This window comes from Zobellia russellii (genome assembly GCF_018728565.1).
Classification (GTDB): domain Bacteria; phylum Bacteroidota; class Bacteroidia; order Flavobacteriales; family Flavobacteriaceae; genus Zobellia; species Zobellia russellii.
Genome location: NZ_JACSOI010000010.1, coordinates 1 through 115,343, shown reverse-complemented (window position 1 = coordinate 115,343; position 115,343 = coordinate 1). Strand labels below are relative to the sequence as shown.

At 37.6% G+C, this 115,343-nt stretch carries 101 protein-coding genes and 1 tRNA gene (1 of these 102 running past the window's edge); 59 read left to right on the top strand and 43 right to left on the bottom strand.

The annotated features are described in order from the left end of the window. Positions 1-1,191: the 5' portion of a TonB-dependent receptor plug domain-containing protein gene (locus H9565_RS18420; protein ID WP_215441850.1), read on the bottom strand. 936 nt of this gene lie to the left of the window's left edge; only the first 1,191 of its 2,127 coding nucleotides appear in the window; the start codon lies at positions 1,189-1,191; the stop codon falls past the left edge of the window. Positions 1,192-1,310: 119 nt separating this feature from the next. Here H9565_RS18420 and H9565_RS18415 point away from each other — a divergent pair, with 119 nt between their 5' ends. The 4 genes from H9565_RS18415 (at position 1,311) to H9565_RS18400 (ending at position 5,380) form a co-directional block, all read left to right on the top strand. Next, on the top strand, positions 1,311-2,228 hold the full coding sequence (locus H9565_RS18415; protein WP_215441849.1) for a DUF6607 family protein: 918 nt from the start codon (positions 1,311-1,313) through the stop codon (positions 2,226-2,228). Continuing rightward, positions 2,225-2,716 carry a DUF2271 domain-containing protein gene (locus H9565_RS18410; RefSeq protein WP_215441848.1) on the top strand — a complete coding sequence of 164 codons (492 nt, stop codon included), beginning with the start codon at positions 2,225-2,227 and terminating at the stop codon, positions 2,714-2,716. Before H9565_RS18415 ends, H9565_RS18410 begins: the two co-directional genes overlap by 4 nt. Before the next feature lie 420 nt (positions 2,717-3,136). Then, entirely contained in the window at positions 3,137-3,985 is an 849-nt protein-coding gene (locus H9565_RS18405) for a universal stress protein (RefSeq protein ID WP_215441847.1), read from the top strand. 141 nt (positions 3,986-4,126) lie between these two features. Continuing rightward, on the top strand, positions 4,127-5,380 hold the full coding sequence (locus tag H9565_RS18400; RefSeq protein WP_215441846.1) for a mechanosensitive ion channel family protein: 1,254 nt from the start codon (positions 4,127-4,129) through the stop codon (positions 5,378-5,380). A 39-nt stretch (positions 5,381-5,419) separates the two neighbouring features. Here the strand turns inward: H9565_RS18400 and H9565_RS18395 are convergent, their stop codons facing one another. From H9565_RS18395 to H9565_RS18360, 8 genes are all read right to left on the bottom strand, one after another. After that, positions 5,420-7,327 carry a DUF5060 domain-containing protein gene (locus H9565_RS18395; RefSeq protein WP_215441845.1) on the bottom strand — a complete coding sequence of 636 codons (1,908 nt, stop codon included), beginning with the start codon at positions 7,325-7,327 and terminating at the stop codon, positions 5,420-5,422. 330 nt (positions 7,328-7,657) lie between these two features. Then, positions 7,658-8,302, bottom strand: coding sequence for a DsbA family oxidoreductase (locus tag H9565_RS18390; protein ID WP_215441844.1), 645 nt, complete (start codon positions 8,300-8,302; stop codon positions 7,658-7,660). A gap of 110 nt (positions 8,303-8,412) precedes the next feature. Further along, complete coding sequence (locus tag H9565_RS18385; protein WP_215441843.1) at positions 8,413-8,691, bottom strand: EthD family reductase; 279 nt, start codon at positions 8,689-8,691, stop codon at positions 8,413-8,415. A 151-nt stretch (positions 8,692-8,842) separates the two neighbouring features. Next, a complete protein-coding gene (locus H9565_RS18380) occupies positions 8,843-9,406 on the bottom strand; it encodes a carboxymuconolactone decarboxylase family protein (RefSeq protein ID WP_215441842.1) in 564 nt (187 codons plus the stop codon). A 61-nt stretch (positions 9,407-9,467) separates the two neighbouring features. Further along, positions 9,468-10,031 carry a TetR/AcrR family transcriptional regulator gene (locus H9565_RS18375; protein ID WP_215441841.1) on the bottom strand — a complete coding sequence of 188 codons (564 nt, stop codon included), beginning with the start codon at positions 10,029-10,031 and terminating at the stop codon, positions 9,468-9,470. Positions 10,032-10,190: 159 nt separating this feature from the next. Then, entirely contained in the window at positions 10,191-11,330 is a 1,140-nt protein-coding gene (locus H9565_RS18370) for a response regulator (RefSeq protein ID WP_215441840.1), read from the bottom strand. Between the two features lie 35 nt (positions 11,331-11,365). After that, positions 11,366-12,604 (bottom strand): glycosyltransferase, encoded by a 1,239-nt coding sequence (locus H9565_RS18365; RefSeq protein ID WP_215441839.1) that lies wholly within the window; start codon positions 12,602-12,604, stop codon positions 11,366-11,368. Positions 12,605-12,660: 56 nt separating this feature from the next. Beyond that, positions 12,661-13,917, bottom strand: coding sequence for an oligosaccharide flippase family protein (locus tag H9565_RS18360; RefSeq protein WP_215441838.1), 1,257 nt, complete (start codon positions 13,915-13,917; stop codon positions 12,661-12,663). A 537-nt stretch (positions 13,918-14,454) separates the two neighbouring features. Here H9565_RS18360 and H9565_RS18355 point away from each other — a divergent pair. Genes H9565_RS18355 through H9565_RS18345 form a run of 3 tightly spaced genes read left to right on the top strand, consistent with a single transcriptional unit; the run spans position 14,455 to position 20,293 of the window. Beyond that, entirely contained in the window at positions 14,455-17,541 is a 3,087-nt protein-coding gene (locus H9565_RS18355; protein ID WP_215441837.1) for a hypothetical protein, read from the top strand. After that, positions 17,538-18,770 (top strand): hypothetical protein, encoded by a 1,233-nt coding sequence (locus H9565_RS18350; protein WP_215441836.1) that lies wholly within the window; start codon positions 17,538-17,540, stop codon positions 18,768-18,770. The genes H9565_RS18355 and H9565_RS18350 overlap by 4 nt, the downstream gene beginning before the upstream one ends. Then, on the top strand, positions 18,767-20,293 hold the full coding sequence (locus H9565_RS18345) for a cellulase family glycosylhydrolase (RefSeq protein ID WP_215441835.1): 1,527 nt from the start codon (positions 18,767-18,769) through the stop codon (positions 20,291-20,293). The genes H9565_RS18350 and H9565_RS18345 overlap by 4 nt, the downstream gene beginning before the upstream one ends. Before the next feature lie 65 nt (positions 20,294-20,358). On the opposite strand, the gene H9565_RS18340 is transcribed toward H9565_RS18345, so the two are convergent. After that, positions 20,359-20,661 (bottom strand): STAS domain-containing protein, encoded by a 303-nt coding sequence (locus H9565_RS18340; RefSeq protein WP_215441834.1) that lies wholly within the window; start codon positions 20,659-20,661, stop codon positions 20,359-20,361. A gap of 218 nt (positions 20,662-20,879) precedes the next feature. On the opposite strand from H9565_RS18340, the gene H9565_RS18335 reads away from it, so the two are divergent. Next, positions 20,880-22,940 carry a tetratricopeptide repeat protein gene (locus tag H9565_RS18335; RefSeq protein WP_215441833.1) on the top strand — a complete coding sequence of 687 codons (2,061 nt, stop codon included), beginning with the start codon at positions 20,880-20,882 and terminating at the stop codon, positions 22,938-22,940. 437 nt (positions 22,941-23,377) lie between these two features. Here the strand turns inward: H9565_RS18335 and H9565_RS18330 are convergent, their stop codons facing one another. From H9565_RS18330 to H9565_RS18300, 7 genes are all read right to left on the bottom strand, one after another. Then, entirely contained in the window at positions 23,378-24,094 is a 717-nt protein-coding gene (locus H9565_RS18330) for a LytR/AlgR family response regulator transcription factor (protein WP_215441832.1), read from the bottom strand. Positions 24,095-24,098: 4 nt separating this feature from the next. Beyond that, positions 24,099-24,416, bottom strand: coding sequence for an Hpt domain-containing protein (locus H9565_RS18325; protein ID WP_215441831.1), 318 nt, complete (start codon positions 24,414-24,416; stop codon positions 24,099-24,101). Between the two features lie 4 nt (positions 24,417-24,420). Beyond that, positions 24,421-25,479, bottom strand: coding sequence for a sensor histidine kinase (locus H9565_RS18320; RefSeq protein ID WP_215441830.1), 1,059 nt, complete (start codon positions 25,477-25,479; stop codon positions 24,421-24,423). Continuing rightward, the gene (locus tag H9565_RS18315) at positions 25,479-26,612 is read right to left on the bottom strand and encodes an FIST signal transduction protein (protein ID WP_215441829.1); all 1,134 of its coding nucleotides are present in this window, start codon (positions 26,610-26,612) and stop codon (positions 25,479-25,481) included. The genes H9565_RS18320 and H9565_RS18315 overlap by 1 nt, the downstream gene beginning before the upstream one ends. Before the next feature lie 2 nt (positions 26,613-26,614). After that, positions 26,615-28,606 (bottom strand): PAS domain-containing sensor histidine kinase, encoded by a 1,992-nt coding sequence (locus tag H9565_RS18310; RefSeq protein WP_215441828.1) that lies wholly within the window; start codon positions 28,604-28,606, stop codon positions 26,615-26,617. Continuing rightward, positions 28,599-29,141 carry a heme NO-binding domain-containing protein gene (locus H9565_RS18305; RefSeq protein ID WP_215441827.1) on the bottom strand — a complete coding sequence of 181 codons (543 nt, stop codon included), beginning with the start codon at positions 29,139-29,141 and terminating at the stop codon, positions 28,599-28,601. Before H9565_RS18305 ends, H9565_RS18310 begins: the two co-directional genes overlap by 8 nt. Before the next feature lie 75 nt (positions 29,142-29,216). After that, on the bottom strand, positions 29,217-29,618 hold the full coding sequence (locus tag H9565_RS18300) for a response regulator (RefSeq protein WP_215441826.1): 402 nt from the start codon (positions 29,616-29,618) through the stop codon (positions 29,217-29,219). A gap of 285 nt (positions 29,619-29,903) precedes the next feature. Between H9565_RS18300 and H9565_RS18295 the strand changes: the two genes are divergently transcribed. The 6 genes from H9565_RS18295 to H9565_RS18270 all read left to right on the top strand — a co-directional run bounded on the left by H9565_RS18295 (position 29,904) and on the right by H9565_RS18270 (position 35,610). Further along, positions 29,904-31,613 (top strand): hypothetical protein, encoded by a 1,710-nt coding sequence (locus H9565_RS18295; protein ID WP_215441825.1) that lies wholly within the window; start codon positions 29,904-29,906, stop codon positions 31,611-31,613. 80 nt (positions 31,614-31,693) lie between these two features. Then, positions 31,694-31,777: transfer RNA gene (locus H9565_RS18290), tRNA-Leu, on the top strand. A 153-nt stretch (positions 31,778-31,930) separates the two neighbouring features. Beyond that, positions 31,931-32,827, top strand: coding sequence for a MerR family transcriptional regulator (locus H9565_RS18285; protein WP_215441824.1), 897 nt, complete (start codon positions 31,931-31,933; stop codon positions 32,825-32,827). A gap of 18 nt (positions 32,828-32,845) precedes the next feature. Beyond that, positions 32,846-34,303: a phytoene desaturase family protein gene (locus tag H9565_RS18280; protein ID WP_215441823.1), complete on the top strand. Its 1,458-nt coding sequence runs from the start codon at positions 32,846-32,848 to the stop codon at positions 34,301-34,303. Positions 34,304-34,314: 11 nt separating this feature from the next. Beyond that, positions 34,315-35,154, top strand: coding sequence for a phytoene/squalene synthase family protein (locus H9565_RS18275; protein WP_215441822.1), 840 nt, complete (start codon positions 34,315-34,317; stop codon positions 35,152-35,154). Further along, entirely contained in the window at positions 35,155-35,610 is a 456-nt protein-coding gene (locus H9565_RS18270; protein WP_215441821.1) for a sterol desaturase family protein, read from the top strand. It begins immediately after the preceding gene. A gap of 4 nt (positions 35,611-35,614) precedes the next feature. Here the strand turns inward: H9565_RS18270 and H9565_RS18265 are convergent, their stop codons facing one another. The 6 genes from H9565_RS18265 to H9565_RS18240 all read right to left on the bottom strand — a co-directional run bounded on the left by H9565_RS18265 (position 35,615) and on the right by H9565_RS18240 (position 42,551). Further along, positions 35,615-36,079, bottom strand: a complete 465-nt coding sequence (locus H9565_RS18265) for a TlpA family protein disulfide reductase (protein WP_215441820.1) — start codon at positions 36,077-36,079, stop codon at positions 35,615-35,617. Between the two features lie 89 nt (positions 36,080-36,168). Continuing rightward, positions 36,169-36,726: a TlpA family protein disulfide reductase gene (locus H9565_RS18260; protein ID WP_215441819.1), complete on the bottom strand. Its 558-nt coding sequence runs from the start codon at positions 36,724-36,726 to the stop codon at positions 36,169-36,171. A 77-nt stretch (positions 36,727-36,803) separates the two neighbouring features. Continuing rightward, complete coding sequence (locus H9565_RS18255) at positions 36,804-39,077, bottom strand: aconitate hydratase (RefSeq protein WP_215441818.1); 2,274 nt, start codon at positions 39,075-39,077, stop codon at positions 36,804-36,806. Between the two features lie 184 nt (positions 39,078-39,261). After that, a complete protein-coding gene (locus tag H9565_RS18250; RefSeq protein ID WP_215441817.1) occupies positions 39,262-40,215 on the bottom strand; it encodes an AAA family ATPase in 954 nt (317 codons plus the stop codon). A 4-nt stretch (positions 40,216-40,219) separates the two neighbouring features. After that, entirely contained in the window at positions 40,220-41,710 is a 1,491-nt protein-coding gene (locus H9565_RS18245; RefSeq protein ID WP_215441816.1) for a peptidylprolyl isomerase, read from the bottom strand. Continuing rightward, positions 41,661-42,551 carry a peptidyl-prolyl cis-trans isomerase gene (locus tag H9565_RS18240; protein WP_215441815.1) on the bottom strand — a complete coding sequence of 297 codons (891 nt, stop codon included), beginning with the start codon at positions 42,549-42,551 and terminating at the stop codon, positions 41,661-41,663. Before H9565_RS18240 ends, H9565_RS18245 begins: the two co-directional genes overlap by 50 nt. A 265-nt stretch (positions 42,552-42,816) precedes the next feature. Here H9565_RS18240 and H9565_RS18235 point away from each other — a divergent pair, with 265 nt between their 5' ends. From H9565_RS18235 to H9565_RS18205, 7 genes are all read left to right on the top strand, one after another. Continuing rightward, on the top strand, positions 42,817-43,068 hold the full coding sequence (locus H9565_RS18235) for a hypothetical protein (RefSeq protein ID WP_215441814.1): 252 nt from the start codon (positions 42,817-42,819) through the stop codon (positions 43,066-43,068). A 37-nt stretch (positions 43,069-43,105) separates the two neighbouring features. Beyond that, the gene (locus H9565_RS18230) at positions 43,106-44,248 is read left to right on the top strand and encodes a serine hydrolase (protein WP_215441813.1); all 1,143 of its coding nucleotides are present in this window, start codon (positions 43,106-43,108) and stop codon (positions 44,246-44,248) included. Positions 44,249-44,407: 159 nt separating this feature from the next. After that, positions 44,408-46,774, top strand: a complete 2,367-nt coding sequence (locus H9565_RS18225) for a DUF2339 domain-containing protein (protein ID WP_215441812.1) — start codon at positions 44,408-44,410, stop codon at positions 46,772-46,774. Continuing rightward, on the top strand, positions 46,758-47,981 hold the full coding sequence (locus H9565_RS18220; protein ID WP_215441811.1) for a DUF3999 family protein: 1,224 nt from the start codon (positions 46,758-46,760) through the stop codon (positions 47,979-47,981). The genes H9565_RS18225 and H9565_RS18220 overlap by 17 nt, the downstream gene beginning before the upstream one ends. Positions 47,982-48,070: 89 nt before the next feature. Next, the gene (gene rluF, locus H9565_RS18215; RefSeq protein ID WP_215441810.1) at positions 48,071-48,802 is read left to right on the top strand and encodes a 23S rRNA pseudouridine(2604) synthase RluF; all 732 of its coding nucleotides are present in this window, start codon (positions 48,071-48,073) and stop codon (positions 48,800-48,802) included. 192 nt (positions 48,803-48,994) lie between these two features. Beyond that, positions 48,995-50,326: a carboxypeptidase-like regulatory domain-containing protein gene (locus H9565_RS18210; RefSeq protein WP_246560793.1), complete on the top strand. Its 1,332-nt coding sequence runs from the start codon at positions 48,995-48,997 to the stop codon at positions 50,324-50,326. Positions 50,327-50,415: 89 nt separating this feature from the next. Then, positions 50,416-51,468: a S66 peptidase family protein gene (locus tag H9565_RS18205; RefSeq protein ID WP_215441809.1), complete on the top strand. Its 1,053-nt coding sequence runs from the start codon at positions 50,416-50,418 to the stop codon at positions 51,466-51,468. An 80-nt stretch (positions 51,469-51,548) separates the two neighbouring features. Here the strand turns inward: H9565_RS18205 and recQ are convergent, their stop codons facing one another. Continuing rightward, positions 51,549-53,759, bottom strand: a complete 2,211-nt coding sequence (gene recQ / locus H9565_RS18200; protein WP_215441808.1) for a DNA helicase RecQ — start codon at positions 53,757-53,759, stop codon at positions 51,549-51,551. Positions 53,760-54,015: 256 nt separating this feature from the next. Here recQ and H9565_RS18195 point away from each other — a divergent pair, with 256 nt between their 5' ends. From H9565_RS18195 to lptB, 3 genes are all read left to right on the top strand, one after another. Then, positions 54,016-54,981: a KpsF/GutQ family sugar-phosphate isomerase gene (locus tag H9565_RS18195; protein WP_215441807.1), complete on the top strand. Its 966-nt coding sequence runs from the start codon at positions 54,016-54,018 to the stop codon at positions 54,979-54,981. Further along, positions 54,981-55,835 (top strand): twin-arginine translocase subunit TatC, encoded by an 855-nt coding sequence (tatC, locus tag H9565_RS18190; RefSeq protein ID WP_215441806.1) that lies wholly within the window; start codon positions 54,981-54,983, stop codon positions 55,833-55,835. The genes H9565_RS18195 and tatC overlap by 1 nt, the downstream gene beginning before the upstream one ends. 92 nt (positions 55,836-55,927) lie before the next feature. Continuing rightward, positions 55,928-56,668, top strand: a complete 741-nt coding sequence (gene lptB, locus H9565_RS18185; RefSeq protein WP_194524294.1) for an LPS export ABC transporter ATP-binding protein — start codon at positions 55,928-55,930, stop codon at positions 56,666-56,668. A 2-nt stretch (positions 56,669-56,670) separates the two neighbouring features. On the opposite strand, the gene H9565_RS18180 is transcribed toward lptB, so the two are convergent. Then, positions 56,671-57,414: a CDP-alcohol phosphatidyltransferase family protein gene (locus tag H9565_RS18180; RefSeq protein ID WP_215441805.1), complete on the bottom strand. Its 744-nt coding sequence runs from the start codon at positions 57,412-57,414 to the stop codon at positions 56,671-56,673. A 103-nt stretch (positions 57,415-57,517) separates the two neighbouring features. Here H9565_RS18180 and H9565_RS18175 point away from each other — a divergent pair, with 103 nt between their 5' ends. The 11 genes from H9565_RS18175 to H9565_RS18125 all read left to right on the top strand — a co-directional run bounded on the left by H9565_RS18175 (position 57,518) and on the right by H9565_RS18125 (position 71,703). Next, positions 57,518-58,696, top strand: coding sequence for an Lnb N-terminal periplasmic domain-containing protein (locus tag H9565_RS18175; RefSeq protein ID WP_215441804.1), 1,179 nt, complete (start codon positions 57,518-57,520; stop codon positions 58,694-58,696). A gap of 4 nt (positions 58,697-58,700) precedes the next feature. Continuing rightward, positions 58,701-60,578, top strand: a complete 1,878-nt coding sequence (locus H9565_RS18170) for an ABC-F family ATP-binding cassette domain-containing protein (protein ID WP_215441803.1) — start codon at positions 58,701-58,703, stop codon at positions 60,576-60,578. Between the two features lie 62 nt (positions 60,579-60,640). Then, positions 60,641-61,144: a hypothetical protein gene (locus H9565_RS18165; RefSeq protein ID WP_215441802.1), complete on the top strand. Its 504-nt coding sequence runs from the start codon at positions 60,641-60,643 to the stop codon at positions 61,142-61,144. 27 nt (positions 61,145-61,171) lie between these two features. Further along, a complete protein-coding gene (locus tag H9565_RS18160; RefSeq protein WP_215441801.1) occupies positions 61,172-61,330 on the top strand; it encodes a hypothetical protein in 159 nt (52 codons plus the stop codon). Between the two features lie 53 nt (positions 61,331-61,383). Next, on the top strand, positions 61,384-61,968 hold the full coding sequence (locus H9565_RS18155; protein WP_215441800.1) for a cob(I)yrinic acid a,c-diamide adenosyltransferase: 585 nt from the start codon (positions 61,384-61,386) through the stop codon (positions 61,966-61,968). Positions 61,969-62,139: 171 nt separating this feature from the next. Then, positions 62,140-62,364 carry a DUF2795 domain-containing protein gene (locus tag H9565_RS18150; RefSeq protein WP_013994285.1) on the top strand — a complete coding sequence of 75 codons (225 nt, stop codon included), beginning with the start codon at positions 62,140-62,142 and terminating at the stop codon, positions 62,362-62,364. 198 nt (positions 62,365-62,562) lie between these two features. Beyond that, on the top strand, positions 62,563-65,925 hold the full coding sequence (gene secA / locus H9565_RS18145) for a preprotein translocase subunit SecA (protein WP_215441799.1): 3,363 nt from the start codon (positions 62,563-62,565) through the stop codon (positions 65,923-65,925). Between the two features lie 515 nt (positions 65,926-66,440). Continuing rightward, a complete protein-coding gene (locus H9565_RS18140; RefSeq protein ID WP_246560791.1) occupies positions 66,441-67,433 on the top strand; it encodes a sensor histidine kinase in 993 nt (330 codons plus the stop codon). A gap of 245 nt (positions 67,434-67,678) precedes the next feature. Further along, positions 67,679-68,887 (top strand): sensor histidine kinase, encoded by a 1,209-nt coding sequence (locus H9565_RS18135; RefSeq protein WP_215441797.1) that lies wholly within the window; start codon positions 67,679-67,681, stop codon positions 68,885-68,887. 80 nt (positions 68,888-68,967) lie between these two features. Next, positions 68,968-70,359 (top strand): Gfo/Idh/MocA family protein, encoded by a 1,392-nt coding sequence (locus tag H9565_RS18130; RefSeq protein ID WP_215441796.1) that lies wholly within the window; start codon positions 68,968-68,970, stop codon positions 70,357-70,359. Positions 70,360-70,488: 129 nt separating this feature from the next. Continuing rightward, positions 70,489-71,703 carry a sensor histidine kinase gene (locus tag H9565_RS18125; RefSeq protein WP_215441795.1) on the top strand — a complete coding sequence of 405 codons (1,215 nt, stop codon included), beginning with the start codon at positions 70,489-70,491 and terminating at the stop codon, positions 71,701-71,703. Between the two features lie 512 nt (positions 71,704-72,215). Here the strand turns inward: H9565_RS18125 and H9565_RS18120 are convergent. Next, positions 72,216-72,455 (bottom strand): hypothetical protein, encoded by a 240-nt coding sequence (locus H9565_RS18120; protein WP_215441794.1) that lies wholly within the window; start codon positions 72,453-72,455, stop codon positions 72,216-72,218. A 654-nt stretch (positions 72,456-73,109) separates the two neighbouring features. Continuing rightward, entirely contained in the window at positions 73,110-73,349 is a 240-nt protein-coding gene (locus H9565_RS18115; RefSeq protein ID WP_215441793.1) for a hypothetical protein, read from the bottom strand. A 502-nt stretch (positions 73,350-73,851) separates the two neighbouring features. Here H9565_RS18115 and H9565_RS18110 point away from each other — a divergent pair. From H9565_RS18110 to H9565_RS18100, 3 genes are all read left to right on the top strand, one after another. Next, positions 73,852-74,865, top strand: coding sequence for a malectin domain-containing carbohydrate-binding protein (locus H9565_RS18110; RefSeq protein ID WP_215441792.1), 1,014 nt, complete (start codon positions 73,852-73,854; stop codon positions 74,863-74,865). A 209-nt stretch (positions 74,866-75,074) separates the two neighbouring features. Next, the gene (msrA, locus tag H9565_RS18105; RefSeq protein WP_246560788.1) at positions 75,075-75,674 is read left to right on the top strand and encodes a peptide-methionine (S)-S-oxide reductase MsrA; all 600 of its coding nucleotides are present in this window, start codon (positions 75,075-75,077) and stop codon (positions 75,672-75,674) included. Between the two features lie 185 nt (positions 75,675-75,859). Continuing rightward, positions 75,860-76,765: an aldose epimerase family protein gene (locus H9565_RS18100; protein WP_215441790.1), complete on the top strand. Its 906-nt coding sequence runs from the start codon at positions 75,860-75,862 to the stop codon at positions 76,763-76,765. A gap of 57 nt (positions 76,766-76,822) precedes the next feature. Here the strand turns inward: H9565_RS18100 and H9565_RS18095 are convergent, their stop codons facing one another. Further along, positions 76,823-77,248: an organic hydroperoxide resistance protein gene (locus H9565_RS18095; protein WP_215441789.1), complete on the bottom strand. Its 426-nt coding sequence runs from the start codon at positions 77,246-77,248 to the stop codon at positions 76,823-76,825. A gap of 154 nt (positions 77,249-77,402) precedes the next feature. Here H9565_RS18095 and H9565_RS18090 point away from each other — a divergent pair, with 154 nt between their 5' ends. From H9565_RS18090 to H9565_RS18080, 3 genes are read left to right on the top strand one after another with little or no spacing between them, the layout of a single operon-like run. Beyond that, the gene (locus H9565_RS18090) at positions 77,403-77,963 is read left to right on the top strand and encodes a DUF2911 domain-containing protein (RefSeq protein WP_215441788.1); all 561 of its coding nucleotides are present in this window, start codon (positions 77,403-77,405) and stop codon (positions 77,961-77,963) included. Between the two features lie 2 nt (positions 77,964-77,965). Continuing rightward, positions 77,966-79,009, top strand: a complete 1,044-nt coding sequence (meaB, locus tag H9565_RS18085) for a methylmalonyl Co-A mutase-associated GTPase MeaB (protein WP_215441787.1) — start codon at positions 77,966-77,968, stop codon at positions 79,007-79,009. Positions 79,010-79,050: 41 nt separating this feature from the next. Beyond that, positions 79,051-80,013 (top strand): glycosyltransferase family 2 protein, encoded by a 963-nt coding sequence (locus tag H9565_RS18080; RefSeq protein WP_215441786.1) that lies wholly within the window; start codon positions 79,051-79,053, stop codon positions 80,011-80,013. A gap of 17 nt (positions 80,014-80,030) precedes the next feature. Here H9565_RS18080 and H9565_RS18075 read toward each other — a convergent pair whose 3' ends face one another. The 5 genes from H9565_RS18075 to mazG all read right to left on the bottom strand — a co-directional run bounded on the left by H9565_RS18075 (position 80,031) and on the right by mazG (position 84,709). Next, complete coding sequence (locus tag H9565_RS18075; protein ID WP_215441785.1) at positions 80,031-81,686, bottom strand: ArnT family glycosyltransferase; 1,656 nt, start codon at positions 81,684-81,686, stop codon at positions 80,031-80,033. Then, the gene (locus H9565_RS18070; protein ID WP_215441784.1) at positions 81,676-82,251 is read right to left on the bottom strand and encodes a phosphatase PAP2 family protein; all 576 of its coding nucleotides are present in this window, start codon (positions 82,249-82,251) and stop codon (positions 81,676-81,678) included. Before H9565_RS18070 ends, H9565_RS18075 begins: the two co-directional genes overlap by 11 nt. Positions 82,252-82,256: 5 nt before the next feature. Further along, on the bottom strand, positions 82,257-82,484 hold the full coding sequence (locus H9565_RS18065; RefSeq protein ID WP_215441783.1) for a hypothetical protein: 228 nt from the start codon (positions 82,482-82,484) through the stop codon (positions 82,257-82,259). Between the two features lies 1 nt (position 82,485). Continuing rightward, on the bottom strand, positions 82,486-83,856 hold the full coding sequence (locus tag H9565_RS18060; RefSeq protein WP_215441782.1) for an MATE family efflux transporter: 1,371 nt from the start codon (positions 83,854-83,856) through the stop codon (positions 82,486-82,488). A 70-nt stretch (positions 83,857-83,926) separates the two neighbouring features. Next, complete coding sequence (mazG, locus tag H9565_RS18055; protein ID WP_215441781.1) at positions 83,927-84,709, bottom strand: nucleoside triphosphate pyrophosphohydrolase; 783 nt, start codon at positions 84,707-84,709, stop codon at positions 83,927-83,929. 99 nt (positions 84,710-84,808) lie between these two features. Between mazG and H9565_RS18050 the strand changes: the two genes are divergently transcribed. Together H9565_RS18050 and H9565_RS18045 are read left to right on the top strand one after the other, a co-directional pair. After that, the gene (locus tag H9565_RS18050; RefSeq protein WP_215441780.1) at positions 84,809-85,651 is read left to right on the top strand and encodes a sugar phosphate isomerase/epimerase family protein; all 843 of its coding nucleotides are present in this window, start codon (positions 84,809-84,811) and stop codon (positions 85,649-85,651) included. Next, positions 85,651-86,565 carry an SMP-30/gluconolactonase/LRE family protein gene (locus H9565_RS18045; RefSeq protein WP_215441779.1) on the top strand — a complete coding sequence of 305 codons (915 nt, stop codon included), beginning with the start codon at positions 85,651-85,653 and terminating at the stop codon, positions 86,563-86,565. The genes H9565_RS18050 and H9565_RS18045 overlap by 1 nt, the downstream gene beginning before the upstream one ends. A gap of 84 nt (positions 86,566-86,649) precedes the next feature. On the opposite strand, the gene H9565_RS18040 is transcribed toward H9565_RS18045, so the two are convergent. The 4 genes from H9565_RS18040 to H9565_RS18025 form a co-directional block, all read right to left on the bottom strand. Beyond that, positions 86,650-88,077: a TolC family protein gene (locus H9565_RS18040; protein ID WP_215441778.1), complete on the bottom strand. Its 1,428-nt coding sequence runs from the start codon at positions 88,075-88,077 to the stop codon at positions 86,650-86,652. 3 nt (positions 88,078-88,080) lie between these two features. Then, positions 88,081-91,329, bottom strand: coding sequence for an efflux RND transporter permease subunit (locus H9565_RS18035; protein ID WP_215441777.1), 3,249 nt, complete (start codon positions 91,327-91,329; stop codon positions 88,081-88,083). 24 nt (positions 91,330-91,353) lie between these two features. Then, positions 91,354-92,436, bottom strand: coding sequence for an efflux RND transporter periplasmic adaptor subunit (locus H9565_RS18030; protein WP_215441776.1), 1,083 nt, complete (start codon positions 92,434-92,436; stop codon positions 91,354-91,356). 141 nt (positions 92,437-92,577) lie between these two features. Beyond that, positions 92,578-93,006 (bottom strand): hypothetical protein, encoded by a 429-nt coding sequence (locus H9565_RS18025; RefSeq protein ID WP_215441775.1) that lies wholly within the window; start codon positions 93,004-93,006, stop codon positions 92,578-92,580. 197 nt (positions 93,007-93,203) lie between these two features. Here H9565_RS18025 and H9565_RS18020 point away from each other — a divergent pair, with 197 nt between their 5' ends. The 5 genes from H9565_RS18020 to H9565_RS18000 all read left to right on the top strand — a co-directional run bounded on the left by H9565_RS18020 (position 93,204) and on the right by H9565_RS18000 (position 97,722). After that, positions 93,204-93,656 carry a DUF1569 domain-containing protein gene (locus H9565_RS18020; protein ID WP_215441774.1) on the top strand — a complete coding sequence of 151 codons (453 nt, stop codon included), beginning with the start codon at positions 93,204-93,206 and terminating at the stop codon, positions 93,654-93,656. Positions 93,657-93,805: 149 nt separating this feature from the next. Next, entirely contained in the window at positions 93,806-94,531 is a 726-nt protein-coding gene (locus H9565_RS18015) for an MIP/aquaporin family protein (protein ID WP_215441773.1), read from the top strand. A gap of 20 nt (positions 94,532-94,551) precedes the next feature. Continuing rightward, a complete protein-coding gene (locus H9565_RS18010) occupies positions 94,552-95,427 on the top strand; it encodes an alpha/beta hydrolase (protein WP_215441772.1) in 876 nt (291 codons plus the stop codon). 6 nt (positions 95,428-95,433) lie between these two features. After that, positions 95,434-96,072, top strand: a complete 639-nt coding sequence (locus H9565_RS18005; RefSeq protein WP_215441771.1) for a GDSL-type esterase/lipase family protein — start codon at positions 95,434-95,436, stop codon at positions 96,070-96,072. 33 nt (positions 96,073-96,105) lie between these two features. Then, positions 96,106-97,722, top strand: a complete 1,617-nt coding sequence (locus H9565_RS18000) for a family 20 glycosylhydrolase (protein WP_215441770.1) — start codon at positions 96,106-96,108, stop codon at positions 97,720-97,722. A gap of 43 nt (positions 97,723-97,765) precedes the next feature. Here the strand turns inward: H9565_RS18000 and H9565_RS17995 are convergent, their stop codons facing one another. The 6 genes from H9565_RS17995 to ruvX all read right to left on the bottom strand — a co-directional run bounded on the left by H9565_RS17995 (position 97,766) and on the right by ruvX (position 101,707). Next, entirely contained in the window at positions 97,766-98,152 is a 387-nt protein-coding gene (locus H9565_RS17995; RefSeq protein ID WP_215441769.1) for a response regulator, read from the bottom strand. Between the two features lie 19 nt (positions 98,153-98,171). Further along, the gene (locus H9565_RS17990; RefSeq protein ID WP_215441768.1) at positions 98,172-99,260 is read right to left on the bottom strand and encodes a PAS domain-containing sensor histidine kinase; all 1,089 of its coding nucleotides are present in this window, start codon (positions 99,258-99,260) and stop codon (positions 98,172-98,174) included. Between the two features lie 284 nt (positions 99,261-99,544). Further along, on the bottom strand, positions 99,545-99,988 hold the full coding sequence (locus H9565_RS17985; RefSeq protein ID WP_215441767.1) for a BLUF domain-containing protein: 444 nt from the start codon (positions 99,986-99,988) through the stop codon (positions 99,545-99,547). A 237-nt stretch (positions 99,989-100,225) separates the two neighbouring features. Continuing rightward, the gene (locus H9565_RS17980; RefSeq protein ID WP_215441766.1) at positions 100,226-100,645 is read right to left on the bottom strand and encodes a DUF5606 family protein; all 420 of its coding nucleotides are present in this window, start codon (positions 100,643-100,645) and stop codon (positions 100,226-100,228) included. A gap of 60 nt (positions 100,646-100,705) precedes the next feature. After that, positions 100,706-101,296: a peptide deformylase gene (def, locus tag H9565_RS17975; RefSeq protein WP_215441765.1), complete on the bottom strand. Its 591-nt coding sequence runs from the start codon at positions 101,294-101,296 to the stop codon at positions 100,706-100,708. Continuing rightward, the gene (ruvX, locus tag H9565_RS17970) at positions 101,297-101,707 is read right to left on the bottom strand and encodes a Holliday junction resolvase RuvX (protein ID WP_215441764.1); all 411 of its coding nucleotides are present in this window, start codon (positions 101,705-101,707) and stop codon (positions 101,297-101,299) included. It abuts the gene before it with no gap. A 180-nt stretch (positions 101,708-101,887) separates the two neighbouring features. Between ruvX and H9565_RS17965 the strand changes: the two genes are divergently transcribed. From H9565_RS17965 to H9565_RS17915, 11 genes are all read left to right on the top strand, one after another. Then, positions 101,888-102,703: a 2,3,4,5-tetrahydropyridine-2,6-dicarboxylate N-succinyltransferase gene (locus tag H9565_RS17965; RefSeq protein WP_215441763.1), complete on the top strand. Its 816-nt coding sequence runs from the start codon at positions 101,888-101,890 to the stop codon at positions 102,701-102,703. Between the two features lie 215 nt (positions 102,704-102,918). After that, a complete protein-coding gene (locus tag H9565_RS17960) occupies positions 102,919-103,749 on the top strand; it encodes a glycosyltransferase family 2 protein (RefSeq protein WP_246560786.1) in 831 nt (276 codons plus the stop codon). Positions 103,750-103,940: 191 nt separating this feature from the next. Continuing rightward, a complete protein-coding gene (locus H9565_RS17955; protein ID WP_215441762.1) occupies positions 103,941-104,993 on the top strand; it encodes a hypothetical protein in 1,053 nt (350 codons plus the stop codon). 78 nt (positions 104,994-105,071) lie between these two features. Then, positions 105,072-106,184 carry a glycosyltransferase family 4 protein gene (locus tag H9565_RS17950; protein ID WP_215441761.1) on the top strand — a complete coding sequence of 371 codons (1,113 nt, stop codon included), beginning with the start codon at positions 105,072-105,074 and terminating at the stop codon, positions 106,182-106,184. After that, on the top strand, positions 106,185-107,264 hold the full coding sequence (locus tag H9565_RS17945; RefSeq protein ID WP_215441760.1) for a glycosyltransferase: 1,080 nt from the start codon (positions 106,185-106,187) through the stop codon (positions 107,262-107,264). Further along, on the top strand, positions 107,257-108,030 hold the full coding sequence (locus H9565_RS17940; RefSeq protein ID WP_215441759.1) for a glycosyltransferase family 2 protein: 774 nt from the start codon (positions 107,257-107,259) through the stop codon (positions 108,028-108,030). The genes H9565_RS17945 and H9565_RS17940 overlap by 8 nt, the downstream gene beginning before the upstream one ends. Positions 108,031-108,101: 71 nt before the next feature. Beyond that, on the top strand, positions 108,102-109,121 hold the full coding sequence (locus H9565_RS17935; RefSeq protein WP_215441758.1) for a glycosyltransferase: 1,020 nt from the start codon (positions 108,102-108,104) through the stop codon (positions 109,119-109,121). Positions 109,122-109,135: 14 nt separating this feature from the next. Next, on the top strand, positions 109,136-109,696 hold the full coding sequence (locus tag H9565_RS17930) for an L-threonylcarbamoyladenylate synthase (RefSeq protein WP_215441757.1): 561 nt from the start codon (positions 109,136-109,138) through the stop codon (positions 109,694-109,696). Positions 109,697-109,759: 63 nt separating this feature from the next. Next, positions 109,760-111,184 carry a CCA tRNA nucleotidyltransferase gene (locus H9565_RS17925; protein WP_215441756.1) on the top strand — a complete coding sequence of 475 codons (1,425 nt, stop codon included), beginning with the start codon at positions 109,760-109,762 and terminating at the stop codon, positions 111,182-111,184. A gap of 260 nt (positions 111,185-111,444) precedes the next feature. After that, a complete protein-coding gene (locus H9565_RS17920) occupies positions 111,445-112,383 on the top strand; it encodes a PorP/SprF family type IX secretion system membrane protein (protein ID WP_215441755.1) in 939 nt (312 codons plus the stop codon). A 257-nt stretch (positions 112,384-112,640) separates the two neighbouring features. Further along, the coding region (locus H9565_RS17915) for an Ig-like domain-containing protein (RefSeq protein WP_246560784.1) at positions 112,641-115,343 on the top strand (2,703 nt) is incomplete at its 3' end.

Below are 115,343 nucleotides of genomic sequence, written 5' to 3'. Positions count from 1 at the left end.
ATGATCTGTCTCAAAATCTCCTGCCAAAGAAGAAGAATATCCATCTATAACACTTAGCTCGTACCCTAGCTGGTAACCTGACCAATCGTTTGTAAAAAGGTTATTAAGTGTACCCCTTGAATAAAATCCCTTTCTAGACTCATATTCAAACCCTTCTTGATCAAATTTTTCCTCTGCCCTAATTCTATAATTATAGGTTTCAACATCCCGTTTTTGCTGCTGATAAGAGAAAGACGCATCATAATTTACCGTCTGGCCAAGATTTCCGGATAAATTTAAATGATGATTGAAACGTTCCGAATTAAAAATTTCATCGGATGCCGTTGGGTTGGTCGTTTGAGTCGCAGAATTCAAATTAGTACGTACCAATGAATCGTATCGGGACACTTCTTCGTCAAAATACTCAAACCTATAAAAGGCTTTCAACTTTCCGCCGGTATACCGTAAAAGTGCCTTGGCATTATTTTGCAATTTGGGCAACCACTCATAACCACGTTTACCATCGTTAAACTCATAAAACTGCCCTTTCCGTGTACCTAAATGACCTGCAAAATCATTTCGCGTATACGTACCGTTCACATACCATTTGGGAGAAATATTATGTCCTACTTTTAACGATTGAATATGGCGTCCTTCATCAAAAAAACCATATTCCTTACCAATAGTTTCTTCTTGTACATAAGGTGTTATTTGCCACTTGTATGCTGAAGATTTTTTTGTAATAATGTTGATAATCCCAGATACGGCATTGGCACCATATTGAACCCCCATAGAGCCTTCAACAATCTCAACTTGCTCAACATCATCTAAGTTTAATTGCGTTAAGTCCGTATTGTTGCCCAGCCCCTCATCATTAATTAGCGGAACATTGTCTATTAAAATCTTAAAGTATTGAGAATCCAGTCCAAATAACTGTACCCCACTTTTTCCGGTAGACGCATTCGGCACAATGTTTATGTTCAATGTCTGGTTGAGTACATCTGCCAAGTTATTGGCAGCTAAATTATCTATTACCGCACGTGAAATGACTTTTACTTGAAAGACGGACCTATCTACACTCTGCTCATTATACTGTCCTGTTACAACAACTTCTTCAAGCTCCGTTGTTCCTGTGGAATCGCGTTTTTCTTGGGCATTTACTGACCACAGTAAGATTACTGAAAATACTAGGGACAAAACGCGAACGGACATAAAAATTGTTTAGAATGATTCTTAATAGATTGCAAATATATATTTTATTTTTAATCAGTCTAAATAAATTTTATATTTTTGCTCCGGAAACAATTGACCCTATTAAACCTATATTTAAAATGAAAAAACTCCTTTTTTTATTCCTAGTTTGTCTATCGATGAGTTACCAGAGTAACGCCCAGAAAGACAAAAAAAATCAAGATATAGAAGCCATAAAAAAGATGTGTGGCTGCTATGAAGTAACCTTTAATTTTGCGGAAACCTTTAATTACAGCAACGACTCGCTCTACAAGCCCTCTAAAACAAAAGTGGATAAAGGACTGGAATGGGCCCAATTGGTTACGGATAAACCCAATAAAATTTCTATTCAGCATATCTTACAAGTAGGAAACCCTGCCGAACCCATGATCATAAAGCATTGGCGCCAAGATTGGTTATTTGAGAATACAGATTTCTATCTCTATAATGCCGGCAATAATTGGAAATACGATAGCAAAACCAATAAAGATGTTAAAGGGCAATGGACACAAAAAGTCTATCAAGTAGATGACAGCCCCAGATATGAGGGCACGGCCACATGGGTGCATGTTGACGGTAAAAGTTATTGGGAAAACACCACTCCCGCTCCACTGCCGCGTAGAGAATATACTACTAGAGGAGATTACAACCTGACCATGCGGGGCAACCGGCATGAAATTACTTCCTACGGTTGGTTGCACGATCAGGATAATGACAAAATATTACGCAAAGAAGGCGCGGAAGACGTACTTATAGCAAAAGAAAAAGGATACAACACTTATGTAAAAGTAGACGATTCCCGCTGTAGTGCTGCAGCCCAGTGGTGGCAAGACCACGACAAAAAATGGGATATAGTTCGCTCCAAATGGGATGATGTATTTAACCGAAAAAAAGATTTACATCTAGCGGAAAAAGTAGACAATAAAGTACTTTACAAATATCTGTTTGATGATGATATCACCAAGAAGAAAGAAATTGAAACAATAATAGAATCATTTGTACAAAACGAAGCCAATTGAAAACGATTTATAAAGTCATAACCCTTCTTACTTTATGCCTCGTAAGCTTGGTAAGTTTTACCAAACCCGTTGAAGCCGCTAACTATAAATGTTTAATTCAGCTTACGAATTACACGGGTGAAGGTGCCTATCTTGTAGTTTCTTTGCTGAACAACCAAGAAGAGTATATAAAGACCCTTTACGTACAAGGAAACGATAAGGAGTGGTATAGAGATGTTGAAGAATGGTGGAAGCAACTTTACGGTATAAAACGGCCAGATATAGACGCCATAGTTGGTGAAACTATTACCGGCGGCCAACGCAAGATGGCTATCTTAGAAATACCTAAAGACAAAATTGACAAGGGTTTTAAAATACGGTTTGAATCTGCAGTTGAAGACCAAGAGTATTATAAAGATGACGTTCTGTTCAATTTGACTTCGGACAACTTAAAATCAAAAATAGAGGGTACTGGATATATACGCTATATTCGGCTTTTACCACAATAGCATATTTACTATTAAGCCCTAAAACGAAAAATTTTAGGGCTTAATTTTTTAAACGACTTCAAACCATAACATGTTTCTTTAATCTTCAAAAAACATGGGCTACAAAATATTGCCAACTATCCATTGGCCTATAATGGATCAACCGGGTAAATTTTCCTCACTCGGTTATATGATTATTCGTTAAGAAAATAATATAATTTACTTATAATCAATTGTTTAAAGCAAAAATAACATATAAAGGCACGCTCTTTGCTTATAATTCTTTAGGTATCATAGAAAAGAATGTACTTGTTCCCCATACTTCATACTAATCTATGAAAACCATAAGGTCTTAGTACATCTAAATACCGTAAACAGAAGTTTGTGAGATCCAATACCTACTCATCTTGGATTGAGGAAAACAATTAAAAATTTATGATCATGGGGAAAAAGCTTCTATTACCAACAGATTTTTCAAAAAATTCTTTGAACGCAATTGAATATGCCATAAAACTATATGAGCATGAAAAATGCGATTTTTATATTCTCAACATCTATTCCCAAGATAGGTATGGCCTTGATAGCCTCAACCGTCTAGACCCGGACGATGCTTTTAATAAGCTATCCGAAAAACGTTCAAAACAAGGTTTAGGAGATATTTTAACTCACTTGACTTTTGAGGATAAAAACCCCAAACATGCCTTTCATGTTCTTTCTCGTTCCACACTGCTATTAGATGCCATAGATGATATTATTAAATCTCTGCATATAAACATGGTCATCATGGGGGCCAAAGGCATGACAAACAAGCGAACTGGAAAATACGGAAAAACCACACTCTCTGTAATAGAAAGCGTTAGAAAATGTCCTGTTTTAGTAGTACCTAGAAATGCAATCTTTAATCATCCAAAAGAAATCGTTCTTGCTACGGACTTTAAAACCGATTTCAATTTTTTTGATGTTAAGCAATTGGCTGAAATAGCAAAATTGAACAAATCCAGTATTCAAGTACTCAGTTTAGAAAGCGATGCTACTTTAAATCCTAAGCAAAAAGAGAATAAAATAATGCTTATCAAATATTTTGAAGATATAGACCTTGGCTTCAACATAGTACATAATGCAAAAATGGATATTGCATTAAACTGTTTCGTTAAAATTAGAAAAAGTAACATGGTAAGTTACGTTAATAAAAAACGAACGTTTTGGGAGAGGCTAGGTTTTGGAAAACATACATTGGGCAAATTAGGCTATTTTGAAAATATACCCGTACTCGCATTAAATGATAGGTAGAACACGTCTGTTAAACTACCTTATAAGAGCAGATTTACATCTGTCTATCACTTTTCTAAACCCATCAATTATTCCCCTTTTATCCGTTCTTTATTCCTTCTTTGATGTAATTTTGCACCGGCAATAAAGAGCATAAAATCCATGGAAGAAGGTTTACACAGATTACTATACGATTACCTATTAAAAACAGGAATGAGCGACAGCCTAGCATCATACCTAAATTTAGGAATAGTACTGGTGGCGGCACTTATCCTAGCCTGGTTCTTAGACCTAATTATTTGGCGCGTTTTGCGCTACATCTCTTTAAGGTTTGCCCGAAAGTCAAAAACCAACTTTGACAACTTTCTTGTTATCAATAAAGTACCTCGTTACGTAGCCCACATAATTCCTTTGCTAATTCTGTTCGAGTTTATTCCTTTTGCATTTTTTCATTTTGACTATGCAGGCCAACTGGCGCTTAAATTGCTACAGATTTTATTTGTTGTCCTAACGATTTTAATAGTCAAAAGTCTCTTTACAAGTACCAATGATTACTTAAAGACCAAGCCTAGGTTTAGAGATAAACCAATGGACAGTTACATTCAAGTTTTTATGATTTTTGCCTGGTTCATTGGTATCCTAACCATATTTGCCATAATCACAGATGTTCTCATCTGGAAGTTTTTCACGGCGCTTGGTGCAGGTTCGGCCGTTATTCTTCTCATATTCAAAGATTCCATTTTAGGTCTGGTTGCCAGTATACAGGTTAGTATAAACGATATGGTGCGTATTGGCGACTGGATTACCTTTGAAAAATTTGGTGCAGATGGCGACGTTATAGAAATTACCTTGGCCACCGTAAAAGTCCAGAATTTTGATAAGACCATTACCACCATTCCTACCTATTCCCTAATTTCCGATTCTTTTAAAAACTGGAGAGGTATGGAAGTTTCGGGTGGAAGACGCATTAAAAGAGCTTTGATCATCAGTCAAAAAAGCATACGTTTTCTAACCGATGAGGATATGGAATCACTTGAAAAAATTCAGCTTATACAGCCTTATCTTATCAATCAGAATGAGCAAATCAACTCATACAATACCACCAATAAAATAGATAAAAATCTAGCTATTAACGGCAGGAACCTGACCAATATTGGTGTATTCCGAAAATACGTAAACGATTATCTTCAAAACCATTCTGCCGTAAATAAGGGTATGACCTTAATGGTACGCCAACTAGCACCAACAGCACAAGGTATTCCTTTGGAAATATATGCTTTTAGTGCGGATAAGCGCTGGGAAAATTATGAATATATTATGGCCGATATTTTTGACCACCTCTTGGCCGCATTGCCCTATTTTAATTTAGAGGTTTTTGAGCTTCCCACTTCCTTGAATATGCCAACAGCTAATTAAGCCTCCATTACTAAAATTAAAACCAGACTGGCCGGACGGTTACATCTTCTTTAAAAGAGCCACCCAGTCTTCATGTGCTAACCCGGAGGTAGCCGGCGGGTTTCCGAGAGCTCTAACAGCACCTCCGGCAACGATCGGGATAGAGCCTTTTTGAAGTTCTCCTCCATTTAAAGGGTCAAACCAAAAAACCTCAAACTCTCCTGATTCCTCAGAAAGGTTGATTGTAGCCTCTTTTACTTGGGGAAGGAATGCCGCATAGACCTTACCTTTTTCCCTGAAACAATACGCCTCATCTATATTGACCAAATCGTGCTGTGGCTGCATGTTCCAATACGGCAGGTTTTCTTGAAAGAACGAACGTGCATGATTTGATATTTTCCAAAGTCTATCCCGCTGGCGCCAATCTTCTGAAGTAAGATCGTTGTGCAGATGCTTGGCTCCAAAGTACCACTCCACTCCCGCTCCACCAGAAAGTAAACTTCCCCAAAGCACGTATTTTCGTAAAGTTTCATGGGTTGGATCTTCACTATCCAAAACAGCACCCTGAAACCATTTCCCTATCTCATCCATGGTAATCATCCATTCATGGCCCGTTTCCTTAGATTTCTTCCTCCATTCTTCAACAACGTTAGCAGCATGCTTTCTTTCGTCTTGCTGTAATGAGAGCCCATCTACATATCTATAGCCCACAATAGAGTCTAGAATTTCGCTTCTCAAAGGGGCATGAGCATGCGTATGTAACAACAGCGGATGATTGTAAGGGTCTGTCTCCTTAATAAACTTGGCCATAGCTTTTCTTTGCGCATCGTTCTGGCCCAAAGGCGACCATTCCGCAGGTCCATTTTCTTCTCCCAAGTTCCAAGTAAGGCCCAAATGGTGGCCAAAACGGGCTATCAACTCGCTTAAATAAAGCTTTCGCATTGGCCCGGTTTCTCCATTATCCAATAGCGTTTCATTCTCTGTTTCTTGTAGTACAACGTGAAGCATCAACCCCTTTGATTGCATATGGTGAAAAACAATTTCCCATTGCTCCAGTTTGCTCACATCAAAACGGCTAAGCTCCTCCGGTTTTGTATATGGCCATACGTCTTTTCCATCACCAAGGATATTCATGGTTAAGAAATAAACGGTATTCATTCCTGTATCTGCAAGGTAATTTAACGCCCCAATCAAAGCTTTTCCTTTACCGTCCTTCCACGTTGGGTCTCCCGCTTTCCAATCAGTTATGTGAGATAGATAGGAATGTATTTCATCTGTAGTGCTCGCCTCTCCTTCATCGTTTGAAGAAGCTATCCGATACGTACCATCAAAATCTACATAACCCAGCAAATTTTCTGGGCTGTTGGCCCCTACTTTTAACCAATAGGTGTCCGTATTTTTAAATTTGTAATAGCCCTTTGAGACCACAAGCCTCCCATTTGCCCTGAAATCCACCCCTTCTTTATCGGATTCAATTACTTTAAAAATGCCTTTGGCATTTGAAATAGACACCTCTTTTGCTTCTGACACGTTTTCCTGAATGGCGATGCTGTCTTTGTGGTACAATTTTGCGGAATAGCTCCAATCTCCCAGCAAATCCGGTGAAAAACGTACCCTCCAAATATTTCCTTTTTTTGCGCTAGTCTCCGAAGCATTCCCATCTGCCGCATAAAACCCTCTAATTTTATAACTGGTCTGTACATTTGTAAAAACCACCTCTAGACGATAATTTAAAAACGGATTGTTTTCTGCATCCTCCGAAGTTTCAGGACCTTCAAAATCTATTTCTACTGTGTGCCATTGCCGGTAAATTCCACTAGATATTGTAGTGTTATTAGTTTGGGCGGTATTTGAGTCTACAGTTGATACTTCTGTTGCTACCGGTTCTGATGCGCTATTTGAATTGTCCGTACCGGTTTTTGACACATTACAGCTTGATACTGTAAAAAATACAAGCAGTGCCAACATAATGATGCACTTTGATACTAAAAAACGTGTTCTGGAGAGTGAATGTATTTTCATTGACATAGGTTAATTAATAAAGCAGATTAGTTTTTGAACTGAACACTCTAGGGAATCTTATATTCAAAAGGCATTTTATTGCCCATTGATCCGCCTAAAGACAGTACAGCATATTTTACCGCAAGTCCGAAAATAGAATAAGAAATTCATTTCTCCAACCCTATTTCTTTAAATAGCTCACTAAAAAAAGCCATAAACTAAAATTAGTTTATGGCTTTAATACCAAACAGGTATTCGTTTATGAGTAACTCATAATTTTATATACCAGGTTCCGGTCTATTTCTCTATAAGGTCTGCAAGTACCTTCTTAAACGTTTCTACGGGTTGTGCACCTGTAAGTGCGCTCTTTTTATCAAAAACAAAAGTTGGCACGGAAGATACGCCAAGCCCCTGCCAATACTGTCCCTTGGAAGCTACCTCATAACGGGCAGTATCATCATCTAAACGGGACATTGCTTCTTCCACATTTAAGCCAACGGCTTTCAATTCTTGAGCTAGAACTTCTCTATCGGACACATTCTTTCTTTCGCTAAAAAATGACGTAACCAATCGCATTTTCAATTCGGTCTGCTTTCCTTTTTCATGGGCGTATTCCAACAGAACATGTGCATCTCGGGTATTGGCCATTCTCATTTCATCAAAATAATCGAATGTAAAACCTAAATCTTCACCAAATTCCGTCATACGTTCCTGAGACAATTTTTGTTCCTCAAGAGATGAACCATATTTTTCGGCAATATGTTCTTGAACATTTTGTCCTTCTGCCGGCATATTCGGGTTTAATTCGAAGGGTTGCCATTCCAACTCGATTTTATCCTCAACACCCAACTCGGAAATAGCACGTTCTAAACGCTTGTAACCAATTACACACCAAGGACAAACCACATCCGAAACCAAATCTATCTTTATCTTTTCTGCCATAATTTATATCATATCATTTTTAACCAATAAATAATTTGCCGAACTCGTTTGGCAAACTCTCTATCTAAGACGATTTTGCCTATACAACCTTACTAATTTGAACTTGAGGTTTAGCATTTGTAAAATTTAGGTAAATCGCTTAAAATCTTTTCTGCATTGGAACCGAACGATTCTTGGAAGGATTCTAACGAATCAAAAAGTAAATTCGCAATAACCGCGTATGGCGCTTGATCCGAAGGGGTTGCTCCGGTAAGTCCAAAATTAATATCCGACCCCTTAATGGCATCCCCCATTAAGTCTTCCAATAATTGACTGTGTTTTGTTGTGTAATATTCTTTATCGAACTCTAAATCTTTACTGTTCGGGTACATTACGGTTAACTTTATCATAGTACTTTTTTTTAAGTTGATGAATAGGCCATCTATGCGAAAAAATTGATAAGCATTGTGTGCTCAATCCTTATTTATAAATGAAAAAATAAACCTCCCGCATAAAACGGAAGGTTTATATATTGCCATCAAGCTTCATTAGCTTACAACATTAGGCAACTTCGTTTTCCTTTTTCCAAGCAAATTTCTCGAACGCAGCGTCAACTGGAGTTTCTGCAATGTGGTTCACATAGTTACTGATTACTTTTTGAGAAAGTCCCAAAATGATTTCCAACAATTGTCTTTCTTCATAACCCGCTGCATAAAATGCTTTAACATCTTTAGGCTCAATATACCCTCTGTTGCGAACAATTTTAAGGGTAGTCTCATGAAGTACCTGTAACTTTTCAGATGGCAATTGAGTTCCGTTTCTTAATGCTTCCGTAATAGCATCATCTACCTTCATCATTTTTGCGATTGCGGTATGTGCCGGTACACAATAATGACATTCGTGCTCCACGTTAATGGTTTGCCATACTACTGTAAGTTCATCATTATCAAATGAAGAGTTTACAAAAAGCTCGTGTATAGATTGGTATGCTTCCAAAAGACCAGGTGCCGAGGCCAATACGCCATGTAGATTAGGTATATTACCATACGCCTTTATTGATTTTTCCAATAATGGCTTGCTATCTTCCGGTGCGGTTTCTAAAGTGTGAATCGTTAATGTACTCATAGTTCTAATTTTAATTTATTTATATTTCTAAGCAAATGCTTAGTTTAGGGTTAAAAAATTTTTAAATATTTAAAAACGTTATTTCAATCGTATCATTGATTTGGTTTTGGTCGAAAACTTTTGATGAAACTGACAAACCCAACAAACTATTCATTAAATAATTTGACTGCCTAATAGCTTCTTCTTGAGTTTTTCCTTCCTCTTGCAAAAGATTATCTACAAATAGTTGCTTGATGCTATTGGCAAATTCTATTAACTGTTCCATAATTACTGGGTCTGCATCTGCGTTAATTTCATTTACGGTATTGGTTACCAAACATCCCTTATTCTTCCCATCTTCCTTTGCAAACTCCAAGAAATCATAAAAATATTGCTTAATACCTTCCTTACCATTATTAGACTTAGAAAGTTTATCCGTTATGACGCGTACACGTTTCCGGTAGGCATTAATGCTTTCAACAAAAACCCCTTGCTTATTCCCAAAGCTAGAATAAATAGAAAATTGGTTGATCCCCATTTCCTTTTCAAGCATACGAACCGTAGTAGCCTCATAACCATTTCTCCAAAAAAGAGCAGTGGCCTTTTCAATTACTTCATTTTCGTTATATTGTTTTTTTCTAGCCATTATTTCTAAACTATAACACAAAACTAAGCACTTGCTTTGAAATGAACAAAAAATTAAGAATACTTTAGCTTTGGGGCATAAAAAAACAGCTCAAACCTTTAATTCATAGCCCCATGAATTAAAATTTTGAACTGTCAACTATTTAAGGAATATATTAAATTATCTGTACGATACAGCAATCTTGGCGAGTTGCCCAACAATTTTAACTGAATCCTTCATAGAAAGTTTAGAACCGTCTGCATGAATCCATCGTTTTAATGGTTGCTCACAAATAACGCGTTTTGCTTCTTCTTTACCATAGTGTTTTCTCATACGCATAAAAATCTCCACATCAAAAAGCCATTTGGTAATAAATTTTTTGTTGAACATGGTAGAAGCTATCTCACGGTCCATTATTTTGGCTCCACATTGGGTGTCCTTAAATGGCATACCAAGAATAGTCTGTATGATCATATTGATGGTCATGCTTATAATTTTACGAGCCGACTCCTTGGTGATGTTCGCCCCCATTCTACTGATTCTGGAACCACTTACAATTTTAAAATCCGAGTTTTCAATGGTTTTTACTAAATCATCAAAATCCCTAAAATCAGTTGAAAGATCAGCATCTAAATATCCTAGATAATCTAACTGCTCATCTTTTATCATGTGCAAGATTCCCTGTCGTACCGCTTCTGCCTTACCACCGTTCTTTTCACAATCATAAACACTTATATTGGATTCATGCCCTTTGCGTAGTTCATGCAGTACTTCTAAAGTTCTGTCTGTACTTCCATCATTTACAAAGCATAAATGGTAGCCCAAATTCTTGTGTGCAAATTCCTTAAATTCAGGACCGGACAAACGGTCTTCTTCATTATAGCAAGGAATTATTACACCCACGCAATTCTTTTGAAGCATACGTGCATTATCACTCGCTACCGTTTCTTTCTGAATATCAGGTGCTCCGATAATTCGTTTTATACGTGCCGCCATTTCGTCTAGGCTCACAGGCTTTTTCATGTAATCGTTAATTCCTAAATCAAAACCATCTACAATGATTTTTTCATCGGTATTACCTGACATGATCAGAATAGGTGTTTCGGATTTCTTTTCAACCCTTATATGTTCAACTACCCTAAGGCCTGACATGCCCGGCATATTTATATCTACCAAAACTAAATCTGGCTGAAAACTATCAAATACTTCTATGCCCTGCTCTCCAGAACTGGCCGTTTTAACCTCATAGCCTAATTCTAATAGTCTCTTTTCAACTGAAAGCAAAATCAATTGCTGGTCGTCTATGGTTAATATTTTCATGGTGGTATATTTTATTAAGAAGTGGGAACCTTTTTTTATGCTTTTACTTTTTCGTGGGTTAGTCCAATGGCGTTAACGTCTATAATCTGCCCTTTGGATTTTTGAACCTGAATAGCCTTAAAATAATCCAGATACATTTGGGTAATGGTACTCATAGGCAATGAACATGCAGCCGCATAATTGGTTTGGGCCAACTCCGTTCTATAGGCATCATCCGTGAGTATTTTTTCTATGGCGTCCGCTAATGAATTTTTGTCCTCGGGTAAAAAGAACTCGCCCCTATACCCTTCTTCCTTAACTAGTACGCTCAAGTCTCCCAAATCAGGAAGGGCAACTGCTTTTCCGTAGCTTCCTGCTTGGTGCAATACACCCGAACTACCTGTGGTAGAGGTATATGGGAAGACCACTACCGCACTTTCTCCAAAAATAACGGGCACGTCCTCTTCGGCTACATAGCCTGTAAATCGTATTTGCGGTACATGGCTGTATATTTCTTCCATCTTCTTAAGGTAGCCTGGTGTATTAGGACTATCCGTTCCGGCAATTACAATTTCTATATCTTCATTGCTCCTATTACGAATTACCTCTATTGCCTCAATAAGCACCTCAACCTTTTTGTAGGTCCCGAACTTCCCGAAAGCCATCACCTGTTTTGGTCCAGCTGGAAGATTAAAATCCGGTTCTGGTGGAGTTTCAAAAGAGCCGTGAGGAATTAATGCTATATTTTTTGCTTTATATTTCTTCTCAAGGATGGTTACGTATTTGCTGATGGTCACGGCCAAAATATCCGATGCAAGAACAAACTTGGTCAAGGTCGTACCTATAAAACCATATATGCTCTGTAATATTTTGCTTTTGGTAAAACCGGCACTATCCAAATCTACCTGCTCTAAAATATTGTGCAATAATGATATAGTAGGAATTCCTTTAAATTTGGTTGCATAAGGCAGCATTAATCCTAAAGCTGCAGGTATTTTTTTATCACCAAATTTCAGGAACTGTAAATTATAAAGTACGGCATCTGGCTTATGGGTTTTAATAGCTTTGTTTACGGTAAGTAAATTAGAATAGCTATTGAACTCCCAGCATTCTGAAACGGTTATCTTACAGCCTTCTCCTTCAAAAGATAGGTCTTTTGGAGCTTCGGTCTTATCCGTCATTAAAATGATTTCAGTTACTTCTTCTTGTAATCTAAAATGCTTTACAAGATAATATCCGTACTCCGTTAAGGTTACCTTACTGGGCGGATATGCGGTTACAATGGCTAGTTTCATGCTATAGATTTGATAGATTTGGGACTATTTAATTACATTTCTGGATTTCAATTTTTTCAACTTTCGGATATACTTTTCTTTCTTACTTCTTTATTTGAAAAATACATCAACTGGACTACCAATAATATACTCATGGCTATGAGTTGCATATACACCACACTTTCTAAAGTATCATGATACAATACCACCAATACTATTTGCGAAAGACCCAATACACCGGATAATATAACCGGCACATAATGATCTAAGGATAAAAAATAATATGCGAAAATATTGGAGATGGCAAAGAGCGATGTTGCCAAAGCATATTGCCATAATAAACTGGACATGGCTATATAGGAATCGCCGAACATTAATGTTATTATCAATTCAGGGAACAAATAACATACTACAACAATGCCTGCTGAAAGTAACCCGATGTAGGATACATATTTAAATAAAACGGGAGCTGTTGGCTCGCCATCTTTTTGTTTTTGCACCACTACCGGAAGCAATAACATGACGAACATCCATGCTACAAAATACACTACCCTTCCAATTAAGGCCAATGAAGCGTAAAGACCGGCTTCCATAGGTTCAAAGTAATGCTTTACCAAAAGCACATCGCTATTATTGATTATGATTTGCGTAAACTCATAACAGGCGGTCAACCAAATAAACTGAGAAACCCGTTTTGTGTTTTCTCCATCAAGCTTTCTAATTTCCCTAAAGGATATTGATGTGCTATCCGATGGAAAAAGTCCAAAAAGAAAAGAAAGGAAAATGCCCAATGCCACCAATGTTCCCGGTTCTATATCCAATAGAAAAAGTAAAAGCATCGTAAGCACCAACCTACTCCACATCTCCGTCTGGTAGGTGATCGACAGTTTTCCAAATTCCTGTCTGCCCTGGTATGCTCCTCTATTTACACTCATAAAAAAGTAAATAGGTATACCTAGACCAAATATGATAAACATCCAATGACTTTCCGTATTGAAAAGTGCTTGTAATTGTTTAGAAAAAATAAGAATGAGTACTCCAATGATGAGACCAACTACACTAGCTTGACGATAGGTTATATTCTTAAAAATGTCCCATTCCTTACTAGAGAATATAACCGCGAATTTTGCCGTTGCCAGTTGAAAGGTCATTCCCATAAAGGATAGTACCAATAATAAGGTGACAAGAAGTGCCGCTTCTGAAAATGCAGCCGGCCCTAATAGCCTACCTAATAAAAGGTTATACAAGTAGTTTCCCCCATTGACCAAAAGCACGCTTCCCATGAACAATTGTTCCTGAGAAACTTTCTTAAACATTAACTTAATGGCGGTCATAGTTGGTGTGGTCTTAGTTTATGCTGTATTTATTTTATTATGTGCTTTCTTGAACATTTTTAGTATTTAAAATATATAGCTATCTGGGATTCAAATATGTAGCAGCAATATTTTGTTCAAAATATAAGCTTGATACCTAAACGGAATTTTATAAGATTATTGTAGGATTAAACTTATAATCGATAAAATGTAGCATTTCATAGAACTAATCGGCATTTTATCGATAAAATGTACATGCAAAAGCAGAACCTTCATATTTCATTAGAGTATTAATGATTTATTCCTAGGATGCCCTCTAACGTCTGTTATAGAACCCTTTAAAATCAATAATTAGAAACTAAAACAGTTCTTTAATGGCTTTAGATAGGCCGTTTTTTTTAAAACAAATTTCAGTCAATCTACCTTAATTTAGACCTATAAAAGTCCATCTACACTTAACCGTAGATGAATGGCTTAAAGCAATAGACAAGCAATACCATCGACGAAATACAATATTAATAGCATTATAATGTTATATTTTCTGACAATTATTCAGGAATGCAACGCACCAATGTTTTATTAATCTTAGCACTGGTCATAGGTATCGCTTTTCACGGGTCTAGTATCTTCTTTACCCTTGAGACTACCTATGATGCTTTGATTCATCTATTTTTTGCGGACCATTATGCCAATAGTTGGTTTGAACCTTGGGATTACCGTTGGTATACAGGTTTTACGGTACAGGCCTATCCTCCACTCGTACATCAGTCTATTGGAATCTTATCTTATATTGGCGGACTCAAATTTGGAATGTTCAGCGTAGCATTGGTTGGCATTATCCTTTTTATTACCGGCGCCTATAGGTTTGGGCTTCTCATGACCGGAGACAGGAAAATTGCCGGGTACACAGCGCTTCTAGCCGTATTTTCTTCTACGTTTGTGGAAACACTTCATATTTTTGGTCAATTGCCCAGTATCGTTGGTTTATCGGTGCTTCTACACTCCTTACCAGAGATATATCTATGGGTAAAAACCGGAAAATCCAGATACATAGCCACCAGTCTGTCGTTAATTGCGGTAACCGTAACTTCTCATCATGTTACTCCAATATTCGGTATGGTTTTTTTCATATTCCCGCTTCTGGGGATGGCTGTAATGGATTCTGCCAGAGATCAGGTAAATAGTTTTAAGGAAGTTCGTTTTTGGGTCTTTTTCAAACAATTTAAAAAGTGCTTTTGGAGAATAGTTATTTTTGGATTTTCCTCCTTAGTACTTATCGTTACCTGTATCCTGCCCTACTGGATAAATTCAAAGAAAAACCCGATTACCCAAGTACCCATACCACATGGTTCCCGTGATAATTTTCTTGAGGTTACTTCATCCGGACTCGTGTTTTTTGTTATCCCTTGGGGGATTTTAACGTTTATCCTACCTTTTCTATTCTATAGATATTACAGCAGGCGATACATCTTTTTTGGTTTATCCTTTTCCGCACTTACACTCTTGGGAACGGGAGGAACAACACCTCTTCCCCTAATACTGTTGGGTGAAACTGCTTTTAATATTTTGACATTGGACCGTTTTACACTCTGGGCGACCATAATGGCATTGCCCCTTTTTGGGGAGTTTGCCTACCGTATGGTTGAAGGAGACCTAAAAGACCGTATTCAAGAAAATTGGGGACGCGTTTACCACCGTATTCTTGGTGGCGTCATTATGGGCGGTATCTTGTTCATGGTTATTTTCACTATGAGCTTGGGTTATTTTAGACCATCGCAACCCCAGAAAATAAAGATGCAGCCTATTGTTAATTTCTTGAGTCAGGATTCACATGACCATTGGCGCTATCTACCCTTGGGATTCGGAGATCAAATGGCATGGTTATCTGCGCAGACCAGAGCTATGACCGTAGACGGAAATTACCATTCTGCACGGCGTTTACCCGAGTTGACCACAAGAGCTATTGAACGTCTTGAAAATTCAAAATTTAGGGGCGTAGAAGGTATTGGTTCATTACAGCAATTTTTGACCGTACCCGAAAAATACAACCTGAAATACATTTTTTCCAACGATAAATTCTATGATCCCATTCTCTATTTCTGCGGATGGCAACGACTGCAACAATTGGAAAACGGTATTATGGTCTGGGAAAAGCTGAACGTTCCGCCCTTCCCAACTATCATGCCCAAGGAAGATGTGCACGTGGCGTTAAAGGTTATGTGGGGCATCATTCCCATTTTAACTGTACTGATTGCTTTTGTGATTAATATTCAATGGATATGGATCAGGGCGTTAAAAGCAAAAGCTTTGCCTCAAGGAGAATTTATGAAGTATGCCATTGAGCACAAAAATTTTCCAAAGAAACTAGTGGTTATAAATCACATTTGGGCCTTCATATTATTAATCGTGCTTGGGTACGGTATCTACCTATTCTATATCAAAAATGTAGACCAAATAGCTCCTACCAATGTTGTGGAAGCCTATTATGATGCCTTGGATTTTAAAGAGTTCAATAAAGCTCATTCATTTCTGAATCCCGATAGCGGAAAAACCATTGCGCAATACATGCTAGAGGTTTCCGTTACAGATGGCATTCTTAGCTCTTACGCCAAATTGGATTCATTAGGTATTGAATTTTTACAGGAAAACGATACCAGTGCACGAGTAAAAGCGGCTACAAGATGGATTACCCCTTTGGAAAGTATAAACAAAGACTATTACCACAGTCTTATAAAACAGAAAGGCAAGTGGTATATAGAACCCTCTTCATTGGATAATGATTTGCCTCCGGACCAATTGTTTACTTCTAACAACACTACCTTCTTTAATCATGGTAGGAGAAAAATAACTACCCAGCAAACGCATCATGAAGATGTATTGAAACAACCAGTTCTTGAGGTGCTCAAAGCCAAACTAGTGCAGTACCAAGGGAGTTATAGCATTATAGGCGAATTGCAAAATGTAGACCATGTACCTGCAGATGTGGTTATAAAAGGAACTTTATACAATGACTTGAACAAAGAATTGGCTACGTACAACGCCAAGGACGTAGCCAAACATAAGTTAATGCCTAAAGAAACTACTACGTTTAGGATAGATTTTGAAGGTATCGCATGGTCATCTACAAAGGATACTTTACCCCCTACATTCAATCCTGACCAGTTTACCCCTATGACGTTTGAAGAGCAACCCACTAAATTCAATTTACAATGTGCAGGTAATGTTGCAAATACAGACCTATACAAACAGGTAAGCCTACAGGAGTTGGTTTTTGAAGGCGATAAAATTAGCGGGACGCTGTTTAATTCAGGCATACAGGAAGTGACCATCCCTCAACTTTTGATTTCCTATTATGGTGAAAACAAAGACCTTTTGTGGGTGGAACACGAGTTCTTGACCGATGGAGTACGAATTCAAAGAAAGCGTTATTTTGAGTATGAACCCGCTTGTTTAACGGATATAAAACTTATAAACAGCAGCCTAGAAAATTGTTTCGTAAACGGAAGTCCCAACTCGGAAATCAGTAAAAAACTTTTTCCCGATAGAGATACATCGCATGCGGAAGACCAACTCCAACCTTATTCCGGAAATGGTTTTGACTATTTAAAATTTGAGTTGAACAGTTACATAGGGAATCCCAAATGAGAACGCACCTTCTACATATTGGTATTTTGGTTATTATGCTATTTCTAGGGTGTTCAAAAGAACCGGAAGAAGTAAAAAAAGATGCAGATGCACATTTTGAACTGCTCACAAACAAAGAAAATTTTATCGCCGGAGAACCTTTTTCCCTAAAATTTAAAGCTTCGGAAAAAGTTAGTCCGCATTTGGTCTTTAGAAATGCTGTGGGAACTACCCTTCTAAACGCTTCGTATACTGATGATACCCTAGAATTTGACGTCCCCAAAAATTTCTATGAAAAATCGGGTATTTGCTATTGGTCATTAATTTCCAATTCCCAAGAGAAAATGAGCGGGAAGTTAAACATTCAGGTGAACACCAAAAGAGGTACATTTTTAGAATCTTATCTAGGTCCAAGGAGCCTTACGGCAGGTCCTGAAGATTACTCCATGTTCGTTATGGTGGCCACAGATTTATATGACAATCCACTAAACGATAGTACCGCCATTTTGAGTAAAGTTCAGTTTCAAGACATTCAATCGGAAAAAGTCTTACGTTCTAAAAACCTCATGGCATGGACCAAGGTACGGTCACCAGAGCAATCCGGTCGTATGCTCATTTCCGCAGCATGCAATGAAACGGACTCCAAAGAATTTACAACCATTATCTATCCTGCAAATCCGGTAGACTTTACTATTTTCTATGAGCGAAACCATGAATATGCAGATGGAAACCAAGTCATTACTTTCAGAACCGATATTATCAGGGACACCTTTGGTAATGTTACCAGTGAAGGTACTTTGGTTTCCTTTATCATTACGGACGATAAAGGAGCAAAACTTAAAGCTCAGGGTACGACCCTGAATGGAAAGGCGGAAGCAAGATTGTTGCATCCTGAACATAAAGCCACATGGTCCGTTGAAGCTTTTGTTACCGGTGCAGCAAGGAGCAAACCCGTAACAATTGCCTTTAAGGCTTCGGTGACCGATTACGATATCCGCTTCTTGGACAATTACAGAACCCTGATTATCGGGCCGCTAAAAAGTTTCATGAATCAATTGGTACCGGATGGAATGCCAATGTCCTTAACGGTCAAAAATTCGGATGGAAAAGTATTGGATGTACTAAGGACCACATCAATACAGGGTGAAGGAAAATTTGAGCTGTCACCGGATTTCTTCCCTCCGGGAAATTATGAGTTAAAGATAAAAACGGCCGGAATAACAAAAACAAAATCAGTAGAACTAAAATGAAAATAAACAGAACTTTATATCGCATTTTTCTGCTGGTAACGTTTTTAGCCCTTAACGGTTTAATTCTTTTCGGCATCAGTAGCGCGTGGACGTATTTGAATACGGGTGCGGACCGTACCTCAATGCTTCATTTGCATGAGGATATTTCCGCTAGCTATTTACCAAAAATAAAGTGGGAGGTTGCGATGAACGAAGGTAGGCCCATGGAAGAACAGACACTAGGTGAAATTGAGAGAGATTACATGAGTGCTTGGCAAGTGCGCAACGCAGCATATGCTAACAATGTGCCTTATGGCATAGCCGATTATTATACGGATAGTATGCGTACCGAGCTATTTAAAATCACGGACCTCAACCTTAAAAACAAGGTTACCTTAAAGACCACTACGCTAGAACATCACCCTAAATTGGAATTTTACAGTACAGACGGAAAGCTTGTAGTTTTTACGGATAAAAATGTAGAAGCCTATGAAGAAGTGTATCATAATGAAAGCTTGGTCACCAAACGAAAACTGCTATCGGATTACAAAGTAATGCTTTTGTTGGAAGACGGTTTTTGGAGAATACGGCAGTTGGTGGAAACCTCTTTACCAGAAGAGCCCAAAGCCGTAGAGTCTCAGGTTCAGAATCTAGACAACTTCCATTTTAAGGGTATTAATTATTATCCACAGGATACTCCATGGGATATGTTCGGTAAAAAATTCAACGACTCTATTATCGAGCATGATTTTAAACTCATGGCCAAAATGGGTGTAAACAGCTTACGAATCTTTATTCCTTACGAATCCTTTGGTAAAGAATATGTGGACCAAGAAAAAATAGAAAAGGTAAGACTCACCTTAGATATAGCAGAGAAAAATGGATTGGACATTATGCCTACACTTTTTGATTTCTATGGGAATTACAGTATTCATGATTGGACAATGACCAACCGGCATGTAGAGCAAGTTGTAGATGCTTTAAAAGACCATAGAGCAATAATTGCCTGGGACGTCAAAAACGAACCCGATCTGGATTTTGAATCTAGAGGGAAAGAACAGGTATTGGCATGGTTGGAACAGACTGTGGAACGTATTCGCAAAATAGATCCAAATCATGCTATAACTATAGGGTGGTCTAGTCCGGAAGCGGCAACAAACTTACAGGATAAGCTAGATATTGTCTCTTTTCACTATTACCGTGAAGCTCCAGAATTTGAAAAAGCCTTTACAACCTTAAAAGACAAGATAGCCGATAAGCCTTTACTACTGCAAGAATATGGATATTCTTCCTACGACGGAATATGGAACGCTTATACTGGATCGGACGAAAAGCAAAAGGAATATATGGAGACGATTCAAAACGTAGTAGAAAAAGAGAACTTGTCCCATATGATATGGACACTCTATGATTTCAGAAATATTCCTACATCGGTTGTTGGCCGGTTACCGTGGCGAAAAGTCCGCCAGCGTCATTTTGGCCTTTTGGACGATAATGGTGAGAAAAAGCCCGTTTACCATATTTTCATAAACAACCAACCGTAAAAGAGTCGATTTTATGAAGTCAAACCACGACTTTTTCAATCAAACAAAATTTACATATAAGAAAACTAGGCTTGATTAGCCCCAAGAATGTAAGTGGAATTTATCTTTTGTAAAGATGAAAGCACATTTTCATTGGTCTTTCCTAAAATTGTGATTTGCCTATTCTTATTTATGGCATAATCATAAAACTGCCTCAATGCGTTTGCTCCGTTCGCATCCATCCCTTTTAAACGTTCCAAGTTGAGCACTATCTGCTTATCCGACCCCAAATATCTACCAATGTGACGAATAAGAATAGTTGCATTAGTACTGTTCAAGTTTCCATGAATGCAGAATATTCCACGTGCTTCTGTAATTTGTAATGGCATATCTTAAAGTTTTGTAGGTTAATTTTCGCTCGTAGTACAATATATAACATAATAGGTATTAATAGACCTAAAAGCATTATTAATGGACTTTAAATAACTGTAAATGAGAAACTTTTATTGTATCCAACCCTGAAAAAGGTTTTCTCAACATTTATCCACTGAACACCAATAAATCAGTTTTAAGGGCGTTATATCTTTGTGGTAAAAACCCTACTTTAATGTTTAAATTTAAATTATTCTGCTTCTTCCTGTTATTATCGCTCTATGGAATAGCACAAAGTCCGCTTCAACCCGGATTTACCCTGTTGGAAAAAGGGGATTTTGAGCAAGCGGAAACTTTTTTTAAAGACTACCTTATAGATGACCCAACGAATAAAACTGCTCTATTGTGTTATGGGCGTGCAGTTGGTCTAAGTGGAGAACCTGAGAAATCTACAGGAATGTTCGCCAATCTTTTAGAAGATTATCCTGGTGATTTTGAAATACAAATAAACTATAACGAATCTTTCCTTTGGGCTAAAAAATTTAAAGAAGCAGAACCTTTGTATGCCCAACTCGTAAAAGAATATCCTGATAACTTTGGTGCCGTTCTAGGATATGCCAATACACTGAGTAACCTCCAAAAATATGAAAAAGCTTTACAATGGGTAGAAAAGGCTTTAGAAATACAACCGGATAACCCAAGTGCTAAAACTTCAAGAAAGTATATGAGGTTAGGCTACGCCAATGCTTATGTGAACAAACAGAATTACAAAAAGGGAGAAACGCTTTTAAAAGAAATATTTGTTGATTTTCCCGAAGATAAAGATGCGTTACTTAACCTTGCCAACCTTTATTTAATTACAAAAAGTACCGAAAAGGCAAAATTAACTTACAGGCGTTTAGCTACTTCTCAAAAAGATTCCATTACCGCACTAAACGGAATTGCCCTTGCCGAACATATAGCAGAAGATGACAAACAAGCTTTAACTGTAGCAACGACCGCCAAACAAAAAGTTGAGTTAGTTGATGATGAAAAGTTAAAGGAGCAAACGTATGACCGTTATGTTCAAGCCTTGATATGGAACCAAAAATATGTAAAGGCAAAAGCAGAAATAGAAGGATTAGAAACCAAATACAAGAACCGTAATTGGATTTATGCTTTAAAAGCTATGCACGGTCTTTATACGGGCTCACCAAAAAAGAGTGTCGCCAATTACGATGCTATTTTAAAAAATGACAGTGCATCTTTTGATGGAAATCTAGGTAAAGCCAATGCACTTTTTGCTGCTGATCGTATAATTCCAGCTTACAAAGCTGCATTTGGAACCTTAAAAGTTTTCAAAGACCAAAAAGACGCTTTAGGATTTATAGATAAGTTGAACATATCCTTTACCCCTACTCTAGAAGAACACCTTGCGTATACTTTTGATAATGGTAAAAATGTTACTTTTTCAACCAATACCACCGCCACAGCACCATTATCCACAAAGTTAAGTACCAACTTATCATATAACTTTAGAACAACCTCAAATTCCATTACAGATAATAAGGCGAGCTCCCATGTGCTTTCTGCAGGGTTGGATTACAAGTTGTTTCCTAAAACATTATTTAAAGGGGTATTAGGTTTGAATAAATCCAGTTTTGGTTCTGAGTCCTATTCCCAACCCGTAATAGATGCTAAACTATTATTGCAGCCTTTTAAACTGCAAAACCTGGAATTAGGTTATAAACGAGAAATTCAAAGCTTTAATGCAGACCTAATTGAACGGGAAATTGTCATGAACCATTTTGGGTTGAATTATAACCTGGGTACTAATTTTAATTTGGGTTGGTATACGCAGGCCATACACACTACCCAAAGTGACAATAATACCCGTAACCTTTTATTTACTTCATTATATTATAACGTGATGAAGAAACCGGCCTTGAAAGTTGGACTTAATTATCAGTACCTCTCATTTGCGGAACAAGTACCTACTATATATTTTAGTCCAGAAAAATACCAAGCTGTAGAGATTTTTGGTGACCTTAGAGGGGATTTTTCTAAGAACACCCAATATATGATGAGTGCTGCTACAGGTTTGCAACAAGTAGAAGAAGACCCTAATACGGTAATTTTTAGGGCTGAAGCCGGTGTAACCCATAAATTTTCTAAACGTTTTACCGGCAACATTTACGGGAAGTATAGCAATATTGCTTCGGCCACGGCTGCCGGTTTTGAATTTACTGAAATTGGGTTAAAATTAAAGTGGCTAATGACCAAAAAACCTTTATTCTATAAGAAAATCGCAAAATAGTATTTGCAAAAAAAATCGGTCTAACCAAAAAAGACAACCTGTCAATTAAGCAAGATTGTCTTGAGACAAAATGTATTCTCACGAACCCAAATTAAAATGAGAATATTTTCTAGGAACTCTAGCTCCTAATTATAGATTTTTAATCTTACGTGAAGATTTAGAATTGAAAAGTGTAATCCTTAGAACCAACCGGTTCTAAGTTTTAATAGTTCCATAGGCTAACAATAGCCAGAACAATTCCTATAATAACAGAAGCAAGTACACCTATCAAACGTATAGCGGCTCCTTTTGAGCTTAAAATGTATAAAAGATTTGCTTTCATGTGTAGATGGCTTAAATATTCATTACAAATTTACATCTCATGTTCAAAAATAGGAAAGCACTTACGATGAATTGCTTTAACCTATAGGTGAACGGTGTAAAACTGTAGAAATAATCTAAACCAAATTTAATCGTCTCATGAGTTCCGGACGATTTGATCGACTAATGGGAATTACCATTTTTTTAATGAGGACACTGTTGTCTTCAATATCAATTATTTTCGTAAAGTTAATTATGTAGGACCTGTGTATTTGTAGAAATGTTTTCTCAGGTAATTTATCCTTTATTTTTTTAAGCGTAGTATGTACGCGATAGTCTTTTGCCTCTGTGTTTATATCAATATAATCGCCTTGCGCCTTAACGACCAAAATTTCATCAAACTTAAGCTTTATAAGCCTTTTATCTATATTAATATATAGATCTTGAGCGGTATCTGAACTACTTTTAGCCTTAATATCCGTAACAGGAGTTTCTTTTTTGGCGAGTGCATTTTTTATTTTCTGAATAGACTTATTGAACCGGTCCGCCGTTAGGGGCTTGACCATATAATCTACAATAGATTCATATTCATAAGCAGCTATGGCAAATTCCGTATCTGATGTGGTCAACACTACTTTAGGACAATTTTTTAAGGTCTGAACAAAATCTACACCACTAAATCCGGGCATGTGTATATCCAGAAAAACCACATCTACATCTTGCTGATTTAAGAATTTAATAGCATCTATGGCATTATCAAACTCACCAACGACATTTAAATCTGCCACGGTAGAGCAATGCTTTTCCACTATGGCGCGTGCCGTTGCTTCGTCGTCTACGATAATACAGGTCATACTATTAAATGGTTTTTAGAAAATCTTCTATTTTGTTTAAAATTACTAAAAAATCCGAATCCATATCAGCTGTTCCGGCTCTTAACTGTTCTTCAAATGTAACCGCAAACCTATACGCGTCTTCCATGCTCAAAATATTGAACTTATGTTTCAGTTTATGCACAACATCAGCGGCCAAAGCTAGTTCTTTGTTGACTATGTGTTCTTGATACGATGCCTTCTCCGAAGGAAATTCGTCCTTTAAGATAGAAATAAATTTCTCTTCAAACTCAATATCATCTCCGGATAACTCCTTTATATATTTAAGGTTGGGCTGTTCCATAGTATTATTTTTTAATCGTAAACGAAAAATTGGCTCCCTTATTCTCTTCTGATTCCAATTCTATGGAACCGTTGTACAACTTTACTATTTTCTTGGCCAATGCCAGGCCTACACCTGCGGCACTGTCATTGTTTTCAAGTTTTTTAAACATTTCAAAAATAGAGGATTGGTGCTTTTGGGGAATTCCTTTTCCATTGTCTTTTACCGAGAATTTCCAAAACTGATCTTCATCTTCAAAACTTATGGTAATCAAGCCCTTTTCCAGATGTTTTGTAGCTGTGATTGCATTTGTTATCAAATAGGCAAAAATCTGCTCTATCAAATGTTTTTCAATATGAATTACAGGAAAACCAGCCCCATAAACCATAGATACATTTTCCGGCAAAGGCACGTAACTTTCTATTTCTTTTAGAAGAGTATTTACATCAACATTCATCTTGGATTCCATATTGATGCCTATTGTGGCATGTTCCAGAATACCATTGATTAAATTATCCATTTTAATCAAATTACTTGATGCCAACTCTATATTTTCCTTACTGTCATGGGTAAGGGTATTTTCATTATCGTCCTTGATCCAACTTAAAAGAGCATTTACATTGCGAATAGGCGACTTTAAATCGTGCGATACCATTTGCACGTAATTATTAAGAGATTCGTTCCTAGTCTCTAAATCTTGTAAAAGCAGTTTTTTTTCTTCTGAAATTTTGGTTACCTCCTCGGCCAAATGGCTAATGTGTTTGGCCAGTTTTTCTACATCAAACTGTTGATCGGAATTGTTCTGAAATTGCTCGCCAGCATCTAAATTTGAATTTAAGCTGTTCATTGCCAATTCCAATGACGCTAATATTTTTTTCTGTCTCTCCGCTTCTTTTCTTAACTCCTTATTGGCTTCGAACAATTCTTCTGAGCTAATGGCGGTAGCCCTTTGTATCATACTTAACTTATCATCATAATTTTCATATGACCTTTCTACAGCAGCAAAAAACTCCTGCATCTCCTCATTTTCAATAAGGTGGGCCGGTAGGTTTTTCTTTAGCTGTCTTTTAAGTAGAGCGTGCATTATTCGCTAAATAAGGTTAATGTCATAGTTTGGTTATGTAACTTACAGGCATCTTGGCCAGCAAATGGTGCCATTTCTCCATAAGAATAGAATCCAGTAACCGCTGCATTATCACCAATGACGGATATTACTTCCTCTACCTCTTCTTCCGTTCTCTGATCCATTACCAATTTTCTTCCTACGCAACTTATTAAGATAGCCAGTTCCGGTTTATTTTTTCTGTCCTTCATAGCAAATTGAGCGGCCGTATTTGCCCCATCTGCTATATCATCTACAGTAGACATCATTAATTGCACACGGGCTCCCTCAGGCACGTCTCCTGCCAAGGTCATAGTATTTGCAGTATTATCAATGGTAAGAATGGTACGAACCAGAGGTTCCTCGTCTTCGTTAATGCGTACATTAAGCGGATATAGCAAAGCCGATGTTGGCAATTCTTTTGCTTTATCCCCCAGATATTTTTTATAAAGATCTAATGCCGGCTGACCATCTAGTTCATAAAGTATATTGTTCTTAGATTTTGTAATAATCCGTTCGGGACCAAAAGGGGTCCACCCGCCAAAATTGGCGCTTGTAATTTCTAGGGATTCCCCATAAAACCCGATAGCGATAATTTCGCCTTCCTTTGGGCTTTCATTGTAGGAAGCGAGAGTTCTTTCAAAACGGTCATCATCTCCGCACAAACCTCCCGAAAGGCCAATATTATCTATCCTAACACCCTCAAAACCTTGGATTAAAGCACTGCCGTTAACAGAACTTCCTTCGGATACCAAGAATATATGTTTCAAACCTTCCTTAGGAAATTCCTCAAGAAGAGTTTCGCCTAATTTAAAATCATCTTCAATTTCCAATATGTTCTTTCTCTTTATGGAATATGAGCATTTTTCAAATTCAATAGCGGTCAAGGAGACTGTATTTTCCCTTACGGAATCGCCTATGATTTCACCAGCCGTGCTACCAAACACAATATGTCCGTCCGGAAATATACTTCTTACTTCATCATAAAGCTTGGCATCTTCCAACGCGTATCTATTTCCAAAGACCAAAACAAGAGGTTCCTTTAAAGTAGATTCTACTTTTGATACAATTTTGAACGGTTGCCCCGGTTCCTTTACGGCCTGTTTGATCTTCATTTTTAGCTATTAAGGTTAGTTGGTTCTTTTTTTATGGTAAAGTGAAACTCCGTACCCATGTCCTTTTCACTCTCTACCCATACTTCGCCTTCATAGCGGTCAATTATTTTTTTAACAATAGAAAGCCCTATTCCTGTTGATCTTTCATTTGCTCCGATAGACTGAAAAATTTCGAATATTTTTTTATGGTATTCCTTTGGAATCCCTACACCATTATCTTTTATAGAGAACTGCCAGTGCGTAGTATTTTCTACGTATAACACCTCTACCAACCCTACTTCCTTTTCTATGTGAACCACTGCATTAGAAAGTATGTTCTGGAACAGCTGATGCATCTTTGTACTATCCGCAACAATTGTTGGTAAGACCTTGGGCACCACAAGGGATACATGCTCTGGAATAAAGATGCTCTCTTTAATATTTTCTACTACTTCATTTAAATCAACACTGGAATTGTCCAGTTCCGAATTATTTGCGGTAGAATACTCCAAGATACCTTGAATTAACTTATCCATAGAGGCAACTTTCTCTTGCATTAAGGTTAAGTTCTGCTGGCCTGCTTCGTCCAGTACATCTTTATAATCATCCTGAATCCATGTTGCCAATGCACTTATACTCCGTAAAGGGGATTTTAAGTCATGGGAAACAATATGTGCATATTCCTGAAGACCTTGGTTGCTTTGTTCTAATTCTTTTACCAATTGTTCCTTTTGAAGTTCCAGTAACTTTTGCTTAGTGACATCTAGATGTATTCCTACAGAACCAATTAGTTTTTTATTATTATCATAACGTGGAGCTCCACTAACTAACCAATGTTTCTTTTTTCCGCTTTTATCAATAACCTCCAGCTCATACGAATCGGATTCGCCCCGCATTCGTTTTTCATCCTCGTACTCTAAAACGTTCTTATTCTGTACCTTTAGCATCTCGGTTCCCTTTTTACCTAAAAGTTCTTCTTCTTTAAAACCGCTCATGTTACAGAAGCTCTGGTTTACCAGTTGTATTACATCATCTGTATCTACCTCTACCAGACCAAGATTCATGTTTGCAATGATATTTGCATATTTTTCCCGTTCGTATCTCAGTCTTTCCTCGGCCTCACGCTCTCTTGTAATATCTTCTATCATGGCTAACAGGTACTTTAACTTACCGTCTCCGCCTCTAACAGCACTTACGGATGTCTTTGCAACCAAACAGCCTCCTCCTTTTTTGAAGTATCTTTTTATTACAACTGCCTTATCGGTTTTTCCTTCCTGCATTTGCTGTACAACATCTTCTGATCCAGAACTTTCCTCCTCCTTGGAAAAGTCATCCAACTTCATGGTTTTGAGTTCACTTTCCGAATAGCCCAGAAGTTCCGTGAAGGTAGTATTTGCTTTTATGATTTCACCTCCAACGCTTAGAACAATGCCTAAAGGCGAGTTTTCCACAATGACATCCAGTTGCTTGCGTTGTTGTGCCAACAACTCCTTGATTTCCATTTCTTGGGTAATATCTCTAATGATACCTTGAGCCCCTATGGGTTCTTGTTTGGTATTATAAATAAGACTACTATTAATCTCTATCCATTTCTCATCACCGTTCTTAACATTAATTTTTGCTCGGTAATTTTTAAGTGTCCCTACTTCTAAAAGGTATTTGAAAGATTCAGCAGTATATTGAAGGTATTTTTTATGTACAAGGCCCGTTAAGTTAACGTCTTCCTTGGTATTGTCATACCCTAGAAAATCTTTGGCCGAAGTATTCATCTTTATAACGTTGGCTTGCAGATCCATGACTACATAAGGATCTATAATGTTAACGAAGACACCATCTAACTCCGAAACTTTTTCTGTAAGCAAATTTTCTAACTTGCCATTGGCCTCTTTTAAGCGCTGTGCCGTTTCATAGAGCTCTGTAGATTTTTGCTCTAAGATTTTTTCAGCTTGTTGGCGCGCTTTTTTCTGACGTTCTAAGGCTTTTTTAAGAAGTTCAATCTCTTTACTGCTATCCATTTTGAACAATATCAAATTTAACCTCGGTTCCATCTTCCTTCAAGAGGTCATAGGTAATTGTTGCCGTACCACCAAAATGTTCAAAAGCTTTTTCTATAAGACCATGTGCTAAGCGATACAACCCCCTAGAAGAAGAATATACCATAGAAATTGTGGTGTCCGTTTTATCCAAAATTTTAAAAGAAGGTAGTTCCGCATCAGGATACAACTTCTTGACATGCACATGAATATGGTCTTCAATACAATAAAGTAGACCTAGTGGAGTATTGTAATTTTTAATAACCTCAGGATGCGAGTTGGCAAGACCTGCAAAAAGGTATAGACCAAACGCATATATAAGATCACCAACCGGAATTTTAGTTTCTTCACTAAGGTTGGTTATGAGCGTAACCATCTCATTAAATTCGTACGTACCTACAGATGTATAAACACCTTCTGAGGCCAACTGACCATTTTCTATAATGTTATCTAGAGTCTCAAGACCGAACTTAGACTCGACCATTTCCAAAAATTCCGTAAAAACTATACCTTTCATATACTTCTATTTATTAATAAAAGTAGGAAAAGTAGTATGTACTAACGAATTTTTGTTGTGAAAGTCAATATATTGTTAGCCTTTCACTAATTGATTGATGTTCCAATAGTCAAGAACTTTATGTAGTTTGGATTCGTACTCTTCATATTTCAAAGGCTTAATAACGTAGCCCGCCACTCCAATTTTATAACACTCCAATAAATCCGCTCTATTTTCGGAAGTTGTAAGAATAACTGTAGGAAGGTATTTTAAAACATCATCTGCCCTTAGAATACTTAAAAACTCAATACCGTTCATTCTAGGCATATTTAAATCAAGTAGAATAATATCCGGTAATCGGTTCCCTGATTTTAAGATTTTTAAAGCATCTTCACCGTTCTTCGTTTCAATGATATTATGCTTGAGTTCTAGTTTCTTTACAGTTCGCTGTAATTTCATTACTTCAATAGCATCGTCTTCAATCAATAAAATATCCATAGCCTCATTATTAATGTGAACTACAAAACTCTTAAATAAATAATGTAATTTTTATTAGGTGTAGACGAATAGCCTACAACTGTAGACGAATGGAAAATTATATTGGTTAAAACTATTTAAGGATAACTCAAATCAGAAAGTAAATTTTAACAAAAATATAGTTTTAGTATTCAATATCAGACAAATACGTTATTTTAGACAACTCCCCCTTAATTTCTTTAGACTATATGAGTTGGCTCATTGTCTACTCAAACACTCATTTTCAATAAAATTCCTTAACAAATTATGGCCAAAGCGATAACCGTCTGTTTTAAAAACCCTGTTAAAAAGGATATTTCAACCCTTGCCAAAAAAATTGCAAAGCGTATAGAACCGAATAATATACATGCCAAACAACCATATATTTCAAAAAATGAAAATACCATCAGCCTAATATACAATCCAGCATTGACTATACTAAAAGATGGTGTAAATTATTGCCTAGGCACATGTGAACATGATGATTCACTATTCAAATATAACGCTCCTTTACCAAACGGTAGCTATGCTTTATTCCGTGTAGAAAATGAAAGAGTCGAAATAGCATCAGATTATGCAGCTTCAAGAACTTTATGGTATTACCATGATAATGAAATTTTTATGGCGTCTACCTCACAACGATTAATTGTATCATTTTTGGGAGATTTTAAATTGAACAACAAAGCATGTAGCTGGTTTCTATGCACTGGAACCTTAGGACCCGGCCTTTCTTGGGACGAAAGAATAAAAATAGTGCCGCCTAGAACCCGCTTAAAATTAAACCGCAATAATTGGAAGGTTGAAATAGACCATAACCAAAACTTCAATTTTGATAGGACCGAAAATGAAGAAAAAACGGAATTATCACATGAAGCCCAATTGAAAAATGCTGTAGAAGAAACAATTAAAGGTCTAAAATTAGACACTTCTAAATGGACATTAGCTCTTTCGGGCGGAATGGACAGCAGAAGTCTTCTATACCATCTAAAAGGCAAAAATCTTAATGCCGTAACATGGGGATTAGACAAAGCCTTAGACTTACCCACCAGCGACGCATCCATCGCAAAGAATCTAGCACAAAATTGCAATATGGAACATTCTTATGCAAAAATGGATTTTAACCCTAACAGCTTTCCTATTCTCCTCGAAAGATTTTTAGCTGCTGGTGAGGGGCGGCTAGACCATCTTGCTGCATATTTAGATGGTTTAGAGTTATGGGGACAACTATCTGCTTCTGGAAGAGGAGTAATTAGAGGGTATGATGCCTTTGGTAGAAAGCCGCCCGTCACTAATTCCTATCAAGTCAGGCGCACATGCAATCTTATGACAAGTTTTGACTATACATCCTCGGATATTCCGGAAGATTTTATCGTTAATTATGAAGATATTCCAGAACATTTGCATCAGAAGGAAAACGAATCCTTAGGAGATTGGAGAGACAGGTTATGGTTGCAACATAGAACCCCAATTACAACAGCTGCTCTTGAAGATATAAAACTTGCTTATGTTGAAGTTATCAACCCTTTACTCAGTCAAAAGATTGTTTCATCAATTCAACAGGTGCCAATTGAACTAAGAACAAATAAAAAGATATGGAGGTCAATTGTTTCTGAAATGTTTCCCGAAATTCCTTTTGCAAAAAGAGAAGCCGTTCAAGAGGTTGGGCAAATTCTAAATCTTCCTGAAGTACAGTCTTATATTTGTGAATCATTGGAACAGAAAAAAGAGCTAGGAATTTTTCCTGAAGCCTTTATTGAAAAATTAGTAAAGAATTATAATAAGGATCAGAGAACACAGTCTGCAAGAAGAAAAATGAGAAGGCTCATTATTGCTTATTTACCTAAATCAATAGAAAATAAAATTCGTTCAAAACTAAAAGCAGGCCCTTTAAGCAATCAATGGCTAGCTTTACGAACCCTTATGATACTTAAAACTAACGAAATGTTTACTTCTGATGCTCAGGTCAAGCAATTATAAAACATCCCACTATCTTTACTTTTATTAAAATTTAATTAGAAAGTTATTCTATCTTTGCAAAGTTTTTGACAAACCCTCATGCGCACGTGGCGGAATTGGTAGACGCGCCAGCTTGAGGGGCTGGTGGCCACTAGGCCGTGGAAGTTCGAGTCTTCTCGTGCGCACATTAAACCATCAATGAGATTCATTGATGGTTTTTTTCTATCTATATTTCTTATCTTCTCCTTATCTAATCAATTTTTTCCGCGAAAGAGCACACTTCAAGTGAGCATCTTGGGAAAAAAAACGTAATTTCGTTTAACATTTTTACAAAAAGAATGAACACTTTAAAAAAAACCTTCACAATACGGGATCTTGAGAACCTCTCTGGAATAAAAGCTCATACCATTAGAATATGGGAAAAAAGATACAACTTGCTTTCTCCGGAGCGAACAGATACCAATATTAGAAGGTATAGCCTAGAAAGCCTGCAAAAACTTCTAAACATCACTCTACTTTATAATTATGGTCATAAAATATCAAAAATTGCCAAATTGGATGAGAGAAAGATTCCAAAGTTGGTTACGGAGTTAACCTCTAAAAATGATAAGAGTAATGTTATTAATGAGTTTAAACTTGCTATGATCAATTTTGATCAACAGCTCTTTAACCAAACCTATAGAACTCTTCTTTTTGAAAAATCGTTTTCTGAAGTGTTTAAAGAAGTTTTTATACCACTCCTGAACGAATTGGGTCTTTTATGGCAAACAGATACCATTTGTCCTGCTCACGAGCATTTTGTATCTAACCTTATTAAACAAAAAATTCTTATCAACAGCCAAGAACTTCAAGAAAGGGACGCTAGCAACAATAGCACAACTTTTGTAGCCTATTTACCGGAAAATGAAATTCATGAATTAGGATTGCTCTATCTTAACTATGAATTTGCCCTGCACGGGTACAAATCTGTCTACCTGGGTCAAACCGTTCCCTTAGAGAACCTAGAAGAAATAATGAAGACCTTTTCAAACACAACATTTGTGTCTTATTTTACAGTTTCACCTACCAAGGACAAAATAAACGACTATGTTTATCAATTTGACAAACTCGCATCAAACTATTCAAATAAAAAGCTCTGGTTACTAGGTCACCAAACCCAGCATATTGATTCAAAAAGTTTACCCGGTACCGTAGAGATTTTTAATTCAATGGATAAAATTATTGAACAGCTTTAAAATGAATCTACTCTAATAATGAAAAAAAAGATTGCCATAATCGGTTCAGGTTTCTCTTCACTATCGGCCTCATGCTACTTGGCAAAAGCAGGTCATGATGTAACCATATATGAGAAGAACAAAACCGTAGGTGGTAGGGCCAGACAACTGGTCAGAGACGGATTCACTTTTGATATGGGGCCCAGTTGGTACTGGATGCCGGACATTTTTGACTCGTTCTTCAATGACTTTGGAAAGAAAACAGCAGATTTTTATCAGCTAGATAAATTAAATCCTGCTTATAAAATATTTTTTACGGACGACAATATCACCGTTGGTGATTGCATGGATGATATTTGCAAAGAATTTGAACGTATTGAACCTGGAAGTGCTAATCACCTAAAGGATTTCATTGCAAAGGCAGAGAAGAACTATGATATAGCCATAAATAAAGTTGTGTTACGGCCAGGTCTATCTCCTCTAGAGCTCATTACCCCCGAGACGGCCTTAAGAGTAGACCAGTTTTTTAAAACGATTAGCGGAGAAGTGCGTAAAAAATTTAAGAACCCTAAATTGGTTTCTACATTAGAGTTTCCAGTGCTTTTTCTAGGGGCTAAACCCAATCGTACACCTTCTTTCTATAACTTTATGAACTATGCCGATTTTGGTTTAGGAACGTGGCATCCAAAAGGTGGTATGTACCAGGTGGTTAAAGCCATGAATGACCTAGCGGAAGAATTGGGCGTAGAAATATGTACCGATGCAGCAGCAGAAAAAATAAAGGTGGTTAATAATATTGCCGTTGGAGCTACAATTAACGGAAAAGATATTTCTGCCGATGTAATTTTAAGCGGAGCCGACTATCATCATTCCGAAACTTTGTTAGACCCCGAACACAGGCAATATTCAGAAGCCTACTGGAACAAGAAAATTTTTGCTCCATCTTCATTATTGTTCTACATAGGTTTCAACAAGAAGCTAGAAAACATAAACCACCACAATCTATTCTTTGATACCGATTTTGAACGTCATGCACAGGAAATTTACGATAACCCAAGTTGGCCCAAAGCCCCTTTGTTCTATGCTAATTTCCCATCTGTAACAGACTTGAGCATGGCTCCTAAGAATTGCGAAACAGGATTTTTCCTTATACCAATTGCCCCTAATTTAACTGACACACCTGAATTACGTGAGCAATATTTTGATATCATTTTAGATAGATTTGAAAAACGAACAGACCAAAGCGTAAAAAATAACATTATCTTTAAAGAGTCTTTTTGTGTAAATGACTTTGTTGAGCAATATAATTCCTATAAGGGAAATGCTTACGGCATGGCCAATACTCTCAGTCAAACAGCTTTTCTGAGACCTAGTCTAAAAAGTAAAAAAGTAAAAAACCTATATTTTACCGGCCAGTTGACCGTTCCAGGTCCTGGCGTTCCTCCGGCTTTAATATCGGGCAAACTTGTATCCGAATTAATCAATAAGAACGTCTAAAAGCCAATACTATGAAAGCCCTATTTGATAAAGTTTCTTACCAGTGTAGTCAGATTGTGACAGAGTCCTACAGCACCTCGTTCACATTGGCCACCAAAATGTTATCCCCTACCATTAGAGCGGATATTTATAACATATATGGCTTTGTGCGTTTTGCGGACGAAATTGTTGATACGTTTGATCAATACAACAAGGAAAAACTTTTTAATCAGTTTGAAGCAAGCCTAAAGGATGCTTTGGAACAAAAAATAAGCCTTAACCCTATTCTCAACTCATTTCAGCATACCTATCACAAATATGACCTGCCTTACGAACTTGTCGCAGCATTTATGAAGAGTATGCGAATGGATCTCTACAAGAATGTCTATAGGACAGATGAGGAGTACAAAGCGTATATTTATGGCTCTGCAGATGTAGTGGGACTCATGTGTTTAAAGGTCTTTGTAAAAGGCGATATGGAGAAATACAATAATCTCAAGGAGACAGCTATGGCATTAGGTTCCGCTTTTCAAAAGGTGAACTTTCTCAGAGATTTAAAAAGTGATTTTGAAGATTTAAACCGAAGCTATTTTCCAAATACGGATTTAGCTATGTTGGACGAAGAATCAAAAACAAGAATCGTAAATGAAATTAAAGCAGATTTTGAACTGGCCTACTCAGGTATTCTTCAGTTACCTAATGAAGCCAAATTTGGCGTCTACACAGCCTATAAGTATTATTACAGATTACTAAAAAAACTGCAGCGTACACCCTCTTTGGAGATTAGAAAAGTGCGTATTCGTGTTCCCAACTACGAGAAGTTTGGTGTTTTGGCCAAATCGTACGTGAATTATAAATTGAACTTGGTTTAAATGAAAGTGATTATTTGGATACTCCTATTTGTTGGCACATTTTCCTTTATGGAATTTATGGCATGGTTTACCCATAAATATATTATGCACGGCTTTCTTTGGAATTTACACCGCGATCATCATAAAAAAGACCACGATTCATGGTTTGAAAAGAATGATACTTTTTTTGTTTTTTACGCCATCGTAAGCATCATACTCTTTTACTTAGGTGCAGAGACATCTTTTTGGTACGGTTGGCCTTTAGGCTTTGGTATATTGGCTTATGGCATAGCTTATTTTCTAGTCCACGATATTTTTATTCACCAACGGTTTAAACTATTTAGAAATGCGAACCACTGGTATGCCAAGGGTGTACGCAGAGCTCACAAAATGCATCATAAACACTTAGGTAAAAAAGATGGGGAATGTTTTGGTATGCTAATAGTTCCCTTTAAGTATTTCAAGAACAGGGCATAATCTGCTATTCCATTAAAAGTTGGTCAAGAAACTGTCTAATTTCTTCGCTATTCCAATTAACTGCACCGTTTTCCGCTCTAACCACTTTACCCTGCTTATTTATAATATAGGTTGTTGGTAAGGTCGTAGATCTAAATATTTCGGGTATCTGACCTTCAGTCAAATAGAAAGGCAGTTGATAAGATTTCTTGGAAACAAAAGTATTGACCCTCTTAGACTTTTCTTCACTAACGAGCAAAAAGTCTACCTTATCTTGATAATCTTCATATAAAGCCTGAATGCCGGGCAATTCCTCTAAACATGGCTTACACCATGTGGCCCAAAGATTAATGAAAACGATTTTCCCTTTAGTGTTTTGGAAAGGGTATGTCTTTCCATCCAAGTCTTTTACTTCCCAACTATATGTACTTTCAGGAATCGTCTTTTCGGTTTTCAGTTTTACCGAACTATATGAAACAATTCTTCCCACATAAGCTCTAAGTTTAGGCCCTATAGGCGTAAATAAGACACAAATAATTATAAGGAGTAGCCCAAGAAATATATATTTAAACGATAACTTCAAGATTTAGCCGTAATTGAATCTAATAGTTGGGTTACTGTAGCACTATCCCAATCATGAGTTTCCTTAGAGTTAACTAAAATATCTCCATTTTCATCAATGATATAGGTCCCTTGTATTTTTGGTATCTTAAAAGGAGCCCCCTCTCCCACAATTCTGTAGGTTACAGGAAATGTATATTTATTCTTAGCCATGAACTCTTCTACCGGCTCACGTTCTTCATTTGTAACGATATAAAAATCAACTCTATCCGAGTAAGCATCATATAATGTTTGAATACCGTTTAGTTCTGCTGCACTTGGCGTATTCCAGGAAGCCCAGAAATGAATAAACAAAACCTTTTCTTTGGATTCATTCAGGTTGAAGAAATCCCAGTTGGCATCCTTAAGTTTCCAATCATACCCATCTATTTTTTTCCTTTCATCTACAGCTATAATTTCGGGGGGAGAAGCAAACAAACGCATAAGCCAAATCTTTCCCCAATATCCCACGGGTGTAACAAAGAAAGAAAGCACAAAGGCCATGATAATGAGTGTAAAGAAAGTTTTTCTTTTCATAAAAAATGTTGGATAGTTATAAAACTAAAAAACTCCCGTTAATTAACGGGAGTTTTAATATACTATTTCAATAGGAATTAGGCTGCATTTTCCTTTTTGATAACGTTCAATGCAGAACCTTCTCTGTACCAATCTATTTGAGGCTGATTGTACGTATGGTTCAATTTGATTACATCTTTGCTACCATCTGCATGTACCAACTCTAAAGTTAATTGCTTGTCCGGTGCAAACTCGGCAATATCTATAAAGTTGAATGTATCATCTTCCTGTACTAGATCGTAATCTGCCTCGTTGGCAAAAGTCAATCCTAACATACCTTGTTTTTTAAGGTTTGTTTCGTGGATACGCGCAAAAGATTTTACGATTACAGCTGCAACACCTAAATGTCTTGGCTCCATAGCCGCATGCTCACGAGAAGAACCTTCACCGTAGTTGTGGTCACCTACTACCACCGATCTAACTCCTGCCGCTTTATAAGCTCGTGCTGTATCGGGAACACCTCCGTATTCTCCTGTTAACTGGTTTTTAACCATATTTGTTTTATGGCCAAATGCATTTACAGCGCCTATTAAACAGTTATTGGAAATATTATCTAAATGTCCACGGAAACGTAACCATGGTCCTGCCATAGAAATATGATCCGTTGTACACTTTCCGAATGCTTTGATCAAAAGCTTAGCACCCATAAGGCTTTCGTCCTTAATTGGTGTAAAAGGTTCTAATAACTGTAATCTTTCAGAATCCGGAGCAACAATAACTTCTACACCGGAACCATCTTCATCTGGCGCTAAGAATCCTGCATCCTCAACAGCAAATCCTTTTGGTGGCAACTCCCATCCTGTTGGCTCGTCAAATTTAACTTCCTCACCATTTTCATTGATCAAAGTATCCGTGATAGGGTTAAAATCCAAACGACCGGAAATAGCTATTGCAGCCGTAATTTCAGGTGATGCAACAAAGGCATGCGTATTTGGGTTACCATCTGCACGCTTAGCAAAGTTTCGGTTAAACGAATGAACTATACTGTTTTTAGGTGCATTTTTTGGATCGTTATATCTTGCCCATTGACCGATACATGGTCCACAAGCATTTGTAAAGATTTTAGCATCCAATTTTTCAAAAACCTGTAAGATACCGTCTCTATCAGCAGTATAACGAACTTGCTCAGAACCAGGGTTAATACCTAATTCCGACTTCATTTTTATTCCTTTGTCCAAGGCTTGCTGCGCAATTGAAGAAGCTCTTGATAAATCTTCATAGGAAGAGTTGGTACAAGAACCGATCAATCCCCACTCTACTTGAAGTGGCCAATCATTTTCAGTTGCTTTTTTAGTCATATCGGTCCCTACTCCTGTAGATAAATCCGGAGTAAAAGGTCCGTTCAACAATGGTGTTAATTCCGATAAGTTAATTTCTATAACCTCATCAAAATATTGTTCTGGACTTGCATAAACCTCTGCATCGGCAGTTAAATGTTCTTTAACCGCATTTGCTGCATCGGCAACATCTGCTCTATCCGTAGCGCGTAAATAACGCTCCATAGACTCATCATATCCAAAAGTAGAAGTTGTAGCCCCTATTTCAGCACCCATGTTACAGATAGTACCTTTACCAGTACAAGAAAGGTTCTTGGCTCCTTCTCCAAAGTATTCTACAATAGCACCGGTGCCTCCTTTAACGGTAAGAATTTCGGCTACTTTTAAGATAACATCCTTTGGCGCTGTCCAGCCAGAAATATTACCCGTTAATTTTACTCCGATCAATTTTGGAAACTTTAGTTCCCAGGCCATACCTGCCATTACATCAACTGCATCTGCACCACCAACACCAATAGCTACCATACCTAGACCACCTGCGTTAACCGTATGCGAATCCGTACCGATCATCATTCCACCTGGAAATGCGTAGTTTTCCAAAACAACTTGGTGAATAATACCTGCACCTGGTTTCCAGAAACCGATTCCATATTTATTGGAAACAGATTCCAAGAAATCAAATACCTCGGCACTGGTTGTATTTGCAGATTTTAAATCTGCCGTAGCACCGTTTTTAGCCTGTATAAGGTGATCACAGTGCACTGTAGTTGGTACTGCTACCTTTGGCTTTCCGGCCTGCATAAATTGCAAAAGGGCCATCTGCGCTGTAGCATCTTGACAAGCGATACGATCTGGAGCAAAATCCACATAGTCTTTTCCCCTTGTAAATGCTTTGCTAGGGTTACCGTCCCATAAATGGGAATATAAAATCTTCTCTGAAAGGGTAAGCGGTTTGCCGACAATTTCACGCGCTTTTTCAACACGTTCGGCCATATTGGCGTACACCCCTTTGATCATATCAATATCAAATGCCATTATCTAATTTGTTTAAGTTATTGTAATCCCGTAAAATTAAGAAAATAAGAAGCGTAAATAAAACTTTTGCCTTAGGATTCACACCTTTTTTAGAAATTGATCAGTAGATTGCCTTTCGGTTACACTAACGAAGGCATTAAAGGCAGAAAACCTGCAAATTTACAGCAGATGTGTTAATTTTTAACTAGAGTAATTTACCAATAATGGTTTCTTCGGAAATACCCTCGGCCTCTGCTTTGTAGTTTTTAATAAGTCTATGTCTTAAAATACCGGTGGCAACAGCTTGGACATCTTCGGCATCCGGTGAAAACTTACCGTGAACAGCCGCATGAGCTTTTGCTGCTAAAACAAGATTCTGCGAAGCTCTTGGTCCTGCTCCCCAATCTATATATTGTTTAACATAATCACTTGCCGTATCCAAATTTGGACGGGTTGAATTCACCAATTTAACGGCATACTCCACCACATTGTCCGGAACGGGTATACGACGCACCAATTGCTGCACATCAATTATTTCCTGTGCGTTAAATAATGCCTTGATATTTTCTGACCGGTCCGAAGTGGTACTTTTAACAACCTCTATTTCTTCTTCAACGGAAGGGTACTTTAATTCAATAGCAAACATGAAACGGTCTAACTGCGCTTCTGGGAGCGGGTATGTACCTTCTTGTTCTATAGGGTTTTGGGTGGCCAGAACAAAATAAGGAAGCTCCAACTTATGTTGCTGACCTGCAATGGTTACGGAACGTTCCTGCATGGCTTCCAACAGGGCTGCTTGCGTCTTTGGTGGTGTTCTGTTAATCTCATCCGCCAAAATAATATTTGCGAAGATCGGTCCCTTTATAAACTTAAAATTTCTGTTTTGGTCCAAGACTTCGCTACCAAGAATATCACTTGGCATTAAATCAGGAGTAAATTGAATACGTTTAAAATCCAACCCCAATGTCTGGGCTATGGTATTCACCATTAACGTTTTTGCCAAACCGGGAACCCCGATCAACAAAGAGTGCCCACCGGTGTAAATACTCAAAAGAATTTGGTCTATTACCACATCTTGGCCTACAATGACCTTGGCAATTTCCTTTTTAAGCGCCTGGTGTTTTTCTACAAGATTGTTGATTGCCTGAACGTCTGACATGCATTTATTCCTTTACCCAGTTATTGGCAAAATCGCAGTCCCTGTTGTCTTCGTTTACGCTAATATAGGTATCCTCTATATGCTCGTCCATCCATTTTTTAATGGCTTTGTACTGCTTTTCGGTTTTTGCCAATTGTTGGATCTTAATATAATCCTTAGAAAAATCGGCTACATGCTCATCATAACGGTTGGTAACCTTTAAGATTTTATATTTAGGACCGCCACCTCTTGGATCTTCCTCCAATAAAGGATATGAAATTTCATCATCCTTAAGGTTCCGTACTTGGTTGTACAATGTTGGATCCATTTTTGTTAACTCAAACCTAGAATCAAAATTGGTAGGGTTTCTTAAAAGGCCACCATCAAACTTCGTTTCTTTTTCATCCGAAAAATTAAGGGCTGCCTGAGCAAAGGTATACTTACCTTCCATAATATGCTTACGAATAGTATCTAACTCCTGCTTTACCTCATCCAAAGCGGTTTGAGATATTTTAGGTTGTATCAAGATATGACGTAAATCCAATTCTTGCCCTCTAATTTTTTCAATATAGATAATATGATACCCAAATTGAGTCTCAAAAGGTTCAGAAACCTCGCCTTCCGCCAAACTGAAAGCTACATCCTTAAATGTCTTATCAAACCCGGTATCCTTAGTTATACTATAAAAACCACCTTTTGACTTTGAACCTGGATCTTGTGAATATAAAATAGCCTTTACGCTAAAGCTTGCATCGTTATCCTCTACATCTGCCTTTATCTCGTTAAGTTTATCCAAGACATCCTGAACTTCCTTTTCTGTAGGTTTTGGAGATTTCACGATTTGTGCTATTTCCATTTCCGCACCAAAAACAGGACGTTCATCTTCCGGAATTTTATTAAAAAACTGACGAACCTCTTCTGGTGTAATTTCAATTTTCTCAACAATACTGGATTGCATCTTTTCGGAAAGCATTCTCAGTTTATTAATTTTATTGATATCCTCACGTAAACTGGCCTCATCTTCTTTTTTGTAGAACTTCAACAGTTTCTCCATAGAGCCTGTCTGTTGCACGAAAGACTGAATCTGACGATCAGTAGTAGCCGCAATCTCATCATCCGAAACCAAAAGACTATCCTGCACGGCCTGGTGGGCATATAAACGGTCTTCCATTAATTTACCTAAAAGTCCGCAACGGGTAACATCCGCAGTTGAAACTCCTTGGCTTTTTAAATCAATAAGGGTTTTTTCTATATCAGATTCTAGGATAACATAGTCCCCTACAACTGCAGAAATACCATCTAGCTTAATTTTTTTAAAGTTTGTAGGCTTAACCGAATCCATTTCCGCACTAGCCTCAGCATCCATAGCTGGTTCTGTAACTTCTTCTTGACTTTCGGTAACTTCTTCAGTTTCTTGAGCAACAGCACTTCCCGCAATCAAGAAGCAACCCAAAATGGCAATATACTTATTCACCTTGCTCGTAAACTTCAAATTCTTTTTCTTTAATAGCCTCATCTATAATTTCTGTTTCCAGTTTTCGTAAATAATCGAGTTTTCTTCTACTTAGCAAAACCTGCTTAATGGTAGGTTCAATAAAAGATAGTGGAGCGACGTCATTAACATCTAGAACATCGGTAACCTTTGCCAAATATACCCCGTTTGCATCCTCCAACTCAAAAAATTGTGATTTTTTTAGGTGTTTATCGGCATTTTCAAAGGTAAGTGGTGGTATTTCCTCAATAATTCTAGTGGCACTTACCCATATAGAATCGTTAAAGTTTAATTTCTTGAACTGTACCCCAATAGAATCCAAATAACTAATATCGTCCTTTTTAAAACGTTTTAGTTTACTTATCACATCGTCCTTATTCAAAAATTGAGTAGGTAACTCTACAAACCTAAGTTTCACAATTTTTTCCTTCAATTTAAAATTTTCCTTCTCCCGCTCATAGAATCCGTTCAATTGAGAAGCGCTTATTACAGTATCTCCATCTTGTTGCACCAATGCTTCTTTATACGCTCTGGTATACAAATCCGTACGATAATCCGAAACCAGAACATCGTATGCCGCTAGTTTCTCTTCGGGAAGGTTAATTTTTGCCTTTTCCAGCAACAACTGTTTAGAAGCCCAATTGTTAATATAGTTGGTTACGAATGAAGCACTATCTTCCTTAGAAATACCTTTGGCCAACAATTTGGCCACATCTTCGCGATATAAATAGTTTTCACCAACACGTGCTAAATATCCAGGTTCATCTTTCGCCAAAAAAGAACCGCAGCCCACAAAAAGGGATAAAGTTGCCATAACGGCCCAGCAACGAACCAGATAGCACAATGGTGTTATTTTTAATCTCATGGGGCAAAAATAGCAATTCCGTTACGGTAGGCAATAGACCACTAGGCTCTTAACAGACTTTTTAATTTCAGTTGTAATCCTATACCTACACATTTCACTTTGTTTATATAAATTTACTTGAATGAAAGACTATTGTTAGTTGCAACCATATTACTTTTACCCTTTCGTAGCTTTAATTAGTTTAAAAAATTAGTCCCGAATTATAGTGAAAAACTTAAATTGAGGATTCCTGTTAATCATCCACAGTAGATAGAATACAAATTTTATGAGTAGAAAAATAAAATTGATATGGGATTTTAGAGGTCCAGCCGCACAAAAAACTGCAGAACATCACGTTATCCATCTAAAGGAGTTTATTGCCCTAGAAAAAACCAATCTTAATATTACCGGTTCCCAGGATTTTAACGAAATGCACAGTATAGCCTTTATGGTGGTAGATGAGACCGAAATGATATCCGTTAGAGATGCCCTTAAACCCCATAGAGGAGAAGTGTATGTTGAACCGGCCCAGAACTAGGTCGTAACACCAAGTATTATAAAATGTATTGAAGCTCATGTACAATAAGTTTGCCTTTATAACCCTAAGTCTCGTACTCCTTTTTTCCTGTGCACCCAAAAAAGAAGAAAAAGTAGGAGACCCGCTAATGGCAATACTAAACTCCGACTCTCCAAAAATACGGCGAGTAATGGACCACCTAAACGAGCATGAAGTTCAGATACGGTATACTCAAATCAATAGAAAAGGGAACCAAGTTTACTTTGATGATTTTGATTTTCAAGTAGATTCAAACAACTACTTCTACCCTGCCAGCACTGTAAAATTCCCCACGGCAGTAGTAGCTCTTGAGCAATTGAACCAGATGGATTCCCTTGACCTTGATACGCGTTTTTACGTTGAAGGCGATTCTGTGGAAACGACTTTTTCAGAAGCTATCTCACAAATATTCGCAGTAAGCGATAACGATGCAAATAACAGGTTGATTGAATTTTTAGGGCAGGATTCTATTAATGCAATTCTTAAAAGAAAAGGTGTTTCTCCTGTTCGCATATGGCAAAGACTGGGCAATGGAGAAGAAAATACCGCCACAAAACCATTAATTGTTTATGAGAACGACAGCACTACGTATATGCTGCCCTCCACCATTAACACCTTTCCCAAAGCTCTAGAAATAAATCATATAAAAAAGGGAACAGGTTTTTACGAAGACGATTCCCTTATGGTTGAACCATTTGATTTCAGCTTAAAGAATTATTACCCCATTGAAGCTCAAAGTTCTCTTTTAAAGCGAATCATTTTTCCCGAAAAATTTGACAAGAACGAACGTTTTAATTTGAGCGACAAACAACACCACTTCTTAATGACCGCTATGCGTACCGTGCCAAGAAATGCGGGTTACAACGCCACGGACTTCTATGATGGGTATTGTAAGTTTTTCATGTATGGAGATACCAAAGAAAACATTCCGAACCACATTGAAATCTACAACAAGGTGGGTTTTGCTTATGGCACTTTAACCGACTGCGCTTACATTAAGGATACTATTAACAATGTGGAATTTATGATTACCGCCACCGTATTGGTCAATTCAAATGGGGTCTTTAACGACAATACTTATGAATATGATGCTATTGGCATTCCGTTTCTAGCCGAGCTAGGTAGGCAACTTTATAGTTTTGAACTGAACAGAAAGCAGTAAACGCTACCCGGTATCCAAGTAGTCGTTTCCCGGTTCTAAATTAGGACTCATATCCTCTTATATCTTAGCTTCCTATCAATAAATCATTTCATCTTCCGTTATATAGGTTAGTCCTGTTGCTTTATATTTTCTATTGGGACAACAAAAAGGAACCACAACATGTCCAATCACCAAGACCGAATTGACCAGTTAAACCTAAAACTTGAACTACTTCTAAGTAAACAAGAGGGTTTTGCCAAGGAACTGATGGCACTTTACCAAGAAATTGAAGGCCTAAAAAAACTGCGTCCTGACCAACTGGCCAAAGAACAAGTAATTCCCGAACCCGTTCAGGAAGTTAGTACGGTTCCAGAACCTACAAATACTGAACAACAACAAATAATTCAGGAAACGTCTGAACCTGTTATTGAACCTCCTATTGCCCGGCCAGAGGTTCCAAAAAAAATAAAAAAGCCAAAAGGCAAATCCAATCTTGAGAAGTTTATTGGAGAAAACCTCATCAATAAAATTGGTATTGCTATAACCGTAATTGGTGTAGCCATTGGCGCTAAATATTCCATCGAAAACGAATTAATAAGCCCGCTTACCCGAATCATACTAGGATATTTAGCAGGGTTAAGTCTTATAGGCTTTGGAATAAAGTTAAAGGCCGAATATGAAAATTATAGTGCCGTACTAGTAAGCGGCGCCTTGGCCATTCTTTATTTCATAACCTTTGCCGCTTACAGTTTTTATGGCTTGTTTCCGCAATTAATGGCGTTTGCTTTAATGCTTATTTTTACCATTTTTGGGGTTGTAGCAGCCCTAAATTATAACAAACAAGTCATTGCTCATATTGGACTCGTTGGCGCTTATGCCGTACCTTTTTTACTAAGTAACGATTCTGGAAGCGCCGCTACGTTATTCGCATATATGGCCTGCATTAACATAGGAATCCTGGTCATTTCCTTAAAAAAATATTGGAAGCTTCTTTTCTATTCCGCCTTTTCCTTTACCTATCTTATTTATAGTTCATGGATGATTTTCTCCTACACAACAGAAGATCATTTTACCATGGCATTCATATATTTAACCGTTTTCTTCGTTATATTTTATGCTACGTTTTTAGCGTATAAGGTAATTAAAAAAGAAAAATTCCTAAAGAGCGATATTGTATTACTGCTCTTAAATTCATTTATTTTCTATGGTCTGGGATATAGTCTTTTATCCAACCACGAAACCGGTAAGGACCTCCTTGGAGTTTTTACATTAACGAACGCTATTGTACACTTTATAGTAAGTGCCATACTCTTCAAGAAAAAACTGGCAGACCGTAACCTCTTTCATCTAGTTGCGGGGCTTGTTCTTGTATTCATTACAATTGCCATACCCGTTCAATTAGATGGTAATTGGGTTACCTTGTTATGGACATTACAGGCCACATTGTTATTCTATATTGGCCGGACCAAGAAGGTTTCGTTTTATGAGCACCTCTCCTACCCGCTTATGTTTTTGGCTCTTCTTAGTCTTACCGAAGATTGGGGCGCTGGCTATAGCAATTACTTTTCAAAAACGGATATAACCCCTATTTTCAATAGCTACTTTTTAACCTCAATGCTATTTCTTGTTGCTTTTGGTTTCATTAATTGGATAAATCAAAAACACAGATTTACACCAAATGAAAAACCTGCTTCCAAGCTACCATTGGTCATGTCATTTGTTATACCAATTATTTTACTGTTCGTTTCTTATATGTCCCTTTTTCTAGAAATAGAACAGTATTGGAACTCCATGTTTGCAGCATCGGAAGTAGAACTAAAACCAGATGATACGTATAGTTATAGTGAGTACAATTATGACTTAAACGACTTTAGTAGTATTTGGCTTTTTAATTACACTTTTTTATTCCTAAGCATCATTGCCTTTGCGAACATCAAAAAAATTAAAAATAGAATATTGGGCCTAAGCACTTTGATTACGGGTGTAGCCGCTAGTCTGTTTTTTCTAACTGCAGGATTGTACTTACTAAGTGAACTACGCGAAAGCTATATAGACCGTGCACTTTCCGAATATTACGAAATTGGCGTAATGAACATTGCCCTACGTTATATATCATTTGCATTTTTTGCGCTTTTATGGATTGCCCTCATAAAACTCTCTAAACGTACTTTTATGAATATCAATCTAAAAATACCCATTGAAATAATAACTCATATTTCAATCCTTTGGATCCTTAGCAGCGAGCTGTTAAATTGGATGGACCTTGCCGGCTCCGACCAATCCTACAAATTAGCTTTAAGTATTCTCTGGGGCGTATATGCACTGTTCCTTATTGCACTTGGAATCAATAAGCAGCGAAAGTACCTGCGCATTGGCGCCATTTCTCTATTTGGCGTTACATTGGCCAAATTGTTTCTCTATGACATAGCATCACTTAATACCATCTCTAAGACCATTGTTTTTGTTTCGTTAGGTGTACTGTTACTAATCATCTCATTTCTCTACAATAAATACAAAAATGTTATTTCGGATGAACCTGAAAAATAAAATTCTTTTTTTCTTTGGATTGTGGTCTTGTACTATGGCTTTCGGGCAGCTTTCTACGTATGAATACCAACAAGAACTAAACGGTATTTCAGAAGAATGGCAAACAATTGCTTTACCCAATCACGTATTTCACAACACCAAAGATGACCTTTCCGATATTCGTATTTATGGCGTTACCGAGACGGACACCATAGAAGCTCCCTATATGCTAAAGGTTACTTCCGAAAAAAACAACAAAAAAGAAATCGCCTTTAAACCGCTTAATACGGCGTCTACCAAAATTGGGTATTACTTTACCTATGAAGTTCCTACTACGGAGGCTATCAATAAAATTGATTTAAAATTTAATGAAACCAATTTTAACTGGCATATTGTTCTAGAAGGAAGTCAAACCCAAAATGAGTGGTTCAAAATCCTAGATGATTATCGCATTTTATCCATCCAAAACAACCAGACCAGTTATACATACAGTACTTTAACTTTTCCCGAATCCAAGTACAAATATTATCGGCTATTGGTCAAAAGTGATGAAAACCCCAAACTACAAAAGGCCATAATAAGTTTGGACGGTTCCGTTGATGCTTTATACAACACCTACCCTATTACTTTTATGAATATAGACCAAAAAGGTAAGGAGACCATCATAGATATAGATTTGAACCAAAGATTGCCCATTAGTTTTCTAAAACTAAAAGTAGCGGACAAAATAGATTACTACCGTTCTGTGAAACTTCAATATATATCCGATAGTATTCAAACCGAGAAAGGCATAAAATATACTTACAGAAACTTGTTTAACGGAACTCTAGCATCTGTAGATACCACAGGTTTTAAATTTGCCAGTACGCTAGCGGAAAAGCTAAGAATCACCATTCAGAACAACGATAATGAAGCATTGGAGATAGAATCCGCAATCGCAAAAGGGTATGCACATACATTATTGGCCCGTTTTTCTACCGAGGCGGATTATTACTTGGTCTACGGCAACAAAAAGGCGCATAGCCCCAAATATGATATTCAGCAGATAACACATTCCATTCCACCGCATGCACCTACTTTAAAATTGGGGGATATCCATAAAATCAAAAAAACTAAACAAGCTTCAAAAAGTCCTCTTTTTGAAAACAAACTATGGTTATGGTTAGTTATGGGAACCATAATAGTGGTTTTAGGTTGGTTTACCTTAAGAATGATGGCGAAGCGTTAAAAAGAACCCGTATAAACTTCGCATCAAAAAAAACTTGTTAGCATACCATTTTAGAATCCTGTAAATTTGCATTTCTAAAAGAGAAAAGCGTGCAAGAACCCAAACAGACCCGAATTAACAAATACCTAAGTGAAGTTGGCTATTGCTCGCGTCGTGCAGCGGATAAACTCATAGACCAAGGCAGGGTCACCATTAACGGAAAAGTACCGGAAATGGGCACAAAAATTACCGAAGGAGACGAGGTGAGAGTAGATGGCAAATTAATTTCGGAACCCCAGGAGAAACCCGTTTATATTGCCTTTAACAAACCTATTGGTATTGTCTGCACTACAGATACTAGAGTTGAAAAGGATAATATAATTGACTATATTAATTATCCTAAACGTATTTTTCCTATTGGCAGATTGGATAAACCTAGTGAAGGTCTTATCTTTTTGACCAACGATGGAGACATTGTAAACAAAATTCTTCGTGCCCGAAACCACCATGAAAAAGAATATCTGGTAACCGTAGACCGGGCCATTACTTCTGATTTTATAGAGCGAATGCAAAATGGCGTGCCCATTTTAGATACCGTAACACGAAAATGCAAGGTAGAGCAGATTGGCAAATATGAATTCAAGATTATACTTACCCAAGGTCTGAACAGACAAATTAGACGTATGTGCGAGTATTTGGACTACAACGTCCAGAGGCTGAAACGAATACGTATCATGAACGTAAAATTAGATGTTCCAGTCGGCAAATGGAGAGACCTTACAGATACGGAATTGGAAGAAATAAACAGACTCGTATCCTCTTCGTCAAAAACGCACTTCTAGATTAGTTCCTCTCTTTTCAAGCGGTCCGTTCCATTGACATTTTTGTGTTATAAAGCTGAAACCTGTAATTTAAGTTACTCGCTGGAGACTAAACCAACACTATAATTTAAGTTGATTTTAGAACATGTATTTAACTAAAAATCATTAACTTAGAGAGAATAAAAAAAGAATACGCCCTCAAAATATAATGTCATGATACCAAAACAGAAAAAGAACACTCAAAAACTTGCAGTTGCGGTACTGTTAACTATGCTCCTGAGCATGGTAATCGGTCCCCACAAGGCTTCGGCTTTCTTTCAGGACAACACGGAGCAAGAAATAGAATATAACCTTTACAAAGGGGAAGTCATTGATTCCAAAACAAAAAAACCGTTGGTGTTTGCTTCGCTGGCCATAGAGGAATCCAATATTAGCACTATAACCAATACAGAAGGAGAATTCTCTTTAAAAATCCCCAAGGATGTTTCCAATGCAAATGTTATAGTTTCTTTCTTAGGTTACAGTACCAAGACCATACCTTTAACTCAGCTCAACAAAGAGAAGAATAGAATTATAATGAATACTTCGGTTACGGAACTACCCGAAGTTAATATTGCGGTTCCCAAAAATGCAGAAGAGCTGGTACGCGAAGTACTTAAAAAGAAAGGCGAAAATTATTTTGATGACCCTACGTTAATGACCGCTTTCTATAGGGAAACTATAAAAAAACGCAGAAAAAATGTCTCCCTTTCTGAGGCTGTGGTAAATATTTACAAAACACCCTACAACTCCTTTAAAATAGATGGTGTAAAGCTATACAAGGCTAGAAAAAGTACGGACTACGACAAATTGGACACCGTGGCCCTTAAGCTACAAGGCGGCCCTTTTAATGCACTTTTTGTTGACATCATGAAATATCCTGAATATATTTTCTCTCAGGAAACACTAGACCATTATGTATTTAAATTTGACCATTCTACGCGGGTAAACGACAAACTAGTATATGTCATCAATTTTGAACAGAGTACACAGGTCATAGACCCTCTGTACAAGGGTAAACTTTATATTGATGCAGAGAACAAGATTCTTACCAGTGCCATATACAGTCTTAATATTACGGATAAAGATTTGGCGGCAAAGTTATTCGTTCGCAGAAAGCCGAGAAACGCACAGGTATGGCCCACAGATGTTGCCTATCGGGTAGATTATCGTGAAAAAAACGGGAAATGGTATTATAGCTACAGTAACGTTCTGTTAGAATTTAAAATCAATTGGGACAAACGCCTCTTTAATTCGGTTTATAGTATGACGTGTGAAATGGCCGTTACAGACTGGAAGAAAAATTTGGTCACCGAATTTCCCAAAGCCAAGGATAGAATTAAAACATCCATTATTTTAAGCGATGAGGCCATTGGTTTTGCGGATCCTGATTTTTGGGGCCAATACAATATCATAGAACCTGAAAAATCTATTGAGTCCGCCATAAAAAAAATACAACGGCAATTACGAAGAGCCAATGCAGAAGGCGGTACCTCAACACCTTAAGAGCTAAGCAATACTTTATTTATAAAATCGGCCAAATGGCCGATTTTTTTTATGATTCTGTTTAAATTCATACCATCAAACCCAAGCATATGGCCAATAGAAGACAATTTATAGGTACAGCAGTAAGTGCCTCAGCAGCGGCATTACTACCAAATTTAGGCAGAGCTAACCTCATTTCTTCTCAAGCACCTGTTTTAATAAAACCTAAAAGACTAAAAAAAGGAGATACCATCGGTTTAATAGCTCCTGGTTACGCCATTCATTCTTCAGTGCTGGAAGAAGCAAAAAAGACCTTAAGGTCTATGGGTTTCAAACCCTACCATACCAATCGTGTTTTAGGCAACTACGGCTATTTGAGCAATACAGATGAGGAGCGAGCAACGGACCTAAACGAAATGTTCTCCAACCCCAAAATTAATGGCATCTTGTGTGCAAGAGGTGGTTATGGCTGTACTCGTATCATGAAAATGATAGATTATGAAAATATCGTAAGGAACCCTAAAACCTTTATTGGTTTTAGTGATATTACCGCATTGCTTAACGGTATTCACCAAAAAACGGGACTAGTTACATTTCATGGGCCCGTGGGCTCCACGTTAAACGACCCGTACAGCATTCGTCAACTAGAAAACGTTGTCATGTTTCCTAAAGAAAAATTAGAAATAGAGAATATAAAACTTCTGAAACCTGAATTGACCACCAATCCGGAGTTTGAGCGTTATACTATTACAGAAGGCAGTGCCACAGGAAAAATTGTTGGCGGAAGCTTAACCCTTATTAACGCCTTAATTGGCACTGCAGATGAAATAGACTTTACAGATGCCATAGTCTGTATTGAAGATGTAGAAGAAGCTCCATATCGTATAGACCGAATGCTCACTCAGTTGATAGAAGGCAAGACGTTCAATAAAGCGGCAGGTATTCTATTTGGCGTTTGCGCCGGTTGCAACGAGTCTACCAATCCAATTTCATTTTCCTTAAAAGAAGTCATCATGGACCGAATCAAACCACTAGGGATTCCGGCGATGTACGGCATGAGTTTTGGTCACATAGAAAACAACTTTACATTTCCAATTGGAACCAAAGCTGCTATGAATGCTACAACAATGAAATTTCAACTTTTGGAAAAGGCCGTTTTGTAATTCCACAAAAAAATAAGGCAGACAAGAAATACCATGTAGCTTTCTAGTCTGCCTTGTTCTTATAAAGCTTATGTATATAGTTAATTAGCTACTTCACTAATAAATTTTAACCGGTATAAGCGTAGCTCTTCGTCTTCGTAGTCACCATCAAATTCTTTCATAGCTTCTTCCAAGTCATCGGTTTCGGCCTCCAAGAAATAATCGTGAATTTCTTCTTGCTGGTCTTCGTCCAACACCTCATCAATCCAATAATCAAGATTCAATTTTGTTCCGCTAAAGACAATCTGTTCCATCTCTTTAATAAGTTGAGGAATCTCAATTCCCTTTGCCGATGCAATATCACTTAATGGAAGTTTTCGGTCTACATTCTGGATAATGTACAACTTAAGAGCAGAATTTGCTCCAGTACTTTTTACCACCAAATCGTCTGGTCGTATGATTTCGTTTTCCTCAACATAACTAGCAATGAACGAAACAAACGGTTTTCCGTACTTTTTAGCTTTCCCTTCTCCTACACCGTAAATGGTGGTAAGTTCTTCTAGGGAAATAGGATATTTCATGGCCATATCCTCTAAGGATGGATCCTGAAACACCACAAATGGAGGAACACCAAGCTTATCTGCCTGGCTTTTACGCAAATCCTTTAACTGCTTTAGCAATTTTTCATCTGAAACACCTGCTTTTGCCGCACTCACAATGGCGTCGTTCCCTTCTTGCGTATACGTATGGTCTACGGTCATCATAAAGGACTCAGGAGACTTTAAATACGCTTTTCCCTTCTCCGTTACATGTAAAATTCCGTATTGTTCAATTTCCTTTTTAAGGAGACCAGCAACTAAGGTCTGGCGTATAAGTGCCATCCAGTACTCTTTATCTTTATCGGAACCAATACCAAACTCTTCCTTTTCATCGGTCTTGTGCGATGTTATCAAAGCGTTCACCTTTCCTAAAAGAGTACGTACGATTTCTTTGGATTTAAACTTTTCATGGGTAGCCTTTACCACCTTAATAAGTTTAACAACATCTTCCTTGGCCTCTTGTTTTTCTTTTGGGTTTCTGGTATTATCATCCATATCGGCCCCATCCCCATTAATTTCATCAAATTCTTCCCCAAAATAATGGAGCATGAATTTTCTGCGAGACATAGAGGTTTCCGCATATGCCACAACTTCTTGCAAAAGAGCATTACCAATTTCCTGTTCTGCAACAGGCTTATTGGACATGAATTTTTCAAGTTTCTCTATATCCTTGTATGAGTAAAAAGCCAGACAATGCCCCTCACCGTCATCTCTACCTGCCCTACCCGTTTCCTGATAGTAACTTTCAATACTTTTAGGTATGTCATGGTGAATTACAAAACGTACATCCGGTTTATCTATACCCATTCCAAAAGCAATGGTAGCAACTACAACATCTACATCCTCCATCAAGAACATATCTTGATATTTTGACCGAGTCTTTGCATCAAAACCGGCATGATAAGGAACAGCACTAACCCCGTTTACCTGAAGCACCTGCGCTAACTCCTCTACGCGCTTTCTGCTCAAACAATAGATAATACCTGATTTCCCTGTATTTTTCTTTACAAAACGGATAATATCCGAATCTACGTTGGCGGTTTTTGGCCGTACCTCGTAGAAAAGATTGGGTCTATTGAACGAAGCTTTAAACGTAGTGGCGTCCGTTATACCAAGATTCTTAATAATATCTTCTTGAACTTTTGGAGTTGCTGTTGCCGTAAGCGCTATTATTGGAATACCGTCATCCAATCTATTGACTATAGTCCTTAAATTTCTGTATTCCGGTCTAAAATCATGGCCCCATTCAGAAATACAATGTGCCTCATCTACCGCAACAAAGGACAAGTTTACAGATTGAAGAAATTCTATATATTCCTCTTTTGTTAAAGATTCCGGAGCAACATAAAGTAGTTTCGTTACACCGTTCGTAATATCCTGTTTTACCTGCCGTACCTCCGTTTTTGTCAAAGAGGAATTAAGTACATGGGCTATACCATGTTCCGAAGATATACCTCTAATAGCGTCTACCTGATTTTTCATTAAAGCGATCAAAGGAGAAACCACAATGGCCGTTCCTTCCTTCATTAAGGCCGGAAGTTGAAAACATAGTGACTTACCGCCACCTGTAGGCATAATCGCAAACGTGTTGTTTCCTTCCAAAAGACTGGTTACAACACCTTCCTGTAGACCTTTAAACTCAGAAAAACCGAAATATTTTTTTAACGAGACATGCAATTCAGTTTTTTTCAAAACATTATTATCTTTTGCCATATCTCGTAAAAAACTTTAGGTAATTGTATCTTAATTGCTGAAATATCATACTTTTCGTTGCGGGGGACTCTAATTTAGTCAAAATATATTTAAGGGTATTAAATTAGCTATACGCCAAGATTATGTAATTTTGTAATCTTAAATATAAAACAAAGTTTTAGAAACTATTCCGGTTTTAGGATAGTTTTATTCAAAACGAGCGTATTTGTCGATTATAAGCACATAAAAACAATAGAATCTTAACCCTTTTCATAGTTTGAACAATAGCAAATCTATTCTTGCCGTAGCCAAAAAAACGATAGAAACCGAAAGTGCTTCCATACTCCATTTAAGCACTTTACTAAACGAAGATTTCTCGGATGCGGTTAATTGCATTCTTGAGTCCAAAGGAAGAGTTATTGTTTCCGGGATCGGCAAAAGCGCCATAATTGCCTCTAAAATTACAGCTACCTTAAATTCTACCGGTACACCCGCCATTTTCATGCATGCAGGTGATGCCATTCATGGAGACCTAGGAACCATTCAAGAAGATGATGTTGTCATATGCATCTCCAATAGCGGTAACACTCCAGAAATAAAAATGTTGGTTCCGCTTATCAAAAGAGGAACCAACAAATTAATTGCCATGACCGGTAATACCGAGTCCTATTTGGCAAAAGAAGCGCACTTTGTTCTGAACACCTATGTAGAAAAAGAAGCCTGCCCAAACAATTTAGCACCTACCACGAGTACTAGTGCCCAACTTGTAATAGGAGATGCGCTTGCTATTTGCCTACTTAAATTGAAAGGGTTCAGCAGTAAGGATTTCGCAAAATACCACCCTGGAGGCTCGTTAGGCAAACGTTTGTACCTTAGGGTTACGGACATTGTTGGGGCCAATCAAAAACCTCAAGTAGACGTTAATGCCGAGGTCAAAAAGGTTATTGTAGAAATTTCTGAAAAGATGTTGGGCGTTACTGCTGTTACTGATGGCGATGAGCTAGTTGGCATTGTAACAGATGGCGATATTAGACGCATGCTGAACAAGTACGATAATATTAGTGGACTCACTGCAAAAGATATAATGAGTAAAAACCCCAAGACCATTCCGGTAGATGTTTTGGCAATTGAAGCCTTAGAGCTCATGCAAGAAAAAGGCATCTCACAATTATTGGGTGTAGAGGGTAAAAAATACGTGGGTGTTGTACATTTGCACAACTTGATCAACGAAGGTATATTATAATGGCAAAGCAAAATACGAAGTCCCCAGACGAAATGTCGTTTTTAGACCACTTAGAAGAACTAAGATGGCATTTGATACGATCGGTCCTTGCCGTAGTAATATTGGCTTCAGTGGCGTTCGTTATGAGTCGTTTCATCTTTGACACTATTATTTTTGGGCCTTCAAAAATGGATTTCCCAACTTACAGGTTCTTCTGTGATATAGCCACTTCATTAGGGTTTGATTCCGCATTCTGTGCTGAAAAACTCCCATTCACCATACAGAGCCGTACTATGGGCGGGCAGTTCTCCGCAGATATTTGGACGGCAATCTGGGTAGGTTTTATAGTTGGTTTCCCATACGTTCTTTATGAACTTTGGAAGTTTATTAGCCCAGGGCTTCACCCTAACGAAAGAAAACATTCAAGAGGCTTTATTTTAATTGCCTCCTTTCTCTTTTTTATGGGCGTACTTTTTGGGTATTATGTGGTAGCCCCCTTATCCATTAACTTTTTGGGCACCTATCAGGTCAGCGAGATTGTCCTAAACGAATTTGACCTTGACTCCTATATTAGCACAGTAAGATCCGCTGTAATAGCCTGTGGGGTTCTTTTTGAACTGCCCATTATTATCTACTTCCTGACCAAAGTAGGCTTGGTTACCCCTGAAATAATGAAAAAATACAGAAAGATAGCCCTAGTTGTGGTATTGATTCTTTCTGCAGTAATTACCCCTCCCGATGTAGCTAGTCAGATTATTGTAGCTGTACCAGTCCTTGTATTATACCAAGTCAGTATTTATATTTCAAAAATAGTATTGAAAAACGAGGCTAAAAGAGAGAGAAAAGCAAAGGAAAAAGGGTTAAAGAAAAGGTAAACGTAAGGCTATTTAAAAAGTTTCCCGTTTCTTTATTTTTTTGATGGCCATTAATTTTGGTCTCAGGACCCAAAAAACACGAAACCTCTAAGATGAAATTAAGAGCTGAAAATATAATGAAGGCCTACCGTGGCCGGAAAGTTGTAAAGGGTATTTCTTTGGAAGTAAACCAAGGAGAAATCATTGGTCTGCTTGGTCCTAACGGGGCAGGAAAAACCACCTCTTTCTACATGATCGTAGGTCTCGTTAAGCCAAATGGCGGCAACATATATCTAGATGGCACGGACATTACCAACTTTCCTATGTATAAAAGAGCCCAGAATGGAATAGGGTACTTAGCGCAAGAGGCATCTGTTTTTAGGAAGTTAAGTATTGAAAAGAATATTCTTAGCGTACTACAACTTACCAAACTCAGCAAAAAGGAGCAACTAATGAAAATGGAGTCGCTTATTGAAGAATTTAGTTTGGGCCATATTCGCAAAAGTCGAGGCGATTTACTTTCCGGTGGTGAACGTAGACGTACCGAAATAGCTCGAGCCCTGGCCACCGACCCAAAATTTATTCTGCTGGATGAACCTTTTGCCGGTGTAGATCCTGTAGCGGTTGAAGATATTCAACGTATTGTAGCCCAGTTAAAAGACAAAAATATTGGCATTCTTATTACCGATCATAACGTACAGGAAACTTTGGCCATTACAGAAAGATCGTATCTAATGTTTGAAGGCGGTATCTTAAAATCGGGGATTCCAGAAGATTTGGCCGCAGATGAAATGGTACGTAAAGTTTACTTAGGCCAGAACTTTGAACTTCGTAAAAAGAAGTTGGATTTCTAGCATTAGTTTTTCTTTGCCGATAAGTTGGATACCAATGAGGCAGCCACATAGAAAACGATTATAAGCGGCACGGCCAAGACCCTTAAGGCTATGAGAAGCGCCACACTCACAATTAGAAAAATGTAACGCACTGCATTGTCCTTAAAACTCCAAGTTTTGAATTTAAGGGCGAATAGTTCAATATTAGCATTCAACAAATACGTGCTTAAGAAGGTTATAAAGATTAAAAACCAAGGATTAAGTATGAATTCGCTTAACGCTTCGTTTTCATGATATTGCAATATTAAAGCCAAAGAAAGGATTAATAAGGCATTGGCTGGCGTTGGCAATCCAACGAAAGACGAAACCTGATTCTCGTCAATATTAAACTTTGCCAATCTATAAGCGGAGCCTAGGGTAATAAGAAAACCGATCAACGGAACAAAATCCGTTAAATAAAGAAAAGAAAAAGAGGCACCATCACCACTGTACCAACCGCCGCTCATGGCCATTTTAAGCAATTGGAACATAACAATTCCGGGAACAAGACCACTCGTTATCATATCGGCCAAAGAATCTAGCTGCACACCCAGTTCACTTTGCACATTCAAAACCCTTGCTGCCAGGCCATCAAAAAAATCAAAGAAGATTCCTAAAAAAACAAATAGAGCCGCCATTTCAAGCTGGTTTGACACTGCAAAGACGGCAGCGACACATCCACAAAAAACGTTCAACAGCGTAATGAAATTAGGAATATATTTTTTCATGAAATCATTTGATTTGCGGTAAAAATAACACAATTTAACATCAATCAGGTCAGACCATAATTTATTCGGATATTTGCGCAACAAAATTCAGTAAAAAACAGAAATGCAATTGAAAAAAATACTCCTCCTATTACTTTTCGGCTTTTCGATTTTGGGCATGGCCCAAGCGCCTGAATTGACTCCCCTATCCAAAATAAGTGTTATAACTTGTGGCCCAGGTAGTGAACTTTATTCAACATTTGGACATAGTGCCGTTCGCGTAGAAGATTCCAGTTTAGGAATAAATGCCATATACAACTATGGCACTTTTGACTTTACCACGCCCAATTTTTACATGAAGTTTGCCCGTGGAAAACTGGATTATACACTTGCAAGGCAAAGTTTTCCTTACTTCCTTAAGGAATATGAGTATGAAAATAGATGGGTAAAAAGTCAAGAATTAAAACTTGACCTTGCCGAACGCCAACAACTCTTTAATTTTTTGGAAACTAATTACCTTCCGGAAAATAGGGATTATAAATATGATTTTTTCTACAACAATTGCGCTACAAAAATTTGGGATATCCTAAAAGAAGTATACGGAGATAAGCTCGTTTTTGACAAAAACTTCCAGCAACAGCTATATTCACATCGCCAGTTGATAAGGCAGAAGGTTAAAATAAATTCATGGTCCGGTTTTGGAATTGATTTAGCCCTAGGTTCTGTCATAGATGATGTTGCTACACCAAAAGAACACATGTTCTTGCCAGATTACATAATGAAACAACTAGATGTTGCTCAATTAAACGGGGAACCCTTGGTAGCTAAATCAAAAACTTTACTGGACGCCAAACCTGCGGATAATGGCTCTAGTTTCTTTTTTTCTCCTGAACTGTGGCTTATTGTTATTTTGATCATTATACTGGTTTTAACTTATTTTGATTTTAAGAACAACACCCGTAGAAGATGGTTAGACTTTACGCTCTTTTTTACCACAGGATTAATAGGCTTACTTATCATTTTCTTATGGTTCTTTACAGACCATAGTGCCACTGCCGGTAACTTTAACATATTATGGGCCTTCCCTCCCAACCTAATCATTGCCTTTGTAGTTGCTCAAAAGAGAGGACCTAATTGGGTGGCCAAGTATGCTATTTTTCTAGCTGCTTTAATTGTAGTGTCCGGCGTTTTATGGACCTTGGGCATTCAACTTTTTTCGCCCTTAATATTGGCTATCTGGGCAGCCCTTATTGCACGATATTTATTTTTATTCTGGTCATATCACAAGCCAAAAATCGCATAATTGCATGAACTTACTTACTGTAGAGAATATTTCAAAATCATATGGAGAGCGTGTCTTGTTCCAAGACCTTTCCTTTGGTATCAATAAAGGCCAGAAAATTGCTTTAATCGCCAAAAATGGTACGGGCAAGACTTCCATCTTAAATATAATGTCCGGATTGGACAGCCCGGATTCCGGGCAAGTAAACTACCGCAAAGATATTCGTGTCTCATTTTTAGACCAAGAACCGGACCTAGACCCAAAATTAACGGTAGAACAAACCATTTTTGCTTCGGACAATGAAATACTTCAGGTCATAAACGCCTATGAGAAAGCGCTTCAAAACCCTGAAGACGCAGATGCATACCAAATTGCTTTTGAAGCAATGGACCGTTTTAACGCTTGGGATTTTGAGACCCTTTACAAACAAATCCTTTTTAAGCTAAAATTAGATAACCTAGACGCCAACGTGGGGCTGCTCTCGGGAGGTCAAAAAAAGCGTTTGGCCTTAGCGGATGCTCTTATCAACAAACCGGACTTACTGGTTCTTGATGAACCTACCAATCACTTGGACCTTGAAATGATTGAATGGTTGGAAGAATATTTTGCCAGGGAAAACATGAGTTTGTTTATGGTTACGCACGACCGTTATTTTTTAGAACGGGTCTGTAATGAAATCATAGAATTAGATAACGGCCAGCTCTACCCCTATAAAGGCAACTATTCTTACTATCTAGAAAAAAAAGAGGCCCGTATTGAGCAAGAGGCCACTGAACAGCATAAATCCGAACGTTTGTTCAAAAAAGAGCTGGAGTGGATGCGAAGACAACCCAAGGCGCGTACCACTAAATCAAAATCTAGAATAGATGATTTTAGCACCATAAAGGAAAAAGCCAGCCAACGCAGAAAGGAGCACCAGGTTCAGCTTGAAATTAATATGGAGCGTGTAGGAAGTAAAATTCTGGAACTACACAAATTAGTAAAATCATATCCTAACAAGCCTATTCTAGATAAGTTTGACTATACTTTTACCAAAGGAGAACGCATAGGTATAATTGGAAAAAATGGAACCGGAAAATCTACCTTCTTAAATATTGTAACCGGATCGGACCAACCTGATGCCGGTAAAGTAATAGTTGGCGACACTATTAAATTTGGATATTACACCCAAAAGGGAATAACCATAAAAGAGGGGCAGAAAGTAATAGATGTAATTCGTGACTTTGGTGATTTTATCCCACTTATGAAAGGGAGACAGATTTCTGCACAACAGCTATTGGAGCGTTTTCTTTTTGACAGAAAGAAACAATATGATTTTGTTGAGAAATTAAGCGGAGGCGAAAGAAAACGACTTTACCTATGTACTATTCTGATTCAGAATCCTAATTTCCTTATTCTTGATGAACCTACCAATGATTTGGATATTGTAACCTTAAACGTACTTGAAAGTTTTCTTTTAGACTTTCCCGGATGTTTGATAGTGGTTTCTCACGACCGTTATTTTATGGACAAAATTGTAGATCATCTCTTTGTTTTTAGAGGGAATGCCGTTATTGAGGATTTCCCTGGAAACTACTCAGATTTTAGAACTTATGAAGACAGTAAAGTTTTAGAGGTACGTGAAGAAAAAGCCGCAACAAAAGAAACAGCGAGCAAAAACGACGCTAAACAAAACAACTCAAAAAACAAACTCTCTTATTTAGAACAAAAGGAATATAGAAATTTAGAAAAGGACATCCAGAAACTGGAGGCTAAAAAAGTGCAAGTGCAAAACAAATTTGCCGATAGTTCCCTTAGCGGTGAGGAAATAGATAAATTATCCATAGACTTAAAAGAGGTTAATGAGGCTATTGAAGCCAAAACAGAGCGTTGGTTCGAGCTTTCCGCACAAATGGAGGAATAATCGTAATTATAAAATATAGCGCTAGTGGTCTTTTCTAATTATAAAATCACAAACGGTTTTTCGTGCAAAAATTCCTGAAACACATAACTTTCTTGTTTTCCGCAACCAATGAACATGGGGTGCACTCCCCTTTTGTTTATAGTTACGTAACAAAGTGCCTGTACGGAAAAAAGAAGTTCAGCAGGTTAAAATCCATAAATGTTCTTTGTAAGAGCATCGCCTATTTCAAAACCAAACGAATTATGTTTTTAGATGATTCCGGTAAGGTTGAAGAGATTGTTCAAAGTCATTTTCAGCATATAGAAAAGTCCTCTACAAATACGAATATGGTCTACTTTTCCAAAACCAACTTGAATAAGGTAATTAACCTTCTAGCGGAGAAAAAAATCGCTCACAATAACACCATGTTTTTATTGGATGACATATATGAATCAGCTGAAAACGAAGCCATTTGGAAAGCTGTGAAAAATCATAAAAATGTTACTGTAACGGTAGATATGTTTTATTGCGGCGCGGTTTTCTTTAGAAAAGAACAGGCCAAAGAGCATTTTAAGATTCGGATTTAAACGCTTATTTTAGATTAAATTGCAATTATGTACAACAATACAATTTATATAATCCTAGGGGTCGTAGCGGTAATATACGTTCTCATATCCATGACCAATCGCCGGAAATCCAAAGATCGGAAATCACGGAAATTCATGGGCAATTATGAACGGAATGAAAGGACCAAAAAAGAGGAAAAAGAATAGAATCAATTAGCGATCGTTTTTTTTCGCAGCACAAACCCTAGTAAATTCTCAAAATGAAGATATACACCAAAACAGGTGACAAAGGTACTACTGCCCTAATTGGGGGCACGAGGGTTAAAAAACATCATGTAAGAATAGAATGTTATGGCACTGTAGACGAACTCAATTCTTGGATTGGCTTGATCAGGGATCAAAAAATAGACAAAAGGTCTAAAGAAACTTTAACCGAAGTTCAGAAAAATCTGTTTGTTGTTGGGGCTATTTTAGCCACAGACCCAGAGAAGGCCCTTCTAAAGAACGGAAAAAAAAGGCTGAACATTCCAGAAATTGAACCTTCTGACATTGAGTTGCTTGAAAAAGAAATTGATGTTATGGATGAAGCTTTGCCTCAAATGACGCATTTTATCCTTCCAGGCGGCCACACCACCGTGTCATACTGTCATATTGCTAGAACGGTTTGCAGGAGAGCGGAACGTATGAGCACGCTTCTTTACGAAAATGAACCATTTAATGAAAATGTCTTGTTATTTTTAAACAGGCTCTCCGACTATTTATTTGTACTGGCACGAAAATTGTCAGAAAATTTACAAGCCGAAGAAATAAAATGGATTCCAGAGAATAGGGAAAAGGATAAATAAAGCACAAAATTTAAATATTTGCTTCAGTTTAATTTGTAATTCTCTAATAATTTCTTTAATTCTTCGTTATCAAACTATTAAAACAAAAATAATGACGATAAAATAGCCCTATTTCCTTGGCTATGTGTATTTAAAAATTATTTTTGCAAAAAATTAAATTGAACAACTGAAATGTATTGGACATTAGAACTAGCATCCTACTTGAGTGATGCACCCTGGCCCGCAACAAAAGACGAATTGATAGATTATTCAATACGTACCGGTGCGCCCCTAGAGGTCGTCGAGAACCTTCAGTCTATGGAGGAAGAAGGTGGTGAGATTTATGAATCCATTGAAGAAATCTGGCCAGACTACCCTACAGAAGAAGATTATCTCTGGAACGAGGACGAATATTAGAAATATTACGTTAATTGAAACAAAAAAGTCTCTATCGAGGCTTTTTTTTTATGTAATTTTGGCAGGTATTTAAGTAAAATGTACACAGGTTTTAAACTGGAATACCTTTTGCGAAGAAATACACCACGGGCGCATTGCAGAAATAATGCCCTACCGCAATCAATATCTTAAAAGCGGTCTAATACAAAACAGCTAGAAATGAGTTTTTTAAATTCGATATTAAAAGTATTCGTAGGTGATAAATCAGAAAAAGACGTTAAAGAGCTAAAGCCTCTTGTAGAACAAATAAGGTCTTTTGAACAGCAATTAGAGGAACTAAGCCACGATGAATTGCGTGAGAAGACCAAAACCTTTAAGCTCAAAATAGCGGAGGATATTAGTGAATTCACCAAAAAAATAAGCGAGCTAGAAGAAGAAGTAAAAACGTCTACGGATATTGATAAGAACGAAGACATTTATGCTGAAATAGATAAACTCAAAGAAGAATCCTATAAAGTAACCGAAAAAACACTTAGCGAAATTCTACCGGTAGCATTTGCCGTGGTAAAAGAAACCGCCAAGCGTTTCGCCAAGAACGAAACCATACAGGTTACCGCATCAGAATACGATAGGGAACTATCAGGCTCAAAAGATTATGTATCCCTAGATGGTGACAATGCCATTTGGAAAAACTCATGGAACGCCGCAGGTAAGCAAGTAACTTGGGACATGATTCATTATGACGTTCAGCTAATTGGAGGTATTGCATTGCACCAAGGTAAAATTGCTGAAATGCAAACTGGTGAAGGTAAAACCTTGGTGGCAACACTGCCCTTATATCTTAATGCCTTGGCCGGTCATGGAGCGCATTTGGTTACCGTTAACGATTATCTAGCAAAAAGGGATAGCGCCTGGATGGCTCCAATTTTTGAGTTCCACGGTCTTTCTGTAGACTGTATAGACCATCACCGTCCTAACTCCGAAGGAAGAAGAGCGGCGTATAATGCAGATATAACTTATGGTACCAATAACGAATTTGGTTTTGACTACCTAAGGGACAATATGGCGCACACGCCAAAGGACCTTGTACAACGCCCACACCACTACGCTATTGTAGATGAGGTGGATTCTGTTTTAGTAGATGATGCACGTACCCCATTAATCATATCCGGTCCGGTTCCTGAAGGTGACCGCCATGAATTTAATGAGCTTAAACCTAAAGTTGCGGATATTGTAAGTAAACAAAGACAACATTTGACCGGTGTTTTGGCCGAGGCCAAAAAACTGATTCAAGAAGGTAACACCAAAGATGGAGGGTTCCTTTTGCTTCGTGTGCATAGAGGGCTACCTAAAAATAAGGCCCTTATTAAGTTCCTAAGCGAAGAAGGCGTTAAACAACTACTTCAAAAAACAGAGAACTATTACATGCAGGACAACAACAGGGAAATGCCTGTTGTAGATGAAGATCTATTGTTCGTTATTGATGAAAAGAACAACCAGATAGAGCTTACCGAAAAAGGGGTGAATTATATTTCAGGCGAGCAGAACAGAGATTTCTTTGTAATGCCGGATATTGGTGGAGAAATTGCAAAAATAGAAAACCAGAACCTGGATATTGAAAAAGAGGCCGAACTTAAAGAAGAGCTTTTTAAAGAATTTGGAGTAAAGAGTGAACGTATCCATACCATGAGCCAACTTTTAAAGGCATATACACTTTTTGAAAAAGATGTGGAATATGTGGTTATGGACAACAAAGTGATGATAGTTGATGAACAGACCGGTCGTATTATGGACGGTCGTAGATATTCAGACGGACTTCACCAAGCAATAGAAGCCAAAGAAAATGTGAAAATTGAGGCGCTTACTCAAACCTTTGCTACGGTTACCTTACAGAACTACTTTAGAATGTACAATAAACTTGCAGGTATGACCGGTACGGCCGTTACCGAAGCAGGTGAATTCTGGGAAATATATGAGTTGGATGTTATGGAAATACCAACCAACAGACCTATTGCCCGAGATGACAGACATGACTTGATCTATAAGACCAAGCGTGAAAAATACAATGCCATTATTGATGAAGTCACCAAACTTTCACAAGAAGGCAGACCGGTATTGATCGGTACAACTTCGGTGGAAATTTCCGAGTTGCTGTCCCGAATGCTTACCATTAGAAAAGTAAACCATAACGTACTGAATGCAAAACTTCATAAAAAAGAAGCAGATGTTGTTGCTGAAGCAGGTAACCCCGGTGTGGTTACTATTGCAACCAACATGGCCGGTCGTGGTACGGATATTAAACTTAGTGAAGCAGTAAAGAAAGCCGGAGGTCTGGCCATTATTGGTACGGAAAGACATGATTCTAGACGAGTTGATAGACAGTTAAGAGGTCGTTCCGGTCGTCAGGGAGATCCAGGAAGTTCTCAGTTCTATGTTTCACTAGAAGACAACCTAATGCGCCTTTTCGGCTCTGACCGTGTTGCTAAAATGATGGATAAAATGGGCTTGGAAGATGGTGAAGTTATTCAGCACTCCATGATGACCAAATCTATCGAGCGTGCGCAGAAGAAAGTTGAGGAAAACAACTTTGGTGTACGTAAGCGTCTTTTGGAGTATGATGATGTTATGAACGCCCAGCGTGAAGTCGTTTACAAAAGAAGAAGACACGCTATACAAGGAGAGCGTCTAAAGGTTGATATTGCTAACATGGTGTATGACACCTGTGAAGTTATTGCAGATACCAATAAAGCGGCAAACGATTACAAAAACTTTGAGTTTGAACTGATAAAATATTTTTCTATCACTTCTCCTATTTCAGAAGGTGATTTTGGTAAAATGAGTGTGCAGGACATTGCCAATAAGGTATATGACACGGCATATAAGTATTACCAAGAAAAAATGGAACGTAATGCAGCTACTGCATTTCCGGTTATCAAAAAGGTTTATGAAGACAGTGCCAATAAGTTTGAGCGTATTGTAGTACCTTTTACAGATGGTATAAAAACCCTTAATGTGGTTACCAATTTACAAAGTGCTTACGAAAGTAATGGTAGGGAATTGGTGTCGGATTTTGAGAAAAATATAACATTGGCCATTATTGATGATTCTTGGAAAACGCACTTGCGTAAGATGGATGAGTTAAAACAATCTGTACAGTTGGCCGTTCACGAGCAAAAAGACCCACTTCTAATCTACAAATTTGAAGCCTTTGAACTCTTTAAAGAGATGATAAACAAGGTAAATAAAGAAGTTGTTTCTTTCTTGTTTAAAGGGGAATTGCCAAGTGAGAACCCAAACCAGATTCAGGAAGCCAGAAACGTAAGTAGACCAAAGGAAAATCTTCAGACAAGTAAAGAAGAAATTCCTAATAGCGATGAATTGGCGGCTCAAAATAGAGCAGCAGGTCAAACACAGGGCCAACGTCCACAAGTTACGGAAACCATAGTTCGCGAACGACCAAAAATTGGCCGTAACGATAGGGTTACCATTAAGAACGTTATGTCCGGCGAAAGCAAAGTTGTTAAGTATAAGCAGGCAGAACCACTTATTGAAAACGGTGATTGGGTACTAACCGAAAACTAAAAATTAGTACATATAACAGCATTAAAACGGCAGCTTGTCTCTAAGTTGCCGTTTTTTTTTGCCCGATTAACGAGTAAAAGGTCACTTAAAAACAATTGTGTCTACTATTGCAGGGCTAGAATAAATTACCCCAAAGGTTAAGTTGCAGTAAATTAAGCAACTATAACTCTAATTTATTCCGAATTTAACTTCCAGAAATACACTTGCTTTAAAATAAAAGCTTGTTGTACCTCTGTTGAAGTGTCGCATATAACACGCGGGTTCACTTCTTTATTTAGATGAATACCCAAAAAGGATAGATGCGAAAGCCCAAAATACGCCTTAACAGGATCAATGACAAGACAAAGTTACTACTCAAGTTTAACTATATCTCGTCATTTCTTAGTCTAATTATAGGTTTGGTATGCACGTACGTATTTGACATGCACGGCACCATACCTTATGTTTTTTATTTTTACTTTTTTCTGAATTTAATAAACATAGCCGCTTTTAGCAGACACAAGAACTTAACTGCTATGGCAATCTGCACTTCGGTGTTATCATTCATAAGTACCATTGTAATAACTCTATTCAGCGGAGGAATAAATAGTCCGTTCATCTTTATATTAGGACTCATAGTACTTGCCGGCTACATCTCTACAAGGATTTTTGGAAAAATTTATCTTTATCTTATTATAAGCACCATTGTTGCTATATACTTTATTGACTATGCTAATTTTGATTTCATAATTAATGAGGTGCCAGATGATGCAAGAGACTTGTTCAGTTTGTTAAGCATATTGTTTTCCGTTTATTTATTAGGAGGTGTTTTAGGCAAAAACTTGTTGAACACCCATCATAAATTATACCGTTCAAAAGCCAGAATTGAAAGAAGTGTGGACGAAAAGGAAAATCTCTTGCGAGAAGTTCACCATAGAGTTAAAAACAACCTACAAACGGTTTCTAGCCTTCTAAATTTACAAGCTAGAAATACACCCAACCAACAAATAAAAGAATTGGTTAGAAGTAGCCAAAATAGGGTTACGGCCATGGCAATGATTCATGAAATGTTATACGTTAGGGACAACCTATCAAAAATTGAGTTCGGATCATACGTAAATGAACTTACACAACATCTTTTAAAAACGGTTGAACGCAAGGATAGAAAGATAGAAGTTTCTACAGACATTCCGGACACATTACTTAGTATTGATACGGCCATACCATTGGGTTTACTAATTAATGAAGCCGTAACGAACTCAATTAAATACGGATTCAAAAATTTAGATGAGTGTAAAATAACTATTGAACTGGAGAAAAGATATCAGAATAAATATATTCTAAAAATTAGCGATAATGGCCTTGGTTTTCCATTAAACTATGACTTCAAAAACTCGAATACACTAGGTATTAGATTAATACACAATCTTGCTAGACAATTACAAGGAAAAATTGAACATCTCCCCACTGATAGAGGCACTACCTATAAATTAGTATTTCAAGATATTTCGAGTCAGTTTAAACCATAATTATTATATTGTTCACCGGTTTATCCTAAAATTATTTTTCCTTATTCTAAATTAGTTTTTTCTTTCATTAAATGACAGACATTTCATAATAAAATTGTAGTTTTCTACCTGAAGCCCCTAATTTACCTTTTTTAAGTATTAGATTTTTTAGAATCCACTCCTAGCTTACTAGCTACTTGAGCCATATTCTAACACCTCTATTCCTGTTTTCTGCTTCGGCTTCAATAAAAATAGAAATGCCTCATATGAATAAGATCCAAAGTAGATTGGACAACCAAAGTAGGTTGTTAATCAACTTTGCCTATGCTTCATCTACACTTTCATTTATAGTTGGCATATTGTTAATGTATCTATTCAAAATTGTAGGATACATACCTATAACCTTTATTTTATATGCCCTGTTGAACTTAATCAACACGCTGTTATATAAAAAATTCAATAAATTATTGATTAGCTCATTAATAGGTTCTCTTTTGTCCCTTATGGGTGTATTGATTGTTACCATTTTTAGTGGCGGCATAAACAGTCCGTTTATTTTTGTATTCAGCATTATAATTTTAGGCGGTTACATGGCGGGACATATTTTTGGTAAAATCTACTTAGCAATTGTACTTTTTTCCATCTTATGTATTTATGGTATAAGTGAGTATGGTACCATAACCAATGAGATACCGGAAAATGCCAAGGATAATTTTAGTCTAATTAGTATTGTTTTTTGTTCATACCTTTTATTGGGGGTCTTTGGGAAGCACCTTTTAATAACCAACGAAAGGTTAATTGCATCAAAAGCCAAAATAAAGGAAGGAATTGCAGAAAAAGAAATACTTCTTAGAACTGTTCACCACAGGGTAAAAAATAATCTACAGACCGTTTCAAGTCTTTTAAGCTTACAATCTAAAAATACTACGAACGATAAAATAAAAGAACTAGCTATCAGTAGTCAATATAGGATAAACTCTATGGCTATGATTCATGAAATGCTTTACATGAGGGATAATATTGCTAAAATTGCATTTAAACCTTACTTAAAAGAACTTACCGACTTCCTAGTTAAATCTGCAAACCGTAAAAATCAAGATGTTACAGTTTCCATAGACATGCCAGATGTAAATCTAGGTCTAGATACCACTATTCCCTTAGGACTGTTAATCAATGAGGCGGTCACCAATTCTTTAAAATATGGGTTTCCTGAGAACAGTTCTGGAAACATAAAAATCACCCTAAAAAAAGATAATGATGAAGACCATAGCTATTCTTTGGATATTACAGATGATGGCATAGGTTTTCCTGAAGATATAAATCACAAGACAACCACATCTCTTGGCCTTAAATTGATGCATAATCTAGGTCGCCAATTAAGAGGTTCCGTATCCCGAATTAAAACCGAAAAAGGAACGGGCTACCACATTACATTCAAAGACAGGGAACGTCATCTACCTAGTATAAACGGATGATAGGTTCAAAACACACTTACCCAATAATTCCCACGAAATCAATATCTTTAAGAACAGCCACCATTATAAAGAACCAAAAAATGAATAATTCCCGCCGAAAATTCCTGTCGTCTATTAGTATGCTTGCCGCCAGCACTGCCATTCCCCTCCATGCGTTTAGCTTTGACACTTCTAAAAAACTAAAAGTTGTACTTGTTGGAACTGGCGTAAGAGGCATCACATTTTGGGGAAAAAGGTTAGTAGACCAGTATTCTGATATTATTGAATTTGTTGGTCTTTCCGATATAAATCCAAGTCGACTGGCGTACGCTAAAAAATATATTGGGGTTAAGTGTCCTGTTTTTACGGACTTTGATACTATGATAAAAGATACCCGGCCAGACTTAGTTATTGTAACAACAAAAGATTCTACACATCATCATTTTATAATTAAAGGTTTGGAAATGGGGTGCGATGTTCTAACTGAAAAACCCCTCACCATAGATGAAACAAAATGTCAGGCTATTTTAGATGCCGAAAAAAAATCGGACAAGAATTTAATAGTAGGCTTCAACTATAGGTGGAGCCCGTATGCCACTAAAATAAAGGAACTTTTGATGAACAAGACTATTGGGGATTTGGTTTCCGTAGATTTCAATTGGTACCTTAACACTTACCATGGCGCCTCTTACTTTAGGAGATGGCATGGTGAAATGGAAAGTAGTGGTTCACTCTGGGTACATAAATCAACACACCATTTTGACCTACTAAATTGGTGGATAGATTCCGAACCAAGCAAAGTTTTTGCTTATGGAGATTTAGAGTTCTATGGAAAAAATGGACCATTTAGAGGGAAGAATTGCCGTAGTTGCAATCATACCAAAGAATGTGACTTTTATTGGGATATCAATCAAGATAAATTTATGAAAGAGCTATATGCAGACCATGAACATGAAGATGGGTACCTAAGAGATAATTGTTTGTTTAGAAATGACATTGACATTTATGATAAAATGTCCGCTCAAGTAAAATATGCGGATAATACTACGCTTAATTATTCACTTACCACCTACTCGCCCTTTGAGGGGTGGCGTGTAGCCTTTAATGGCACAAAAGGAAGAATTGAGGCTTCACAAGACATTCCTTATCACGATAGCCCCACCATCTCCGAAGCTGAAAAGCATGCCAATGAAATGAAACAAAGTAAAGAAGAGGAATTATCCTATGAATCTATTATAGTTCATAAACTTTGGAAAGAACATGAAAATGTAGAGGTTGCTATGGAGAAAAAAGGCCATGGCGGTGGAGACAAACGACTGCAAGACAAAATTTTTAAAACATCGGAAGCGGAAGACCCCTTTGGTAGAACAGCAGGTATTAGGGATGGAGCCATGTCCATTCTTATTGGTATTGGAGCTAGACGTAGTATTGAAGAGGGAAAAGCCATTGATATTTCTCACCTCACTAATTTAAAACCTCAAAAAAAACGATAAAAATGTTAAATACTATGGCCCAAGGGTAGTATTTAACCTACTTCTTTGATTGTGCGGTAAAACATATTTAGATTTACCTAACCAAGCGGATATTCCTTACAATTAAAGAGAAATACAAATTAGCTTTATATGCAGCAGAGTACCGATTTAGAAAAAAGATTAAAAAGCAAGGTTAGACTGGTATTAAAAGTCAATTATTATTCTTCTGTTTTTTCTTTAATCTTTGCTGTTCTTTGTTTCTTTTTTCTAGATATTATAGAAGTAATACCCTATATCTTTCTTTCTTTTGGCATTCTAAACCTTATAAATACGCTAGCCTACAAATACCATAAAAGGCTTACCCTTACCTATAACATTGTATCTATGATGACTTTGGCCGGAGCCAGTGTTATAACGCTCTATACGGGAGGAATAAACAGTCCGTTTATTTTTGTTCTTGCCCTTATTGTGATTGCGGGTTACGTTACAACAAAAGCATATGGCACACTCTATCTATACCTAAATTTGTTAATTATTACGCTCATTTATGTCCAGAGTATTGCCGATTTTAGTTTTGTAAAAAATGTGGTCCCGGACTCTTCCAAAAACCTGTTCGCTCTTTTAAGTGTTCTGTTTTCGGTTTACCTATTAGGTGGCGTATTTGGTAAAAACTTGCTCCATGCGCATCATAACTTGTATAAAACCAAGAATGAACTCGAAGAGAAAATACGTGAAAAGGAAACCTTAATAAAAGAAGTCCACCATAGAGTTAAGAACAATTTACAGACTGTCTCCAGTTTGCTAAGCCTGCAATCTAGAAGTATTATAGACAAAGATGTTAAAAGCCTTTTGAAAAGTAGTCAAAATAGAGTAATTACCATGGCCATAGTTCATGAAATGCTCTATATGCGAGAAGACCTTTCTAAAATTGAATATAAATCTTACGTGCAGGAACTTGCGGAGTATTTAGTCCGTTCTATAAAAGGTACCAGTAGTAACATTACCCTAAACATAGATATTCCAAATATAAAGCTGAATATAGACACGGCCATACCTTTAGGCCTGCTCATTAATGAAACTGTAACCAATGCCCTTAAATACGGTATTGCAGATGAAGATAAAGGTGAAATACACATAAGACTTAGAAAAGCCGAGAACAATGAGTTCATTCTTAATTTAGGTGATAACGGAAAAGGGTTTCCTGAAGACATTACCCATAAAAATTCAAAATCACTAGGACTTAAATTAATACACAATCTATCTCGCCAATTACAAGGTTCTATTATGAGAGACCTTAGTCAAAAAGGAACCCACTACACTATAAAGTTTAAAGAAATACGAGATCAGATTACTAGTGTAGCATAAAAAACTAGCTACTCAAAAAACTATTTCTTTACTGGAGATTTTAAAGAGCGTAGTATTCCTTTAGTCTTTGGAAACAATACTACATGGCTAAAAATTAAGGCAATAGCTGTTAAAAAAACAAATAACATCATAGCAATCGTTTTAAAATTATACTCTAAATAGATTTATATCCTTGTGAGTAACACATTAAATGTTGTTTACTGATGATTTTGCCTCTTAGAATACACCCTGTTAGATAGCAGGTACTAGTTTTAATTTTCTTAGTAACCTTAATATTATTAGAGCTATAAACCAAAACAAGACCCATTAAAGAAATGTAATTTTTAACATTGACAATTGCTTTTAGTAAACCAAGCATTCCTAGGTCTTAGGGCAACGGCAAGATTAAAAAGATTTAACATCTAAAATTCGGGGGTAATCTAAATATAATCACAGAACATTCATTATCACATATAAATCGTTATAATACATTAAATTAAGACCATTTTATAATAAAATGGAATACGTATCTATTAAGCCATCTTAGCTTTGTTTCTTTTTGTAGTGAAAGAAAGCGCTTTAGTTACTCTAGCGTTGTTTCTCTTGTATAAACGTGCCACTTCTACTGCTTTCTCAAAGTTAACCTCTTCGATAGAAATTTCGGTAACGATACTCATTTCAACAGTAGCAACTTTAACCTCTTCGGTTGCTGTTTGTGCTTGAGCAGTTACTCCGATAAAAAGAACAAAAATTAAAGTTGCGATAGTTTTCATGACTTGGGCGTTTATATAAATAAAACGCCACAGGCCCCATTCTACCGAGGTTCCGTTCGCCGAAAAACCTTGTATTTTCGGTTATCTGCACAACTTCGGCTCAAGTGTAAAAAACCATCGGTGAACGTAATCGGACCAAAAAACACTTTACCGAATCAATGTGTATTTAATCCGAAAAAGAGGTGTTCTTCTTCAAGCAAAAATCATCCTAATTCATCTTTTGCAATACTTTTAATCCATTTATATATCATCATTACATTTATTACCTATAAAATCCCGAATCAAGAATAACAACAATAGTAGAATTGTTTCATTTAATAAATAATAAATTGATCAGTTCTATTTTCTTTTGAAAGAATAGATGAAGTAAACCCAGAGTTGTACTAATAATTTGTTGCTATATATAGAAGATGATTCCAATCAACTATGTCAACTGCTTGTATTCTAGCTAGAAAAAATGATAAGTTATCTAGAGACATTAATGCATTACAACATATAATACGGACTAATGCTAATGAACAACATATATTAAGTAGCCTGGGGGGTTGAAATAAGTACTATGTTACAACTTTATAGATCCTAACTACTAAAATGAAACCTTAAAATATATAAGTACTTTTCTTAAAAGATAAGTTCAAATTAAAAAAACAACGATTAAGCCATCTTAGCTTTGTTTCTTTTTGTAGTGAAAGAAAGCGCTTTAGTTACTCTAGCGTTGTTTCTCTTGTATAAACGTGCCACTTCTACTGTGTTCTCAAAGTTAACCTTTTCGGTAGAAGTTTCGGTAACGATACTCATTTCAACAGTAGCAACTTTAACCTCTTCGGTTGCAGTTTGTGCTTGAGCAGTTACTCCGATAAAAAGAACAAAAATTAAAGTTGCGATAGTTTTCATGACTTGGGCGTTTATATAAATAAAACGCCACAGGCCCCATTATACCGAGGTTCCATTCGCTGAAAAACCTCGTATTTTCGGTTATCTGCACAACTTCGGTTCAAGTGTAAAAAACCATCGGTGAACGTAATCGAGCTAAAAAACACTTTACCGAATCAATGTGTGTTTAATCGGATTGAGGATGAAATTATTGACCAAGAAAAGTTTACCAACTAGTTATTGAGAGAAAAATATCAGTTAGAAGCTAGATTTTGAAATTGTTATTTACTGTTTTTATAATTTATAGAGATAAACCTTGGAATGACCAAGGTATAAATCAGCACCTATAGAGAACAGAAACATTTAAAAAAATAATATTTATCCTACAAACAGATCGTTGAGCGAACGATCAACACACAACTTTTGTCGATTATTAGTTAATATTATTGGAACGATACTCCTAAATATATAATTTGCACCCTCTTTTGAAAAAGAAAATGGATTAATTTAAAATCACTGAATTATGAGACGTAATTTAATTACAAGATGGTTGTTACTATCAGCTTTGTTCGTATCATTCATTATGGTACCCGTAGCATGTAGTAGCGATGATGGTGGAACTGATACCGAACAAAAGCCTGACCCAGATCCGGATCCGGAACCAGAGCCAGAACAAGTTGCCGACCCAACAAATGAGAATACAGTTATAGATGCTACTGCAGCAGCCCATGCAAATGGTATCAGTACATCTACAGTAACTGTTACATTAGCAGATTCCGATGGAAAAAAACTGACCAAAAGCGGAGGCACCGTTGTACTATCGGCTACTGGCTCTTCTACTGTTTCTGAAGTTACGGATAACGCTGATGGAACTTATACCGCTACAGTTAGTGGCGATGTTGAAGAAACCATTACTGTATCTGGAAAATTAGACGATGTAGCCATCACTAGCACAGTGGATATTACCTTTAATCCTGATGAATCTAATCCTGCACAGGAAGCGGAGCAGTCAACTGAACCAGCTGGACCTACTCTTCTTAGAATTAATTGTGGTGGTCCAGAAGTAACTTTTGGAGATATCACCTTTTTAGAGGATCAATATTTTGGTGAGAATAGTGAAGTGTTTACTAATCCTTTCGTTACTGAAATAGATAACACAGAAATGGATGCCATTTACCTCACTGAAAGAGTTTCTGCAGATGGACCAATGTTCAAAGGGCCTACCTCATATGATATACCGGTTACGAACGGTACATATACAGTAAAGCTTTATTTTGCGGAAATCTACTGGGGAGTTGAGAACCCACAAGGGTTTGAAGGAGGAGAAGGAAGCAGAATTTTTAATATCCTAATGGAAGATAAAGAAATCTTTACAGGCTATGATTTATTCAAAGAGCACGGAGCTGCGTCTGCCGGAAGTAAAATGTACGATATTGAAGTTACCGATGGTGAATTAAATATCATGTTGGAGGCCACTGTTAACAAACCAAAAATATCTGCAATAGAAGTCTTTGGTACAGGAACTATCGGTTCTTAAGAACAAAAGCTTTAGCTATAAAATTATAGGTCTTCGGGAAATATTCCTTGAAGACCTATTTTTTTTGAACCTTTGTCAGTAAGGAAACGTATCTATTTTATACTAATTCCATAAAAAACAGAAAAATGATTTTTAAATCTATAATCTCAACTATATCCCTATTAATAGTCACCTCTTGTCAATCACATGTTGAGAAGAAAAAAACCACTATGGAGTCAACGGTTGAAAAAGAAATTGTAAAACCAACAAACCAAGATTTAGAAAAGTTTGAAACTGCTTATTTCGCAAGTGGCTGTTTTTGGTGTGTAGAAGCCATTTTCGAAAGTGTAAAAGGGGTTAAAGAAGTTGTTTCCGGATATTCAGGTGGTACCGAAAAGAATCCAACTTATGAGCAAGTTGGTGGAGGAATGACAAGTCACGCAGAGGCCGTTAAAATTTATTATGACCCAAAAGTTATTTCATTTACCGCTCTAGTACAGGTTTTTTTTGGCTCCCATGACCCTACCACCCTAAACAGACAAGGACCCGACCGTGGTGCTCAATACCGCTCTGTTGCATTTTATAAAAATGAAAAAGAAAAACAGATTATTGAAGGTTACATAAAGGCTCTGACAGACCAAAATGTTTATGAAGGTGCTCCAATTACAACAGAAGTAACCCAATTCACCAAGTTTTATGATGCCGAAGATTATCACCAAGATTATGAAAAAAAGCATCCTAACAACTCGTACATCACCAATGTATCCATTCCAAGATTAAATCGGTTTAAAGCAAATTTCAAAGAATATTTAAAGGAAGATGCCCATTAAGACCTAAGTTTTGTTTTATAATCCACCTAATTTTATCTATTCTTAACCATCCTGTTCCAATTGCCAAAATCAAAAAAATTGAACGGTTTCAATATCTATTTTAAACTTATACTATTATAAGCGTCAAAGTATACCCCTGTGTTCTAAAAAACACATAATTTTGCAATAATTTTAATTAGAGACATTTGAAACAGGTTACAATACAGACAAAAAACATCATCTTAATTGTCTTGGATTACGGTGCTGTTATTCAGAAATTATTGGTAAAAGGCGATGATGGCAACTATACAAATGTTGTGGTTGGCTTTAACTACCCCAGTGCATATAAAAACGATAAGAAATGCCTAGGAGCTTGTGTAGGTAGATATGCCGGAAGAATTTCTAACGGCGGATTTACCTTAGACCGAGAAAAATATCCGTTACATAATATTAATGGAATCCATTTACACGGAGGGAAGCAAGGTTTTGCCCAGAAAACCTGGAAGTTTGAAGAAGTCAATAACGGCCCGGAACCTTTTGTAAAACTTTCATACACTAGTGGGCATTTAGAGGAAGGATATCCTGGAAACTTAAAAGTAACGGTTACTTATAAAATAGTAGACAGTGCATTGGTTATAGAACATAAAGCGGAAACAGACCGTACCACAGTGCTTAACCTCACTAATCATTCGTACTTTAAATTAGATTATGGAGATAGCATAGCAGATCATTTATTACAGATGAACTGCACGCACTTTACCGAATCTAACCAAGATCAGTTACCCACCGGAAAATTTGTGTCCGTTAAAGGAACTCCCTATAACTTTCTTGAAGAAAGGCCCATAGGTAACTCATTATTGGATATTCCCTTTGCCATTCACCCTAAAACTAATCTGGCCGCCCGCGTTAGATCTAAAAGATCAGGAATTACAATGACAGTGCAAACCAACCAACCAGCGCTTATTGTTTATACGCCTCCAGAGTTTCCGGGAATCTGTTTTGAAACTCAGAACTTTCCAGATGCCCCCAATCAACCTAACTTCCCAAGTTCGGTATTAAGACCTGGTGAGAAATATCAAAATATATCCAAATATCATTTTTCGGTTCAATAGCATAAAAAAAGCCCTAAAAATTAAAATTTTCAGGGCTTTTACATTTAGTCTTGACAATTATGCTTCAACCATTAAATTAAGTTCTACGGTAATATTGTCCCTTGTAGCCTTACTATAAGGGCATATTTCATGCGCAGCATTGATTAACTCCTCGCCTTTTTGCTTATCTACAGTTGGTAATAAACAGTCTAGAGTGGCATCTATGAAAAAACCGTCCTCGTCCTTGTTAAAACCAATAATAGCCGTTACGCTAAAATCTCCAAGATCCTCTACACCTTGTTCTTTGGCAACTGCCTGAAGTGCCCCGGCAAAACATGTGGAATATGCCGCAGCAAAGAGCTGTTCGGGGTTTGTAGATTTACCGTCCGTTTTTCCGTCCGCACCTGGCATTTTTATATCTAAATCTACAGCTCCGTCATCACTTTTCACATGACCTGCTCTACCTCCTGTATTCGTTGCTTCCGCTTTAAAAATAGTTTTCATTACGTATAAGTTTATGATTACTTCATGAAGTTAAGCTATGAATTTGTGAAAAAATAAAATGGATTATTAAATTAATGTGAAAAGCATCTTTACGGTTAAAAAAAGAATGGATTACACCCCTAATTCGTAACTTGGGGTAACAAATGCCGTTACAATGAAATTTACAAAATGGATTCTTATCGTATTTGCTATAGTAGGTCTTTTATTCTTTTTTGTTGTTGGACCCTACATGAGAATACAGACCAAAAAGCATAGTCCGGAAAAGACGGCCGTATACACAAATAACGGAATGGATTTGTCCGTAAACTATTCTAGCCCTTCTAAAAAGAATAGAATTATATTTGGCGAGCTCGTGCCCTATGATGTAGTTTGGCGTACGGGAGCAAATGAGCCCACTACATTTTCTACTGCATCGGATATTAAAATTGACGGTAAAAACCTTTCTTCTGGGGTTTATTCTCTATGGACAAGACCTGGTAGGCAAACGTGGTCGGTAATATTCAACAAAAATATACCTGACTGGGGGGTGAGTATATTAAGTGGAGGCAAAGAAACTACACGTATTCTGGAAGAAGATGTTATCGAAATTGAAATCCCAACCGAACAATTAGCGGAAACCGTAGAGCATTTTACTATAGACTTTGATAATACAGGACAGCTCTATATGCGCATCATGTGGGATAAAACACTAGTTAAGGTACCTATTAGTAAATAAGTGTGGAGAACCATAAAAATATAGATGCAAAAGGTATTTCTGAAATTCGGAAAAAAAGGAAAAGTACCATTGACCCTAATAAACTGGCCGAAGCCCTCTGCCAAGGGGACAAAACTGCACTTAGTCGCGCAATCACCTTAATTGAGAGTAACCACCAAAAACATATTACGGAAGCCAATAAGGTCATTGCCCTTTGTCTTCAAAAACCAATCCAAAGCATACGTATAGGTATCACAGGAGTTCCTGGTGTGGGAAAAAGTACTTTTATCGAAACTTTTGGCCAACTATTAACTTCCAAAGGAAATAAAGTTGCCGTACTTACGGTTGACCCTACCAGTCGCCAAAGCAAGGGTAGTATCTTAGGGGATAAAACTAGAATGGAATCTTTAACCAAAGATTCTAACGCCTTTATCCGCCCCTCACCTTCTGGACATTCATTGGGAGGAGTAGCCCGTAAAACAAGAGAAAGCATCATTCTGTGCGAAGCTGCCGGTTTTAACATTATTCTTATAGAAACTGTTGGAGTTGGACAGAGCGAAACCGCTGTACACGGTATGGTAGACTTCTTTTTACTTTTAAAATTGGCCGGTGCAGGCGATGAACTTCAAGGTATTAAAAGAGGGATAATTGAAATGGCAGATGGTATTGTCATCAATAAAGCCGATGGAGACAACCTGCCTAAAGCACTTATTGCCAAAAGTGAGTTTGAAAATGCCTTACAGTTATATCCGCCTAAAGAAAATGGATATAGACCTACGGTATCTTGCTGCTCCGCAACGGAAAACACCGGTATTAAAGAGGTCTGGAAAAATATTGAGAATTATATTTATCAAAGTAGAAAAACGGACTATTTCAATAAAAAAAGAATACAACAGAATAAAAACTGGCTCTACGAAACTATTGAAGCAAAGCTGAAATCGGATTTTTTTGAAGACTCCTTAATATCAAACGAAATAAACCACTATATTGAACAGATAATTTCCAAAAAAATCTCACCTTTTCAAGCTGCGGACCAATTGATAGCAATTTTTAAAAGCCGCTCTTAAATAATTAGCTTAATTTTGTGAGCTTAATTTCTTATAGCCTAATGGATTTAGTTACCACATCTCTCTTATCAATTGTCATTCCTGTTTTTAACGAGTCGGAAAATGTTGTTCTGCTCACAAAAAAAATTCACGAAAGCTTAGCCGGATACAATTATCAAATTGTTTATATAGACGATTTTTCTTTTGACGGTACTCGTAAGGTTATAAAGGAGATGAAGGATGATAAAGTTCATCTTATTAGTCTTAAAAGAAATTACGGTCAAAGTTTAGCATTGGCGGCCGGTATTGATTATGCTCAGGGAGAGTATATCATTACTATGGACGGCGATATGCAGAATGACCCTAGCGATATTCCCTCTATGCTAGAATATGTAGTTAATGGCGATTATGATGTAGTTACAGGTATTCGTGCCCAAAGAAAAGACTCCTTCGTTAAGAAAATTCCATCAAAAATTGCCAATGCATTAATACGTCGTACGGCCAAATTGGATATTAAGGATAATGGTTGCGCTTTAAAAGTTTTTACCAAGGATATTGCAAAAGACCTTAATCTGTATGGCGAAATGCACAGGTTCATTACCCTACTCGCCCATTTTGAAGGAGCCCGTATCAAACAGGTTCCGGTAAAACATCATGCCAGGCATGCCGGTAGCTCTAAATATGGCTTAGAACGCATCTTTAAGGTGGTTGCGGACATTATGCTGCTTTTATTTATAAGAAAGTACTTTCAGAGGCCAATTCACTTCTTTGGAATCTTTGGTGTTGTTCTAATTTTAATTGGAATTATTACAAACATTTATCTTCTGGTAGTAAAATTTGGAATGGGAGAAGACATTGGTTCACGTCCATTATTGACTTTTGGTATGATGTTCATTCTCGCAGGTATTCAACTTTTTACAATAGGTATCGTCATGGAACTATTAATACGTACCTATTACGAGTCACAGAAGAAAAGACCATACAGAGTAAAGGATGTTACCATAGCAGACCAAGTTCAGCCCTAATCTTTAAGATAGAAAGTCTAATGAATATGCACCAGATGCATCTTTTTTAAAGTTCGCTTTCTAGTAGAAGGATTTAAAAAATTTTTGGACAACCTAGAGATTCTAAAATCATTCTCCGTAAACTGCTGGTCCCAATCAAATCCGGCATCTTGAATGCTCCGTAAATCAGTATCGTTTACGTAAAGCCAAATATCTTTTTTGTTCTCAAGAGTTTTAACGGAAGCGTACTGCACCGGATATTGGTTATAAAAATCCAACGACCACGTGTGAAAATTGGATACTTTATAAATTTGGTCTACAGGAATATTTTCCTCCGAAACAACCTCGGCCATACTAGAACCTGCCTGAAACTTTAGCAACTCTGGATAAAAATGTAGGTTCAGCACTGAGTTTAAAAGCAAAGAACTATAAACCGACAAGGTTATAATCCGTAGAAAGCGTGCTTCTCTTTTTAAGCAGAAATAAATGATGACCATTAGCAAAAGGGTCAAAAGAACTGATGCCAAAAGACTTTCAAATTTAAATACGTAAAAACATATAAATAGAACGGCGGTAAAGACTATACTTAATACAAAGTATTGTGAGCCTAAAAGGATTCTCAAAATCTTCTTTTGATCATACCTGATCAAATCATTTATATAAGATGCCGTAAGCACTGCGAATAGTGGAATGGTTATATTCAGGTAATGAGGTAATTTAAATTGGGATAGACTCGCTACCGCAAAAAAGATGGTAATAGTACCCAATGTTAAAAACTCAACCTTGCTATTATATCTAAATTTTAATTTATACAAGGTTTTAAACCGGGCGCCAATAGCAAAGATTGCCGGAATGGTCCAAGGAATAAAAACCCACAAAAACGTATGGAAAAAGAAAAAATAATCCTTAGAAGCCTTTCCCATAGTTCCGCCGGTACGTTCTAAGCTTTGCTCCCAAAAAATGAAAAGAATACCACTACGATTGGCCGCTCCTCTAATCACCTTTTCAGGATGCATATCAAACTGATGGTAGTACGCATACAACATAGGTACCGTAGCAACTCCAAAACACACCAACCCTACCAGAACTTTCCAACTAAGAATGCTTTCCAATTTACGGGTGTAAGCTAAATGGCAAATAATGGATACCCCAATTACAAAAAGTGCAATCTGACCTTTTGCCGAAAATGCCATACCAGCTGCCAATCCTCCAATAAGTATAGAAACTAACGTTCGCTTTTCAATATAGGTCGCAAATTGCCAAATGGATAGGATGGTAAAAGCGGTAAGAACCGCATCTGTACGCACATCTATGACGGACAGCACAATAGTTTGTGCGGTCATATATATCAACGCTGCCAACTTACCCGTGTTCGTATTGTAAAGAAGCTTTCCTAAGCCAAAACAACTATACGCCCCAACCAAAGTTACCAGTATTGCAGGTATTCTGTAGGCCCATTCAAACAACCCGAATATTTTAAAAGATATAGCCGCTAACCAAAAATGCAAATGAGGTTTATCCAGATACTCCGTGCCGCCTTTTATGAGATTTATAAAATCGTTCTCTTGAACCATTCGCATTGCCATTACGGCAAATTGGGCAGAATCGTTCTCAAAAAGGGTAACGAACATACCGGCTATATAAACCAGAACAATCAGCACCAATAAAAATATGTATCTGAAGTTAGATATCATTCAAGTATTTCTCGATTGCAAATATATATAACTTTGAAAACAACCAGCTAAAAAACAATCCTATAAAGGCGCCCGTAAGCACATCCAATGGAAAATGAACACCCAAGTAGATTCTGCTATAAGCTACCAAAATGGCCCAAAATATAAGAACGTATCCAATAAAAGCATACTTATGTTTTAGTAGTAACGTAAAGAAAAAAGCTACCGCAAAACTATTTGCCGCGTGCGCAGAAAAGTAACCAAATTTACCTCCACAGGATGACTTTACCAATCTTACCAATCCGTCCAAACCAGGGTCATGACAAGGTCGTAAACGCATCACACCGTATTTAAAGAAATTGCCCAACTGGTCCGTTACTACTATCAACAGGACAACGGCAACCAAAAGCACCAAGGTTTTTTTAAGTCCGTATGTTTTATACGCCAAGAACAATAGGGCCGCATATAAGGGAATAGCACTAAATTTATTAGAGATAAACAACCAAAAAGCATCCCAGGATGAAGTTCCCAAATTATTTAAAAAAAGGAAAAGCTCTTTATCTTGCTGAATAAGTTCTTGCCACATGATAGCTACTCTTCGTATCTAGATACCTCACGGTCATAAAATTCACCCGCCTGTTCTATAAGGCTTTGTGCTTCGGACTCCAACTCCTTTTCATCTTCAGTTGAAAAATCCTCTAACCATTCTACCTCATCATTTTCCAGGTTGATAATAAACCTAGGGTACTCAGTATGTACAACAAATATAGCAGTAGGATAATCTGTATTATCACCTAACAAAAACTTTGGGAATTCCATCTTATGAATTTACTATTAACTTTTTAGTCAAATAATTAAAGCGAATATACAACATAACCGCCGATGCGCTCAATCCGGTCAACAAACCTATCCATATACCGGTACTTCCTAAATCTGTATGTAAACCTAAAAAGTAGCTTACCGGAAAACCTATCGCCCAATAGGCTATAAAAGTTATGAGCGTTGGTATTTTAACGTCCTGAAGACCACGTAACGCTCCTAGAACTACCACTTGTACCCCGTCGGATATTTGAAAGAACGCCGCCACCAGTAATAGTTCAGCGGCCAAAACAATAACCTCTGTATTATCCGCCACGTTTAAGGCATCATCCAAATCCAGATACAAGGTAGGGAACCAGTGCCTACCTAACAGAAATAGCGCAGCAAATACAATCTCCAATAATAAGGTTAGAAAAAATATAGACTGACCAATACGCCTCAATTCCACAAAATTGCGCAGACCCTTCTGATTTCCCACTCTGATCATAGCGGCAATACCTAGCCCCATTCCGAACATAAAGGTCATACTGCTTAAGTTTAAAGCAATTTGGTTGGCCGCTTGTGCATTCTTACCCAACACACCACTAAGCCATATTGCCGCAGTGAAAATAGCTACTTCAAAAAACATTTGCAATGCCGATGGAAAACCTAAATCGATAATTTTTTTGATTACTTTTCTTTCAATATTCTTAAAATCGAATCCGGTTACGTAATCATGGAATTTCTTTTTACTTTTTAACAAATACCAAATATAGGCCACCATTAAAAAGCGGGAAACCAAAGTACCTATTGCCGCTCCTACAATGCCCATTTTAGGAAAACCAAAGGAGCCGAAAATCAGTAAATAATTAATTACAATATTTACCACATTGGCCATGATTGTAGCGTACATGGGGTATTTAGTTTGCGACAATCCTTCTGAAAACTGTTTGAACGCCTGAAATACAACCAACGGAACCAAGGAAAAAGCTACTAAATCCAGATAGGGTAAAGCCAAGGCAACCACCTCTTCCGATTGCCGCATAGAATACATTAATGGTTTGGCCAGTAATATGACCCCAAACAGCATCAAACTTAAAACGGTGCACAACACCAGACCATGTTTTAGGGCACTTTTGGCATCGGACTTGTTCCCGGCACCATCCGCCTCGGCAACCAAAGGTGTTATTGCGGTTGAAAATCCTATACCCAATGACATGGCTATAAAAACAAAACTGTTGCCCAATGAAACTGCCGCTAACTCTGCAGTTCCTAGTTGACCTACCATAATATTATCGGCCAACTGAACGAATGTATGCCCCAACATCCCTAATATCACAGGTACTGAGAGCTGAATGTTATATTTGAATTCTTTAGTGTATTGCTGAAACAAAACTGAATGTATTTTATAGGTAAGGATTTAATTTATCTTACCTAATTAAGTGACTTTGTTATTGGAAAGTTTATTCGGATAGCTTGGCTTCGTCCCAAAAAACATCCATTTCCGCTAAGGTCATTTCTTTTAATTCCTTTCCCATTTCCTTAGCTTTGGATTCCAGATATTGAAAGCGACCTATAAATTTTTTATTAGTCCGTTCCAATGCATTTTCCGGGCTTATCTTTAAAAACCGTGCGTAATTTACCATGGCGAACATGACATCGCCAAACTCGGCTTCCATCTTATCTTGGTTCTTTAATTTTACCTCTTCCCGTAACTCGGCAAGTTCTTCCTGTACTTTCTCCCAAACCTGTTCCGGCTTTTCCCAGTCAAAACCAACACCTGCCACTTTTTCTTGAATACGACTTGCTTTAACCAAGGCCGGCAAACCTTTGGGCACGCCTTCCAAGACACTCTTTTTGCCCTTTCCCTCTTTAAGTTTTATGCTTTCCCAGTTCCGTTTTACATCTTCCTCATTGGTAACCTTTACATCACCATAAATATGGGGGTGCCTGTTAATGAGCTTTTCGCATATTTCGTTACAAACATCGGCTATATCAAAGTCATTGGTCTCACTTCCAATTTTTGAATAAAAAACAATGTGCAATAATACATCGCCAAGTTCTTTTTTAACCTCTTCCAAATCATCTTCAAGAATAGCATCGCCAAGTTCATAGGTCTCTTCAATAGTTAAATGACGTAAGGTTTGCATGGTCTGTTTCTTATCCCACGGACACCGCTCACGTAGTTCATCCATTATGGTCAATAAACGATCAAACGCCTCCAATTTCTGCTGTCTTGTATTCATGGCTGAAAATTTGCGTAAAAGTACAAAGACCCTCCCTTTAACGTGTCGAAAATTTAGAGTATTTTAGAAGTCTTTACTAAGATTTATCCCTACCCGATTATGACCAATATAAACCGAAGAAAATTTTTAAAGCAGTCCGGATTGGCCACTGCCGGAAGCTTGATAATACCAACAATGGGCTTTTCCAAAATACCTGATGAAGCGTATGGCGTACAGCTTTATACTTTTCGTGATGAAATGGCCAAAGATGCCAAGGGAACCTTGGAACAAATTGCGGCTATCGGTATTAAAAAAATAGAATCGGCAAGAAGCAAAGAGGGGCTCTATTACGGGCTATCTCCAAAGGAAATGAAAAACACCTGTAATAGCTTGGGCATGAAACTCTGTAGTGGACACGTTGCTTTGGACAAAAATTTTGACGATACCATACGGCAAGCTGTGGAATCAGGTCAAGAGTATGTTATTTGTTCTTCCCTACCTAGCAAAGGGCAAAATATTGATAATTACAAAAAAGTGGCCGACGCATTCAACCAAGCTGGAAAAGCCTGTAAAAAACTAGGTCTAAAATTTGGGTACCACAACCACGAGTACGAATTTGAATCCCATAAAGGCGAAGTACTCTATGATGTTCTCATGGACAACACTGATCCGGACCTTGTTCATATGGAGCTGGACTTAGGATGGGTTATTGTTGCTCAAAAAGACCCATTGCACTATTTTAAAAAGTACCCTAAACGGTTTCCGTTATGGCATTTAAAGGATATGAACATGCACGAAAAGGTAAGTACGGAATTTGGTAAAGGCGGTCTTGATATTGCCACTATGATGGAACACAAATCAAACTCCGGTGTTGAACATATTTTTATAGAGCAAGAAGAATATGCCAGCACTCCTATGAAAAGTATGAAGCACAACATGAACTTTCTAAAAACACTTTACTAATGAAAAATATATCTATACCCTTACTGTTTTCAGTGGCCGCTATACTGGCACTATCCTCCTGTAAGGGGCAGCAAAATTTATCCAAAAACATCATAGCTAAAGATGCTAAATTAACTTTGGTTTCCGATGAATATAAATTTACGGAAGGCCCGGCCGTTGATAAAAATGGTGACATCTATTTTACGGACCAGCCCAATGACCGTATCGTGAAATGGGATGCCGCAACTAATACCGTTTCCGACTACATGAAACCCTCAGGGCGTGCCAACGGACTCTATTTTGACCATGATGGCAATCTTTTGGCTGCAGCCGATGAAAAGAACGAACTCTGGAGTATAGCCCCGGATAAAAAAGTGACCGTTCTAATTGATGATTACGAAGAAAAAAAGCTGAACGGCCCTAATGACCTTTGGGTAGATTTAAATGGGGGTATTTACTTTACCGATCCATTTTATAAAAGATCTTGGTGGAAACACACCGAGCCGGAACAATCTGCCCGGCGTGTATATTATTTACCAAAAGGGAATTCCGTTCCGCGCATTGTAGCCGATGATAATTTTGAACAACCCAACGGAATTATAGGTTCGCCGGATGGCAAAACTTTATATGTTTCCGACAACGGAGCCAAAAAAACCTACTCTTATACCATTGAAGCGAACGGAAACCTAACCAACAAAAAGTTGTTTACCGATATGGGCTCCGATGGCATGACCTTGGACAACCAAGGAAACGTTTATCTTACCGGAGACGGAGTTACCGTGTTCAACTCAAAAGGCGAACAAATAGAACATATTGATGTTCCGGAGAGCTGGACGGCCAATGTAACTTTTGGAGGTCCCGAACAAAAAACACTGTTCATTACCGCAATGGACTCTGCCTATACCTTAGAAATGAACGTAAACGGCGTACGATAGTCCCAGGTATATTATAAAAAAAAGCCATTTCACACTAGTGTGAAATGGCTTTTACAGGTAAAAATAAGTAGGGGATTTTAAACGCTAATTCCACCCGCCACCAAGAGCACGGTATACATTTACCACGGCACTCATCTGTTTTTCTTTGGTTTCAATAAGCTCTACCCTTGCTTCCAACGCGTCACGCTGGGTCATAAGTACTTCCATATAATCCGCTCTAGCAGATCTAAAAAGTCGGTTTGAGATATCTATAGATGCGGTTAGAGCATCAACCTCTTTTGACCTTAAATCATAGCTCTTTTCCAGATTATCTATTTTCGCTAATTGATTTACTACCTCAACATAAGCATTTAAAATGGTCTGTTCATAATTGTAGACCGCTTGCAACTGTTTTGCATTGGCACCAGTATATGCTGCCTTTATTGCATTTCTATTAATGAGAGGCGCAGTTAATTCACCAAATACAGAGTAAATCAAAGATTCAGGGCTTTCCAATAAATACTCCGTTTTAAAGGATTGAAAACCTATTCCCGCAGATATGCCCAAAGAAGGATAAAATCTGGCCTTGGCCACTTTTACATCTAGTTTGGCAGCCATTAGATCCAGTTCTGCCTGTTTTATATCAGGACGATTGGCCAACAGCTGAGAAGGCAACCCAAGCTGAACCGTTTCCGGAACCAAGGTTTCAAACCCGCTGTAATTCCTTGCTATAGGTTGTGGGTATCGGCCTAAAAGAAAATTGATTTCGTTTTCCTTCTGAACAATTTCCTGTTGAATCTCAAACTGAAGGCTCTTGGTATGCAAAACTTCGGCCTCAAACTTCTTAACGGCCAACTCATTTACTTTAGCGGCGGCCTTTTGAAGTTTCACAATTTCCAAAGCATTGCTCTGAATACCAATATTCTGCTTTACGATAGCCATTTGATTGTCCAAGGCCAATAATTCATAATAGGCATTAGCTATTTCGGAAATGAGATTGGTTACCATAAAGTTCTTGCCTTCCACCGAAGAGAGGTACCGCATGACCGCGGCTTTTTTTGCATTTCTAAGTTTATGCCACACATCTATCTCCCAATCAGCTCGCGCTTCAAGTAAGAAATCGCCCAAAGGCTCCGGAAATTCCTCTCCAGGCCTAATATCATTATTCGCATCGCTTGCACCCTGACTCGTATACCGACCCACTTTTTCGAGTCCGCCACCAGCTTTCAGGTCAACAAAAGGAAGGTATTCCCCTTTCTTCTCCTTCACCTCGCTTTGTGCTACTGCTATTTCCTGTAACACAATGTTGAGCTCCTGGTTGTTCTGCAATGCAACATCAATGAGGGACGTCAAATTTTCATCCTTAAAATAATCTCTCCACTTTACCGTGGCCGTATTTACCGTATCATTCATCTCCCCCGAATACTGCTCGGGAACGGAGGCATCAGCTTCACGTACCGTTTTAGTTGGCACACAAGAATGCACTAGCAGTACCGCACAAATGGAGACCAGGGTCTTAATATGTTTTATCATCTTTTAATTTTTTGGATTTTTCTTTCGCGATAGGATTTTCTTGAGCATTCTACGCAGCTGGCTTACTTGCTCTTGAGTAACATTTTCCTCTTCCGATGTTCTGATCAGCCCTTCTGTAAAAGGCTCGCTGTTTTCATCTTTTATCAATGAACGACCGTCTGCCATTTTTGCGAAAACAAAATACAACCCGGGAATTACAAGAACCCCTAGAAGTGTACCCAATAGCATACCACCCATAGCCGAACCACCTATGGTACGGTTACCAATGGCACCGGCACCAGTTGCTATAACTAGTGGGATCAACCCGGCTACAAAGGCAAAAGAAGTCATTAAGATAGGCCTGAAACGCATTTTTGCACCTTCAATGGCCGCATCAAGTATTGTAGCGCCTTCACGTCTTTTCTGAACTGCGAACTCTACGATCAATACCGCATTTTTACCCAAAAGACCAACTAACATGATCAAACCAATTTGAGCGTACACATCATTTGCCAATCCCATAGCTTTCAGGAGTAGAAAAGACCCGAAAATACCAACAGGAAGGGATAGAATAACCGCCAATGGCAATAGGAAACTCTCATATTGAGCCGCTAATACCAAGTAAACGAAAATCAGTACAACTAGAAATATGTAAATTGAGCCGTTACCTCTGCCCGCTTCGTCATAGGAAAGGCCTTCCCAAGCAATATCAAAGCCATTGGGCAAACTCTCTTCCGCTACCTCACGAATGGCCTTAATTGCATCTCCACTGGTATAGCCTGGAGCCGGCAGACCCCTTATAGCTGCGGAATTATATAGATTATAACGCGTAATTTCATTTGGACCTAAACGTTTTTCAAGTTTCATAAATGACGAATAAGGTACCATCTCCCCTTGTTCGTTCTTTACAAAAAGCTGTTCAAGATCAGATGGCATACGCCTATATTCCGGAGCGGCCTGTGTATACACTTTAAAGAAACGTCCGTACTTTATGAAACCCTGTTCATAGGTACTACCTATTAGAATATTCAGGTTTTCCATGGCTTTACCAATAGACACCCCTTTTTGCATTGCCGCCTTATTATCTACCACAAGTTCATACTGAGGGTAATTGGCCGCAAAAAAAGTAAAGAGCCCGGTAAGTTCTTCCCTTTTGCTTAGGGCATCCATAAATTCATTGTTTATTCTTTCAAACTCATGATAATCTGTATTATCCGTTTTATCCAAAAGACGCATAGAAAATCCACCAGAAGAACCAAAACCTGGTACTGCGGGCGGTTCAAAAAACTCAATAACGGCCCCGAGGTTTTTACTTTCTTCCTCAAGTTCTTCCATTACTTCATGTACCGATTCATGCCTTTCCGACCATGGTTTTAGGTTGATAAGACAGGTACCCGCATTGGAACCACGACCTTCGGTCATAATTTCGTAACCGGCCAATGATGATACGGACTCTACAGCATCCATTTCTTCGCACATTGCCTGAAGCTTATGAGCTACATCATTAGTCCGCTCCAATGTGGCCCCTGGTGGCGTTTGAATAATTGCATAAATAGTACCCTGATCTTCGTTTGGTATAAAACCTGCGGGTAAGGTTTCGTTCGTGAAAAATATACCAGCACAAAAAGCGATCAGAATTCCAAAAGTAACCACTCGCCTATTCACTATATATTTAAGTACGTTTACATATCTGCCCGTGAGTTTTTCAAACCCTCTATTGAACCAATCTATAAACCTATCAACAAGTGATTTTTTTCTTGGCACTCCGTGATTGTTCTTCAATATCATGGCACACAACACCGGAGTAAGTGTAAGCGCAACAATGGCGGATATAATAATGGAACCGGCCATGGTAATACTAAATTGGCGGTAAAATACCCCAACAGGCCCTGTCATAAAAGAAATAGGAACGAATACGGATACCATAACCATGGTAATGGCAATAATAGCTCCTCCAATTTCACCTATCACCTGTTTAACCGCTTGATACTGGTTTAGGTGCTCTTCTTCCATCTTTGCATGAACGGCCTCTACCACAACAATGGCATCATCTACCACGATACCAATTGCCAATACCAAGGCAAAGAGAGTTATTAAGTTAATTGACAGTCCAAAAAGCTGCATGATAAAGAATGCCCCGATCAAAGAAACGGGCACCGCAATGATAGGAATAAGAGTGGAACGCCAATCGCCCAAGAAAAGAAACACAACAATGGCCACTAAGATAAAAGCATCACGTAAGGTATGCACAACTTGCTCTATTGAGGCATCCAAAAAGTTAGAAACATCATAACTTATTTGATAGTCTATGCCCGGCGGCAAGTTTTCCTTTAGCTCTTTTAATTTATCCTTTACGGAATCTATTACATCACTGGCATTACTTCCAAAAGTTTGCTTGAGTACTACCGATGCCGAGGGTTTCCCGTCCAAATTAGAGTAAATATCAAAAAATTCACTCCCTAATTCTACATCCGCAATATCTTTTAAAGTAAGTATTTCACCATCTTCATTCGCCTTTATAATAATATCCTTGTACTGGTCTGCCTCATTATACCTACCCTCATAAGTGAGCACATATTCCAACGCTTGGGATTTTTTACCCGAACTACGCCCTAAACGACCGGGCCGAGCAATAACACTTTGCTCATCCATAGCCTCGAGGACATCTTCTGCGGAAATATTGTACGCCCGCATACGGTCAGGTTTTAACCAAACCCGCATGGCATACTTTCTACTACCCAATATCTTTGCACTGGCAACGCCTTTTATACGTTGAAGCTCCGGAACTATTTTGGTATACGCATAATTGTACAGGAACTTTTCATCGTTCTTTTTAGAGCTACTAAAAAGATTCACGTACATTAACATACTTGGTTGTACCGGGGTAATAATAACCCCCTCTCTTTGCACCAATGGCGGTAACAAAGGCATTACTTGATCTACACGGCTCTTTACCCTAACAACCGCTTCGTTCGGGTCGGTACCAGGCTCAAAAATGATACGTAAAGTACCTTCTCCGGCACTGGTGGCATCAGACGCAATATAACGCATGTCTTGCACGCCATTGATTGCCGTTTCAATAGGTATTAGGGTAGATTTCACCAATACATCCGCACTTGCTCCTGGGTATGCTATAAAAATATTTACCGTTGTAGGGGCAATTTGTGGAAACTGTGATATAGGTAATTGCTTAATGGACAAGAGTCCCACAAAAACAATAATTACCGAAATTACAATAGCCAGAACTGGCCGTTTTATAAATTTACTGAACATATTTTTGGTATTTAAGATTGGATATTACTCTGCATAGAGATCAAGAAGGGCCAATTGTTTCTTAGGCGCCATGAAATCTGGCTCTATGTGACTTCCTTCCTTTACCAACCGAATACCTTCCAGCAGTACTTTATCGTTTTTGGACAATCCGTCTTGCACCACAAATAAGTGTGGCAACTCGGAACCTACGGTAACTTCTTTTTGATGAACCACATTGTCTTCGTCAAGCACAAAAACGTACTTTTTGTCAAGCACTTCAAAGGTTGCTTTTTGAGGAATTATAAGTACATCTTTAAGGGACATTTTCATTAGAACATTTCCCGTTTCCCCATGGCGTAAAATACCTTTAGGATTAGGAAAGGTTGCCCTAAATGCAATATTTCCCGTCTCATTATTGAACTCTCCTTCTATAGTCTCTACTATTCCTTCTTGGTCAAACTTTTGATTATTGGCCATTAGCAGCTCTACCCCTACCTTATCATCTGAATTACCGTTAAGGGCATAGTTTAGGTATTCCGCTTCTGAGACATTAAAGTAGACCCACATTTTGCTGTTATCGGATAAGGAGGTGAGTAACTCGCCCTCATCCAAAAGGCTTCCTTCCCTTACCATAAGGTGATCAATTATTCCATCAAAAGGGGCGCGGATATCCGTAAAGCTCAAATGTGTTTCCGCCATAGCAACTTCTGCCTTAGCCTTATCGTATTTGGCCTTGCTCATAGCCAATTCATTGGGAGAAACTACGTTACTGTCCGCCAACAACTGTGTGTTGTTATACTCAATTTTAGCTACTTCGGCTTCCGCTTCAGCTCTCTGTAACTCAGACTTATAGACCTTGTCCATAATTTTGAACATGGGTTGGCCTTTCTTTACATGTTGGCCCTCATCTACAAAAATGGTTTTTAGATACCCTTTTTCCAAGGCTCGTAGTTCTATATTTCTATAGGAATGGATTTGGCAAACATAATTTTTGGTTATAACGGTATCCATTAGTATAGGATTGGTAACCAGATATTTTGCCTCTTTTTCTTTATGTTTTTTTTCGGACGAACAACTTGAATGAAACAATAGCACAGACAAGCTCATGAGCATGAAGATTCTTCTCATTACTTAAAATTTTAGTTTTGATAATGGTTTATGTTGATGTGTTTAAAACATCATTGAGGTAATTTTCTAAAGTGCCTTATTTTCCGCATGGCACTAAAAAAAAGTTCGGCGCGTAGTATATATGCCGAACAAAACCAAGTATCACAGCTGTAGAACGCTGAACATAAGGTGAAGTGTCTTAAACGTAGACAAGTAATTAAAATGCTTGTAAAACGTAAGTTGATTTTTGATCAGGTGAAAAAAGTAGCCTGTTCCGTAAAATCTAGAAAGTAAGTTTAAGGAGTTGTATTCCTTTAATTGCTTTTCGGATAGCGTAGGTTCATTTTCCTCTTCTTCCTCTTGTTCATCCGTAATTTCAATCTTATTGGTATGTCGTTTTTCAGACGAGGAAGAACTTAATCCCGAGGGAATGAACTGCTTTAATTCACTAGCAACATTTTTCCTATCCGTTTGCTGACCTACACTTACATCCGTACCAGCACCGTAAGCTGAATTTGCGGATATTTGACCACAAACGCCTAAAAGGAGTATTGAAAGAGATAAAAAATATTGTAAATACCTTTTTTTCATCTGTGAGCAAAACTAGTGTACGTCCTTAAGGTGCACAAATAGTATCTTCTTAAAAATTTGTTAACCCCTTTATTTTTTTTCATATTACTATTCCTTCCCTAATTTATCTAACAAAAGAGAAGTAAAAGGTTCGTTTTTTTTAATATCTTTCCGTCAGGTCCTTTAGATTACCATCTTTTATAAAAACCGTAGGCAGCATGAAAAATGTATTTGACCAAAATGATGTAAACGAAATTATTTCCCGTATCAACCAACTAAATCCAACAAGTACTAATTTATGGGGAAAGATGAATGTGGGCCAAATGTTGGCTCATTGTAATGTGGCTTATGACATGACCTATACGGACAAATACCCAAAACCTAAAGGGTTTAAGAAGTTTATGATTAAACTTTTTGCGAAAAATCTGGTTATAGGTCCTAAACCTTATAAAAGAAATATTCGTACAGCTCCAGAATTTTATATTACCGATGAGCGGGATTTTCAATTGGAAAAAGAGATACTTATTGCACATTTAGAAAAAACACAACAACTAGGTGCAGCTCATTTTCAAAATAAAGAGTCGCATGCTTTTGGAAAACTCACCTCTCAAGAATGGAACGTCCTTTTTTATAAACATTTGGACCATCACCTTCAACAATTTAATGTCTGATTCGCTTTACCTTTATTCGTTACAGTAAATAGCAAGGCTAAAACTGCCTGTATCTTATGGTTGCCCCTATATGTACTACACGGATAAAATTTTGATTTTTCATTATCTTTCCACTAATTAACTAACTCAACAATTTAACTAACTCAACTATGATCGTTTATCTCTATGAATTTATTGGAACCGCTTTACTTATTCTTATAGGTAACGGTGTTGTTGCCAATCTCGTTTTAAAAGGCACCAAGGGCCCTGACACCGGGTGGACCGGTATTTCACTAGCATGGGGTATTGCCGTTTTTATAGGTGTTTATGTAAGTGCAGATGTTAGCCACGCCCATTTAAACCCAGCTGTAACTTTGGCATTGGCCACAGCAGGCAAGTTTAGTTGGGGGTTGATACCCGGTTATATGGTTTCCCAAATTTTGGGTGCCATGATGGGGAATTTCCTAGTTTGGCTCACTTACAAAAAACATTATGATGCCACCGAAGACCAAGGAGCTATACTGGCTACCTTTTGTACCGCCCCGGCCATTAGAAGCCCCTTTTGGAACTTTGTTACGGAAGCAATTGGAGCCTTTACCTTAGTTTTTGGTGTGTTCTTTATTGCAGGCGGCAAGTTTGGAGAGGAAGCCATTTCCTTGGGTTCCTTAGATGCCCTTCCTGTAGCTCTATTGGTAATGGGTATTGGTTTTGGGCTTGGAGGCCCAACAGGTTATGCCATAAATCCGGCACGTGATTTTGGTCCGCGTTTATTACACGCTATCTTACCCTTAAAGGGTAAAGGCAGTAGTGATTGGGGCTATGCATGGGTGCCTATTGTAGGTCCATTGTTCGGTGGGTTTTTAGCAGCTCTGGTTTACCTTGCCGTATCCGTTTAAGCAACCTTTATTCTAAACTCATGAAAAAAATAAGCCTTCTATTTTCATTTTTCTTAATCGTACAAATTGGTCTTGCACAAGAGTTCATAGAAATACCCTATGAAAAAAGTAAGACCGTAAAATGGGAAAACGAAGAAAGACAATACTTCTCGGATATTTGGAATACAGAGGTAGTTACAAATGTTTCCGTGCCCACCCTTCAAGTTTTTCAACCGGAGAAACCCAATGGTACATCTGTTATTATTGCTCCAGGCGGTGCTTTGTACGCGCATAGCATTAATAGTGAAGGACGTAACGTAGCCAAATGGCTCGCTGATAAAGGTATAACTGCGTTCGTTTTAAAATATCGTCTTGTTCCTACCGGTAAAGATGCGGTACAAGAAGTTAGTGATGACGGTAAGAACAACCCCGTCCGAATAGCAGAAAGAGTAGCTCCCGTACTACCTTTGTCTGTTGCTGATGGGCTTTCTGCAATTTCCTATGTTAGACAAAACGCAAAAAAATATCAATTGGATCCAAATAAAATAGGGTTCATGGGATTTTCTGCTGGAGGAGCTGTAACCATGGGCGTAGCTTACAATTATACAGAAGATAATCGGCCAAATTTTATAGTTCCAGTCTATGCATGGACGAGTGCTTACCCCGTTCAGGACGCTCCCAAGAACGCCCCGGATTTGCTTGTAATTTGCGCTAGTGATGACCCATTAGGTCTTGCTCCGGGCAGTATTGAAATTTATAATTCGTGGTTGAAAGCCGGCTACATACCAGAACTACATATGTACGCCAAAGGAGGACATGGTTTTGGAATGAAAAAACAAGGCCTACCATCCGACAATTGGATTCAACGCTTTCATGATTGGTCCGTTGCACAAGGAATTACTAAAACATCTAAATAAAAATAAATGAGGTTTTCCCTAATCTTACTATTGCTCACGGGTTTCAGCTTACATGCGCAAAGCGTCTTTAAAAAAGAAGTAGAAACCATTGTTCAAAAGAACGATTCATTGTACAACCCTTCACTGGAGAGTATTGTTTTTACAGGAAGCTCAAGCATACGCGTATGGAAAGATTTACAAGAAAGGTTTCCTGACTACCAAGTCCTTAACTCTGGGTTTGGAGGCTCACAAGCAGTAGACCTTCTTGAATTTACGAATGATCTTATCCTAAAATACAAACCTAAAAAGGTCTTTATTTATGAAGGTGACAACGATATTCAGAGCAAAAAGAGACCCAAAGAAATTATTAATACCCTAGCAGAAATACAGCGTATAATTTTTACGGAAAGTCCCCAAACACAGATTGTATTCATTTCTGCCAAACCAAGTATTTCCAGATGGAAACTGAGAAGGAAATACAAAAGGCTCAACCGGAAAATGGAAAAAATGACGCTTACTGATAATAGACTACAATATGTAGATGTTTGGAACCCTATGCTTAATGGAAGAAAGGTAAAACAAGATATCTTTGTATCTGACGGCCTGCACATGAACTCTAAGGGATATGAAATTTGGTATACCGTCTTAAAAGATTATGTAAACTAGGCATAAAAGAGTCCACTCCAAAAAAAACTAAAGATGAAATCTAACTTGATCAGCGCGTTATTTATCAGTTGCATATTTGTTGTCCTTTGTTCTTGTGAACCCGAGAAAAAGAAACGTGTGCTGAACCTCCCACAGACCAATCTGGCCATGGAAAACATGATTCCGTTGCCAATGAAAATCATACCTACCAATTCCGGTTTTGCCTTGGATAAATTTACGGCTATCTATACCTCTGAAAATGCAGATGGATTTCCTGAAGTGGGAAAATTTCTATCGGAAAAAATCCATGCTAAGACCGCTTTGGATATTTCCGTGAACGTTCAAGAAACTCCGAGCAGGGAGGGTGTCATCTATATAAACCAATCTGATAGTGTTGATTTAAATAGTCCTGAGTCATATCAGCTTTACATTAGCAAAGATTCTATTATTCTCAACTCAAATACGGCTGCCGGTGCTTTTAGAGGAGTACAAACAATTAGACAAATCATTCCGGAAACACCACTTGACTCAGTTGCTCCTTATGAAGTATGGAATATTCCTACCGGGAAAATTATAGACAACCCTGTTTTTGAATACCGCGGAAGCATGTTAGATGTAGCCCGTCATTTTTTTAGTGTTGAAGATGTAAAGAAGTATATAGACCTCTTGGCGTACTACAAATACAACGTTTTACACTTGCACCTATCGGACGATCAGGGATGGCGAATAGAAATAAAATCTTGGCCAAAACTTACGGAAATTGGCGGTAGTACTGAAGTTGGCGGCAAATCCGGTGGCTTTTACACACAAGAAGAATATAAGGATATCGTAAACTACGCTGCGGAGCGCCATATGATTATAGTACCTGAAATTGATATGCCCGGGCATACCAATGCGGCATCTGTTTCTTACCCCTTTTTAAACGGAAATGGTAAGAAAGTAAAACTATATACGGGCATGCGAGTTGGTTTTAGCACTTTTGACACTCGAAAAGACACTACATATGCCTTTATAGATGATGTGGTTAGAGAGCTATCTGCTATTACTCCCGGCCCCTACTTTCATATTGGTGGAGACGAGAGCCATGTTACCAAGAAGAAAGACTACATCTACTTTGTTGAAAAGGTTGAAAAAATAGTTCAGAAATATGGAAAACGTATGATAGGCTGGGATGAAATTGCCACTGCAGATATAGATTCCACTTCGATTTCTCAATTTTGGTCGAGTAAAGAGAATGCAGATTTGGCCGTAAAAAAGAACATGAAAATTATCATGTCTCCTGCTAAAAAAGCATACTTGGATATGGAATATGACACCCTGTCCAAACACGGATTACACTGGGCCGGTTATATTCCAACGGACACTGCTTACGTCTGGTCTCCGGAAACCTATGAAGGTATTCCCTTAGAAAACATTTTGGGTATTGAAGCTCCTCTATGGTCCGAAACCATTAGTAATATTGATGAACTGGAATACCTTGCTTTTCCCCGAGCCATTGGTTATGCAGAACTAAATTGGTCAACTCCCGAAAACAGAAATTGGGAAAAGTACAAGCTTCGGTTAGCCAATCAAGCACCATTCTTAGACCGGATGAACGTAAAGTACTACCCGTCTCCTTTAATAGATTGGAAAAAAAGCAAATTCACGTATAAAACAATCGATAAAGATTAGAGGTTTTTTCAAAAATTTTGCTGTAACATTATACAGGTGAATCTTAACATTGTAGGTTTTCTTTTTCTAATCTTAAAAGAAGCGAGTGTAATAAATCAAAATTGATAGGCTTTTCTAAATAATCAAAAATATCTCCAAAAGCGGAAGCTTTAAGCCTATCTTCGGGTCTTCCTGATGAGGTAGTAATTATTATTGGCACATTAGGACAAATGCCTAGATTCTGTTTAATTTCCAGAAATTCCCAACCATCTAAAATTGGCATATTTATATCCAGTAAAATAATATTTGGACATTCATTGGTCTTTAAATAGTCTATTCCCATTTGACCATTAGTTACTATCGTTATATCATTGAAACCCAAATCGTTTAATTTAGTTTCAGAAATGAAATTTGTTACGTCGTCGTCTTCTATAATCAGAATCTTTATCATTTTCGTTGGTTATTGATTATTAAAATTGAATATTAAATTCGGTTCCTTTATTAACTTGACTTTTAACCTCTATTCTTCCTTCTTTTTCCGTTATTATAGAGTGAATAATGTAGAGGCCAATACCAAGACCTTCAACGTGAGTGTGCATTCGTTTAAATAATCCAAATATTTTGTTGGCTACAGTTTGATCAAACCCGAGACCATTGTCTTTAAAATTGAGAAATATCTTATCATCAATCTTTTTTGTCCTTATTTTAATAATGGGTTTGCGATTGGGATGTTTGTATTTAAGAGCATTAGACATAAGGTTTTGCAAAATACTCTCCATTTGAACTGGACAATAATTTATCATAGGAAAACTCGAAAAATCAGCTTCAATAATAGCTCTACTATTGATTATATCTTCTGACAAGCTTGCTTTAATCTTTGCTACAACGTCTGCAAAAACAACATTTTCATGATTTCCGTTAAAATTGGATTTTACAGCGATTACATGATTTAAGGCTCTAACTTTATCACACATAACTTTAGTCACTTTCTTCATTCTATCCACAATTGGGCTTAAGTCTTCTGAGACCGGCCCTGCTTTCATAAACATTTCAAAAAGACTTTTTAAGTTTGTAAGCGGCGCCCTTAAGTCATGGGCGGCCACATAGGAAAACTCCTCTAACTCCTTATTAGACTTTTTTAGATTATCGTTTACCTTTTTTAAAGAATCCTGAGTATCTTTTAACTCATCTATTGTTCTACTTAAACTTGAAATGTCTCGAGTAGAAATCCCAAGATAATCTCCAATTTTAAAAGCCCTCACCATCCATTTATATTCTACATTATTTAAATTAAACGAAAGTTGATCGTAGCCAACAGGAATTCCAGTCTTAAATACTTCTTTATAAGATTTGTAGCGAGTTGTTCCTGTTAAGTGAGGAAATATTTCCAGCAAATTTTTCCCAATAATGTCAGGTCTTTTAATCCCCAATGTAACTATTGAGGCATTATTAACGTCTACAAAATTCATTTGGTTATCTAGAATTACAAAGGGAGAATAGGCATTTTCAAAAAAAGCACTTTTTAATTCGCTGTTAATTTCGGCTACATCTTTCATCATTTATCATTTGGTTAAAAATCACTTACTGTGCTAATTTCCAGAATTTTAACACAAACCATTAATAAAAAGAGCTATGTAGTAAGAAGCTGACGATGAATGGTAATTATCTATCGATGAAAAACCATAGACAATTTCGCAATCAAGAATTGATAAAAGAATTGAAGTATCTAAGTAAGAAATGAAAAATAGCGAGGACTAAGGAATTTTGCCCATGGTAGCATCAAATATTCTTTTTGATAATTTTAATTTAGTCCAAACTTTATCATCAAGTATTTAGAAGAAGTTTAAACGTTTTTACCAGCATATTTTGTGGCTAACAACAGCTTTGTAGCTTTCCAAAATTCTATGCTAGTGGGGTTTGGAGATAAAGAATTTTCTGGATTCTCAAAAAAAGTACTGACTAATAGTTTCAAGTATTGTAAGTTACTATTCTCTGATTTAAGGTGCTCAAAAGCCATAAGCCAATCATTAAATTCTCTATTATGGATTTTGTTTCCGGACAGATAGGTTACCCCTGTATGCCTGTCATCAAGCTTTATTCTCTCAAAAAGTTCTCTGATCTTGGTTTCGTCTCCTTCAATATATTGAATAAACCTTTCCTTAAAATAAAGTAAACATCCGGTAATGTTATTTTGCTTATTGAATTCCTTGGCCTTTTCCACCATTTCCTGGATTTCTTGGGGACCAAAATCAGCATTAGCAATAGAGGTATATACTAAACAGAACATGTAATTTGGTATGTGTTTGGTTGGCTTGTTACTAGCTAAGATAACGATTTAATAACGAAAAAAATATCGAAATTACTGTAATTCAATATTTTACAATTTATTCTTTCATTAAAAGAAAGATTTATCCTACGTTATAAATTTTGTGACACACCGCTTATTCTAGTAACAGTGTACGAAAAACAAAACCCTCCTAAAAGGAGGGTCTTAACTAATATATAATATTCTAAAAACTAGACTCTACTCCTCTTCAGAAGCGTTTTCTTTATCTGCGGAAAAATCCGTAATACCATTCTCATGAAGAATATTGTACCATTGTATTACCTTTTTAATGTCGCTGGCATATACCCTGTCTTCATCATAGTTGGGTAAAATTTCAAAAAAATACTCTTCCAACTTTATTTTTTCCGCTTTATGGGGAACCGAGGTTTTCTCTCCTTTTTCCTTAACCTGTATCTTTAAGAATACATCTCTTAAAGGCAACTCTTCGTCTAGCGTATAAATTGCAATTTCAGAAAGGATACTAACATTACTTCGCATACCAACGGTAATACGTTTTTGATCAATAAGTGATTCAGCTACAAACCCGGTACGGGTCTGGGTTACCAATTTGTAAAGGCCCGGTTTTCCGCCAATGGATAAGATTTTATCTAAACTCATATAAAAATTTACATTTTAGGAGCGCAAATATTGCACTTTTCAACGAATTACGATACAACTTTAACGTCCTTTTTTCTGGTTCGGGAAACGCATGCGATAATCTGCTCTAATGTTTCCTTTAGAGATGTTGTTCAATCTGCCCTTAAGCATTCGCTTTTTTAATGCCGAAAGTTTGTCTGTAAACAAAACACCTTCTATATGATCGTACTCATGTTGGATTACCCTTGCCAAGAGCCCATCATATGTATCTGTGTGTTCCTTAAAATTTTCATCTAGATAAGTAATGGTTACCGTATCTTTTCGCTTTATATCTTCGTGAACATCCGGGATACTTAGACAACCCTCGCTAAAAGCCCATTCCTCACCGGTTTCTTCTTCAATATATGCATTAATGAATACCTTCTTAAAACCGTCCAATTTCTTTTGATCTTCTTCGGATAAATCTTCATCCTTAGAAAAAGGAGTAGTGTCCACCAAAAATAAACGTATAGGCAATCCAATTTGTGGCGCCGCCAAGCCCACACCATTGGCATTATACATGGTTTCCCACATATTCTCTATTAACTCGTTCAATTTTGGATAATCATTTGGCAGGTCACTGCCCACTTTTCGTAACACTGGATCGCCATAAGCGATAATTGGTAATATCATCTAAATTTTATTTAAATAGGCTTGTAGAATAATTGTTGCGCTAATTTCATCCACCAAAGATTTATCTCTTCTTTGTTTTTTCTTTAGGCCGCTGTCTATCATAGTCTGAAAGGCCATTTTAGAGGTAAAACGTTCGTCCTGCCTTTCAACGGGTATGTGCGGAAAAACTTTTTTTAACCGATTTAAAAAAGGAACGATCAAAGCTTCTGATGCACTGGGAGTATTATCCATTTGGCGCGGCTCACCAACTATGAACTTCTCTACACTTTCCTTTTGGGTATAATCTTTTAAAAAGTCTATTAGTTCAAAAGTACGTATGGTAGTTAAACCTGAGGCTATTAACTGAAGTTCATCCGTAATGGCAATCCCCGTTCGTTTTTTTCCGTAATCCAATGCCAACAATCTTCCCAACCCTCATTTATTTTTTGCAAAAATAACCTATAAATTGTTATAACCGTAAAATTGAAACCTTAAATCATATTTGACCCCCTATATTTGCAACTTTAAACGGATAATCCAATTTTGATTTTCTTGGAAAGTCCAATGAAAAAATTATTATAACTATACATAACACTTAATTATATAGAACAGATGACGGAGTTAAGAAAGACCATAGAAAGTGCGTGGGAGAACAGAGATCTTTTAAAGGAAACAGCCACCCAAGATGCCATAAGAGAAGTTATAAATCTTTTGGACCAAGGTAAATTACGCTGTGCAGAACCAACCGCAGATGGATGGCAAATTAACGAATGGGTAAAAAAAGGCGTGGTACTTTACTTTCCTATTCAAAAAATGGAAACTCTTGAAGCCGGTATATTTGAATACCATGATAAAATTCCTCTAAAACGCGGTTATCAAGAAAAAGGTATTCGTGTAGTTCCAAACGCTGTTGCACGTCATGGCGCATACATTTCTGCCGGAACCATTCTAATGCCAAGTTACGTTAATATTGGTGCTTATGTAGATGAAGGAACTATGGTAGATACCTGGGCCACTGTTGGTAGCTGTGCCCAAATAGGCAAAAATGTTCACCTAAGTGGTGGTGTAGGAATTGGTGGTGTTCTTGAGCCGTTACAAGCTGCCCCCGTAATTATTGAAGACAATGCTTTTATAGGTTCTAGATGCATTGTTGTAGAAGGTGTTCGTGTTGAAAAAGAAGCAGTTCTAGGAGCTAACGTAGTTCTTACGGCCTCTACAAAAATCATAGACGTTACCGGAGATAAACCTATTGAAATTAAAGGTAGGGTTCCTGCACGTTCAGTTGTTATACCAGGGAGCTATACAAAGAAGTTTCCTGCCGGTGAATTTCAAGTGCCTTGCGCATTAATCATAGGCACGAGAAAGGAAAGTACAAATAAAAAGACTTCTTTAAACGATGCTTTAAGGGAATATGATGTAGCGGTTTAAGCAAACTAAAATATCAATTAAGCCCATAATCGTTTACTGTAAGCGTCTATGGGCTTTTTTGGTAAAATAATGTGATTTGTACGCAACCTTTTTAAATTCTTTGGTCTAGTTAATAAGTGAAGCGTAAGAAAAGTACTTAAAAAAGCAATTTATAGTTACTTTTTAAGTTATAATCTAGCAAGTTAAGAACGAACATATATAAATTTTCATTGATTTTGAGTAATTCTGACCATAAGCTTTCGGCATTGATCATTACCTTTAACGAAATGGAGCACATTAAAAAATGTATTGCTTCCGTTTCCTTTGCGGATGAGATAATCGTGGTTGATTCCTATAGTACTGATGGTACTTACGAATACTTAAGTGCACTACCCAATGTTCAGGTAATTCAACGTCCGTTTAAAAACTTCACCGATCAAAAGTCATTTACCCTTAATAAAGCATCTAACGATTGGATTCTATTTGTAGATGCCGATGAAGTTGTACCTAGCTCTTTAAAAACTGAAATTACCCAAACCATACACGACCCAAATGCCTTGAGTGCCTATTGGTTTTATAGAAAGTTCATGTTCAAAAATTGTAAACTGAACTATAGCGGATGGCAAACCGATAAGAATATAAGGTTATTCAAAAAAAGTCAATGTCAGTTCACCCAAAACAAATTAGTTCACGAAACTTTGCAAGTAAACGGTAGAACTGGTGTCCTTAGAGAAAAACTAATCCATTATTGCTATAAAGGCTATTCGGACTATAAAGCAAAAATGGTTCATTACGGGAGACTAAAAGCTAAGGAATTATACGCCCATAAAAAATCTTGCAATATTTTGAAGCTTCTTATTAAACCTATTTGGAAATTTGCCTATAATTACTTCATACGGTTAGGTTTCATTGACTTACATAGAGGTTTTACTGTTTGTTATTTAAACGCTTTGAGTGTCTATATTAGATATTCTGAGCTTTCTAATCTAGAAGTAAGTGCTAAAGCACAAAAAACTATAGGCAAGGAAGCTTATAAACTTAATAATGTTGATATAGTAACCAACTAAACTCTATGGTCCTAATCAATAAAATGTATTAGGAAATAGAATAGATTTGTTCTCTTTTTCCAAACCTTCACAACCGTTTGTTTTTATATTCCTATTTTCACACTTCGGTAAACGGATGAAAATTGCTATTACCCATTGAGCCTTCATATTGAACAAAATAAATCTACATTTTATAATTGGCGCAAAATAATATGACAAAAACGGCACTTGTGGAAGTTAGTACCAGCCATGAAGAATGTTTTTATTCTCAGGCTAGATTTATGCAGAATACAGAATTTGAACTTGACCTTTATATTCACCCTAATCTAAATTCCCAAATTGCTTCCTATCAAGGTTTATTTAAAAACATTTTCTTTGCTAAAGAAGAGAGTGGATTGTTTAAAAAACTCTGGTCATCAATTCAACTTGTAAAAAAATCGAAAAACTATGACCTTATTATTTTTAATACTGCTAGTTCTAGCAAGTTAATTAGAAACACTATATTCCTTCTAAATCTTTACCCAAAAACCAAATGTATTGGCCTACTCCATAATACCAAAAAGTTAGAGTCTAGCTTTACCCAAAAAATAATTTCCACCAAAATAAAGCAATACTTTGTTCTAGCCGACCATCTCGTTAAATCACCTTCAAGAAAAATTAAACTTGAAAGCTTCTACCCTATTTACTTTCCAAAAATTAAAACAAACATTGTTAAAAAGGAAAATGAAATTTGGATCGTTATTCCTGGAAGAATAGACTTTTCAAGAAGAAATTATACTTTACTCTCAAACGCCTTAGAAAAAGTGAGTACTCTAACCAACGTTAGGTTCATTTTTTTAGGAAAACTATTGGAGACAACTAAAGATGGTAAAGCACTTCTTTTGGAATTCAAAAAAAGTATTTTCTTTAAAAAAATTCTCTTTTTTGATTATTATATTGAAAATGAAGAATATCAAGCATACTTGTCCAGTGCAGATTTTATAATGCCTCTATTAAAATCGGACAGTTCTTACTTAAATCATAAAATATCCGGAAGCTTTAATTTAGCGTATGCCTATGAAAAACCTATATTGGCCCAAGATTTTTTCATGGATATCCCTGATTTTTCTGGACATGCAATCTTTTTTAATAAAGATAATTTACATCTCATTCTTGAAGAACTTGATAAGAGGAATCTAAAGCATCCTGCTATTAAACAGTTAGATAAATGGTCATTTGAAAACCAGAAAAAGAAGTACCTTAATTTTCTTCGCCTAACACATTAAATGTGACTTATAATTTAGATTTTTAAAGCTCTTTAATGAATAATGTTTAGCTTTACGATTATAGCTTTTTAGAGACACATGAGAATAGGTTATGACGCCAAAAGGATTTTTCACAATAGGACTGGATTAGGCAACTATGGTCGCGACATCCTGAGAATAATGAACTCATATCCTGAAATGGAAGAGTTTTTCCTTTTCAACACCAAAACCCCCAGCGTAAATAGAAAAATTGCTTTAGAAAAATCAACTATTATCTATCCAACGGGCTGGTTTTGGAAAAACTTTCCCGCCTTATGGCGTTTGTTCGGCCAATGGAATCAAATAAACCATTTAAAGTTAGACTGGTACCATGGCCTATCCGGAGAAATTCCTATTCAGCTTAAAAAACAAGGTACAGCAAAAATTGTCACAATTCACGACCTTATTTTTATAAGCCACCCCAAATATTATAATTTTTGGGACCGTGTCATTTATCGCCTAAAATTTTATTACGCGGTGCATGCGGCAGACCATATTGTAGCTATTAGCGAACAAACCAAAAGAGATATAATAAAGTTCTTAAAAGTATCTCCTGATAAGATTACGGTAGTGTATCAAGGATGTCACAACGCATTTAAAACTATATATTCCGAAGAACAAAAAAATGAGATTAGAGCACGTTATTTTCTACCTGAACAATTTATACTAAATGTAGGCACTATTCAGGAACGTAAAAACGTCTTGGCCATAATTAAATCTATAAAAGGTACCAAATACCATTTGGCTCTGGTAGGAGGAGAAAAGTCTTATGCGAAAAAGGTGCGCAGATACATCCAAGAGCATAACATGCAGAAACAGGTAACCTTTGTAAAAAAGATAAGCGTTCAAGATTTGGCCATTTTATACCAAGCTGCCACCCTACTCTGCTATCCTTCATATTGTGAAGGGTTTGGCATTCCTTTGATTGAAGCACTATTCAGTAAAATACCCATTATTGTTACCAAAGGCGGATGTTTTCCGGAAGCTGCTGGGCCGGATGCTATTTATGTAGACCCGGATAATACCGACGAGATTCTGCAAAATATTAAGAAATTATATGAGTATCCCGAATTAAGAAAAGAGTTAGCTGAAAAAGGCTATTCTTATGTTCAAAAATTCAATGATGAAAATGTGGGCGCCAGTCTTGTTGCTCTCTATAAAAAAATTGGATAAATGGGGTCTATTTGTTTTTTTAATACAGCCGTTGCTTGGGGCGGAGGAGAAAAGTGGCACTTTGAAGTCAGCCAACACCTCCATAACAAAGGAATACCCGTTTTTGTAGTTGCACACTCAAAAAGTATATTATTAGAAAAACTAAAGAAAACAGACATTCCCCATAAAGAAATTGCACTCTCCAACCTTAGCTTTATAAACCCTTTAAAAATAGTGCTGGTAAGAAATATTTTAAAAACTTGTATCATTGATTCTATTGTTATGAATCTATCAAGTGATGTGAAAATTGCGGGGCCAATAGCTAAATCCTTGAATATCCCTAGAGTTATTTATAGGCGCGGTAGTGCTATTCCTATAAAAGATACTTTTCTCAATAGGTATCTATTTAAAAAAGTTCTTACAGAAATACTTGCCAATTCAATAGCTACAAAAAAAACCGTTTTGGAATACAACCCCAAGCTGTTTCCTAATGAGAAAATAACGGTCATATACAACGGGGTTAAAGTACCAAAATTACCAAAAACGGATAATCACCCCGAAAAAAACAAAACTATTACATTAATAAATATAGGCAGACTAGAGCACCAAAAAAACCAAGGTTTTCTGCTGGATGTCGCTAAAAAATTATTACAAAAAGGAATAGATTTTAAGTTATTGATTGGTGGTGAAGGACGTTTACACGATGAATTACAATCAAGAATAAACAACGAAGGTTTATCAAAAAATGTAGAGCTTAGGGGGTTCATTGAAAAACCTTATGATTTTATTTCCATGGGTGACGTTTTTTTGCTTTCATCTCATTGGGAGGGTTTTGGCTATGTTTTGGCAGAAGCCGCACTTTGTGGCAAACCATCTATTGCTTTTAATATTAGTAGCAATCCGGAAGTGGTGGTACACCAAAAAACCGGAATATTAACTCCCCCTAACAACATAGACAGCTTTGTAGAAGCTATCGAAACTTTTGCCAAAGATAAATCTCTGATTGAGAAAATGGGTGTAGCAGCAAGAGCTTTTGCCGTAAATCAATTTGAAAAATCTAAAAAACTAAGAGAAATAGAAGCGTACTTGATAGATGAATAGAAAGGAGAAAATCTCGGCTTTACTAATTACTCTCAACGAGGAAAAACACATAGATGCGGTCTTACAGAACTTATCGTTTTGTGATGAAATCATTGTTGTGGACTCTTTTAGTACTGATCGCACTATAGAAATTATAGAAAAGCACCGGAATGTACAACTCATACAACGCCCTTTTAAAAATTATACCGATCAAAAACAATTCGCTTTAGATCAAGCTAATTTTAACTGGGTGCTGTTCATGGATGCCGATGAACGAGTTACTCCTGATCTTGAAAAAGAAATACTTCATGAAATTGAGTACGCCAGCAATCCTGCTGCCGCTTATTATTTTTTAAGAATATTCATGTACAAAGACAAAGTCCTACATTTTAGTGGATGGCAAACGGACAAAAATTACCGACTGTTTCAAAAAGATAAAGTAAAATTCGTTTCTGATAGAATCGTTCATGAAACCCTTGAAGTCAATGGCAGATCTGAAACTCTAAAAAACAGACTCATACATTACTCTTTCAATAGTTATGAAGAGTATAAATCAAAGATGGTTAAATATGGTAAAATGAAGGCCAAAGAATCCTTTGATGCAGGTAAAAAAGCCAGGTGGTATCATTCGGTTTTAAGACCCAGTTGGAAATTCTTTAATCACTATATACTTAGATTGGGATTTTTAGATGGCAAAAAAGGTCTTGTTATTTCCTATCTAAATGCACTGGGGGTTTACACCAGATTCAAAGAACTTAAACGTCTGAATTCAGCAAATTATAAATGAGACGGAATCCTAAAAGTATAATCCTTTTCTGTCCCACAAAAAATTGGGGTGGGATAGAAAAAAATCTGCTATTGAGAGCCATATATTTAGGTAATGCTGGCTATATAGTTGTAGTAGTACTATTAGAAAACACATTTGAAACAAAGTTTTTAAATCTCACAAATGTTTCTGTTCACACCATTACAAAACGCGGTGGAGATTTAAATTTCTTAGTTGTTTTAAGATATGGAAGGCTTATTAAAAAAGTTAGGCCTGTAACGGTATTTGCTGCGCTTAAACGAGATTGGTGGTTAGTTTCGTTATCGGCCCACTTAACCAAAGTACCCAATAAAATCCTATATCTTGGCAACCTCAGAAAGGTTAAGTCCAGTCTAAAGTATCGTCTAGTATTTGAGGTTTTTAAGTCCAAGGTGTTGGTCAATAGCGATTCTTTAAAAGATGACTTGTTACAAAATAGCTCTCACTTTAATTCAAGTAATCTTATTAAAATTAATAATGGTATAGAACTCCCAATTACTGAAAAAGATGAAGATTGGCTTCCCGTAAAATCTCTAAATCTTCCCGCAGATACATTTTTCGTAGGTGTTGCAGGATGGTTGAATTACAGAAAAGGATTCGACCTTTTACCTGAGATACTAGAAAAATTACCCCAAAATGTGCATGTATTACATGCGGGCACTGGTGGTTTTGAACTGAATATGGATGAAATATTATCCAAATACCCCAATCTTGTATCACGTATTCACTTTCTTGGTCATGTTAGCGCAATGGACCAATTTTTTCAAAATATTGATGTGTTCCTATTATGTTCTAGAGAAGAGGGCATGGCCAACGTATTATTGGAATCATTAAGTCACGGTGTGCCCATTGTATCCACAAAAGTACCCGGTAGCCAAGAATTGTTGGATAACGGTGCCTACGGTATCTTAACCGAAATAAACGATGTAACCGCTATGGCCAATGGCATTCAATCCATAATGGAGCAACATATAAAATTTGAGCCTGATTATTTAAAACAAAGGATTACAAGTAGTTTTTCTTTAGAAAAAATGATGAGAAATACGGAACAACTATTTTTTCCTCCAGAGTAATAATTTATTGAATCATGACCGAAGAAATCAACAAATGCATAGAAGTCCTAAATCAAGGCGGCCTCATTCTCTACCCAACTGATACTGTTTGGGGCATTGGTTGCGATGCCTCCAATGAAGCGGCGGTAAAAAAAATTTATGACCTCAAACAAAGAGAAGACAGTAAAGCTTTAATTTGTCTGGTGGCCAACGATGCCATGCTCGAAAGAACGGTAGAAAATGTTCCCGATTTGGCCTATGATATCATGGACCTTTCTACCAAACCCACCACTATTGTATATGATGGCCCAAAAGGGGTTGCCAAAAATTTAATTGCAGAAGACAATACTCTGGCCATTCGTGTAGCTTCGGACAAATTCTGCCGTTACCTGATCAATAAGTTCAAAAAACCTATAGTTTCTACCTCTTCCAACATTTCAGGGCAGCCAACCCCTAAAAGTTTTGCCGAAATAGACGAAGTTATTTTAAAAGGTGTAGACTATGTGGTAAATTTGCAGCCCGAACAAAAAAATGCGGTTCCTTCTGCCATTATCAAATTAAGCAGTGATGGCACGGTAAAAATCATACGTGAATAAAGTTCATGTCTTTCAAGACATTGACCCTTATTAGTTATTCGTATTTTGGGCAGTATACTAAAAATGAAATCTTTGAACTACGAAAAAGCGCTTTCCAACCCTATTTTTAAAATCGTTTCTCAAGCAGCCGATGAAATTGGTGTGGACTGTTATGTTATTGGGGGATTTGTCAGGGATTTCCTTTTAAAAAGAGGAACGGCCAAAGACATAGATATTGTTGCTGTTGGAAGTGGTATTGAACTGGCAAAAAAGGTGGCGGTCCTGCTCAAGGGAAAACCACAGGTAAGTATATTTAAAAATTTTGGAACAGCTATGTTGCGTCATGGTGATATAGAACTGGAATTTGTTGGTGCCCGTAAAGAAAGTTACCATAGGGATAGCCGTAAACCCGTAGTAGAAAACGGAACCTTGGCCGATGATCAAAATAGGCGGGATTTTACCATAAATGCATTGGCACTATCTTTAAAGTCCGATAACTTTGGAGAGCTTCTTGACCCTTTTGATGGGGTTGCCGATTTAGAGAAAAAAATTATTCGCACACCTCTTGAACCGGGTATCACCTATTCTGATGACCCGTTGCGGATGATGCGTGCCATTCGCTTCGCTACACAGTTAAATTTTACCATTGAGCAAGCTTCCCTACAAGCCATTACGGATAACAAGGAGCGTATAAAAATTATTTCCAAGGAGCGAATAGTTGATGAACTTAATAAAATTCTATCCTGCGAAACACCTTCAACCGGGTTCGCCTTACTCCATAAAACTGGGCTTCTGCCGTATATTCTTCCTGAACTGGTAGCATTGCAAGGCATAGAAGAAATTGAAGGGCAACGCCACAAAGACAACTTTTGGCATACCCTAGAGGTGGTAGACAACATTTCAAAAACTACGGATAACCTATGGTTACGTTGGGCCGCACTATTGCACGACATTGGGAAAGCGCCAACGAAAAAGTTTCACAAAAAAATTGGTTGGACATTCCACGGACATGAATTTGTGGGCTCTAAAATGGTTTACAAACTGTTTAAAAGACTCCGTATGCCATTGAACGATAAAATGAAATTCGTCCAAAAAATGGTACTAATGAGTTCTAGACCCATTGTTCTTGCGGAAGATTATGCTACGGATTCGGCTGTACGCCGATTGGTTTTTGATGCAGGGGAAAATGTAGAGGATTTAATGACGCTTTGCGAAGCCGATATCACTACCAAAAACCCTAAGAAACAAAGAAGATATAAGAACAACTTTAAAGTTGTCCGTCAAAAAATTATTGAAGTAGAAGAGCGAGACCATATACGCCAATTTCAACCTCCGGTGAGTGGTGAAGAAATCATGGAAACCTTCAACCTAAAACCGTCAAAGGAAATTGGTATCATTAAAGAGGCTATCAAAGAAGCCATTCTAGAAGGTGAAATTCCCAATGAATACGAGGCCGCAAAAGAATTTATGTTGGCAAAAGGAAAAGCGCTTGGTCTTACACCCTCCTAAATAGGGTACAATGCCTATTTATATCCTTAAAAAAGATTGGACTTAGCTTAACAATACACCGCAGATTATCACGTTTTAATGTTGAACACAAATGAAAAACAATTAAAATATGTGAGGTGTTTTTTTAGCAACCTCTGTTTACAGGTTAAAATACCCGCTTTTCTGGTGATGAACAAAGAACAGTAGTGCTTAGCAACAAAAATAGATACCTTTACAACCACATATACAAAATTGCCTTCTTTTTATCCAACTAAAAAGTCATGAAAAAATTCCTCCTGATTGTACTTTTAACCGCTGCCTCACTTTGTGGACTTAGAGCACAGCAAGATGCCCAATATACACAATACATGTATAATACTATGGCTATTAACCCAGCTTACGCCGGTTCTCGCAGCGTACTTAGTATTGCGGGATTGCACCGTTCGCAATGGGTTGGTGTAGAAGGCGCGCCAAAAACACAGACTCTCAGTTTGCACACTCCTATCAATGACAGGGTAGGCGTTGGTCTTTCCATTGTAAATGATGACATAGGAAACGGAACCAGCCAAGAAACCTATTTTGACGGTGTTTTTTCCTATACGGTACCTATTTCAAGAGAAGCAAATCTTTCATTTGGACTAAAAGCCAGTGCTCATGTCCTAAACTTGGATTTTAGTAAATTGTCCAACTACAGCAACGAAGCCTCTGGAGCAGGCCTTACCAACATTGACAATAAGCTTTCCCCAAATTTTGGAGCCGGTGTCTATTATTACGATGAACGATTTTACATGGGGCTTTCCGTGCCTAATTTCTTGGCTACAAAACATTTTGACGGTGATGCCTCTAGCTCTTCTTTTTTAGCCAAAGAACGCATGAATTTTTATTTGGTTTCGGGATATATCTATGACTTAAACCAAAGATGGCAGTTTAAACCCGCAGTACTATTAAAAGCAGTTAATGGAGCTCCATTACAAATAGATTTATCCGCTAATTTCATGTTCAACGATAAATTTATATTGGGGGCGGGTTATCGTTGGGATGCGGCTCTAAGTGGCATGTTCGGTTTTCAAGCCTCGGACCAAATATTGCTAGGTCTGGCTTATGACAGAGAGGTTACGGAATTAGGTGGCACCAGATTTAACGATGGCTCTTTTGAAGTGGTATTGAGATATGAATTTAAATCTAGGTATAGAAGAACAACCGCTCCAAGATTCTTTTAAAAAAATTTCCACAACAGCTTTAAAAAAATTTTTTCGGTATTAACCATTCTTTCTCCCTACTTCCCTTTTTCTCAATCTACCGTATCTACCCTATGGCAAATAAATCATCCTACAGCTTATAAGGTCTATACATCTGGTTTTTCGTACTATACAACATATAATTTGAGACGTCTGTATCCCTGCTTAAATTTACGTTACAACGTTGTAAGTCTTTATCTACAATAATTTTATAAAGACCGCATAAAATACATTCCCTTTTGGCGAATCGTTTTAAAAAAATTTTCGGGGCCTTTCTTTTGTTCTTACTTGCCCATGTGGCAAACGCCCAACAAACCACAAATTGGACAGCGGTATCCTCTTCTGTATGGGAGTCTGTTACCGATGATGGGTTAGTGCGTGTGGAGTGTAGAGTAGCAGGAGGGGTGACTGTTTTAGGAAACGAAACCATGGGCTGTACAAGCGCTTCCACTTATAGCGACCCTCTGGTATTTGGTAGTAATTCTTTAGAAATTTCCGCAAGTTCCACTGCCGATGGCAATTTAAACTTTTATTTTTTTGATGCAATTACAGGGGATCCCGTTCATATTGTAAATCCCATTTTGCATGCTGATAAAGTGGGCACTTTTGCCGTGGTCGCAATACTTTCCGATGCAGCAACTGGAAACTTTAATATTACAAACGGCACATGGACAGAGTTAAGTTCCAATGGTCCTATTTTTCAATCTACCCCTACCCTTTTCAATATTGACGACACTTCCCTGTTGATTAGTGGAGGAGGAGAATGTGTAAACGGTTCCAACATTGGAACAGGTGGAGGAAGCTTACGTGTTGAAAATGTTACAAGTTCCATAGAAATGGATGTAGATGTCACTGGCGGTTTACTTTCTCTCCTTACTGCTTCCGATGAAGTCGAATTCGTACTTACCAATCTCATCATTGCCGACCCAAAAATTGAAGTAACCAAAACGGTCATTGAAAATTTTGGAGACCCGGTCAGTATTGGAAATACAATTGATTATACCATTACCGTAGAAAACACCGGAAACGTTGCTTTGAACGCCATAGACCTAATGGATACGTTTACCGATATAGACACAAATACATTATCACTAACAAGTGGCCCAACCTTTAACTCATCAACTATGGGTTCTGGTGAAGGAACACTCCTTCCTACCGAAAACGCAACTTACTTAGCAAGTTTCGCTCTAAACTCAACCGCTATAGAAGCTGGAGGGGTCAGCAATCAAATTACTGTTCTTGCCGATAGTCCATATGGAACCGATGACGTAAACGACCTTTCCGATGACGGCATTGATACCGATGGAAACATTGAAGACGACCCTACCATAAGCTATTTCCCTACTGCAGAAAATGAAACCGTTACCATATGTGAAGCGGACACAATTGATATTAATGTTCTTTTAAACGATGATTTTGGTGGAAATGGGCCTGCCTCCGGCACTATATTTATTGTTAGTTCCGCAAGTTCGGGAACTGTTTTGGTTAATGACAATGGTACTTCATCCAACCCTTTGGACGACTATATAACCTATACTTCGGCCACGGGGTATACCGGCTCAGACAGTTTTGTTTACGGAATAAGGGATAGCAAAGGATACACCCAATACGCCACGGTTTCCATTATAGAACAAGCCGCTCCCGATGCAGGCTCCGACGGAACGTTGACTATCTGCGAAGGCGCAACGGTAAACGAATCACAGCTTTTCAGTCAGCTCGGTGGTACACCCGATTCCGGTGGGACATGGTCGCCAGCAGTGACAGGAGCCGGCACTTATACTTACACTGTTGCGGCGACAGCACCTTGTACCTTAGACAGCACATCCGAAGTGGTAGTTTCCGAACAGGCTGCTCCCGATGCAGGTACGGACGGAACATTGACCATCTGCGAAGGTTCGACAGTAAACGAAAGCCAACTTTTTGCCCAGCTTGGAGGAACTCCCAACTCAGGAGGAACTTGGTCTCCTGCAATGGCTGGTGGGGGAACCTATACCTACACCGTTACGGCGACAGCGCCTTGTACCGTTGATGATATCTCAGAAGTTATTGTTTCGGAACAGGCCGCTCCCAATGCAGGTACAGACGGAACTTTGACCATCTGCGAAGGTTCAACAGTAAACGAAACCCAACTTTTCGCACAACTCGGTGGAACCCCTGATTCAGGAGGAACTTGGTCACCGGCAATGGCAGGTGCCGGAACCTATACCTATACCGTTACGGCGACAGCGCCTTGTACTGTGGACGGGACGTCAGAAGTAGTGGTCTCCGAACAGGCAACTCCCGATGCTGGTGCCGATGGAACATTGACCATCTGCGAAGGGGCGACGGTAAACGAAACCCAACTTTTCGCACAGCTCGGTGGGACACCCGATTTCGGTGGGACTTGGTCTCCTGCAATGGCTGGTGCCGGAACTTATACCTACACCGTAGCGGCTACTGCGCCATGTACCTTAGACAGCACATCCGAAGTGGTAGTTTCCGAACAGGCAGCTCCCGATGCAGGTACCGATGGAACGTTGACCATTTGCGAAGGTTCAACAGTAAACGAAACCCAACTTTTTGCTCAACTCGGTGGTACTCCCGATTCAGGTGGGACATGGTCTCCAGCAATGGCAGGTGCCGGAACCTATACCTACACCGTTACAGCTACTGCTCCATGTACCGTTGATGATACTTCCGAGGTAGTTGTCTCCGAACAGGCCGCTCCCGATGCAGGTACAGACGGAACGTTGACCATCTGCGAAGGGTCAACAGTAAACGAAACTCAACTTTTTTCTCAACTGGGTGGCTCTCCGGAATCAGGAGGGACTTGGTCACCTACTCCTTCGGGAGCAGGAACTTATACTTACACCGTTGCGGCAACTTCACCATGTACAGTGGACAGCTCATCTGAAGTGGTAGTTTCAGAACAGGCCGCTCCCGATGCAGGTACCGATGGAACG

What these genes read in the sequence shown, in the direction of transcription:
- H9565_RS18320 (WP_215441830.1), bottom strand. Translation starts at nt 25,479, where the DNA reads ATGCACGCTCTACTTAAAAGACAGCTAAAGAAAAACCTACCGGCCCAC.
- H9565_RS18280 (WP_215441823.1), top strand. Translation starts at nt 32,846, where the DNA reads ATGAAAAAAAAGATTGCCATAATCGGTTCAGGTTTCTCTTCACTATCG.
- H9565_RS18360 (WP_215441838.1), bottom strand. Translation starts at nt 13,917, where the DNA reads ATGACCGCCATTAAGTTAATGTTTAAGAAAGTTTCTCAGGAACAATTG.
- H9565_RS17945 (WP_215441760.1), top strand. Translation starts at nt 106,185, where the DNA reads ATGGGGTCTATTTGTTTTTTTAATACAGCCGTTGCTTGGGGCGGAGGA.
- H9565_RS18065 (WP_215441783.1), bottom strand. Translation starts at nt 82,484, where the DNA reads ATGGAATTCCCAAAGTTTTTGTTAGGTGATAATACAGATTATCCTACT.
- H9565_RS18345 (WP_215441835.1), top strand. Translation starts at nt 18,767, where the DNA reads ATGAAAATAAACAGAACTTTATATCGCATTTTTCTGCTGGTAACGTTT.
- H9565_RS18235 (WP_215441814.1), top strand. Translation starts at nt 42,817, where the DNA reads ATGAGTAGAAAAATAAAATTGATATGGGATTTTAGAGGTCCAGCCGCA.
- H9565_RS18295 (WP_215441825.1), top strand. Translation starts at nt 29,904, where the DNA reads ATGGCCAAAGCGATAACCGTCTGTTTTAAAAACCCTGTTAAAAAGGAT.
- H9565_RS18125 (WP_215441795.1), top strand. Translation starts at nt 70,489, where the DNA reads ATGCAGCAGAGTACCGATTTAGAAAAAAGATTAAAAAGCAAGGTTAGA.
- H9565_RS18230 (WP_215441813.1), top strand. Translation starts at nt 43,106, where the DNA reads ATGTACAATAAGTTTGCCTTTATAACCCTAAGTCTCGTACTCCTTTTT.
- H9565_RS18115 (WP_215441793.1), bottom strand. Translation starts at nt 73,349, where the DNA reads ATGAAAACTATCGCAACTTTAATTTTTGTTCTTTTTATCGGAGTAACT.
- H9565_RS18315 (WP_215441829.1), bottom strand. Translation starts at nt 26,612, where the DNA reads ATGAAGATCAAACAGGCCGTAAAGGAACCGGGGCAACCGTTCAAAATT.
- H9565_RS18160 (WP_215441801.1), top strand. Translation starts at nt 61,172, where the DNA reads ATGTACAACAATACAATTTATATAATCCTAGGGGTCGTAGCGGTAATA.
- H9565_RS18130 (WP_215441796.1), top strand. Translation starts at nt 68,968, where the DNA reads ATGAATAATTCCCGCCGAAAATTCCTGTCGTCTATTAGTATGCTTGCC.
- H9565_RS18395 (WP_215441845.1), bottom strand. Translation starts at nt 7,327, where the DNA reads ATGTTGGCACTGCTTGTATTTTTTACAGTATCAAGCTGTAATGTGTCA.
- H9565_RS18025 (WP_215441775.1), bottom strand. Translation starts at nt 93,006, where the DNA reads ATGAAAAAAAGGTATTTACAATATTTTTTATCTCTTTCAATACTCCTT.
- H9565_RS17965 (WP_215441763.1), top strand. Translation starts at nt 101,888, where the DNA reads ATGACGGAGTTAAGAAAGACCATAGAAAGTGCGTGGGAGAACAGAGAT.
- H9565_RS18255 (WP_215441818.1), bottom strand. Translation starts at nt 39,077, where the DNA reads ATGGCATTTGATATTGATATGATCAAAGGGGTGTACGCCAATATGGCC.
- H9565_RS18005 (WP_215441771.1), top strand. Translation starts at nt 95,434, where the DNA reads ATGAGGTTTTCCCTAATCTTACTATTGCTCACGGGTTTCAGCTTACAT.
- lptB (WP_194524294.1), top strand. Translation starts at nt 55,928, where the DNA reads ATGAAATTAAGAGCTGAAAATATAATGAAGGCCTACCGTGGCCGGAAA.
- H9565_RS17990 (WP_215441768.1), bottom strand. Translation starts at nt 99,260, where the DNA reads ATGATGAAAGATGTAGCCGAAATTAACAGCGAATTAAAAAGTGCTTTT.
- H9565_RS18335 (WP_215441833.1), top strand. Translation starts at nt 20,880, where the DNA reads ATGTTTAAATTTAAATTATTCTGCTTCTTCCTGTTATTATCGCTCTAT.
- H9565_RS18330 (WP_215441832.1), bottom strand. Translation starts at nt 24,094, where the DNA reads ATGACCTGTATTATCGTAGACGACGAAGCAACGGCACGCGCCATAGTG.
- H9565_RS18175 (WP_215441804.1), top strand. Translation starts at nt 57,518, where the DNA reads ATGCAATTGAAAAAAATACTCCTCCTATTACTTTTCGGCTTTTCGATT.
- H9565_RS18370 (WP_215441840.1), bottom strand. Translation starts at nt 11,330, where the DNA reads ATGAAAATATTAACCATAGACGACCAGCAATTGATTTTGCTTTCAGTT.
- H9565_RS18260 (WP_215441819.1), bottom strand. Translation starts at nt 36,726, where the DNA reads ATGAAAAGAAAAACTTTCTTTACACTCATTATCATGGCCTTTGTGCTT.
- H9565_RS18090 (WP_215441788.1), top strand. Translation starts at nt 77,403, where the DNA reads ATGAAATTTACAAAATGGATTCTTATCGTATTTGCTATAGTAGGTCTT.
- H9565_RS18310 (WP_215441828.1), bottom strand. Translation starts at nt 28,606, where the DNA reads ATGGATAGCAGTAAAGAGATTGAACTTCTTAAAAAAGCCTTAGAACGT.
- H9565_RS17930 (WP_215441757.1), top strand. Translation starts at nt 109,136, where the DNA reads ATGACCGAAGAAATCAACAAATGCATAGAAGTCCTAAATCAAGGCGGC.
- H9565_RS18010 (WP_215441772.1), top strand. Translation starts at nt 94,552, where the DNA reads ATGAAAAAAATAAGCCTTCTATTTTCATTTTTCTTAATCGTACAAATT.
- H9565_RS18270 (WP_215441821.1), top strand. Translation starts at nt 35,155, where the DNA reads ATGAAAGTGATTATTTGGATACTCCTATTTGTTGGCACATTTTCCTTT.
- H9565_RS17955 (WP_215441762.1), top strand. Translation starts at nt 103,941, where the DNA reads ATGACAAAAACGGCACTTGTGGAAGTTAGTACCAGCCATGAAGAATGT.
- H9565_RS17980 (WP_215441766.1), bottom strand. Translation starts at nt 100,645, where the DNA reads ATGAGTTTAGATAAAATCTTATCCATTGGCGGAAAACCGGGCCTTTAC.
- H9565_RS17950 (WP_215441761.1), top strand. Translation starts at nt 105,072, where the DNA reads ATGAGAATAGGTTATGACGCCAAAAGGATTTTTCACAATAGGACTGGA.
- H9565_RS18400 (WP_215441846.1), top strand. Translation starts at nt 4,127, where the DNA reads ATGGAAGAAGGTTTACACAGATTACTATACGATTACCTATTAAAAACA.
- H9565_RS18325 (WP_215441831.1), bottom strand. Translation starts at nt 24,416, where the DNA reads ATGGAACAGCCCAACCTTAAATATATAAAGGAGTTATCCGGAGATGAT.
- H9565_RS18035 (WP_215441777.1), bottom strand. Translation starts at nt 91,329, where the DNA reads ATGTTCAGTAAATTTATAAAACGGCCAGTTCTGGCTATTGTAATTTCG.
- H9565_RS17940 (WP_215441759.1), top strand. Translation starts at nt 107,257, where the DNA reads ATGAATAGAAAGGAGAAAATCTCGGCTTTACTAATTACTCTCAACGAG.
- H9565_RS18365 (WP_215441839.1), bottom strand. Translation starts at nt 12,604, where the DNA reads ATGAAACTAGCCATTGTAACCGCATATCCGCCCAGTAAGGTAACCTTA.
- H9565_RS18170 (WP_215441803.1), top strand. Translation starts at nt 58,701, where the DNA reads ATGAACTTACTTACTGTAGAGAATATTTCAAAATCATATGGAGAGCGT.
- H9565_RS18305 (WP_215441827.1), bottom strand. Translation starts at nt 29,141, where the DNA reads ATGAAAGGTATAGTTTTTACGGAATTTTTGGAAATGGTCGAGTCTAAG.
- mazG (WP_215441781.1), bottom strand. Translation starts at nt 84,709, where the DNA reads ATGAATACAAGACAGCAGAAATTGGAGGCGTTTGATCGTTTATTGACC.
- H9565_RS18015 (WP_215441773.1), top strand. Translation starts at nt 93,806, where the DNA reads ATGATCGTTTATCTCTATGAATTTATTGGAACCGCTTTACTTATTCTT.
- H9565_RS18180 (WP_215441805.1), bottom strand. Translation starts at nt 57,414, where the DNA reads ATGAAAAAATATATTCCTAATTTCATTACGCTGTTGAACGTTTTTTGT.
- tatC (WP_215441806.1), top strand. Translation starts at nt 54,981, where the DNA reads ATGGCAAAGCAAAATACGAAGTCCCCAGACGAAATGTCGTTTTTAGAC.
- H9565_RS17985 (WP_215441767.1), bottom strand. Translation starts at nt 99,988, where the DNA reads ATGTTCTGTTTAGTATATACCTCTATTGCTAATGCTGATTTTGGTCCC.
- H9565_RS17920 (WP_215441755.1), top strand. Translation starts at nt 111,445, where the DNA reads ATGAAAAAATTCCTCCTGATTGTACTTTTAACCGCTGCCTCACTTTGT.
- H9565_RS18380 (WP_215441842.1), bottom strand. Translation starts at nt 9,406, where the DNA reads ATGAGTACATTAACGATTCACACTTTAGAAACCGCACCGGAAGATAGC.
- H9565_RS18095 (WP_215441789.1), bottom strand. Translation starts at nt 77,248, where the DNA reads ATGAAAACTATTTTTAAAGCGGAAGCAACGAATACAGGAGGTAGAGCA.
- H9565_RS18140 (WP_246560791.1), top strand. Translation starts at nt 66,441, where the DNA reads ATGGCAATCTGCACTTCGGTGTTATCATTCATAAGTACCATTGTAATA.
- def (WP_215441765.1), bottom strand. Translation starts at nt 101,296, where the DNA reads ATGATATTACCAATTATCGCTTATGGCGATCCAGTGTTACGAAAAGTG.
- H9565_RS18050 (WP_215441780.1), top strand. Translation starts at nt 84,809, where the DNA reads ATGACCAATATAAACCGAAGAAAATTTTTAAAGCAGTCCGGATTGGCC.
- H9565_RS18045 (WP_215441779.1), top strand. Translation starts at nt 85,651, where the DNA reads ATGAAAAATATATCTATACCCTTACTGTTTTCAGTGGCCGCTATACTG.
- H9565_RS18030 (WP_215441776.1), bottom strand. Translation starts at nt 92,436, where the DNA reads ATGAGAAGAATCTTCATGCTCATGAGCTTGTCTGTGCTATTGTTTCAT.
- H9565_RS18155 (WP_215441800.1), top strand. Translation starts at nt 61,384, where the DNA reads ATGAAGATATACACCAAAACAGGTGACAAAGGTACTACTGCCCTAATT.
- H9565_RS18000 (WP_215441770.1), top strand. Translation starts at nt 96,106, where the DNA reads ATGAAATCTAACTTGATCAGCGCGTTATTTATCAGTTGCATATTTGTT.
- H9565_RS18070 (WP_215441784.1), bottom strand. Translation starts at nt 82,251, where the DNA reads ATGTGGCAAGAACTTATTCAGCAAGATAAAGAGCTTTTCCTTTTTTTA.
- H9565_RS18135 (WP_215441797.1), top strand. Translation starts at nt 67,679, where the DNA reads ATGAATAAGATCCAAAGTAGATTGGACAACCAAAGTAGGTTGTTAATC.
- H9565_RS18150 (WP_013994285.1), top strand. Translation starts at nt 62,140, where the DNA reads ATGTATTGGACATTAGAACTAGCATCCTACTTGAGTGATGCACCCTGG.
- H9565_RS18075 (WP_215441785.1), bottom strand. Translation starts at nt 81,686, where the DNA reads ATGATATCTAACTTCAGATACATATTTTTATTGGTGCTGATTGTTCTG.
- H9565_RS18405 (WP_215441847.1), top strand. Translation starts at nt 3,137, where the DNA reads ATGGGGAAAAAGCTTCTATTACCAACAGATTTTTCAAAAAATTCTTTG.
- H9565_RS18300 (WP_215441826.1), bottom strand. Translation starts at nt 29,618, where the DNA reads ATGGATATTTTATTGATTGAAGACGATGCTATTGAAGTAATGAAATTA.
- H9565_RS18355 (WP_215441837.1), top strand. Translation starts at nt 14,455, where the DNA reads ATGCAACGCACCAATGTTTTATTAATCTTAGCACTGGTCATAGGTATC.
- H9565_RS18285 (WP_215441824.1), top strand. Translation starts at nt 31,931, where the DNA reads ATGAACACTTTAAAAAAAACCTTCACAATACGGGATCTTGAGAACCTC.
- H9565_RS18040 (WP_215441778.1), bottom strand. Translation starts at nt 88,077, where the DNA reads ATGATAAAACATATTAAGACCCTGGTCTCCATTTGTGCGGTACTGCTA.
- H9565_RS18415 (WP_215441849.1), top strand. Translation starts at nt 1,311, where the DNA reads ATGAAAAAACTCCTTTTTTTATTCCTAGTTTGTCTATCGATGAGTTAC.
- H9565_RS18240 (WP_215441815.1), bottom strand. Translation starts at nt 42,551, where the DNA reads ATGAGATTAAAAATAACACCATTGTGCTATCTGGTTCGTTGCTGGGCC.
- H9565_RS18110 (WP_215441792.1), top strand. Translation starts at nt 73,852, where the DNA reads ATGAGACGTAATTTAATTACAAGATGGTTGTTACTATCAGCTTTGTTC.
- H9565_RS18250 (WP_215441817.1), bottom strand. Translation starts at nt 40,215, where the DNA reads ATGTCAGACGTTCAGGCAATCAACAATCTTGTAGAAAAACACCAGGCG.
- H9565_RS18390 (WP_215441844.1), bottom strand. Translation starts at nt 8,302, where the DNA reads ATGGCAGAAAAGATAAAGATAGATTTGGTTTCGGATGTGGTTTGTCCT.
- recQ (WP_215441808.1), bottom strand. Translation starts at nt 53,759, where the DNA reads ATGGCAAAAGATAATAATGTTTTGAAAAAAACTGAATTGCATGTCTCG.
- H9565_RS18275 (WP_215441822.1), top strand. Translation starts at nt 34,315, where the DNA reads ATGAAAGCCCTATTTGATAAAGTTTCTTACCAGTGTAGTCAGATTGTG.
- secA (WP_215441799.1), top strand. Translation starts at nt 62,563, where the DNA reads ATGAGTTTTTTAAATTCGATATTAAAAGTATTCGTAGGTGATAAATCA.
- H9565_RS17925 (WP_215441756.1), top strand. Translation starts at nt 109,760, where the DNA reads ATGAAATCTTTGAACTACGAAAAAGCGCTTTCCAACCCTATTTTTAAA.
- H9565_RS18120 (WP_215441794.1), bottom strand. Translation starts at nt 72,455, where the DNA reads ATGAAAACTATCGCAACTTTAATTTTTGTTCTTTTTATCGGAGTAACT.
- H9565_RS18080 (WP_215441786.1), top strand. Translation starts at nt 79,051, where the DNA reads ATGGATTTAGTTACCACATCTCTCTTATCAATTGTCATTCCTGTTTTT.
- H9565_RS18210 (WP_246560793.1), top strand. Translation starts at nt 48,995, where the DNA reads ATGATACCAAAACAGAAAAAGAACACTCAAAAACTTGCAGTTGCGGTA.
- H9565_RS18020 (WP_215441774.1), top strand. Translation starts at nt 93,204, where the DNA reads ATGAAAAATGTATTTGACCAAAATGATGTAAACGAAATTATTTCCCGT.
- H9565_RS18375 (WP_215441841.1), bottom strand. Translation starts at nt 10,031, where the DNA reads ATGGCTAGAAAAAAACAATATAACGAAAATGAAGTAATTGAAAAGGCC.
- H9565_RS18350 (WP_215441836.1), top strand. Translation starts at nt 17,538, where the DNA reads ATGAGAACGCACCTTCTACATATTGGTATTTTGGTTATTATGCTATTT.
- H9565_RS18385 (WP_215441843.1), bottom strand. Translation starts at nt 8,691, where the DNA reads ATGATAAAGTTAACCGTAATGTACCCGAACAGTAAAGATTTAGAGTTC.
- H9565_RS18340 (WP_215441834.1), bottom strand. Translation starts at nt 20,661, where the DNA reads ATGCCATTACAAATTACAGAAGCACGTGGAATATTCTGCATTCATGGA.
- H9565_RS17995 (WP_215441769.1), bottom strand. Translation starts at nt 98,152, where the DNA reads ATGATAAAGATTCTGATTATAGAAGACGACGACGTAACAAATTTCATT.
- msrA (WP_246560788.1), top strand. Translation starts at nt 75,075, where the DNA reads ATGGAGTCAACGGTTGAAAAAGAAATTGTAAAACCAACAAACCAAGAT.
- H9565_RS18225 (WP_215441812.1), top strand. Translation starts at nt 44,408, where the DNA reads ATGTCCAATCACCAAGACCGAATTGACCAGTTAAACCTAAAACTTGAA.
- H9565_RS18220 (WP_215441811.1), top strand. Translation starts at nt 46,758, where the DNA reads ATGAACCTGAAAAATAAAATTCTTTTTTTCTTTGGATTGTGGTCTTGT.
- H9565_RS18205 (WP_215441809.1), top strand. Translation starts at nt 50,416, where the DNA reads ATGGCCAATAGAAGACAATTTATAGGTACAGCAGTAAGTGCCTCAGCA.
- H9565_RS18245 (WP_215441816.1), bottom strand. Translation starts at nt 41,710, where the DNA reads ATGAGGCTATTAAAGAAAAAGAATTTGAAGTTTACGAGCAAGGTGAAT.